We start from the raw sequence: 111,273 nt of genomic DNA, 5'->3' as shown, positions 1-111,273 counted from the left end.
GAGCGCGGGGAAGAGCCCTCGCAGGCGCAGTAGTACATCCGGAAGCGGCCGTCGACGGTGTCGGTGACGTCCGCGGCCCAGAGGGTGGTGGTGTTCGCCCACTCGAAGGCCTCGGCCAGCTCGAGGGTGACGTCCTCGAACAGCGGGTTCTCGGGGGTGACGAGGTCCGCCACGCCCTCCCAGTGCAGGAGGTCGGGGGTCCGGGCGGCCGCCAGGTGCGAGCCGAAGACGTAGAACTGGCCGTCGGCGCGGATCACGGAGGGGTCGTGGACCGAGACGTCGGTGAAGCTGGGATCCGGCAGGTCCGTGCCCCCTCCGACGGGGCCGGCCTGCGCCGCGGCGGGCAGCAGGGCGGAGCCGCCGGCGGCGGTGGTGAGCACGAGCGTCGAGGTCAGCAGACGGCGTCGGGACAGGGGGTTCATGCGGGGACTCCTTCGTCCGGGGGAGGGTCGGCGATGATCTGCCCGGGACCTTACATCGTTGTAAACAACGATGGCAAGAGGCTGTTCACCACGGTGCGGAAGGCGCTCGGGTCAGCGCGCCGTCGCCGGCGCGCTCTCGCGGACCACCAGGGTGTGCGGGACGGTGGCCGTCCGTCCCGGGCCCTCGAGCCCGGCGATCCGCTCCAGCAGCATGTCCAGCGCGACCCGCGCCAGCTGCCGCGTGTCCGGGCTGATGGTGGTCAGGGCCGGGGAGGCGAAGGGAGTCTCGGGGATGTCGTCGTAGCCGGTCACGGCCACGTCCTCGGGCACGCGCAGGCCCCGCTCGCGCAGCGCGGTGAGGGCCCCGAGGGCGAGCTCGTCGTTGGCCGCCGCGATCGCCGAGACCTCGGGGTGCGCATCCAGCAGGGCGTGGGTGGAGACCCGCCCGTCGTGGCGGTGCCAGTCCGGGGCCGTCTGCTCGAGGGCATCGGCCGGGTCGAGCCCGGCCCGGGCCACGGCCTCGCGGAACCCGGCGATGCGCAGGGCCGCGGTGCTGTGCGCGGGCACCAGGTCCCCCGCCGGCAGGACGCCGAGGAAGGCGATCTGCCGGGGCTGGGCGGCCAGCAGGTGGGCGGTGGCCTCGGCCATGGCGGCGACGTTGTCCACCCGGGCGTAGTCCACCCCGTGGGGCAGGGCCTCCGGGTCCACGTGCTCGCCGATCAGGACCATCGGCTGCGGCAGCGACGCGAGCGCGGCGAGCCGCTCCTCCGGCAGCAGCAGGGGGTTGAAGATGATCCCGTCGCCCAGGGTCTGCCGGTGTCCCTCGATGAGCTCAAGCTCCTGCTCCAGCCCCTGGGAGAGGCTGTGCAGGAGGATCGTCCGCCGGCGCGCGCGGGCCTCGTCCACGAAGGTCTGCGCGAGGTCCGAGAAGTAGGCGAAGGTCAGCGAGGGGACCGCCAGGGTGAGGATGTCGCTGGTGCCCGAGCGCAGCTGCTTGCCCGCGATCTGCGGGCGGTACCCGAGCTCCTCGATGGCCGCCTGCACCTTCGCCCGCATCGACGGGCTCACGTGCGGGAAGTCGTTGACGACGTTGGAGACCGTCTTGACGGAGACGCCCGCCAGATCGGCGACGTCCCGCAGCCGCGGCGGGCGGCGACGGGGAGAGGGATCGGCGGGCATGGGTCGATTCTGTCACCGTCCCGGCCCCGGGGTCCCGTCCGTGCGGCGACGAGGCCCGCGCGGCGCCGCCGCCGCTGTGCTCCGGCGCCGCCGCGGGAGCGCGCCTCGCGCGCCGATGACGACGTGGGATTCCGGGGGTCGGAGGCCATTCGCGCCAGGGCGGACCAGGGGCGGACTGACGAAACAGCAGGTCAGAGGGCTAGCTCCGAACAGCGGCCCGTGCGGACCGGCGCGGGAGATGTGTTGCCGAGACGTGATCCGCGACACGGATTCTCACGTTAAACTCGGCCCAGCGCCGCAGTGCCGCGGCGTCTCGGAGCCTCGAAGGAGACGGCCATGACGACTCGTACGCGATTCACCCGACGCGGAGCGCTCGGTCTCGGAGGGATGGCGCTCGCCGGCGCCGGCCTCGCAGCCTGCGGCGGGAACACCGGGGGCCTGACGGACCCCGGCGGGGGAGGCGGCGGCCTCTCGCAGTGGTACCACCAGTACGGCGAGGAGGGCACGCAGGACGCCGCCAAGCGCTACGCCGCCGACTACGGGGAGGCGACGGTGACGGTCAACTGGGTCACCGGCGACTACGCCGCACGGCTCTCGACCGCTCTGCTCTCCGGCGGCGGCGTCGACGTGTTCGAGAACAACGCCATCGCCGTCGACCAGGCCGATCAGGGGCGGTACGTCGACCTCACCGACATCATGGAACCGGTCAAGGACCAGTTCAACGAGGCGTCCCTGGGCCCGGTCACGATCGACGGCCGGATCTGGGGAATCCCGATGATCCTGGACCCCCAGCACTTCTACTACCGCAGGAGCCTGTTCGAGAAGGCGGGCATCGCACCCCCGGAGACCTTCGACGACCTCGTCGCCGCGGCCACCGAGCTGACCACCCCCGACCAGAAGGGCCTCTTCCTCGGCAACAACTTCGACGCCTGCACCTGGCCGATGGTGTGGGCCGCGGGCGGCTCGCCGCTGAACGAGGCCAAGGACGCCGTCGCCTACAACACCCCCGGCTACGCCCAGGGCCTCGCCGCGATCCAGAGGATGATCAAGGACGACGTGCTCCTGACCGGAGCCCCCTCGGACTGGGCCGATCCCGCCGCCTTCGCCTCGGGCCTCGCCGCGATCACCTGGGGCGGCTGCTGGGCGCTGCCGGCCCTCGAGGACGCCCTGGACGACATCGGCGTCTTCCCGCACCCCGCCGTCGGCCCCGAAGGGCGGCAGGTCGCCTTCATGGGCGGCTGGAACGAGCAGGTCGCCGGGAATAGCGAGAACATCGAGGCCGCCATCGCCTACGCGAAGTGGCTGTGGATCGACCAGACCGAGCACCAGACGGACTGGGCGCTGAGCTACGGCTTCCACATCCCGCCGATCACCGCCGTCGCCGAGCAGGCCGAGGCCCTCAAGGAGGGCAACGGGCTCGAGATCGCCACCATGGCCGCGGAGATGGGGGTGACCGGCCCGCCGGAGTACACCGGCGACGTCGGCACCCCGCGCGACGACGCGATCAGCAACATCCTGAAGAACGGCGCCGATCCGGCCGAGGAGCTCGCCAAGGCCGAGGAGGCCAGCAACCGGGCGCTCGGCGCATGAGCGCGCGGACCGCGGCGCCGGCCGCCGTCCCCGTCGACCGCGCCGCGCGCAGCGGCCCGACCAGGATCCGCGGGAACGGGCTCGCGTTCTGGCTGTTCTTCACCCCGTTCCTGGTCGGGCTGCTCGTCTTCACCGTCCTGCCGCTGATCTGGGGCGCGACGCTGAGCCTGTTCGAGGCCCGGGGGACGGTCCTGCCCACCGAGTTCATCGGGCTGGACAACTTCCGCGGCTTCCTGGTCGACACGGCGTTCCTGCAGTCGCTGCGCACCTTCATCGTGTTCGCGCTGTGCATCGTGCCGGTGACGATGGCGGCGTCCCTCGCCCTGGCCGTCCTCGTCAACGGCCTGCCGCGGTTCCAGGCCTTCTTCCGCTCGGTCTTCTTCCTCCCCACCGCCTGCAGCTATGTCGTCGCCTGCGTCGTGTGGAGGCTCTCGCTGTTCAACGGGCTCGAGTCGGGCGTCGTGAACCAGATGCTCGGCCTGGTGGGGATCGACGCGATCTCGCAGTGGCTGTCCGCCTCGCCGTACTGGTGGATCGTCCTGGTCTCGGTGCGCCTGTGGCTGCAGGTCGGCTTCTACATGCTGCTGTTCCTGGCCGGGCTGCAGGCGATCCCCGCGCAGCTGTACGAGGCGGCCGCGGTCGACGGGCTGAGCCCCGGCGGCTTCTCGATGTTCCGCCTCATCACCCTGCCGCAGCTGCGCACCACCTCCGCGGCGGTGCTCCTGCTGCTGCTCATCGCGGCCTTCCAGGCGTTCGACGAGTTCTACAACCTCACCGGCAACAATCCCGAGACCCGCCCTCCGCTGGTCTATCTCTACAACGTCGCCCTGGGCCCGCAGCAGGACTTCGGGCGCGGCTCCGCGGGAGCCCTGGTCCTCACCGCGATCATGGTCCTCGCCGGGCTCCTGCAGACCTGGCTGATCGGCTTCGGGTCCGATGATGACACCCCGCGGCGCCGCCTGGGACGGCTGCGCCGCCGCGGAGGGCGCCCCGCCTCCCGCCCGGACCAGGGGGAAGCGGCATGAGCGCGCAGCTGCGCATCGTCGGCCAGAACCGGGGGAGCGCCGGCCTCGTGCTGCGCTACGGGATCGCGGGAGTGCTCGCGGTGGTCTTCCTCGTCCCGTTCTACGCGATGATCAAGACGGCCCTGTCCCCGAACGACGAGATCTACTCGCAGGACTTCGTGCTCTGGCCCCGCGACCCGCAGTGGCAGAGGATCCCCGAGCTGCTGGCGGACCCGCGCTATCTCGACGCGCTGAAGAACTCGGCGATCATGGCCGTGGCCTCGACCTCGCTCACGATCCTCATCGCGGCGCTGGCCGGGTACGCGCTGGTGCGCATCCCGCATCGGGCCGCGCGGCCGATGTTCGTGCTGGTGATCGTCGTCCTGCTGGTCCCGGCGACCACCGCGTTCGTGCCCAACTTCATCATCGTCGCCTCGCTGGGCTGGATCGGCACGCTGCAGGGTCTGATCGTGCCGGGCCTGTTCAGCGCGTTCAACGTGTTCCTGTTCCGGCAGTTCTACGTGAACTTCCCGCGCGAGATCGAGGAGGCCGCGTACATCGACGGCGCCGGGTTCTTCCGCACGTTCTTCCGGATCGTCTTCCCCAACACCCTGCCCTTCGCCTCGGCGCTCACCGTGCTCGGGCTGATCGGGTCCTGGAACGCCTTCCTCTGGCCGCTGGTCGTGGCGGGCGACGGGCAGAACGCGATGACCGTGCAGATCTACCTGTCCTCCTTCCTCACCGCGCAGACCTTCGACTACGGGGGACTGTTCATGGCGGCGACGGTCAGCCTCATCCCGGTGCTGGCCGTGTTCTTCGTCCTCCAGCGCTACCTGGTCGCGGGCATCGCCGCGACGGGGCTCAAGGGATGAGGGCCGACGGCGCGGGGCCGGACCCTCAGCAGGCTGCCTCCCGGGCGACCCCCGCCTGGGAGGCGCCCCTCGCGGACCCGGCCGTGGTCCGCGTGCCCGGCGGCTGGATCGCCTACGGCACCGGTCCCGTCCGGGACGGGCGGGCGGCGCCCGCGGCGGTCTCCGCGGACCTCGTGACCTGGGTCGGGATCGGGGGCGTGCTCGAGGCCCTCGGGCCGGAGGCGGGGGACTCCTACTGGGCGCCGGAGGTGTGCGCGCGGGACGGCGCATGGTGGATGTACTACTCCGTCGGGCACGGCGATCGGGGTCATCGCCTGCGCGTGGCCCGGGCCGACGGGCCCACCGGGCCTTTCCGCGACCTGGGGGTCGTGCTCACCCCGGACGAGCTGTTCGCGATCGACGCCTCGCCGTGCCGCCTCGAGGACGGCAGCTGGTGGCTGTTCTTCGCCCGGGACGTGCTGGACCACGACCGGCCGGGGACGCACCTGGCCGCGGCGCCCCTGCTCACACCGACCGAGCTGGGCGAGACCGTCCCCGTCCTCGCGCCGTACGACGACAGCCAGATCTTCGCCCGGGAGCGGCCCATGCACGGCGGCACCCATACCTGGCACACCCTCGAGGGCCCGCACGTCGTGGCCCGTGACGGGATCCTGTTCCTGACCTTCTCCGCCGGATCGTGGCAGGGAGCCGGATATCGCACCGCCTGGGCCTGGGCCGCCTCCCCGCGGGGACCGTGGACGGTGCCGCCGCCCCCGGACGACGTGCTGCTGCGCAGCGACGGGGAGTTCATCGGCCCCGGCCACAGCTCCTGCACCCGCGGACCCGACGGGCAGGACGTCATCGCCTTCCACGCCTGGGACGAGGCCGCCAGCGGCCGGTACATGCATCTGCGTCCGCTCGAGGTGGACGCCGCAGGGCCGGCGCTGCGGGTCCGGCGGGATCAGCGGGAGTAGCGCAGGATCCGGTAGCGCAGCCCCGAGGCCGACTCGTGCCAGCCCTGCGGCGGGTCGGCCTCGGCGAGGCGCGCCTCGCCCGGGATCTCCGGGGCGGTGGTGTCTCCCGCGACCTCGAGGTCGATCTCGGTGACCACGAGCAGGTCCGCCCGGTCCATCGCCTCGCGGTAGACGCGGCCGCCGCCGATCACCCAGGTCGTCCCCGCCTCCTGGCCCTCGGCCTCGCGCCGGTCCAGGTCCGCGGAGGCCAGCGCGAGCGCCTCCTCGAGATCGCGGGCACGCCGCGCACCCTCGGCCGCGAAGGCGTCGTCCGAGGTGATGACGATGTTCGTGCGACCGGGCAGGGGGCGGTACCGCGGCGGGAAGGACTCCCAGGTGCGCCGCCCCATCACCACGGGCGATCCCGCCGTGGTGCGCGAGAAGTGGCGCAGGTCCTCCGGCAGATGCCAGGGCATGGTGCCTCCCGCGCCGATCACGCCGCCGCGCGCCTGCGCCCAGATCAGACCGATGCGCCGCGCTGCGGGGCCTGTCCCTGGTCCGGGACCTGCCTCCGGTCCGGGGCCTGCCTCCGGTCCGGGGCCTGCCTCCGGCCCGGCGACGCTCACACCGCCACCGGCGCGGCGATGCCCTTGTGGTGCTGGTAGTCCACGATCTCGAAGTCCTCGAGGGCGTAGTCCAGGATGCTCTCCGGCCGACGGCCGATGCGCAGCGTCGGCGCGGGGAACGGATCGCGGGCCAGCTGCCGCTGCACCTGCTCGACGTGGTTGTCGTAGATGTGGCAGTCCCCGCCGGTCCACACGAAGTCCCCGACCTCGAGATCGGTCTGCTGGGCGACCATGTGGGTGAGCAGCGCGTAGCTGGCGATGTTGAACGGCACCCCCAGGAACAGGTCCGCGCTGCGCTGGTACAGCTGGCAGGACAGCTTCCCCTCGATCACCGCGAACTGGAACAGGGCGTGGCAGGGGGCGAGCGCCATCTGCGGGATGTCCGCCGGGTTCCAGGCCGAGACGATCAGGCGGCGGGAATCGGGGTTCGTGCGGATCTGCTCGACGACCTGCGTGATCTGGTCGATCACGCCGCCGTCGGGGGTGGGCCAGGAGCGCCACTGGGCGCCGTAGACGGGGCCCAGGTCCCCGTTCTCATCGGCCCATTCGTCCCAGATGCTCACGCCGCGCTCCTGCAGCCAGCGCACGTTGGTGTCCCCGCGCAGGAACCACAGCAGCTCCAGGGCGAGGGAGCGGAAGTGCACGCGCTTGGTCGTGATCAGCGGGAAGCCCTGGGAGAGGTCGAAGCGCAGCTGGCGGCCGAAGACGGTGCGGGTGCCGGTGCCGGTGCGGTCGCCCTTGGGGGCGCCGGTCTCCAGCACCTCGCGCAGGAGGTCCTCGTAGGGGGTGGGGATGGTCATCGGGCGGGCTCCTTCTCGGCGGGCGGGGCGGCGGCGGTCTCGGGGGCGGGGCCCGGTGGGGCGGTGCTCTCGCGCACCACCAGCGTGTACGGGGTGAGGACGACCCGCGGCGGGCCGTCGTGGCCGCGCACGCGCTCGGTCAGCAGGTCCAGCGCGGTGCGGGCCAGGGCCTCCTTGTCGGGGGAGATCGAGCTCAGCGGGGGAGCGGTGAACAGGGCGTCGGGCACGTCGTCGTAGCCGATCACGGCGACGTCCTCGGGGACCCTCCGGCCCGCGCGGCGCAGGGCGGCGAGGGCGCCGATGGCGAGCTCGTCGTTGGCGCAGACCAGCCCGTCCACGTCGATGCCGCGCTCCAGCAGCGCCTCGGCGCCCGCCAGCCCGTCGGAGCGGTGCCAGTCCGCGACCTCCTGGACGATGGCCTCGCGCGGGTCGATCCCGTGCTCGGCCAGCGCGCTGAGGTAGCCGTCGCGGCGCAGGGTCCCCGAGCTGTGCGGCTGGGCGCCGACGGCCGTGGTGATCTGGCCGATGAACGCGACCTTGCGCCGCCCGGTCTCCAGCAGGTGCGCCGTCGCGTCGTGCGCGGCAGAGACGTTGTCGATCTTCACGTAGTCGCAGCCCTGGGGGAGCGTCTCGGGGAGGTGCTCGCCGATGAAGACGGTGGGCTGGCTGGTCCGCTCCAGGGCGGCGATGCGCTCCTCCTCGAGCAGGAGGGGGCTGAAGACGACGCCGTCGCCGAGGACGCGCTTGAAGCCCTCCAGCACGTTGCGCTCCTCCTCGGAGCCGGCCCGCGTCGAGTGCAGCAGCGCCGTCTGGCCGCGCCGCTGCGCCTCCTCGATGAAGGCCTGGGCGAGGTGCGAGAAGTAGGTGAACGCCAGCGACGGCAGCGCCAGGGTGATCAGCCCGCTCTCCCCGGTGCGCAGCTGCTGCGCGGCGACCTGGGGGCGGTACCCGACCTGCGCGATCGCCGCGCGCACCCGCTCGCGGGTGGCCTCGCTGACGTGCGGGTATTCGTGCACGACGTTGGAGACGGTCTTGATCGAGACGCCCGCGATCCCGGCGACATCGCGCAGCGTGGGTGGGCGATGGGGGCCGGAGCGGGCGGTCGTGCTCATGGCGCCGATTGTTGCATCCCCCCGGCGGCCCCGGGGCGGAGGGACGCGGCCGAGCCCGCCGGGCCGCCCCGGAGCGGCGCGCATCCGGCGGGGGTCCGCGGCGCGGGAGCGGCGACGAGAGGCCGCCGGGGCGTTGACGGGGGAGGGGGCATGTGCCAAAGTTGTACAACGTTGTATAACGGGTCGTGCGAGGACGCTGCTGCGCCCTCGGGCGCCCGTCCGAGCCCCAGCACCCCGAAGGACGCCGACGCCGATGTCACCGACCGTCACCATCACCCTGGATCCCGCCTTCCGCATCGCCCCCGTGCGCCCGCGCACCTTCGGCTCCTTCGTCGAGCACCTGGGGCGCTGCGTCTACACCGGCATCCACGAGCCGGACCACCCCACCGCCGACGAGGACGGCTTCCGCACCGACGTGCTCGAGCTGACCCGCGAGCTGGGCGTCACCTCCGTGCGCTACCCCGGCGGCAACTTCGTCTCCGGCTACAAGTGGGAGGACGGCGTCGGCCCCGTCGAGGAGCGCCCCGCGCGCCACGACCTCGCCTGGCACACCACCGACCCCAACACCGTGGGCCTGGACGAGTTCATGGCCTGGGCGAAGAAGGCCGGGGTCGAGCCGATGTACGCCGTGAACCTCGGCACCCGCGGCGTCGCCGAGGCCGTGGACGTGCTGCAGTACGCCAACGCGCCGCAGGGCATCGCCCTGTCCGACCAGCGCGCCGCCAACGGCCACCCCGAGGGCTACGGCATCCGCATGTGGTGCCTGGGCAACGAGATGGACGGCCCCTGGCAGACCGGCCACAAGACGCCGGAGGAGTACGCGCGCCTGGCCACCGAGACGGCGCGCGCCATGCGCCAGGAGGATCCGGACCTCGAGCTCATCGCCTGCGGCTCCTCAAGCTCCTCGATGGAGACCTTCGGCGCCTGGGAGAACATCGTCCTCACCGAGGCCTACGACTTCGTGGACATGATCTCCGCCCACGCCTACTACGCCGAGCACGACGGCGACCAGGGCTCCTTCCTCGCCTCGGCGCAGGACATGGACTACTTCATCGAGTCGGTCGTCGCCACGGCGGACCACGTGCGCGCCAAGCTCAAGCGCGAGAAGCGGATCCACATCAGCTTCGACGAGTGGAACGTCTGGTACCAGAAGCGTGCCGAGTCCCGCCCGCCCAGCGGCGACGACTGGCCCGTCGCGCCGGTCCTGCTCGAGGACCACTACACCGCGATCGACGCGGTCGTCGTCGGCAACCTGCTCATCTCGCTGCTGCGCCACTCCGACCGCGTGGCCTCCGCCTCGCTCGCGCAGCTGGTGAACGTCATCGCGCCGATCATGACCGAGCCCGGCGGCCGCGCCTGGAAGCAGACCACCTTCCACCCCTTCGCGCTGACCGCCCGTCATGCCTCGGGCGAGGTGCTGCGCCTGGCGATCGACGTCCCCACCTACGAGAACGCGCGGTTCGGGCAGTCCGACCTCGCCGATTCCGTCGCCACCTGGGACGAGGAGTCCGGCGAACTGACGATCTTCGCGGTCTCGCGCGCCACCGAGGGCGACCTCGACCTGGCCGTGGACCTCTCCGCCTTCGGCGATCTCGAGCTCGTCGAGGCCCTCACCCTGCACCACGAGGACCCCTACGCCCGCAACTCGGCCGATGCGCCCGACACCGTCGCGCCGCAGGCCAACGACACCGTCGCGCTCGAGGGCGGGAAGCTCACCGCCGCCCTGCCGGCGATCTCCTGGAGCATCCTGCGCCTGAAGCGCGCCTGACCTCCGCGCCCGCCGGGAGATCCGGCGGGCGCACGACGGGGCCGAGGGGGAGCGATCCCCCTCGGCCCCGTCTCGCTGTCCTCACGTCCCTCAGCGCCGTCCTCCCTTCCCCGTCGTGCCGTCCTCCCTTCCCCGTCGTGCCGCCGCCCGAGCCATCGTGCTGCGCCCAGGCCTCCGTGTGCCTATCTGTGCAGTGCAGTCGCCCCGTCGCTCCGGCGGTGCGCAGGAGGACGGGCCCGGACCTGGCGGGGACCCTGTGCGGGGAGGCTCGGGACGACTGATCGATATCGACCCCTATGGCGCGCTCTCAGGGGCGCGAATCGATCACCCGCGCAGAGCGTGCGGGACGCGGCTCCCCGAGGCCATGTCGGCCTGCCGTGGAGGTCGGCCATGCCGGCGCCCGTGGAGGCCGACCATGCCGGCCCGCCGCAGAGGTTCCGGGGAGCTGCCGAACTTTATTCAACTCAGGGGTTGACGACCGGGGTGGGCGGGCGTAGCGTCCTCCTTATCAACCGGATAGTTGAACAAGGAGGGCGATGCAGAACACCGACGACATCGACACCCTGTCCCGGGCCTTCGCGGCCCTCGCCGATCCCACCCGCCGCGACCTCGTCGCCCGGCTCACCCTGGGCGATGCGACCGTCGGCGAGCTCGCCGCCCCGTACGACATGTCGCTCCAGGCGGTGAGCAAGCACCTGAAGGTCCTCGAGGAGGCCGGGCTCGTCACCCGCAGCCGGGACGCACAGCGGCGTCCCGTGCACCTCGAGACGCAGGCGCTGGGGGAGCTGACCCGCTGGATCGACCAGCATCGGCATCGAGCCGAGGCGCGCATGTCCCGTCTCGAGTCCCTGCTGTCCCGCATGTCCGCCCCGTCGGCCCCGGACGTTCCCGCCCCGCAGGGAAGCCCCACCCCGCAGAGCACGCCCGCAGCACCGGTCGCCTCCGCAGCACCGAACACACCCGCAGTATCGAACACACCCGAGGAGCCATCGTCATGAGCACCACCGAGCACATCACCACCGCCACCATCGAAGCGGACCCCGAGGTCCCGATCATCCGCATCACCCGGGACTTCCAGGCCGCGCCGGAGCAGGTCATTCGCGCGCACACCGATCCGGAGCTGGTCACCCAGTGGAACGGCCCCGACGGGCTGACCATGACCATCGACCACTGGGATGCCCGCACCGGCGGGTCCTGGCGCTTCGTCCACGCCGACGAGAACGGGGAGTACGCCTTCCACGGCTGCTTCCACGAGGTCTCCGACACCCGCATCGTGCAGACCTTCACCTGGGAGGGCATGCCCGATCACGTCTCGCTGGAGACGCTGACCGTCGAGGACCTCGGGGACGGCTGGACCCGTCTGCACGCCCAGTCCCTCGTGGACAGCTTCGCCGGGCGCAACGGCTGGCTCGAGTCCGGCATGGAGGTCGGCGTCAACGAGGGCTACGCCAAGCTCGACCGCGTCCTCGCCGGAGAGACGCCCCGGTCCTGACCCCCCCCGCCGCCTGCCCGCCCTGCCCCTCACATCTCCGCCCCGAGCAGCCCCAGGGCCCCGCACCGCGCATCTCCGCCCCGCGCAGCCCCAGGGCCCCGTGCCGCGCAGCACCACGCCGAGAAGTCATTCTGCGTCGCTTGAATCCTTGTTCAAGCGACGCAGAATGACTTCTCGGCGTGTTCGGGGAGGGGCCGGTGTGTCATGGGAGGGATCGGGGCTCGGGGTCGGGCTCGGAGCCGGCGCCTGGCCAGGCTGGGGCTGGGGGCCGGGCGTGCCTGCGGGCCGGGCCCGGGGCGCGGGATGCGCGCCCGGGCCCCGGGTCAGGCGGCGGCGGGAGCGGCGGCGGGGCCGGGCTCGGCCGAGGCCTCCCGCTGCACCTCGCGGCGGAACTTCCGGGCTCCGAAGTAGCCCAGGACCAGGGCGAGCACGAACCAGCCGGACAGCCACAGCAGGTCGCCGCGCGGGTCGATCCAGCCGCCGCCGATGGCGCCGCGGAAGGCGTCGATCGCGTGGGTCATCGGCAGGTACGGGTGGATCACCTGGAAGAACTTCGGCAGGGTCTGGACGGGGTAGGTGCCGCCGGCGCCGGAGATCTGCAGCGCGACCAGGACCAGCGCCACGAACTTGCCGATCGGCCCGAACATCGCACCGAAGCCGTGGTTCAGCGCCACGAACACGAGCGAGGTGAGGACCGACAGGCCCGCCAGCAGCGGCACGTCCACCGCCGTGATCCCGACGGCCATGTGCAGCACCGCGACGGCGATGATCGCCTGGACGGCGCCCAGCAGAAGCGCCGGCAGCAGTCCGCCGCCGAGCAGGGCGAGCGGCCCGCGGCCCTCGGCCGCCGCGCGGCCGGAGAACGGCGGCATCATGAGGAAGATGGCCATGCCGCCCACCCACAGGCTGATCGCCAGGAACAGCGGCGCCAGCCCCTCGCCGAAGCGGTCCAGCCCGTTCTCGCGGACGAAGTCCATGCTCACGCCCTCGGAGGCGGAGCCGGCGAGGTGCTCGCGCTCGGAATCGGTGTAGGAGGGGACCTGGTCGCGGGCGTCGGTGAGCCCGTCGGTGAGCTCGGCCCCGCCGTCGGCGAGCTGGCCGGCGCCGTCCTCGAGCTGACCGGAGCCGTCCTCCAGCTGGACCGCCCCGTCCTCGAGCTGGCCGGCGCCGTCCTCGAGCTGCTCGGCGCCGCCGACCGCGGAGCCGAGGCCCCGGGTCAGCTCCCCGGTGCCGTCGGCGAGCCGGCCCGCGCCGTCGGCCAGCTGGTCCGCGCCGGTGCTCGCGGTGGAGACGCCGCCGGTGTACGCCTCGACGCCCTCGTGCAGCGTCTGGGCGCCGTCGGCCGTCTGCCGGGAGCCCTCGGCGAGAGCGGTGGCGCCGTCCGAGAGCTGCTCGGAGCCGTCGGCCAGCTGGTGCACGCCGTCGGCCCCGTCGCTGAGCGTGCGGTACGCGTCGGGCAGCGCGAGGGCGACCTCGCGGGCCTGGGAGGTGAGCTCGTCGACCTGGTCGCCGACGCCGGGGGAGGCGTCCGTGGCGTCGGAGGCCAGCTGCTCGGCGGAGGCGATGTCGTCGGCGAGGGTGCGGGCGTCGGTCGCGATGCCGGACAGCGGGGTGGCGATGCCGTCGGTCACGGTGGCGATGTCCTGGGTGGTGGTGACCAGGGACTCGGCGGTGCTCGTCATCTCTCCGGCGGTGTCGGAGATGCCCGATGCGGACTCCGACAGGGACTGCGAGGAGTCCGCGGCCGTGCCGATCGACTCCGAGGCCGAGGCCGTGTCCGATGCGGTGGAGGCCGCGTCGTCCCGGAGGCCCTGGGAGGAGCCGGCGAGGTCGGTGAGGTCCGCGCAGAAGGACTCGTCCGCGCCGGATTCGGCGCAGCGCGCGGCGAGGCCGTCGACCCCGCCGGTGTAGGTGTCGACGTCGTCCTGGAGGGCGGCGGCGGATTCGGCGGCGGTGCCGGCGGCGTCGTCGGCCGCGGTGACCTGCTCGTCGACCGTGCCGGCGTCCTCGACGAGGGGCTGGGCGGCGGTGACGACGTCCTGCGCCTGGGTCTGGAGGGTGGTGGCGTCGCTCGCCGCGCCCTGGGCGGACTCGTCGATGTCGGTGACCGTGCTGGAGAGGGACTCGGCATCGGTCGCGAGGGTGTCCGCGGCGGTGGTGGGGCCGGCCAGGGCGTCCTCGACGTCCTGGACGAGGCCGGTGAAGCCGTCGATCGCGGTGACCAGGTCGGTGCTGGCCTGGTCGACGCTCTCCTGGGAGACGCCCATCTCGTCCAGGCGGTTCTGGGCGTCGGTGACGGCGGTGTCGAGGGTCTCGGTGCCCTCGGCGACCTGCTGGGCACCCGCTTCCAGGTCGGAGGCGCCGTCGGCGACCTGCCCGGTGCCGGTGGCGAGCTGCGAGCTGCCGTCGCGGAGGTCGGAGCCCTTGGAGTCGAGCTCGTCGAGCCCGGTGGCGAGCTGCCCGGCGCCGGAGTCGAGCTGCGCGGCGCCCTCGCCGAGGGTGACCGAGCCGTCCTCGAGCTGGCGCAGGCCCACCACGAGCGTCCCGGCGCCGTCGGTGAGCTCGCCGGCGCCGCCGGCGAGCTGCCCCGCGCCGTCGGTGAGGTCGCCGGCGCCGTCGCGCAGCTTCTCGGCGCCGTCGGTCAGCTCGCCGCTGCCGTCGACGGCGTCCACCAGGCCGTCGTGCAGGGTCGTGAAGCCGACGTAGACGTTGTCGAGGTACTCCTCCAGGACGCTCTCGCGCAGGGCCTCCGTGACCGCGGTGCCCACGGACTTCGTGAAGTTGCCCGAGACGTAGTTGACGGTGTCGTTGGTGCGGACCGTGAGCATCGCGGGGGTCGCGGCGGAGGCGTCGTCCCCGCCGATCGAGCCCACATCGGCCGAGAAGGTGGCGGGCACCTCGATGGTCGCGCCGTAGGTGCCGTCGGCGAGGCCGACCTCGGCCTCCTCGCGGCTGACCTCGACGAAGCGGTAGACGGTGCTCTGGTCCTTCTCCAGCAGCGTCTTCGTGAACTCCTCGCCCACGTCCAGGTGGCGCACGTCCCCGTCGGGGCCGGTGACGTCCGCCCCGGTGTCCTCGTTGACCACGGCGGCGGTGACCTGGTCCAGGTGGCCGCTGGGGTCGTCGAAGGACCAGGTCATGTTGCCGGAGTAGATGATCGGCACCAGCGCCAGGCCCGTGACGAACAGGGCGGCGATGGGCTTCTTCCACTCGGCGGGCAGCAGGGCGAGGAGGCCGGAGAGGAACGATGTGCGGGGACGCTTCGCGGTGGACACGCCTTCACGATACATTCGTGTATCCGATACGTAAAGGTATTGAGATGGTGATGCGGGCGACCGTCCCGGGCCGGGCGGAGTGCGCCACATCGACCGTCCGCGCGGCGGCGGCGCCGAGGGCGGGCGCTACTCTGGTCCGGTCTGCCCCTGCGCGGCCCTGCGGGCGGCGCGGCGGGCCTCCCCACCCCCGAAAGGTACCGCCTCATGGGCGAGATAAGCATCACCTTCGAGGTCATCGCGCTGGTCGTGCTGACCGCGATCCTCATCCTGGACCTGCTGCTGGTCCTCAAGCGCCCCCATGAGCCCTCCATGAAGGAGGCCTCGCTGTGGATCGGCTTCTACGTGTCGCTGGCCCTGATCTTCGCGGTGGTCCTCGCCATCGCCTCCGATGGCCACACCGCGTCCCAGTTCCTCACGGGCTGGCTGCTGGAGTACTCCCTGAGCGTGGACAACCTGTTCGTGTTCATCGTGATCATGGGCAAGTTCGCGGTCCCGCGGAAGTACCAGCAGGAAGTGCTGATGGTGGGCATCATCATCGCGCTGATCGCCCGTGCCGCCTTCATCCTCGCCGGCTCGGTGATCATCGACCAGTTCGCGGGCGTGTTCTACATCTTCGGCCTGTTCCTGCTGTACACGGCGTGGAAGCAGACCAAGGAGGAGGACGACGACGAGGGCGACTCCTTCATCATGCGCTCGGTGCGCAAGGTCCTCCCGGTGCACAACGAGTACGACGGCAACCGGCTGCGCACCACCGTCGATGGCAAGAAGCTGTTCACCCCGATGCTGCTGGTGTTCATCACTATCGGCCTGACCGACGTGATGTTCGCGCTCGACTCGATCCCCGCGATCTTCGCGATCACCACCAACCCGTTCCTGGTCTTCACCGCGAACCTGTTCGCGCTGATGGGCCTGCGCCAGCTGTACTTCCTGCTGGGCGGCCTCATGGACCGCCTGAAGTACCTGCACTACGGCATCGCCGCGATCCTCGCGTTCATCGGCGTGAAGCTGATCATCCACGCGATCCACGAGGCCCCGCTGCACTGGCTGCCGGGCTTCGATGCCCTGGAGCGGATCCCCGAGGTGCCGATCTGGCTGTCGCTGACGGTCATCGTCGTCTCGATGGGCGTGGCCACGATCGCCTCGCTGATCGCCTCCGCCCGCGACACGACCATCGAGGAGAACACGCCGCAGGCCTGATCCTCCGCGCCCTGCAGCACCCGGCGGCCCCGCCCGGATCCTAGGATCCCGGCGGGGCCGCGCGCGTCCCCCGGGACCACGTCCGAGGCGCGCTCAGGCCGGCAGGTCCACGACCCACGGCTCCCGGGGCAGGGTCGCGGGGTCCCACCGCTCGAGCACGTCCGCAGCGGTGCGGCAGCCGGGCAGCCCCAGCGAGAGGCCGATCCGCGCCATCACGTCGCCGGCGCTCTCCCCGCGGGCGAGGCGGTCGCGCAGGGTGACGGCGCCGTCGCGCTTGGCCAGGCGGGCGCCCTGCGGGTTCACCGCGAGGGGCACGTGCGCGTACTGCGGCGGCCGATGCCCGAGGAGCTCGGCGAGGTGGGCCTGGCGCGGCGCCGAGGTCAGCAGGTCATCGGCCCGCACCACCTGGTCGATGCCGGCGTCCGCGTCGTCGACCACCACGGCCAGGTTGTAGGCGACCACGCCGTCGCCGCGGCGCAGCACGAGGTCGTCCACCGCGGCGGTCACCGCGCCCGCGAACATGTCCTGCACGGTGAGCGCGCGCACGCCGGCGCGCAGGCGCAGGGCCGGCTCGCGGCGCAGCCGATGCATCCGGGCGCGGCCGGCCTCGCGGGCGGCCGAGGAGAGGTCGCGGCAGGTGCCGGGGTAGGCGCCGGGCGGCGCATGCGGGGCCGAGGGGGCCTCGAGGATCTCCCGTCGGGTGCAGTAGCACTCGTAGACCAGGCCGGCGGCGGCGAGGCGGGCGATCGCCTCCTCGTGCTCCGCGCCGCGCTCGGACTGGCGCACCACCGGACCGTCCGCGGTGATGCCGATCGCCGCGAGGTCCTCGAGCTGGCGGGCCTCGGCGCCCTCCTGCACCCGGTCGAGGTCCTCCACGCGCAGGCGGAAGGCGCGCCCGGACCGCCGGGCGAGCACCCACGCGAGCACGGCGGTGCGCAGGTTCCCCAGGTGCAGGTCCCCGCTGGGGGAGGGGGCGTAGCGCCCGGCGCCGGCGGTCGGGGGCGGGGAGACGGTCACCGGGCCAGTCTAGGAAGCCGGGTGCTCCGGCGGGGCGTGCCGATCCGGCAACAGGACGGGACACGCCGCCGCAGCGGGCCTACGCTTCGCCGCATGAGCGAGCACACGCATCACCACCACGCCCCCGCGGAGGGCATCGACCCCGTCGCCCACTGGGAGGAGCACTACGGCACCGGCGACCGGGTCTGGTCCGGCGCGGCCAACGCGAGCCTGGTCGCGGTCCTGGAGGAGCTCGCCCCGTCCTCGGGCCCGTCCCGCGCCCCGCGCGCCCTGGACATCGGCTGCGGGGAGGGGGCCGATGCGATCTGGCTGGCGCGTGCCGGCTGGCGGACCACCGGAGTGGACATCTCTCCCACCGCCATCGGCCGGGCGCAGGAGGCGGCCCGGGAGGCCGGTCTGGGCCCCGAGCAGCTGCGGCTGATCGCCGCGGACCTCTCCGACCCGGTCGTGGACGCGGGCCTCGGCGGGCCCTTCGACCTGGTGACCGCCTCGTTCTTCCACTCCACGATCGCCCTGCCCCGCACGGGGATCCTGCGGCGGGCCGCGGCGCTGCTGGCCCCCGGCGGGCGCCTGCTGGTCATCTCCCATGCGGCGCCGCCGCCGTGGGCGCGCGGGGACTTCGCCCGCCATCGCGAGGACCTGCTGGACCCCGACGCGGAGGTCGCCGCGCTGGACCTGCCGGCCGCGGATTTCGCCGTCGAGCGGGCCGAGCTGCGCCGGCGTGCGGCGACGGCTCCCGACGGGACGCCCGCCGAGCTCGAGGACGGGGTCGTCCTGATCCGCCGCCGCTGAGCCCCGCACATGCGACAGGCCCGGTGCCGAGGGGATTCCCTCGGCGCCGGGCCTGCTGCGGGGCGGACGGTCAGGCGTCGCCGCGGTGGCTGCCGCGCTTGGCGGCATCGCCGGAGGCATCGGCCGCAGAGTCCTTCAGGGACTCGGCGACGTCGCCCGCCTCGGCGGAGCCCACCGAGTCGGACACCGCGGAGGAGTCCGAGTCCGTGGAGCCGGAGGCCGGGTAGTGGGCGCGGGCGAAGTCCGCCGGCGGGGCCCAGGGGTCCTCGACGGGGCGGGTCTTCTTCCAGGCCACGTAGCCGGCGGCGGCGCCGACGGCCGCGAGGCCGAGGACGAGCAGCACCTTGCCGGCGCGGCCCTTCTTCTTGGGGGCGGCGACCGGGGTGAGGGCGGCGGAGCGGATGTCCGACTGGCCCTTGTCGATCTCCTTGCGGGCGGCGTCCACGGCGGCGGTGACGGCCGCCGTGACCACCGTGTTGGTCGCCGCGGCGGTGCGCTTGGCCCGGGGGAGGTAGTCCTCCTGCAGGTCGTGCTTGAGGCGGTCGGCCTGCGGGCCGAGCTTCTCGGAGAGCGAGGACAGCTTCTCGCTCTGGGTGCGGATGTTGTCCTCGACGAGCGGACGGTACTGGTCCACGAGGCCCTCGGCCTTGCCGCGGAACTCCTTCGCGCCCTCGCTCACGACGGGGCCGACGGTGGAGGCGAGCTTGGACAGCTCGGAGAGGGCCTTGTCCGCCTTCGCCTCGACGGTGCTGGTGGCCTCGGCCGCCAGCTCCTGCGCCTTCTTCTCGGCACGCTTGGACGTCTTCAGCGCCATGGCTTCCCCTTTCGATCGATTCCGCCGGCTCGGCCGGCGCGGGTCCAGGAAGCGGCACCGGGCTGCGTACATGCGGTACGGCGACACGCTTCGATCGCACTCACTCTATCGTGACCTGCGGCACGGACATCCAGGGTTCTCCCGGCGGTGGACGGGCGCGGATCGGCGTCCCGGGATCCGCGCCCGCGCATGTGCGAGGATGACCGCATGTTCGCAACTCTGCACACCAACCACGGGGACATCCGCCTGGAGCTGTTCCCGGACCACGCCCCCAAGACCGTCGAGAACTTCGTGGGCCTGGCCGAGGGCACCCGCGAGTTCACCGACGCCGAGACCGGCGAGAAGGTCACGCGCCCCTTCTACGACGGCGTCATCTTCCACCGCATCATCGACGGGTTCATGATCCAGGGCGGTGACCCCCAGGGCACCGGCACCGGCGGCCCCGGCTACACCTTCGACGACGAGATCTCCGAGAAGAACTTCAACGAGCCCTACAAGCTCGCCATGGCCAACGCCGGCAAGCGCATGAACGCGCTGACCGGCCGCCCCGCCGGCACCAACGGCTCGCAGTTCTTCATCACCGTCGCCCCCACCCAGTACCTGCACGGCAAGCACACCGTGTTCGGCGAGGTCGCCGACGAGGAGTCGAAGAAGGTCGTCGACGCCATCGCCACCACCGCCACCGACATGCGCGACCGTCCCCTCGAGGACGTCGTCATCACCTCGGTCACCATCGAGAAGTGACCTCTGCGCGCCGCCGTGCGCGATGACCGATCCCGTCGCCCGGAGCTGCCTCCGGCGGCGGGATCCGTCGTCCCGGGGCCGGGCGCGGGCCCAGGACGCCGACACGGCGGCGCGGCGGGACAGGTTGGTCGTGTAGGAATGAGCGCATGAACCGCCCCTCCTACGGCTACAACGCCGCCGATTCCTCGGAGCCGGGAGAGCAGCCCGTCTGCCCGCGCCACCCCGACCAGGTGACCTATGTGCGCTGCCAGCGCTGCGACCGGCCCGTCTGCGGGCAGTGCCAGCGTCCCGCCGCCGTGGGGGTGCTCTGCGTGGACTGCGAGCACCAGCTCGCCCGCCAGCAGCGCTCGACCCAGCCGCGCAACGCCATGGGCGGCGCCGCCCGGCGCTCCACGCCCTACGTCACCTACACCGTGATGGCGCTGTGCGCGCTCGCCTTCATCGGCCAGAACCTCGCGCCGGACATCGTCTTCCAGGAGCTCGCCTTCGCGCCGTTCCGGGCCCTGGCCATGCCGTGGACCTTCGTGACCAGCGGCTTCCTGCACGGCGGGATCATGCACATCGTGCTGAACCTGTGGGCGCTGTGGGCGGTGGGCCAGTACCTCGAGCAGACCATGGGCCATGCCCGGTACGCCGGGGTCTACCTGGTCTCGGTCATCGCCGGGCACGTCGCCGTGCTCCTGTTCGCCGATCCGACGTCCGTCGCCTGGATGGGCGCCACCGTCGGCGCGAGCGGCGGCATCTTCGGCCTGTTCGGCAGCCTGTTCGTCGTGAACCGGCGCATGGGCGCGCAGGCCACGCAGGTGCTGGTGCTGATCGGTCTGAACCTCGTGATCACCTTCACCGTCCCCAATATCTCCTGGCAGGGCCACCTGGGCGGGCTGGTGCTGGGCACGGCCCTGACCGCGGCCATGTTCTCGCTGCGCCCCAAGGCCGCCCCGGGAGCGGACCGCACGGCCCTGGCCCGCCGCGCCGCAGCGGTCCACGCGGCCGTGATCGGCGCCGGGCTGCTGCTGTGCGTGCTGATCGTCGTCGCGAAGGTGATGACGGTGCCGCAGGGGTACCTCGTCCCGATCTTCTGACCGCGCCCCGCGGCCAATGGGGCCGCGGGGATCCGGTCGGGCGCCGCCGTCGCGGCCCGGGCGCCGGGTCGCGGATGGCCGGGGCGGCCCCGACCGTTCGGGAAGGATTCATCGGCCGTTGGGGCGCGGGTCACCCCCGCGCGGCTGAATGGACGGGCCCCTCGCCCTCCTCGCCCCGGAGATCCCCATGACCCTGCTGCGCTCCACGTCCCGGCCCACCGACCGGATCGTCGTCCCCCGTCGTGCCTTCCTCGCCCTCGCCGGCGCCTCCGCCGGAGGGGCCGCCCTGGTGCCGAGCCCGTCGGCATCGGCCGATCCCTCCGGCCCCTTCGTTCCGCCGGGGGAGATGTTCACCCTGGGCGTCGCCTCCGGCGACCCGCATCCCGACGGCGTGGTCCTGTGGACGCGCCTGGCCCCGGACCCCGTCGCCGCCGACGGCCTGGGCGGCATGCCGGACCGGGACGTGAACGTCGCATGGGAGATGCCGAGGACGAGGGCTTCGCCCGGATCGTGCGCCGCGGCGTCGAGCGCGCCCGCGCCGAGGAGGCCCACAGCGTCCATGCCGAGGTGAAGGGCCTGCGCGCCGACCGCGTCTACTGGTACCGCTTCCGTGCGGCCGGCCAGATCAGCCCCGTCGGCCGGACCCGCACCGCCCCGGCCCGCGGCGCCGCCCTGAACGCGCTGACCTTCGCCTTCGCCAGCTGCCAGAGCTTCCCGGCCGGGCACTTCACGGCCTTCGAGCACATGGCCCGGGAGGACCTCGACGTCGTCGTCCACCTCGGCGACTACATCTACGAGAGCGGCGGCGCCGGCAGCATCGGCCGGGCGCACCTGCCCGCGGCCGAGGTGTTCAGCCTGGCCGACTACCGCGTGCGCTACGGCCAGTACAAGGCCGATCCCGCGCTGCAGGCCGCCCACGCCGCGGCGCCGTGGATCGTCGCGCCCGACGACCACGAGGTCGAGAACAACTGGGCCGGGGACCACTCCCAACCCGACGACGAGCCCGACCAGGACCCGGAGGTGTTCCGCCGGCGGCGCGCCGCCGCCTACCAGGCCTACTGGGAGAACATGCCGCTGCGCCGCTCCTCGATGCCCGACGGCCCCGAGATGCAGGTCTTCCGCCGCCTCGCCTTCGGGGACATGCTGCAGCTGAACGTGCTGGACACGCGCCGCTACCGCGACCGGCAGCTGCAGGACCCCGCCGGCCGGTGGGACGCGCAGCGCCAGATGCTCGGCGCGGAGCAGGAGGCCTGGCTGCTGGAGGGCCTGGGCGCCTCCGCCGCCCGCTGGAACGTGCTGGCCAACCAGGTGTTCTCCTTCGAGGCCGACCACGAGGCCGGCGAGGCCGTCCGCTACGGCATGGACACCTGGGACGGCTATGCCGCCGCGCGCCAGCGCCTGTTCGACGGCGTCCACCGCCGCGGCGTCGAGAACTTCCTGGTGGTCACCGGGGACGCGCACCGCAGCGTCGCGGCGGATCTGAAGCTGGACTTCTCCGACGACACCTCGCCGGTGGTGGGCGCGGAGTTCCTGGGCACCTCCATCAGCTCCGGCGGCAACGGCTCCGACTCCGACGCGCTGGGCAAGGTCTGGCTGGAGGAGAACCCGCACATGCGCTTCCACAACAAGCAGCGCGGGTACCAGGTGTGCCACCTGGGCCGGGACGCGATGCGCACCGAGTACAAGGTCGTGCCCTACGTCGACCGCCCCGGCGCCCCGATCGAGACCCGCGCGAGCATCCACGTCGAGAGCGGCCGCCCCGGCATCGCCCAGGTGGAGGACTGAGCTCGCGGGCGAATGACACGGCTGTGATTATCCCCAGCTGTGGAGAGGATTGGGGATAAGTCGGGGGTCGATGGGGGACAACCCCGCGCGATGGTGGACAACGCATGTGACCGTGGGGAAACCTCGTGGATCACCGTCCCTCCGTCGCGGCCCCGGACCCGCCGCGCCCCGGCGCGCGGGAGCCCTCGCCCGGCTCCGGATCCCGACCGGGAGGCGGGCGGGCGCTCCCGGGCCCTCTGCCGAGCGCCGGGGAGGCATCGGCAACACCAGGCGGCAGCGCAGCTGTGACCTGCAGTGATATCGACCTGCTGCAGGTCGCGGGGCCGCTCCGTGATCCCGGCGTGATCGGGTCGTGATGCGGCCGTGACCGGGCCGGGCCCCGGGGTGCGGACATGTGCACGGCCGTGCACGGACCGCCGGCACCTGCGGAAGCACACCCGTGTCATTCGTCCCCAGCTGTGGATCCCGCTGTGGATAACTGTGGACCTGCGCCTGAGCCGCCGTGGACAACGGGGCCCCGATCGTGGACGGCGGTGTGCACGGAGGAGTTCTCCCCACCGCCGGCTCCCCAGCGCCACCGCCGGCGCGGAACGGCTCAGTGCTCGGCGCCGCCGGGGATCCGGGCATCGGCCGCGGTGGAGAGCGCAGCCCGGACCATCCGCCCCAGCGCCTCGGCGGCATCGCCAGGCGCCACGACATCGGCCGCGGGGACGTGGACGAAGCCGCCGCGGATGCCGGCGAGGCCGGGCTCGGCGGCGAGGGCGTGCTGCAGGCGGTAGAACACGTCGTTGCACACGAAGGTCCCCGCGCTCTGCGAGACCGCCGCCGGTCCGGGCCGGGCGGCGGCGACCATCGCCTTGATCGGCAGCGTCGAGAAGTAGCCGACCGGACCGTCGGGCACGCACGGCGCATCGATCGGGCGGGCGCCCGCGTTGTCGGGGATGCGGGCGTCCTGCACGTTCACGGCGGTGCGCTCCGGGGTGATCGCCCCGCGGCCGGCGGCGAGGCCCACGGCCACCACCAGCGCCGGCCGCAGCTCCCGGACCTCGGCGAGCAGCGCCTCGGCCGCCCGCCCGAACTCCACCGGCAGCAGCAGCTCGCGGGCGAGGACGCCGCCCTCGCGCAGGGCGGGAGCGGCGCGCCGCACCGCCTCCCAGGACTCGTTCACCGCGGCCCCGTCGAAGGGCTCGAAGCCGCTCAGCAGCACGTCGATCGCCATCGCACGAGGATACGACCAGCAGGAAAGCGCTGGCGGGGACGCCGCGCCGCCCGTACCCTCCTGACATGCCGGACACGCTCGAGACCCTGTACCCGCCGCTCGGACTCACGCTGCACGCGGGGGACCTCACCCTGCGCCTGCTGCGCGATGCGGACCTGCCCGAGTACGCCGCGCTGCTGCGCCGGCCGATCTTCGCCGACGAGGCCGCCGACCACGTCTTCCGCTGGTACGCCGTCGACCCGGAGGACCGGGTGCGCGGCGCCCTGCAGTTCCAGTGGACCCAGCGCGCCGTGGCCGCTCCCGAGAGATGGAACCTCACCTTCGGCATCTGGGCGCGGGACCAGCTGATCGGCACCCAGGACGTGGTGGCCGTCGACTTCCCGCGGCGGCGCACCGTCACCTCCGGCTCGTGGCTGACCCGCGACGCGCAGGGACAGGGCTACGGGAAGCTCATGCGGCAGATGGTGCTTGCCCTCGCCTTCGACCACCTCGACGCCCAGCGCGCCGAGTCCGAGGCGGTGCTCGGCAACGACCCGTCCTTCGGCGTCTCGCGGGCCTGCGGCTATGCCCTGAACGGCACCCGGGTCACCGTGACGGGGGACCGCCCCCTGGTCCACCAGTGCTTCCTCGTCACGCCGGAGACCTTCGTGCGACCGCAGGTCCCCGTGACGGTCGAGGGCCTGGTCCCGGCGCTGCGGGCGATGCTCGGCGCCTGAGCACCTGCTCCGCGGCCGAGGGGGGCGGGCCCGTGCCTCGGCCGCCCGGCGTGCTCAGAGCGAGCCGGCCAGCGCCCGGGCGATCGCCGGGGCCTGCGCGAATCCGCTGCCCGTCTCCTGCACGCAGCGCGCGAACAGCCAGGCGCGCACGCGGCGGGGGTCCAGGCCGGTCTGCGCGGCCATCCGCGCGCAGGCGCCGAGCGGGTCCGCCAGCACGCGGTCGGCGCCGTTGAGCATCTGCTGCAGCACGTCGTAGTGCGGGTCGCCGACGTAGGGCTTGGGATCGATGAGCGCCCAGTCCGCCAGGTCCGTGCCCGGCTGCTCGCGCCGCGAGAGCACGTTGTGGTGGTGCAGGTCGGTCGCCAGGAGCACCGGCTCCCCGTCCCAGTCCCGCGGCAGCGTGCGGAACAGGCCCAGTCCGTGGTCGACGACATCGGCCGGCAGCTCGGTCCGCGCGCGGTCCTCCGCCTCGTCGGCCCACCACGCGCACATCTGCGCCAGGGGGCGGAACCCCGCCTCGGCCGGCGCGGGGATCCACAGCCGGCGCAGCAGCGCGCCGATCACGGCGTCCCGCTCGGCGTCGGGCAGCTGGGAGGCGAGGGTGCGCCCGGGCCGCACCCGCTCCATGAGCAGCGCGGAGCAGTCGCCGACCCGTTCGTGGCGCAGCACGCCGGCGGCGCCGCGCCCCTGCCAGGCCGCCATCCCGGCGGCCTCGTCGCGGGCCTCGTCGTGCGCCCAGCCGACCTTGAGCAGCAGATCGGAGCCGGCGGCGTCGCGCACCTCGGCGACCCAGGCGGAGGTCCCGCCCGGCTCGAGCGGCGCCCCCAGCTGCAGGGACCACGCCGCGGCGATCCGCTCCACGTGCGCGGGCAGGGCCTCGGCCCAGGCCAGGAGCTGCTCCTCGCCGCGGCCGTCTGGGCCCGGGACGGCCGATGCGCCGCGGCGGGTCAGCTCATCCCGGCGCGCGCGGGCCCGGTCGACGTTCCGGGCGAGATCCCGGGGGAGCGGCCGGCCGGCGACGAGGAGCGGGGAGGCGCAGGGCATGGGGCCACGCTACGGGGCCGCGCCCGCGAAGGGCAGGGGCGGCGCGTCCCTAGAATGGCCCGGTGACCCGCTCCCGCCCCACGCAGCTCGACGTCGCCCGCCGCGCGGGCGTCTCCCGGGCGCTGGTCTCGCTGGTGGTGCGCGGCAGCGACAGCGTGAGCCCCGAGCGCCGCGAGGCCGTGCAGCAGGCCATCGACGAGCTGGGATACCGCCCGCAGGTCACCGCCGCGCATCTCGCCTCGCGCCGCACCGACACCATCGGCGTGGTCGTCCCCGACCTGCGCAACCCCTTCTACGGGGAGCTCGCGGAGGCGCTGCGGGAGGCCGCCGCGGCCACCGGCCGGCGGGTCCTCATCGCCCTCGGCTTCGGCGACGCGCTCTCCGATCGGCGCGGCGGCGCGGGCGCCGAGGCGGCCTTCGCCCGTGGGGCGGCCGCTGAGCAGGATGCTGCCGAGGCCTTCCTGGCCGGCCGCGCCGATGCCCTGGTGCTGGTCAGCCCCCGATCCTCGGATGCGGAGCTGGCGCGCCTGGCCCGCGGCGCCCCGGTCGCGGTGATCGGGCACGAGGTCTCCGCGGCGGGCGTCGGCAGCGTGAGCACGGACGAGGCCGCCGGGGCGGAGCTCGCCGTCGGCCACCTGCTGGAACGCGGCGGCACCCACCTGGCGCACCTGGGCCCGGCCGGCAGCCCCTCCGCGGATTCCGCCGCCGCGGTGCGGCGCGAGGAGTTCCTGGCCAGCGCCGCCCGCCACGGGGTCCCCGTGCGGACGGCGGCGCTGTCCGAGGCGACCACCCCCGCGCAGATCGAGGCGATGGTCGCGGGGCTGATCGCCGACGGCGTCGACGCCGTCGGCGTGCACAACGACCGGCTCGCCATCGGTCTGCTGACGCTCCTGGCGCGCGACCGCTTCGTGGGCCTGGTCGGCTACGACGACATCCCTGCCGCCCGGGAGCCGATCATCGGCCTCAGCACCATCGACCAGCGTCCCCGGGAGCTGGCCCGGCATGCTCTGGCCCTGCTCGAGGCCGATGCGGACCCCGGCCGGGCCGGCTCCGGGCACGTGCGCCTGGCCCCGCGGCTGCGGGTGCGCAGCACCTGATCGGTCGGCGCGCCGTGCCCGGCGCGGGTCAGCGCGGGGCGCGGATGCGCTCGGGGAGGTCGACGTCGCCGGCGGGCAGCAGGGTCTGGCCGGTGATCCACAGCGACGCCGGCCGCAGCCCTTCGGGCCCCGGCACCAGGCGCACGCGCAGCGGCTCCGCCCAGGCGCCGTAGCCGGAGTCGCCCCAGGCCGGCAGCTCGAGCAGCACGGGGTGCGCCGGCCCGGCGTCCGAGGGCCCGTCGACCACGGCGCCGATCCGCAGCTCGAGGGCGGTCTCCGCGGGGTCGAGCGCGTCCTCGTCCAGGGCGAACAGCCGGCCGCCCAGCACGGCCAGCCGGGTGCGGCCCCACAGCGAGTCGTAGGAGCCCGCGACGATGCCGGCGAGCTGCGCGGCGGGGACCGGCGCGCCGCCGATGGTGACCTCGTCCTGCTCGGCCAGCGGCTCCGGGCGGCGACGGCCGTCGGAGCCGCCGCCCAGCGCCCCGGACCGCTCGTGGGCGGCGGCCTTCGCCGCCGCGGAGCCCGAGGCCAGCGCCAGCAGCCCCAGCACCCCGGCGGCGAGATCGGAGGACAGGGCATCGATCGAGGTGCCCAGCACGGAGACCGCCAGGTGCGAGGCGGGCACCGCCCAGGTGCGCGTGAGCCCCGTCGGGAAGCCGCCCGAGTGGCCGATCGCCGAGAGCCCGTGGATGATCGCCTCCTGGAGGCCCAGCCCGTAGCCGGCGCCGTCGGCGACCGTCCACACGCGGCGGCGCATGCGCCGCAGCCCCGCCTCGGAGACGACCGCGTCGCCGGTCAGCGCCCTGCCGGCGAAGGTCGCGATCGCGCCGGCGGTGGCCCAGAAGCCGGTCGCGGCGGCGAGCGCCCCGGTGGGGACCTGCTCGACGGCGCGGCGCTCCCCGTGCAGCGGCGAGGTGTGGCCCAGCGCGAAGCCGTGCGGGTCCTCCGGTCCGGGCGCATCGGGCGGGAGATCGGGGCCGATGTCCCCGGCGCCCGCCGGGTCCAGCACCAGGGCGCGGACGGCCTCGTCGAAGGGCGCGCCCGCGGTGTCCTCGATCACGAGGCCCAGCAGGCCGTAGCCGATGTTCGAGTACTGCAGGTGCAGCCCCGGCTCGAGCACCACGGCGCTCGTCCGGGCGATCTCCAGCAGGGCCTCGCGATCGGGGAAGGGACGCTCGAGGTTCCACCAGGAGGCATCGGCCCCGTCGCGGGTCAGGCCCGCGGAGTGGGAGAGCAGGTCGTGCAGGGTCAGCGAGGCGACGGGGGAGCCGGCGAGCTCGGCGACGCGCTCGCCGAGCGTGTCGTCCAGGCGCAGCGCGCCCTGCTCCGCCAGGTGCATCACCGCGAGCGCCGTGAACCTCTTGGAGTGGGAGGCGATCCGCAGGCGGTGGGTGGTCGCCAGCTGCGCCCCGGTGGTCCCATCGGCCGTGCCGACCGCGACCTCGCAGACCAGCTCGCCGTCGTGCCAGATCGCCGCCTGCACGCCGGTGAGGCGGCGCACCGCCGACACCGTGGCCAGCCAGTGCGGCAGGATCGCCGCGACGGAGAGGACGGCCTCGCGGTCCACGGGGGAGACGGCGGCCCCGCCGGCGCCGCCCGGGGAGGACGGGGCCGGCGGGGCCGGTCGCGGGTCGGGGCCGGTGGGGCCGGGGTGCGCATCGGACACGGGATCTCCTTCGCCGGTGGGGGATCCCTCGATCCTAGGCTCCGCCGGGATCCTCGGCTCCGCCGGACCGGGGGCGCCGGTCAGAACAGCCAGCGCAGCACGAGCACGCTCACGGCGCCGATGGCGGCGGCCGCCGGGAGGGTGATCACCCAGGCCAGGGCGATCGGACGCATGAGGCTCCAGTTCGCGGCCCGGTTCACGATGCCCACGCCGAGCACGGCGCCGATGAGGATGTGCGTGCTGGAGACCGGCAGTCCCAGCACCGAGGCGGCCATCACGACGCCCGCCGCGGAGAGCTCCGCCGCGAAGCCGGAGGCGGGATGCATCGACGTCAGGCCGGTGCCGACGGTCGTGATGACCCTGCGGCCGATGAACCACAGCCCCGCCACCAGGCCGACGCCGCTGACCAGCATCAGCGCCGCCGGGACCGGTGCCTCGCCGTTGATCGCGCCGGTGTGCAGCACGTCGAAGACCGCCGCGAACGGGCCCACCGCGTTGGCGATGTCGTTGGATCCGTGGCTGAAGGCGAAGGCCGAGGCCGTGAACACCTGCATCCAGCTGAACAGCAGGTACGTCGAGCGGGACAGGTTCTGGTTGCGCAGGGTCTTGGCGAAGATGAACACGGCCATCCACACGGCCGCGCCGACCATGCCCATGATGAGGAAGTTCCCGGCCGAGTCGATGTTCAGGTGCAGGTTCTTCAGGCCCTTGAACAGCAGCATCGAGGAGATGACGATCGAGCCGCCGGCCGCCAGCAGCGGCACCCAGGTCTGCAGGGCGCGGTGGGCGTCGAGGTTCTCCGCCTTCTCGTCGATCGCCCGCAGCTCGCGGTAGTAGTCGGACTCGAGCTCCTCGGGGTCGAAGTCGGGGCGGGTCGCGGTGACCGCGTCCTGGGCCATCGCGTTCGTGTACGAGATCTGCTGGATCTCGTCCAGGCGCTCGAAGGCCTGGCGGTGGCGGGTGCGGTGGGCGATCCGCTCCTGCTTGATCTCGCGCAGCTTCTGGTCGGCCTCCTCGTTGTAGACGAGGATGTGGCGCTTGATCGCGCCGAACAGCACCCAGGCGACCGCGCCGCCGAGCACGGGGGAGAGCACCCAGGAGACGGCGATCTGGCCGATGCCGCCCCACTGGACCATGTCCCAGCCGCCGGCGCCGGTGCTCAGCCCCAGGGTGAGCGCCGCGCCGACGATGCCGCCGATGATCGAGTGGGTGGTCGAGACGGGCCAGCCCATGCGGGTGGCCACCAGCAGCCAGACGGCCGCGCCCAGCAGCGCGGACATCATGATGAAGGCGAAGTCCATCGGCTCCAGGGAGATCGCCTCCAGATCCACGATCCCGCTGCGGACGGTGTCGGTGACCTCGCCGCCGGCCAGCACGGCGCCGCTGACCTCGAAGACGGCGGCGACGACGAGGGCCTGCTTGAGCGAGAGCGTCCCGGCGCCCACGCTGGTGCCGAAGGAGTTCGCGACGTCGTTGCCGCCGATGTTGAAGGCCATGAACAGGCCGAAGGCGATGGCGACCAGCAGGATCACCCGGCTGGCCCCGTCGCCGATGTAGTCGAGGGACCACAGCGTGAACACGATCGTCGCCACGGCCAGCAGCAGGCCGAAGAACAGGTGCCACGAGCGGTCGGAGCGGGGGAGGTCGGTGCGCACCGGCGGCGCGGAGGTCTGGGTCATGGTCGATCCCTGAGGAGGAGGGGATGAAGCGGACGGGCACACCGTCCCGCTCCCCATCGACATCCGCGTGAGCGACAGGTGTCCATCAGATGGTGATCCGATGGCGGATCCCGGCGCGTGCCGGTCAGAACCCGATCGTCGTCCCCTCGACCTCCGGCACGTCCGTCCACGCCCGGGAGGCGGCGGAGCGGACGATGGCGTCGCAGACCTCCGCGGCGGCCAGGCCGTCGGAGGCGTTGGGCGCCGTGCGGGACCCGGTGGCGACATCGGCCAGGAACCGGGCGGCCTCGATGGTCTTGAGGTCGTCGAAGCTCAGGGGGATGCCGGGGCCCGGCTGGAAGCGGGAGTACTCGCCGTGGTCGCCGCCGGCGAACACCGTCGTGTAGCCGTGCTCGGCGCCGCCCTCGCCGAGCATCACCTCGAACTCGTTCATGCGGGTGAAGGACCAGCGCGCCGAGCCCTCCGTGCCGTACACCTCGATCGCGTAGTCGCTGCGGTGCCCGCGCGCCACCCGCGAGGACTCGAGCGTCGCATGCGCGCCGCCGGAGAGCGTGGCCAGCGCCGCCACCCAGTCCTCGTTGGCGACCGGGCCGCGCGCGGAGCCGACCTCGATGCCGCCGTGGCCCACGCCCACGGAGGTGGGGATCGGCCGCTCGGGGATGAACACGTCCGTGCGGGCGCTGACCTCGGTGATCCGCTGCCCCGTCACATGGGCGACGAGGTCCGCGCCATGGGACAGGAGGTCGCCGATCACGCCGCTGCCCGCCTTCTCCCGGTCGTAGCGCCAGGTCAGCGCGCCGTCGGGGGAGGAGGCGTAGTCCGCCATCAGCCAGCAGCGCATGTTCGTGATCCGGCCCAGGCGGCCGGAGGCGACCAGGGCGCGCAGATGCGCGACCGCCGGGGCGTGACGGTAGTTGAAGCCGACGGCCGTGGCGACCCGGGCATCCTGCGCGGCCGCGCGGATCTCCCGGGACTGCGCGGCGCTGACGCCCATCGGCTTCTCGATCCAGAACGGCTTCCCGGCCTGCGCCGCCGCGACGGCGAAGTCGCGGTGCAGGAAGTTGGGGGAGCAGATCGACACGGCCTCGACCTCGGGATCGGCGAGGACCTCCTCGATCGAGGCGACCGCGCGCGCGAAGCCGAACTGCTCGCGGGCGGCCTCTTGGTTCGCCGGGACCGGGTCCGCGGCGACGACCAGCCGCGGCCGCAGCCCCAGCTCCGGGAAGCGCGCGGCGATGCGCTGGTAGCTCGTGGAGTGCAGGCGCCCCATCCAGCCGAGGCTCACCACGCCGATGCCGATCTCCCGCATCGGGCTCACTCCCCGCCGAGCTCGGCGAGGATCCGCTCGCGCATCCGGCGAAGGATGGCGTCGGCGTCCTCCTCCCAGCCGAACACGCACACCGACACAGTGCCGTCGTAGCCGCGATCGCGCAGGTAGCTGAAGGCGCGGTCCCAGTCGATCTCGCCGTTGCCGATCTCGTTGTGCTGGTGCACGCGCGCATCGACCCCGGGCGGGTTGACGATGTAGCGGTTGCCGACGTTGGCGGTGTGGTCGAAGACATCGGCCACGTGCAGGTGGCGCAGGCGCTCGCCGGCGTAGTCCATCATCTCGCCCACGTCGCGGGCGCCGCGGCCCAGGTGGAAGGCGTGCGGGAAGCAGAACTCGTAGTTCAGCCAGTCGCGGTCCACCCCGCGCACGATCTGCACGGCCCGGTCGTTGTCCTCGACGAAGTCGTAGGGGTGCGCCTCGATGGTGCACTCCAGCCCGTACTTCTCGAAATCGGGGATGAGCTCCTCGATCGAGCGGTAGAACTGCGCCTCGCTCTGGCGGGGCCGGTTCGGGTCGCCGGAGAACTCGGTGGCGATCAGCGGCACCTCGAGGGCGTCGGCGATCTGCAGCAGGCGCCGCCAGTTGCGCACCTGCGCCTGGCGCTCCTGCTCGTCCGGGTTCGCCCAGTCGAAGACCGGGTTGAATGACCAGATCTTCACGCCGGTCGCGGCCATGGCGGCCGTGACCTCGGCGATCTGGTGGCGGTCGACCTTGGGGTAGTGGTGCCACTCGTGGAAGTCGGCGCGCGGGGACAGCTCCAGGTAGCGGTAGCCGAGCTCGGCCGCCTTGTGCAGCTCGCCGGCGACGCTGAGGTGCGGGTGGTACATGCTCGGATCCAGCAGGACCTTCACCATGACGGGGTCTCCTTCGGGCCGGGGCCGGTCATCGCACGCCCAGGCCGCAGTCGGCCAGGAACTCGCGGGTGGCGATCGCGTTGGGCAGGGGCAGGCCCGGGTCGCACGGGTACAGGTCCTGCTCGCAGATGACGTACAGCTCCTTGTCCATCGCCGCGAGCCTGGCGACGAGGTCGCGCATGTCCGGCAGCCCCGCCGGCGGGCGCACCGAGGCGCCCTTGGCGACGGCCTCCCCGAAGGGCCAGTCCTTCTCGTGGGCCTCCCGGGTGATGTCCGGGTCGAAGGCCTTGATGTGCACGTAGCCGATCCGCTCGGGGTACTCGTCGATCATCGAGATCGGATCGCCGCCGCCGTAGACGATGTGCCCCGTGTCCAGGCAGAACGACACGAGCTCCGGATCGGTCGCCGCGAAGACGCGGGCGATCTCCTCCGGGGTCTCGATGTGGCTGTCGCCGTGCGGGTGCAGCACCATCGTCAGCCCGTAGTCCTCCTTCATGATCCGCCCCAGCTCGTTGGCGTTCTCGACGTAGCGCCGCCACGCCTCGCCGGTCAGCTCGCGGTCGTCGGTGAACTGCCAGGTCTTCTCGTCGCGGTACATCGGCGGCAGGTGCACCATGTACTCCGCGCCGACGGCCGCGTGCGTCTCCGCGATCGCGCGGAAGGTGCGCTCGGTCTCGGCCCAGGCCTCCTCCTTGTGCAGGATGCCCCAGCCGGTGCCGGCGACGACGCGGAAGCCGTGCTCGTCCATGACGGAGCGCAGCTCCTTCGCATCCTTGGGGAAGTAGCCCCACGGCCCGGTCTCCATCACGGAGAACCCGGCCTGGGCCATCTCCGCCAGGGCGGTGCGCCAGGGGATCTGCTTCTCGTCCTCGGGGAACCACACGCCCCACTGGTCGGGGCACACGCCGATGGTGAGCTTGTCGAACGGCGCCTCGGGGTTGCGCGAGAGGTCGGCGGAGGCGGGGGTCTGTGCGGTCACGGCGGGAAGGCCTTTCGAGAGGGGCGGGTGTGCCGGCCGGGTCAGTCGTGGGTGGGGAAGCTCATCGAGGACTCGAGGTGCTCGTCCTGATGGGGCCAGCGGGTGGTGATCGCCTTCTGGCGGGTGTAGAAGGAGACCGCCTCCGGGCCGTGGGCGTGGTGCTCGCCGAACAGCGAGTCCTTCCAGCCGCCGAAGGAGTAGTAGCCCACCGGCGTCGGGATCGGCACGTTGATGCCGATCATGCCCACCTGGACCTCCTCCTGGTAGCGGCGCGCGTAGTGGCCCGAGGCCGTGAAGATCGCGGTGCCGTTGCCGAAGGGGGAGGAGTTGACCAGCTCGAGGGCCTCGTCGAAGTTGTTCACGTGCATGACCACCAGCAGCGGGCCGAACACCTCGTCGGTGTAGGTGCTGTGGCCGCGGTCGAGGTCGGTGATGACCGTCGGGCCCACGAAGTTGCCGTTCTCGTGGCCCTCCACCACCAGGCCCCGCCCGTCGACGACGATGGTGCCGCCGGCCTGCTCGGCCTCGTCGGTCATCCGGATCACCCGGTCGCGGGCGTCCTTCGTGATCACCGGGGGCATGTCGGTGCTCGGGTCCTCGCCCGGGCCGACGACGATCTTCTCCGCCTCGGCGCGGATGGCGGCGAGGAAGGGCTCGTGGGCATCGCCGACGGTCACGGCGACCGGCACGGCCATGCAGCGCTCGCCGGCGGAGCCGAAGGCGCCCGAGGCGATCTGGCCGGCGGCGAACTCGATGTTCGCATCCGGCATGACCACGGCATGGTTGTTGGCGCCGCCGAGGGCCTGGACCCGCTTGCCCGCGGCCGATGCCACCCGGTGCACGTGCTGCGCGATCGGGGTCGAGCCCACGAAGGACACGGCGGAGATGCCGGGGTGCTCGCACAGGGCGTCGACGGTCTCCTTGCCGCCGTGGACCACCTGGAAGACGCCGTCGGGCAGGCCGGCCTCCTGGTAGAGGCGGGCGACGATGTTCGAGGCGGAGGGGTCGCGCTCGGAGGGCTTGAGGATGAAGGCGTTGCCGGTCGCGATCGCGACAGGATGCATCCAGAAGGGCACCATGGCGGGGAAGTTGAACGGGGTGATGCCGGCGACCACGCCGAGCGGCTGGCGCATGGTGTGCGCATCGACCCCGGTGGAGACGTTCTCGGAGAAGCCGCCCTTGAGGTCCTGAGTGATGGAGGTGGCGAACTCGAGGGTCTCCAGGCCGCGGGCGATCTCGCCCTTGGCGTCGCCGATGGTCTTGCCGTGCTCGCGGGTGATCGCCCGGGCGATCTCCTCGACGTTCTCCAGCATGAGCTGGCGCATGCGGTAGAGGATCTGGGTGCGCTTGGACAGCGAGACCTGCGCCCAGTCGCGCTGGGCGGCGCGGCCGATCTCGACGGCCCGGTCGACGGTGGCGGCGTCGCCCAGGTGCAGGGTGCCGACCTGGTCGCCGGTGGCGGGGTCCAGGATCGGCTGGGTGGCGCCGGTGCCCTCCTCGGGGCGTCCGGCGATCCAGTGCGTGACGTCGTACATGGGTGCTCCTTGGTCGGGGCGGTCGGGTGAGCTCAGAGGTAGTGGCGCTGCGGGGCCTTGGCGGCCTCGTACACCGCGGAGGCCTGCTGCGTGGACTCCAGGCGCGAGACCTGGGAGACGGGCACGTCCCACCAGCCGGTGCCGGGCGGGTTCGGGCCGTAGAGGTTCGTGTTCACGACGATCGCGGTGGCCTGCGCGGAGGCCTCCGCCCGGCGGTAGGCGCCGCGGAAGTCCTCGGTGGAGGAGACCTCCTGCACCTCGATGCCGTAGCTGCGGATGTTCGCGGCGATGTCCATCGGCAGCTTGGGGCCGTCGAGCTGGCCGGACTCCTTCGAGCGCATCCGGTACTTCGTGCCGAAGCGCTGCGAGCCGTGGGACTCCGAGAGGGCGCCGATGGAGGACCAGCCGTGGTTCTGGAGGATCACGAGGATGACCTTGACGTCCTCGGCGACGATGGTCGCGATCTCCTGCGGGGCCATCTGGAAGGTGCCGTCGCCGATGATGGCGACGACCTCGCTGTCCGGGGCGGCCATCTTCGCGCCGAGGGAGGCGGGCAGCTCGTAGCCCATGCACGAGTAGCCGTACTCGAGGTGGTACTGCAGCGGGGACTTCGCGCGCCACAGGGCCTGCAGGTCCCCGGGCATGGAGCCGGCGGCGTTGATGACGATGTCCTCATCACCCATCATCTCGTTCAGGGCGCCGAAGATCTCCGTCTGCGCGGGCAGCTCCTGGTCGTGCGGGGCGAAGCAGGGGGCGACCAGCGCGTCCCAGTCCGCGCGCAGCGCCGCGGCCCGCTCGCGCTGCTGCGCGGGGGCCTGCCAGCCCGCGAGCGCCCCGGTGAGGGCCTCGAGGCCGGCGCGGGCATCGGCCACCAGCATCTGCGCGGAGTGCTTGGCGGCGTCGAAGGACTTCACGTTGAGGTTCACGAAGCGGACGTCGGGCTCGCGGAAGGCGGTGTGCGAGGCGGTGGTGAAGTCCGTGTAGCGGGTGCCGACGCCGATCACCACGTCGGCCGTCGCGGCCAGCTCGTTGGCGGCGTCGTTGCCGGTCGCGCCCACGCCGCCGATGCACAGCTCGTGGTCGTCGCGCAGGGCGCCCTTGCCGGCCTGGGTGTCCAGCACGGGGATCCCCGTGGCCTCGGCGAAGGCCTGCAGGGCCGCGCTCGCCTCGGAGTAGATGACGCCGCCGCCGGCGATGACGACGGGGCGCCGTGCGGAGCGGATGACCTCGACCGCCCGCTCGAGGGCGGCGGGCTCGGGGATGGGCCGGCCCACGTGCCAGGTGCGCTCGCGGAAGAACTCGAGCGGCCAGTCGTGGGCCTCGGCCTGCACGTCCTGGGGCAGGCACAGGGTGACGGCGCCGGTCTCGGCGGGGTCGGTGAGGACCCGCATCGCCGCCAGGGCGCTGGGGATCAGCTGCTCGGGCCGCCAGATGCGGTCGAAGTAGCGCGAGACGGGGCGGAAGGCGTCGTTGACGGTGACGTCCATGGCGCGCTCGTCCTCGAGCTGCTGGAGGACCGGGTCCACCGCGCGGTTGGCGAAGACGTCGCTGGGCAGGATGAGGACGGGGATGCGGTCGATGGTCGCGAGCGCCGCTCCGGTGACCATGTTGGTCGAGCCGGGGCCGATGGAGGCGGTGCAGGTCATCGTCTGCAGGCGGTTGCGGGTCCGGGCGTAGGCGACGGCCGTGTGCACCATGTTCTGCTCGTTGCGCGCCTGGTAGTAGGGCATGTGCGCCTCGTCGTCGCCGCCGTCCCCGGCGGCGGGCTCGAGCTGGTTCTGCAGCAGGGCCTGGCCGAGGCCGGCCACGTTGCCGTGGCCGAAGATGCCGAAGGTGCCCGCGATCAGCCGATGGCGCTGGCCATCGCGCTCGCTGTACTGTGCGCCGAGGAACCGGACGAGGGCCTGGCCGACGGTGAGTCGGACGGTGCGAGGGGCATCCGTGCCGGTGCGCCCGCTGGAGCCGCTGTGCTCGCTCAATGCTGCCTCCGGGAGTGGGTCGGCGCCGAGAGCGAGGTCGCCTCGGCGGTGAGTGCGTCGGATCCCAGCATGCCGAGCGCCGCCCCCACTTGTCAACACTTTGTCTGGACAAGAAATCTCCGATGATGTGCCTGCGGACCCTTCCATCGCGGCGATAGCACGTGCTAACGTCCTCGACAGAGCCCGCCAGGCAGGCTTCTGGAGGCATCCGGGGCCCGCATGACCGGACAATTGGGAAGGCATTGTCGCCTCAGGCCCGCGGCGGTGACCCCGGCTCCCTCCCGTCCGGAGCGGCCCCGCCCTCGCCTCGCCCCATCCCGGATCGTCCTGTCCGGCCCTCCGGCAGGTCCTCCCCTCCGGCCGGTCCTGACCTCCGGCCGGCCGACCCTCCGGCCGATCCGGCCGACCCTCCGCCCCGACAGGGCCCCGATCCGGGGCCGCCCGCTCCGTCCGCACATCGCCGTTCCGCACCGAGAGGACGCCCCTCATGACCGCATCCCCCATCTCCGTCGCCGTGATCGGCGCCGGCATGGCCGGCCGCACCCACGCCAACGCCTGGCGCCAGGCCGGCACCGTCTACGACCTGGGCCTGCCGCCCGTGCGCCTGGCCGCGATCGCCGATGCGCACCTGCCCTTCGCGGAGGACGCCGCCGCCCGCTACGGCTACGAGAAGGCCGTGGGGGACTGGCGCGCCGTCGCCGAGGACCCCACGATCGACGTCGTCTCCATCGTGGTCGGCAACGCCCTGCACCGCGAGATCGCGGTCGCCCTGGCCGAGGCCGGCAAGCACGTGCTGTGCGAGAAGCCGCTGGCGGGCACCCTCGAGGACGCGGCCGCCATGGCCGAGGTCGAGGCCGCGCACCCCGAGCTGGTCCTGGCCACCGGCTTCACCTTCCGCCGCAATCCCTCCGTCGCGCAGCTCGCCCGGCTCGTCGCCGACGGCGCGCTCGGCACCATCAGCCACCTCGACGCCCGCTACCACTGCGACTACGGGGCGGACCCGCTGGTCCCCATCGCCTGGCGGTACAAGGGGCCGATGGGCACCGGCGCCCTGGGCGACATCGGCAGCCACCTGGTGGACACCGCCGAGCTCATCGGCGGGCCCATCGCCTCCGTCTCCGGCGCCGTGCTCGTGACGACGATCCCCGAGCGCCCCGTGGCGGGCGCCGCCGTCGCCGGCGGCCGCGGCGTCACCGCGAGCGCCGAGGACCCGACCGAGCCGGTCGAGAACGACGACGTCGCCACCTTCACCGCCCATTTCGCCTCCGGGGCGGCCGGCACCTTCTCCTGCTCGCGGGTCGCCTTCGGCCGCCCCAACCAGATGGAGATCGGCGTCAGCGGCACCCGCGGCAGCGCCTCCTGGGACCTGGCCCGCGCCGGCGAGATCCAGCTGGCCGACGCCTCCAGCCCCGCGGGTCTGGGCGGCTTCCGCCAGGTCCTCGCGAACCCGGGCTTCCCCTACTTCGCGAACGGCTCCTCCATGGCCTTCGCCGGGGTGGGCCTGAACCAGATCGAGCAGTTCACCTACCAGGCCCACGCCTTCCTCCAGCAGGTCGCCGGCATCACCGAGGGCGCCCTGCCGCCCTGCGCGAGCTTCGCCGACGGCTACCGCGAGATGCGCATCCTCGACGCCGTCGCCCGCTCCGCCGCCGCCGGCGGCGCCGCGATCGACGTGGCCTGATCGCCCCGCCCCATCGGCCCCGCCCCATCGGCCCCCGCCCCGTCGGCCCCAGTCCCCTTTGATCCCAGGAGACACCATGTCCCTCACCTACGGCGCCTACACCGCCTGCCTGCAGGACCGCACGCTCGAGGAGGCCCTCGACGTCCTCGCCGGAGTCGGCCTGACCGGCGCGGAGGTCAACACCGGCGGCTTCATCCCCTCGCCGCACGCCCCCGTGGACCTGCTGCTCACCAGCGACCGCGCCCGCCGCGACTACCTGCGGATCTTCGCCGACCGCGGGATGGAGCTGACCGGGCTCACCGCCTCCGGCAACCCGCTGTCCGCGCTGCCCACCGAGGGCCTCGGCCACGCCGAGTCCCTGCGCCGCACCATCGAGCTCGCCGGCCTGCTGGGCGTGCGCGAGGTGGTCGCCATGTCCGGCACCCCCGGCTCGGACCCCGGGGCGCGGTACCCCTCGTGGGTCGTGAACCCGTGGAACGGGATCGATCTCGAGGTCCTCGCGTACCAGTGGTCGGTCGCCGTGCCCTTCTGGAAGGAGATCGACGCCCTCGCCCGCGCGCGGGACGTGCAGGTGTGCCTCGAGATGCACCCGCGCAACCTCGTCTTCTCCCCGCTGACATTCGAGCGCTTCCTCGCGGAGGTCGAGCCCACACACATCGGCGTGAACCTCGACCCCTCGCACCTGTTCTGGCAGCAGATGGACCCGGTCGCCTGCATCGAGCGCCTGGGAGGGCACATCCGCCACGTCCACGCCAAGGACACCGCCGTGCTGCCGGGCGCCGCCGTGCGGGGCGTGCTGGACACCGCCTTCGGGCCCGTCCCCGAGGACCCGGCCGCCCGCGTGCCCACCGGCATCGGCCATTTCTGCGCGAGCTGGCCGGCAGACCCGGCCTGGCGCTTCGTCGCCCTCGGCGAGGGGCACGACGTGGACTACTGGGCCCGATTCCTCGCGGCGCTCGCCGCGGTGGACCCGGACCTGCACGTGAACATCGAGCACGAGGACGCCGCCTTCGGCCGCATCGAGGGCATCGAGCGCGGCGCCCGCACCCTCCTCGCCGCCGCAGCCGCCGCCGGCGTCTGACCCCCCCCCACCGGGGCGATCGCCCCGCCCGGCCCGCCGCGATCCACCCATCCGCCCCGCCCGACCCAGCCGTCACCGCACCGACCCGGCCCGCGCCGGAGATCCAGGAGAGACCCATGCCGCTCGTCCGCATCACCCTGCAGGAGGGCCGCAGCGCCGCCGAGCTGCGGCGCCTGGCCGACATCGTCCAGGACGTCATGCTCGAGCACTTCGCGGCGCCGCCCGGCGACCGCTACCAGATCCTCGAGCAGCTGCCGGTGGGCTCGATCATCGCCGAGGACACGGGCCTCGGGATCGAGCGCAGCGAGGGCGTCACCATCATCCACATCACCCAGCAGGGCCGCGGCGACGCGCAGAAGCAGGCGGTCTACGCCGCGCTCGCCGAGCGGCTGGGGGAGGCCGGGCTGGTCCGCCCCGAGGATCTCATCGTCTCGGTGGTGGAGAACGGCCGGGAGGACTGGTCCTTCGGGCACGGCCGCGCCCAGTTCCTCACCGGCGAGCTCTAGGCCCGACCGAACTTTCCCCCAGCTTTGTATGGACAAATGCTCGACCGGGTGCGAACATGAGTGCAGCACCGGGACCACGAGGCAGAGAGGCATCCGATCCCATGGCAGCAGAACTCGACATCATCACCTTCGGTCGCAGCGGGGTGGACCTGTACCCGCTGGCCGTCGGCACCGGCCTGGAGGACGTCCACAGCTTCGGCAAGTTCCTCGGCGGCAGCCCGGCGAACGTCGCCGTCGCCGCGGCCCGGCTGGGGCACGCCCCGGCCCTGATCAGCGGCGTGGGGGACGATCCCTTCGGCCGGTACGTGAAGCAGGAGCTGGTCCGCCTGGGCGTCAGCGATCGCTTCGTCGTCACCGATCCGGTGCTGAAGACCCCGATCACCTTCTGCGAGATCTACCCGCCGGACGACTTCCCGCTGTACTTCTACCGCAAGCCCAGCGCCCCGGACCTGCAGGTCACCCCGGAGGACCTCGACCTCGCGGCGATCGGCGAGGTGCCGCTGTTCTGGTTCTCCGGCACGGGCCTGTCCGAGGAGCCCAGCCGCTCGGCCCACCACGCCGCGCTGCAGGCCCGCGGCCGCACCCGCCACACGGTCTTCGACCTCGACTACCGGCCGATGTTCTGGTCCTCCCCGGAGGAGGCCCGCGAGCAGTACCGCGAGGCGCTCCAGTACGCGACGGTCGCCGTCGGCAACCGCGAGGAGTGCGAGGTCGCCGTCGGCGAGACCGAGCCCGAGCGCGCGGCCGATGCGCTGCTGGAGGCCGGCGTGGAGATCGCGATCGTCAAGCAGGGCCCCAAGGGCGTGCTCGGCAAGACCCGCGACGAGCGCGTCGAGGTCGCCCCGAACATGATCCAGGTGATCAACGGCCTGGGCGCCGGGGACAGCTTCGGCGGCTCCCTGTGCCACGGCCTGCTCACCGGCCAGGGCCTCGAGGAGACGCTCACCCGCTGCAACGCCGCGGGCGCCATCGTCACCAGCCGCCTGGAGTGCTCCACCGCCATGCCCACCACCGAGGAGATCGACCTGCTCATCGCGGGCGGCGATCCCAACGGCGGCCGCACCATCGAGCAGATGCTCTCCGACATCCGCGCCCGCGGCACCGAGCAGGAGGCCCGCGCGTGAGCACCGACGCCTTCGCCACCAGCTACGACGAGGTCACCGAGGTCCGGGTCCACGATCCGGGCCGGATCGCCCGCCTCGCCGCCGCCCGCTCGCGCCGCACCGTCGCGGACACCGACGGCAACATGCTCATCGTCGCGGCGGACCACCCCGCCCGCGGCGCCCTCTCGGCGGGGACCCGGGCCGATGCCATGGCCAGCCGCACCGAGCTGCTGGACCGCATGCGCGAGGCCCTCTCGGTGCCCGGCGTGGACGGCGTACTCGGCACTGCCGACATCCTCGAGGACCTGCTGCTCCTGGGGGCGCTCGAGGACAAGATCGTCTTCGCCTCGATGAACCGCGGCGGCCTGCAGGGCGGCTCCTGGGAGATCGAGGACCGATTCACGGCCTACGACGCCCCGGCCATCGCCGCCTCCGGCTTCGACGGCGGCAAGATGCTCACCCGCATCGACGTCGACGACGACCGCACCTCCCTCACCCTGGAGTGGTCCGCCGACGCCATCACCGATCTCGCCCGCCACGAGCTGATCGCCATGATCGAGCCGTTCATCTCCACCCGGAAGGGCGGCAAGGTCGTCAACGACCTCAGCCCCGAGGCGGTCATCCGCTCGATCCACATCGCCCAGGGGCTGGGCGCCACCAGCGCCTACACCTGGCTGAAGCTGCCGGCGGTGGCCGACATGGAGCGCGTCATGGACGCGACCACCCTGCCCTCGCTGATCCTGGGCGGGGACCCGGTGGGCGCCGATCCCGACGCGGTGCGCGCCACCTGGCGCGCGGCCCTGGCCCGCCCCAACGTGCGCGGCCTCGTCGTCGGGCGCACCCTGCTGTACCCCGCGGACGACGACGTCACCGGCGCCGTCCGCACCGCCGCCGAGATGATCCGCTGAGGGAAGGACACGCGATGAACGATCTGCACATCCCTGCCGGCACCTCCGCCGAGGGCGCCTTCGACACCGTCATCGCCCCCGGGGTCCGCGAGGGCTGGGTGCACACCGGCCTGCGCATCCTCGCGCTCGCGCCGGGCGCCTCCGAGACCTGGACCGCCGCGGGCGTCGAGGTCATGCTCGTCCCCCTCCAGGGCGCCTGCGAGGTCGCCGTCGGCGGGCAGTCCCATGCCCTGCGGGGCCGGGCCGACGTCTTCGCCGGCCCCACCGACGTGCTCTACGCCCCCGAGGGCTCCGAGCTCACCGTCACCAGCGAGGGCGGCGGGCGGTTCGCGCTCGCCACCGCCGCGGTCCCGGCCGGGCAGGGGAGCGGCCACCCCGTCGCGCTGATCCGCGCGGAGGACGTCCCCGTGGAGATCCGCGGCGGCGGGAGCATGACCCGCCAGGTGCGCAACTTCGGGACCGTCGGCGCCTTCGACGCCTGCGACAAGCTCATAGCCTGCGAGGTGGTCACCCCCGGCGGCAACTGGTCCAGCTACCCCGCGCACAAGCACGACGAGACCACCGAGACCGAGTCGGAGCTGGAGGAGATCTACTACTACGAGATCCAGGCCGCCCCCGACGGCGGCCCCGGCTTCGGATTCCACCAGACCTCCTCCACGGACCCGCAGCGCCCCGTCGACGTGCTCGCCGAGGTCCGCTCCCGGGACACGGTGCTCGTGCCCCACGGCTGGCACGGCCCCTGCGCCGCCGCCCCCGGCCACGACATGTACTACCTCAACGTGATGGCCGGGCCCGCCCCCGAGCGGGCCTGGAACATCACCGACCATCCGGAGCAGACCTGGGTGCGCGGCACCTGGGAGGCCGCCGGTCCCGACCCGCGCCTGGCCTGAGCGCCGGCATCTCGAAGGAGAGACGAACCATGAGCAGCACCGACACCGCCCCCGCGCTCCCCGCCGACGTCCGCGTCGGCGTGATCGGCGTGGGGCAGATGGGCGCCGACCACGTCGAGCGCATCGCCCGCCGCATCAAGGGCGCCCGCGTCGCGGTGGTCACCGACTACTTCCGCGACAAGGCCCAGCAGATCGCCGACTCCGTGCCCGGCTGCCGTGTCGCGGAGAGCCCCGAGGAGCTCATCGCGGCCGATGACGTCGACGCCGTCCTCATCGCCAGCCCCGGCGCGTTCCACAAGGACCAGGCCATCGCCTGCATCGAGGCCGGCAAGGCCGTGCTGTGCGAGAAGCCCCTGGCGATGAACCCCGAGGACGCCTACGCGGTCGTCGAGGCGGAGAAGGCCTCCGGCGGCCAGTACGTCTCCCTCGGCTTCATGCGCCGCTTCGACCGGGAATACGCCGAGCTCAAGGACGCCATCGACTCCGGCGAGCTGGGCGAGATCAGCATCCTCAACTGCAAGCACCGCAACGCCACCACGCTGCCGGGATTCGTGGACTCGATGATGGTCTACGACTCGGCGGTCCACGAGATCGACGCCATCCACTACTTCCTCGACGAGCCGATCCGGGAGGTCCAGGCGATCCTGCCGGTCCCCGGCCCGCGCGCCGCCGAGGGACAGCACGACCCGATGCTGCTGCTGTTCCGCACCGCGTCCGGCCGCATCGTCACCGACGAGCTGTACGTGAACACCGACTCCGGCTACGAGGTGCGCACCGAGGTCCTGGGCTCCCAGGGCATCGCCACCATCGGCACGGAGGTCCATCGCGTCACCACCCAGAAGCCCGGCGGCCAGTGGGGCGGCAGCATCCCGGCCGACTTCCGCCCCCGCTTCATCGACGCCTACGACGCCGAGGTCCAGGCCTGGGTCGCCGCGGTCGCGGACGGCACGAACATCGCCGCCCGGTCCGCCCGGGCCTGGGACGGCTACCTCGCCGCCGCGACCTGCGAGGCCGCGGAGAAGGCCCTCACCGCGGGCACCTTCGTCCCCGTCACCGTGCGCCCCCGCCCCTGAGGGCGGGCCTGTTCGACCGGAAGGAGGAGACATGCAGCTCGGAATGGTCACCGACTCGCTCGGGCATCTGCCCTTCGAGGAGATGCTCGACGTCTGCGTCGAGCTCGGCATCACCCATGTCGAGCTCCCGGTCGGCGGCTGGTCCACCGCGCCGCACTGCGACCTGGAGCAGCTGCTCTCCGACCCCGCTGCCCTGGACCGCTTCACCACGGCGATCCGCGATCGTGGCCTCGTGATCAGCGCGTTCAACGCCAATGGCAACCAGCTGCACCCCGTCACAGGTGCTGAGGGCGACCGCGTCCTGCGCGGAGCCGTCGAGCTCGCCCATCGTCTCGAGGTCGACACCGTGGTCTGCATGTCCGGACTTCCCGGCGGCGCACCGGGGGATCGCACGCCGAACTGGGTGACGACCTCCTGGCCTCCGGAGACGCAGGCGGTTCTGGAGTACCAGTGGAATGACGTCGCACTGCCCTATTGGGAGGAGATGGCTCGCTTCGGAGCCGGGCGCGGCGTCCGGTTCGCCGTCGAGATGCACGGTGCCCAGCTCGTGCACGGAGCTCGTACCCTTCTGCGTCTGCGAGAGGCGATCGGCCCGCAGATCGGCGCGAACCTCGATCCTTCCCATCCGATGTGGCAGGGCGCTGACCCTCGAGCCCTCATCGGGGCGCTGGACGGTGCCATCCACCATGTCCACGCGAAGGACGTCCGGCTGAACCCTCGGATCGTCGAGGTGGACGGCGTCCTGGACACCACCCCTGTGGATCGTCCGCAGGACCGAGCCTGGAACTTCGTGACCCTCGGGCTCGGCGCCGAGGGCGGCGCCCGCTTCTGGGGCCAGCTGCTCTCGGACCTGCGCGCCGCCGGCTACGACGGAGTCCTGTCCATCGAGCATGAGGACATCCATATCGACGCTGTCGAGGGGCTGCGACAGACGGTCGCCCTCCTGGTCGGCGTCATGCCCGTGGCGGCCCCGTCCTGGCGGCCCGCCGCGATCTGAAACCTTCCGCACCGTCACCGGCTGCGGACCGCTCCGCCGCAGAGATCGACCTGCGGCCTGACGGTCAACCCCGAAAATGACAAAGGAGTCATCATGTCCGATCATGAACCACGCTCGGCGGAGACGCAGCTTCCGCCGCTCGGGACGGGTCCGTTCCGGGCCCGCCTCGGCCAGATCTCTGTGATCGCCTGCTTCGGCGGTCTGCTCTTCGGCTATGACACTGGCGTCGCCAACGGCGCCGAGGGGCCGATGGCCCAGGAGCTCGGGCTCAGCCTGATCCAGCTGGGCATCGTCATCAGCTCCCTCGTGTTCGCCGCGGCTGTCGGCGCCCTCATCGGCGGCAAGGTGTCCGACATCATCGGCCGCCGCCGCAGCATCATCATCATGTCGGTGCTGTTCTTCACCGGAACCCTGCTCGTGGTCCTGTCCCCGGGCGGGCCCGAGCTCGGCACCCATTCGGACGTCGGCTACGGGACGCTCGTCGCCGGACGCATCATGCTGGGTCTGGCCGTCGGCGCCGCCTCCACCGTCGTGCCCGTCTACCTGGCCGAGCTCGCCCCCTACGAGATCCGCGGCTCGATCACCGGCCGCAATGAGCTGGCGATCGTCTCCGGTCAGCTCGCGGCCTTCGTCATGAACTACGTCATCGCGGCGACGCTCGGCGATCACATCGTCGGGATCTGGCGCGTCATGTTCGCGATGTGCGCACTGCCGGCGATCGCCCTGTTCATCGGCATGCTGCGGATGCCCGAGTCCCCGCGCTGGCTGGTGGAGAAGCGACGCCACGACGAGGCGCTCGCGGTGCTCATGACCGTCCGTTCCGAGGAGCGCGCCCGGGCCGAGCTCGGCGAGGTCGAGCAGGTCGCGGAGGAGGAGGCCGCCGAGGCCAAGGTGGGCCTGCCGGGTCTGCTGTCCAACAAGTTCCTCATCGGCATCGTGCTCATCGGCATCGGCGTGAGCATGACCCAGCAGCTCACCGGCATCAACTCGATCATGTACTACGGCACCCGCGTCCTGAAGGAGTCGGGCATGACCGAGTCCCAGGCCACGCTCGCGAACATCGCCTTCGGTGTGGTCGCCGTCATCGGCGGCATCATCGCCCTGCGCAACATGGATCGCCTGGATCGGCGCGTCACCTTCCTCATCGGCCTCTCCCTGACGACGACGTTCCACTGCCTGGTCGGCATCGCCTCCGTGGTCCTGCCCGAGGGTGCCGCCCTGCGACCCATCGTGATCCTCGTCCTCGTGGTCGGGTTCGTGTTCTCGATGCAGACCTTCCTGAACGTGGCGGTCTGGGTGTGGCTCGCGGAGATCTTCCCGCTGCACATGCGAGGCCTCGGCATCGGCATCTCGGTGTTCTTCGGCTGGTTCACCAACGGCCTGCTCGCGCTGTTCTTCCCCACCCTGGTGGAGAACATCGGGATCACCGGATCGTTCTTCATCTTCGCCGCGATCGGCGTGGTCGCGCTCACCTTCGTCTGGCGCTTCGTGCCGGAGACCCGCGGCGTCTCCCTCGAGAAGCTCGAGGAGGACGTCACCACCGGAGAGATCCACATCCTCACCCGGAAGAAGCGCATCGTCACTGCGATCGTCAAGAAGCCCTGATCCCTCCGACCGCACCACCTTCACGCCGAGGGGCCGGTACATCGCCGGCCCCTCGGGCACCCCCTCGAAAGGACCCGACCATGGCGCAGGCTCCCCTCCGCATCGGACTCATCGGCACCGGACGGATCGGCCAGGTCCATGCCACGAACATCGCGGCGGATCCCGGCTCAGAGCTGACACTCGTGGCCGATCCCTTCGTCGACGGCGCGACGGCCACCGCGGCCCGCTGCGGCGGTACCGCAACGGGCGATCCTGCAGACGTGTTCCGCCCCGGCGCGGTGGACGCGGTCATCATCGCCTCGCCGACGCCGACCCATGTGGACCTCATCGCCGCCGCGGTCGAGGCCGGGCTGCCCGTGCTGTGCGAGAAGCCGATCGACCTGGACATCGCCCGGGTCGAGGCGCTGCGGCCGGTGGTCGCAGGTGCGGGGGTGCCCGTGGCGATCGGCTTCAACCGCCGCTTCGACGCGCACTTCCTGGCCGCCCGCGACCGCGTGGCGGCCGGCGAGATCGGTGACCTGGAGCAGCTGACCATCGTCAGCCGGGACCCTGCTGCGCCGCCGGCGGAGTACGTCGGCGTCTCCGGCGGGATCTTCCGGGACATGACCATCCACGACCTCGATATGGCACGCTTCTTCCTTCCGGACATCGCGGAGGTCAGCGCCGTGGGCACGGTCATGTTCGATGCGGGCGCCCGGGAGCACGGCGACGCCGACACCGCAGTCACCACGCTGCGGGCGTCCACCGGCGCGATCGTCACCATCGTGAACTCCCGCCACAGCGCCGTCGGCTACGACCAGCGCATCGAGGCCTTCGGCGGAAAGGGCATGCTTCAGGTCGCCAATGCCCCCAGCAGCCTGGTCAGCTTCTCCGGCGCGCAGAGCGTCGAAGCGAAGCCGCCCTATCAGGAGTTCTTCCTCGAGCGCTACTCCCAGGCCTACGCGAGCGAGCTCGCGGAGTTCCTCAAGCTGGCTCGTGGCGAGGAGTCTGCGAGCCCGACCTTCGACGACGGTCGCGCGGCGCTGCTGCTGGCCGATGCTGCGCAGCGCTCGGCCGACGAGGGTGCTCGCGTGCGCGTGGATCTGACCTGACCTGTCCGAGCGCCCGGAAGGAGCACGAACGATGACCTACCAGCTGGCCGCCTGCGCGGAGATGATCCACACCGATCTGCCGTTCGCGGAACGGGTTCGACGGATCCATGAACAGGGCTTCCAGGTGGAGATCTGGGACTGGAGCAGCAAGGACCTGGACGCCCTCGCCGCCACCGGCGCGACCTTCTCCTCGATGACCGGGTACCTGCGCGGCGACCTCACCACGGCCGAGGGCAGCGCGGAGCTGATCGCGACCGCCCGCGAGTCCCTGCGGGCGGCCGACGTCATCGACGCCCCGCGGCTGAACCTGCACGGCACCGGCCTGGACGCGCAGGGCCTGCCGGTGCGGCCCGGCCCGGACCCGAGCGGGGACGACTGGATCCGCGCGGCGGACACCCTGCGGCGCCTCGGCGACCTCGCGGCGGAGGCCGGGCGCACCTTCACCCTCGAGAACCTCAACCTCTCCGTCGACCACCCGGGGACGCCGTTCGCCCGCGCAGACGACACGATCCGGCTGGTCAGCGCGGTAGACCACCCCTCGGTGCGACTCAACCTGGACCTGTACCACGCACAGATCGGGGAGGGGAACCTCATCGAGCTGCTGCGTACGGCGCAGCCCTGGATCGGCGAGATCCAGGTCGCCGACGTGCCCGGCCGCTGCGAGCCCGGTACGGGGGAGATCCGCTACGAGGCGATCGCCGCCGCCCTGGTAGAGATGGGATACGAGGGCGTCGTCGGCATGGAGGCCTGGGCCAGCGGGGATCCGGACTCCGCGCTCGCCGCCTTCCGTGCGGCCTTCGCGGCAGGCCTCGCCGCCTGACATCAGGCCACCCCTCCCGAACCCGGGGAAGCGCTTGCGCAGTCCGGGGCGTATATTTGTCCTGACCATTGCACGCGTACGAAGGAGTCGCCGATGGCCGCCGCCGCGGAGCCGAGGTTCCAGCCCCAGATCACCGTGGACCGTTCCGCCTCCGCGCCGCTGTACCTGCAGCTGGCCGAGGGCATCGAGTCCGCCATCCGTTCCGGGGAGCTCGCCGCGGGGTCGCGCCTGGAGAACGAGCTGGAGCTGGCCGGCCGCCTGGGCCTCTCGCGCCCCACGGTGCGCCAGGGCATTCAGGAGCTCGTGGACAAGGGCCTGCTGGTGCGCAAGCGGGGCGTCGGCACCCAGGTGGTGGAGTCGCAGGTCAACCGGCCCGTGGCGCTCACGTCCCTGTACGACGACCTGGCCCGCGCCGGGAAGAGCCCCACGACCGAGGTCGTGGAGTACCGCATCGGCCGCCCCTCGGCGGAGGCCGCCGGCCGGCTGCTGCTCGAGCCGGGGGAGCTGGTCCTGGAGCTGATGCGGGTGCGCAGCGCGGACGGCGAGCCGCTCGCGGTCATGCGCAACACCCTGCCCGAGCGGATCGCCCCGACCCGCGACGAGCTCGTCGCCCAGGGCCTGTACGCGGCGCTGCGCGAGCGCGGCGTCGTCTCCGCGGTCGCGCACCAGCGCATCGGCGCGATCACGGCCGATGAGGAGCATGCCGCCCTGCTGGGCGAGAGCGTCGGCGCGCCGCTGCTGGTGATGGACCGCAAGTCCTTCGGCAACGACGGGGTCGTCATCGAGTACGGCCATCACGTCTACCGCGCCTCGCGCTACTCCTTCGAGGTCACGCTCGTGAACAGCTGAGGGCCCCGGCGGCCCGCGGTGGCGTCCGCCGCCCCGCGCGGGAACTAGGATCTGCTCGTGAGACCTTTCGTGCTGATCGCGACCCGGGCGGAGGACGACGCCGCCGACACCGAGTACGAGACCTTCTGCGCGCTCACGGGGCTGGCCCCGGAGCAGCTGCTGCGGGTCCGTCTCGAGCGCGACCCCATGCCCGAGCTCGACCTCGAGGAGATCTCCGGGATCATCCTCGGCGGCAGCCCGTACAACGCCTCCGACCCGGTGGAGTCCAAGTCCCCGGCGCAGCGGCGAGCGGAGGCGGAGCTGTCCGCCCTGATGGACCGCGTCATCGCGCAGGACGTGCCGCTGTTCGGCGCCTGCTACGGCGTCGGGGCGCTCGGCACTCACCAGGGAGCCGTCGTCGACCGCACCTTCGGGGAGAAGGCCGGCGCCATCACCGTGCACCTCACCGAGGAGGGCAGGGCCGATCCGCTGATCCGCGAGGCCGGCCTGGGCGAGGACTTCGTTGCCCTGGTGGGCCACAAGGAGGCCATCAGCGCCCTGCCGCCGCACGCCGTGCTGCTGGGCCGCGGGGACGCCTGCCCGGTGCAGATGTTCCGGGTCGGCACCCGGCAGTACGCCACCCAGTTCCATCCCGAGCTGGACTCGGAGGGGCTGGTGGTGCGCGCCGGGATCTACCGCGAGCACGGCTACTACGCGCCCGAGGAGTTCGACGAGCTGGCCGCGCAGGTCCGCGCCGTGAAGGCCGACGAGTCCTCGGCCCTGCTGGGGGCGTTCGCGCGGCTGTTCGCCCGCTGACCGCCCCGCCGCCGGCGGCGCGGTCCGATGCGCCCGCGTGCCGGTGACCGCGCGAGGCAGGCGCATTCCGTAGCATCCTGGGCATGCCCCGCTACTCGCGCGACCAGGTGCGGCGACGACGCCGCACCCTCGCCGGCTGCTGCGCGCTCCTGGTCATCGGCGTGCTCGTGCTGACGGTCTCCTGCACCATCCGGGCCGTCCGCGACGGCGATCCGGTCCCGCCGGAGGCCGCCGCCACCGCCGCCGTGCCCACCGCCGAGGTGCGCGTCGCGGACGCGGAGGCGATGACCGTCCCCGGCACCCCGGCCGATGCCCCCGCCCTCGCGCAGCTCCCCGAGGGCGCCGCGCTCGAGCAGGGCGAGGTGATGGGGATCGACGTCTCCTCCCATCAGGGCACCGTCGACTGGACCGCGGTCGCGGCGGACGGCTACGCCTTCACGTACATCAAGGCGACCGAGGGCAGCGGGTACACCGACCCGATGTTCGCGATCAACTGGGAGGGCGCGGGGGCCGCCGGGCTGACCCGCGGCGCCTACCACTACTTCACGCTGTGCTCCTCGGGCGCGGACCAGGCCCGCGACTTCCTCGCCGCCGCCCCGCCGGACGACGCCGCCCTGCCTCCGGCCCTGGACCTCGAGTTCGACGGCGCCTGCCAGGAGCGCCCGGAGGCGGACCAGGCCCAGGCCGAGATCGACGACTTCACCCGCATCGTCGAGGCCGCCTGGGGCCGGCGCGTGGTCGTCTACTCCTCGAGCCAGTGGCGCGCCCACTACGGGCTGCCGGTCGCCGATTCCCGCCCCGCCTGGCTGTTCGAGGACGACGGCCGGCCCGAGGACCCGGAATGGGCGATCTGGCAGCTGCGCTTCGACGGGACCGTAGGAGGCATCGGCCGCCCCACGGACGTGGACGTGCTGCGCATCGACGTGCTGCGCGAGCACAGCGTGCTCACCGACGAGGAGCGCACCCAGCTGGCCACGACGTCGTAGGTCGGCGTCGCCCCACCCGAAGAGAAGGCCCCGCGATGACCGATTCCCCGCCCGTGCTTCCCCCGGACGAGCTCATCTCCCGGCTCGTGCACGTCGCGACGATCCTGCGGGACGCTCCGTCACCCGAGGAGGATCTGCTGGCGCGCGCTCTCCGAGAGGCCGGCCTGTCCATCTCCGAGCTGCCCGACGATCCTCGGGACGGAGACCTCGACGAGGCGCCGGCGCGGCTGCGCTCGCGGGACGCGGCCCTTGTCGCGCTTCCCGCCACCGACGACCTCGCGGGCTTCGAGAAGCGGCTGCGCCGCGCCATGACCCGTCTCCTGGGGCGTCCCAGCGGAGGCGAACATCTGTGGGACGTCGGCTGTGGGGACCTGGGGCTGTCTATCTGGCTCAGGCGGGTGCGGTTGGTGCTGCGACCCCACGTCTCGTACGCCCAGCTCCGCGCGGCGGCAGTGGAGTGGCTCGATGGGGCTGACCTTCAGGCCTGGCTCATCGAGCACGGGCTCGCCCCGGCGGACATCTCGCCGTCCGACGGCATCTGGGACAGCCCCTCACGCCGACCGTTCCACGCCCGTGTGCAGTCGACTGAGGGACGCGCGACCGTGACGTTCTCCCTCGATCCTGGTGCACGGCCGCCGGGGGACCGCTCCGGATCGGACGATGAGCGGTTCGCGTCGACCCTCGAATACCTCGCGGAGGTCCTCGGGTACAGCGAGATCGAAGGCTTCTGGTACCGCGGATCGCGATCGTTCAGGATCTGGCGGCTGAAGTCCCGCTCCCGCAGCATCGAGTTCCTGCAGGCTCCTGCCGGAACCGTGCGCGGCGGGGCGAGCTCGTGGGAGATCCCCGCGGTGACCGATCCGGACCCCGAGCAGGCAGTGCCCCTGCTCTCGGGGATCGCCGAGCAGATCGGCGCGACGCCCACAGCCGCCGCCTCCGCTCTTGCCGCCGCCGGTCTGGTGGACTTCACCCCGCCCGAATCGACACCGCGCGGGATCGGACTGGTCGATCACCGGGGGCACCAGCTCGAGCTGCTCGTCGCGGACGGTCGGGTCGCGGGCGGCACGGTGCTCTGCGCCGGGACCCGCACCCGTCCCGAGGAGGTCGACGCGATCCTGAGCCGGCAGTACGGCCCCATCGTCGATCGAGAGCACGGACGCTCGCAGTGGCACTCCGGCGACCTGGAGGTCCACGCCTGGCACTCCTCGTCCTTCCAGCGCAACCGGCTCGAGCCGCGGCCGGTCCGGATCCAGCGACGCAGCGCGCCGACGCCCCCGGCGTAGGCGAGCATCATCCCGTCATGAACCTTCGCATCGAGCCCTGCACCGCCGCGGACCTGTCGCGCCTGCTCGCCGGGCCCGTCGACCCGATGTCGGCGGCGCACCACCGCGAGCGCTTCGCGCTGCAGGAATCCGGGGAGGCGACCTATCTCCTCGCCTGGCGCGGAGCGGAGAACGTGGGCCGGGCGACGCTCTACCACCGCTCGAAGTACGCGGCGGTCCGCGCGGCCGAGATCAACGCGCTGGAGGCGACGCCCCAGGGGCAGGGCATCGGCAGCGCGCTGATCGCCGCCGCCGAAGCGATCGCGGCCCGCCGCGGGCATGACGCGGTGGGCCTCGCCGTCGAACCGGGCAACCCGGCTGCGCGCCGGCTGTACGAGCGGCTCGGGTACGTCCCGTGGGGCCACGGGGAGGTCATCGACGTCTGGACCGAGCCGCGCCCGGGCGGGGACGTGGAGCACCGGGACCCCTGCGACTACCTCCGCAGGGCGCTGCCCCGTGAGGATCCCGCGCCCGCTCGGTAAGGTCGGGCGCATCGGCCCGCACATCGCGCGGCCGCACGAGGAGACGAGGTGGGCCATGACTCCGGGCGAGAAGAAGACGGAGATCATCGACGGCGTCACGATCATGTACCACGCGAACGGCACGACGGTGTGGTCGAAGGGGAAGCACGTCCACGGCAAGGAGTCCGGGTACTGGGAGTGGTACCGGATCGACGGCACCCTGAAGCGCTCCGGGCACTTCGACCAGGGCGAGCCGGTGGGGGAGTGGATCACCTACGACAGCCGCGGAGAGCCGTACAAGGTCACCGACCGCGGGTCCCGCTGAGCGGGGCTCAGCTCTCCTCGTCCGCGGCGCGGCGCGCGGCGGCGTCGCGGGCGATGCCGCCGCGCAGCTCCTCGAGCTCCCGGGTCCACCGCTCGAGCAGAGCCTGCCGCTCCGCGGAGCCGAGCAGGCGCTCCTGGTGGATGGCGATGGTGCAGCCGCCCGGCGCCTCCAGCAAGGTCACCTGGAAGACGGTCTCGTGGTCGAGCTGGGGAGGATGCCAGCGCAGCCGCACCCGGCGACCCACATGACAGCCGACCACCCGGCCGCGGATCTGCTCGCCGCGGCGCAGCGGCGCCCCGACCATCTGCGGGATCGAGTCCACCGCGAGCCAGGCGGGGAGCCAGTCCGACAGCAGGCGCTGCCACAGCTCCTCGGGGGCCGCGGGGACGGTGCGGCGCACGCCCAGCTCCCAGCCGGCGTTGAGGGTCAGCCCGGTGGGGCGGGAGCGGTCTGCCAGGGGGCCAGTGTCCATGGCTTCAATCTAGGAGGCCCCGAGCGCCCGGCGGGAGCCGCCGGGCGCACCTGTCCTCGAGCCGACCGGCGGCGTTCCCTGCCCGCTCAGCTCGCGGCCCCCGGGACGTCACCTGGGGGCGCCGCGGCCTCACTCGCCGACGATCGCGTGCAGCAGCTCGTCCTCGACGGTGTAGTCGCCGGAGAACTGCTCGCCGTCGATGTACACCGTCGGGGTCCCGGGGATGCGGTCGGTGGCTTCCGGACCCACGACCTCGTTGATCCACGGCAGGTAGGTCTCCGCGGTGATGCAGGAGACCGTCTCCTCGCCCGCGCCCAGACCGTGCGCGGTCTCCGCGAGATCCTCGCTGCTCAGCGCGGGGCCGTCGGCCTGGGCCTCGAACAGGGCGGTGGACATCTCCCAGAACAGGCCCGGATCCTCGTCATGCACGCAGGTCGCCGCGTTGGCGGCCCGCTCGGAGTAGCCGGCGGAGGAGGCGTTCAGCATCGGCAGCGGGTGGATCCGCAGGTCGATGGTGCCGTCCTCGGCGAGCATGCGCAGGTCCTCGTCGTTGATGCGGGAGAACTCGGCGCAGTGCGGGCAGGAGTAGTCCAGGTACACCTCGACGGTGAGGGAGGAGTCGCTGCCCAGCTGCAGGGACGTGCCGTCGGCGGCGACCCCGGCCGGTGCCTGCACGCCGGGGGAGGGGGCGGGGCCGTCGGGCCCCGGCGCTCCGTCGCCGTCGCGCAGCATGACGTAGCTGCCCAGGCCGACGGCGCCGAGCACGAGGCCGCCCAGCAGGAGCACCGCGCAGACCGCGGCGATGATGATGACCGGCGCCTTCGACCGGGCAGGGGCTGCGGGCATGGGAGGGGTCCTCTCGTCGGGCGGCGTCGGGGGAGGCGGTCAGCGCACCATGCGGATCTCGGCCAGGTCCTCGAGGGCGGGGTCGGTCTTGCGGGCCCCGTCCGCGCGGAACCCCATCTTCTCGTAGAAGCGGCGGGCGCGGGGATTGCGCTCGGCGACCCACAGGCTCGCGGGGGAGGAGCCGATCAGCGGCTCCAGGAGCGCCGCCCCCGTGCCGGTGCCGTACCAGGGCGAGAGGACGTACAGCGCCTGGACCTCCAGCGCGCGCACCGGCGGGTCATCGCCCGTCGGGCCGACCAGCGCGAAGCCGATCGCGGTGCCCTGCGCGTCGCGGCCGATCCGCACCCTCTGCGCGAGGCGCTCGGGGTGCCAGCGGGTGATCAGCTCCCAGGTCCGCAGCCGATGCGCCCGCGCCTCCGCGTCGAAGAACCGCGGCGGCAGCAGCGCGCCGTAGGCCTCGCGCCAGCCCGTGACGTGGACGCCGGCGAGCGCGGCGGCATCGGCCGGCCGGGGCAGGTCGATCCGGGCCGGACCGCTCACGGCGCCAGGCGGGTGCGCTGCCAGGATCCCGGGGACCCCTCGACGAGGTCGTAGACGATCCGGTCGTGCAGGCGGTGGGCGCGCCCCTGCCAGAACTCCAGGCGGTCCGGGACCACGCGCAGCCCGCCCCAGTGCGGCGGGCGGGGCACCTCGCGGCCCGCGAACCGCGCCTGCGCCTCCGCATACACGGCATCGAGCGTCTCGCGGTCGGCGACGGCCTCCGACTGCTGGGACGCCCAGGCGGCGACCTGGGACTCGCGCGGCCGGCTCGCGAAGTACTCGTCGGCCTGCGCGTCCTCGACGCGCTCCACGGTCCCGTCCACGCGGACCTGCCGCTGCAGCGCGTACCAGGGGAAGAGCAGGGAGGCGGCGGGCGTCGTGAGCGCCTGGCGGCCCTTGGCGGAGCGCAGGTTCGTGTAGACGACGAAGCCCCGTGGGTCGTGGCCCTTCAGCAGCAGGGTGCGCGAGCGCGGCCGCGGTCCCGCTGCGGTGACCTCGACGGTCGAGAGCACCACGGCCGCCGGCTCCGAGAGGTCCCCGGTCTCCTCGCGGCGGGGGGAGGGGGCCGCNNNNCGCCGGGGAGCCACACCTCGAACAGCTCCATCGGATCGGCGGGAGCGGAGTCGGCGAGGGTCCCGGCGAGGTAGTCGGTGCGCTCGCCGGGCAGGCGGCCGGCGGCGCGCGGTGCGGGGGTCGGGGGATCGAGATCGGCCATGGCCCGATCCTAGGCTCGTGCCTGCGACGCGGGGGAGGCGGGGGCCGGGTCCGCGCCGCCGCGCTCGGCCTCCAGCGCGAGCAGCAGCGGCAGCAGCTCGCTCGGCTGCGCGATGGTGCGGTCGGGGCGCTCCTCGGGGGCGGCCGGCTCGCGGGGATAGCGGGGCGTCCAGGCCATGTGCACGCTGGTGATGCCCAGGCGGTTGGCGCCGGCCACGTCGCGGGCGAGGTTGTTGCCGACCATCACGCAGCGCCCGGCGTCCTCGGGGCGCAGGCCCAGAGATCCCAGGGCGGCGAGGAACATGCGCGCGCTGGGCTTCTCGTGGCGGACGGTCTCCGAGCAGGTGAGCGTCTCGAACAGGTCATGGAGGCCGCAGGCGGTCAGCAGGTTCTCGAAGGAGGCGACGCGGCCGTCGGCCACCAGGGCGATGCGGAAGCCGGCGGCGGCGATGTCGCGCACCATCGCGACCGCGCCGGGGATCGGCGCGCCCGAGAGCACGATGCCGTCCTCGCCGTGGACCTCGGTGCCCTCGTCGATGATGGTGTCTCCGCAGTCCAGCAGGATGATCAGGGCTCGTGGGGTCACCGGATCCATCCTAGGCGGGTCGAGGGGGCGGGGTGCCAGGATGAGGCCATGGACGAGCCTGCCCTCCCCGCCCGCCTCGAGACGCCCCGCCTGGTGCTGCGGCCCTGGCGGGCGGGGGAGGCGCCGATCCAGCGGCGGCTGTGGCAGGAGCGGGACCCGCGGGTCCCGGCCGCGCGGCGCATCGACGCCCAGGGGCGTCCCACCCTCGCGGACCTCGAGGCGTCGATCGCCCGCGGGCCGCAGCCGCCCGCGCCGGGGCTGCTCGCGATCGAGCGCCGCGCGGAGGGCGACGTGATCGGGTACTGCGGGCTCATCCGGGGCGGGCACGCGCCGGCCGACGCCCCGGAGATCGCCTACGAGCTGCTGCGCAGCGCCCAGGGGCACGGGTACGCGACCGAGGCGGGACGCGCCGTGGTCGCCGTCGCCCGCGAGGCCGGGCACCCGCGACTGTGGGCGAGCGTGCGGGTCTGGAACACGGCCTCGCGGCGGGTGCTGGAGAAGCTCGGCTTCACGGAGCAGGGGATCATCGCCCGCGATGCGGTCCACGGCGACACCCTCCTCACCGGGCTCGCGCTCTGAGCGGCCGGTCGATGTACCCGAAACTCCGGGTATCACGAACGGCCGGTATCGGGTAGCCTGAGCGCAGTCACGCCGCCTGTCGAAGGAGACCCCGTGCCCGAGGCCGTCATCGTCGCCGCACACCGTTCGCCCATCGGCCGCGCCCGCAAGGGATCGCTGGCCGCCGTCCGCCCCGACGACCTCGCCGGGCAGATGGTCCGTGCGGCCCTGGACCAGGTGCCCCAGCTCGAGGCCTCCGGCATCGACGACCTCCAGCTGGGCTGCGCCATCCCCGAGGCCTACCAGGGCGGGAACCTGGCCCGCACGGTCGCGGTCGCGCAGGGCCTGGACACCGTCCCCGGGGCGACCGTCACCCGGTTCTGCGCCTCCTCGATCGAGACCACCCGCAGCGCCTTCCACGCCATCCGCGCCGGCGAGGCGCACGCGATCATCTCCGCCGGCGTCGAATCGCTGTCCTTCAGCACCGGGAAGCTGCAGGACGAGGACACCCGCAACCCCGTCTTCGAACAGGCCTGGACCCGCTCCGCCGGCCGGGCCGAGCGCAGCATCCCCGCCCCCTGGCACGACCCGCGCGAGGACGGCGAGCTGCCCGACCCGTACATCCTCATGGGCCAGACGGCCGAGAACGTCGCCGAGCTGCGCGGCATCTCCCGCGAGGCGCAGGACGCCTACGCCGTCGAGTCCCAGCGCCGCGCCCAGGACGCCATCGCCTCCGGGTTCTTCTCCCGCGACATCACCCCCGTCACCGCGCCCGACGGCACCGTCGTGCGCGCCGACGACTCCCCGCGCGCCGGCGTCACCCTCGAGGGCGTCGCCGGCCTCGACCCCGTCTTCCGCCCGGACGGCACCGTCACCGCCGGCAACTGCTGCCCGCTGTCCGACGGCGCCGCCGCGCTGATCGTCATGTCCGATGTGCGGGCGCGGGAGCTGGGCATCACCCCGCTCGCGCGGATCCTCGCCACCGGCGTCAGCGGCATCAGCCCCGAGATCATGGGCCTGGGGCCCGTCGAGGCGACCCGCCGCGCCCTCGCGCTCGCCGGCATGGGCATCGGCGACGTCGACCTCGTCGAGCTCAACGAGGCCTTCGCCGCCCAGGTCATCCCCTCCGCGGAGGACCTCGGCATCGACCCCGACCGGCTCAACGTCCACGGCGGCGCGATCGCGCTGGGCCACCCCTGGGGCCAGACCGGCGCCCGCATGACCACCACGCTGATCCACGGCCTGCAGGAGCGCGACGCGAGCATCGGCCTGGCGACCCTGTGCGTCGGCGGCGGCCAGGGCATGGCCCTGATCCTGGAGAGGATGTCCTGATGACCGACGCACCGCGCACCGCCGCGCCGACCGGGGAGAGCCGCGCCGTGATCCGCGACCTCGAGGCGACCGCGACGACGCCCGCCCAGCTCCTGCCCGCCGAGGCCGACCACTACGCCCTGTTCCAGGACGTGTCCGGCCCCGAGCTCGAGGCCTGGGCCGCCGCCCGCTCCCTCGCGGCCGACGTCCTGCCGATCATCAACGACGCGTGGGAGAGGGCCGAGTACCCGATGCACCTCATCGGCCGCCTCGGAGAGCTGGACCTGCTGGTCGACGGCCTCGACGTGCCCGGGCACCGGGCCCTCAGCCCGCTCGGCGCGGGCCTGGTGAACATGGAGCTCAGCCGCATCGACGGCAGCGTCGGCACCATGGTCGGCGTGCAGGGCGGCCTCGCCCTCCGCTCCATCGTCCTGCTCGGGTCGCCGGAGCAGAAGGCCCGCTGGACCGAGCCGCTGGTCACCGGCGCCGAGTACGGCGCCTTCGCCCTCACCGAGCCCGACCACGGCTCCGACTCCGTCTCGCTGGAGACCACCGCCCGCCGCGACGGCGACTCCTGGGTGATCACCGGGCAGAAGCGGTGGATCGGCAACGGGGTCGGCGGGCACGTCTCCGTGGTCTGGGCCCGCGTCGAGGACCCCTCCGACGAGACGCTCGACGGACAGGTCAGCGGCTTCCTCGTGCGGCAGGACCTGCCCGGCTACACGGCGGAGATGATCCGCGGGAAGGTCTCCCTGCGCGCCATCCACCAGGCCCACATCACCCTGGACGGGGTGCGCGTGGGCCTCGAGGACCGCCTGCCCGGCGCCCGCTCCTTCAAAGACACCTCGAAGGTCCTGTTCGCGACCCGCGCGGGCGTGGCCTGGGGCGCGCTCGGCCACGCGACCGCCTGCTACGAGGCGGCGCTCGAGCACGCCACCACCCGCATCCAGTTCGGACGGCCGCTGGCGAAGGCGCAGCACGTGCAGGTGCGCCTGGCGGACATGCTCGGCACCCTCACCGCCATGCAGCTGACCTGCGTGCGCATCGCCCAGCTCGAGGCCGAGGGACGGATCCGCCCCGAGCAGGCGTCGCTGGCGAAGGTGCAGAACACCCGCGCCGCCCGGGAGATCGCCGCGAACGCCCGCGACCTCCTCGGCGGCTCCGGCATCCTGCTCGAGAACCACGTCGTCCGCCACATGGCCGACATCGAGGCGCTGCACACCTATGAGGGCACCGACACCGTGCAGTCCCTCATCGTCGGCCGCAGCGTCACCGGCACCAGCGCCTTCGTCTGAGACCTCCGGATCCTCGCGGCCCGACCCGGCTCGTTCACGGCGTCGGGTCGCGACACGCCGAGGAGACGTGTACTGGCCGATGAATTCTGTCGATTTGACACGCTCGATAGGCTCTGGACACGTCCTCCCACCTCATCGATGGGGGTGTGCACTTCCTCAGAGCCTACGGCTCGCAGGCGTCCCCTCCAGGGCTCGATCCCGTGCGGAATCACCTGGTCAGGACCGTAAAGTGGAGCCATGGACATCGCCGCGGGGAACCCCTTCGACCTCGATGAGCTCTCCCGCCACCGCCGGCTGAGCCAGCTCGTCGCCGCGGCGCTCACGCTCGCCGTGCTCGCCACCGCCCTCTCGCTCACGATGGAGGCGCTCACCCACCCGGGGAGCCTCGTGCAGCTGCTCGTGATGGCGTTCCTGCTCGTCCTCGCCCAGGCGGGGGCGCTCGGCGCTCTTCTCCTGGGGCCCCTCGCGCTACGGGTAATCGGGGCCGTCGTCGCGGTGGGTGCGCTGCTGCTCCTGGAGAAGGTGGGGCCCGGCGGGTTCTGGATCCTCGCCGTCGCGACCGCCGTCGCCCTCGGGGCGCGGGAGGCCGTCGCCCGGTGGCAGCGCCTGGCCTCCGCGCTGCTGGTGATGTTCGCGGCCGCGGCCGTCGCGATGTGGGGGAACTCGATCGCGACCGCGGGCTTGGTGCGTGCGCCGATGGTCCTCGCCTGCCTCCTCGCACTGCTGGCGGGCCTGCTCCTGCTGCTGAACTTCCTCGCGGGCCGCGATGCCTGGGGCTCGGCGATCGTCGTCTCCGGCGTCAGCCTCGGCATCGGAGGCCTGATCGGGCTGATGGGGTCGACTCTGGATGCGGCCCGCGCCGGGGAGGACTCGCTCTCGCTGATCCTCTTCGGCATCGGCATGCTGGGCGTCTCCCGCCTGGACATGATCCTCGCACTGGTCACAGCGCCCGTGATCGTGCTGGTCGGCCTGGTGCGCATGTTGAGGGGGCCCGAGGGGATCGCGCGCGGGCATGCTCCCGCGTCTGCGCGCGTGCAGGCACTCGCCCTGGTGCTCGCCGGGCTCACCGTGGTCCCCGCGCTGCCGGGCCTGCTCAACGCCGACCTCGGCGCGGTGACCGGCCTGGTCGTCGGCGCGGTGTACTCGATCGTCTGGGTGATGTGCCTGGTCGCCTGGTACCGCGCGCATCGCGGGGTGATCGCGCACCGGCTGCCGCTGACAGCGCTGAGCCCGGACCACGCCCTGGTGCTGGGAACCATCGTCCTCTCGCCGCTCGTGCGCGGTGTCCTGTCCTGGATCGGGATCATCATCGAGGGAGGGCCGATCTTTGCGAACCTCTGACCTGTCCCCGCGCGCACGGGAGCTCCCGCTGCGCCTGCCTGTGCGGATCGTGGCCGCACTGTACGCGCTGAGCATCGTGGGAGGTCTCGTGTGGTCGGTTCAGGACGTCCTGTTCTCCGATCGCCAGAACGCCGCCGGCACCCACGCGGATCCCGCCGCTCTCGAGGTCGGCGAGGAGATCACCGTGAACAAGATGCGGTACCACGAGGGCTGGTCCCTGGCCGAGGACCCCGAGCAGGGCAAGCCCACCGTCGTCGACCTCCGCGTCACCAACGAGCACCGGGACGGCCTGTTCCTTCCCGGGGACCGGGACGTGCTGGTGGACGTGTACTTCTATCGCGGGGACCAGGTGGTCTATGAGGTCCTGTGCGAGTCGCCGGGGGTCGTCGCCCCCGGCGCGACCAGGGAGATGCACTGCGCCCCGTACCTGTACGACTGGACCGAGGACTACGACAGGATCGAGTTCGTCCAGGTCGATCAGAGCTGAGGCGCGGCGGCCGGCGCGGTGGACGTTCCGTCTTCGCAGGATGGACGCTCCAGGGGTTAGGAGGAGGCTGCGCCATGAGCCGCGGCCGGAGTGCCCCGATGGCGGGTACGCGGGAGGATCCTGCGGGTCGATCGATCGGAGTGAATCCGTCGCAATTCGATCGGCCGGACTGAACTCGTCGCATCGATGCATGGGAAGCGACGACTTCACTCCGATGGATCGGTCGCACCTCGGCCCGGCGACGGAGCCGTGGGCATCGGCCCCGCGTCGGATGCGAGCTGTGAGTTCGCCGGAGGGGGCATCGGTCGCGGTGCGTGCGCGGGGGAGCCCGGTCGGGGACCGCGGCGGGTCGCGTTCGCGCCGGCAGGGGTGGCCTCAGGCGAAGCGGTGACCGAACAGGCGCAGGCCGTGACCGCGGTGCTGGCCGTGCCGACGCCGGGCGCGGGGGCCGGCCGCGGGACGAGGGCCGAGGTCGGCGCGGTGGGCGTGCTCGGCGCGGAGTGCGGTCTGCGCCATCTCGAGGTCGCGGGCGTCCTCCCGGGTGCGGGCGGCGCGGATCGCGCGGAGCTCGGCGAGGGCGCCGGCGTCGCCCCAGGCGGGGTCCAGGGGACGGTAGAGGATCGGGGCGTCGACGGCGGTGCGGTCCTGGGCGGTGGGGGTCGTGGTGAACATGTCCCCACCCTCCCGCTCCGGCGGGGTGCGGGGCGTCGGCCGGCGGGATCGACGCCGTCATCCCGGCGGATGATCCTGCCCGCGCCGCTCCCCACCCCCGGCCTGATCCGCCGGGGGATCGCGGGACCTGCGGGCCGGGCCGCCCTTCCCGCGGGAGGGCTCGCCGGCCTACTGTGGGGCACCGTCGTGGAGGAGGAGCGATGACCAGCATCGAGGTCCAGGAGAAGGGCCTGCCCGCGCTGCGGCTGGCCGTGCGCACGGTGACCGTGCCGGACCAGCCGGCGGTGGCCGGGGTCGTCGGTCCGCTGTTCGACGAGGTCGCGGACGGGATCGGGGCCGATGCCGCCGCCGCGGGCACGCCCGTCGCCCTGTACGACATGAACGAGGACGGCGTCGAGGTCACGGCCGGGTTCACCATCGAGGGCGAGCCCGGCGAGGGCTGCGAGCTCCTCGAGCTCCCGACGGTCCCGCGGGCGCTGAGCGCCGTGCACCACGGGACCATGGCGGGGATCGGCGAATCCTGGCGCGCCCTGCACACTGCCGTGCTCGAGCACGGGCTCGTGCCCGACTGGCCCTGCCGCGAGGTCTACCTCGTCTCCGACTCCGAGGACCAGCAGGACTGGGTCACCGAGCTGCAGCAGCCCGTGCAGGAGGAGCCGCTGCACTGACCATCGGCCCGGTCTGCGCTCACGCGGCGGGCCCGCCCTCCCAGGCGACATGCGCCAGGTCGACGCCGGCGGGCCGCGGCGGGTCCCAGGGGTGCACGGCGAGCACCAGCACGGCGCCCGAGGCGATCTCGATCCGGTCGCCCTCCCGCACGATGACGCTGCGCCGCCCCAGCTCGGGGTCGACGACGTCGAGGGCCGCGTGCGCGGTGGCCCCGTCCTCGGCGATCCGCGCCCCCGAGCAGCCGATGGTCGCGCTGCCGATCCGCGCCCGCGCCGTCAGACGCAGGCGGTGCCGCGTGGGCGTCGCGCCGTCCGGTCCGTCGATGCTCACGGTCCTCACCCCCAGTCCTCGGGCGGCGCGCCGACGCCCGTCATCACGATGTTGTTGCCGTAGAAGAAGTCCATCGGAACCGTGACCAGATGCGGCTTGCCGGCGCCGTCGCCCCAGGGGTTGACCAGGACGACCTCCTCGGTCTCCGGGTCGACCGACTGCACCTGGTAGACGTGGGCGGAGGCGAGGTCGCCCCGGAAGGGCATGATCGGATCCGTCATCACGGTGATCGGCGCACCGGTCTCCAGAGCGCGGTGGAGGTCCTCCGCCGAGGGCTGGCCGCCGAGGATGTCGGAGCCATTCGCGCCCGCGCCCGTGATGAGCTCGAGGCCGGCCTGGGGCGTGTCGGCGATGACGGACTCGTAGTCCGGGCCGAGGTGGTTGATCGCCGCCTGCTCGTAGATCGACATGTAGCCGATCTCGTCGTCGTCCCAGAAGTTTCCGCTGCCGTCGTTGTCCACGCGCGCGCCGTCGCGGACCAGCTCGTCGGGGGAGACGGTGACGGTCACCGGCTCGCCGTCCTCGTAGAGCGTCACGTCCCAGGTGCCGTCCTCGCGCAGGGTGATGTTCCGGGCCAGGAACTCCGGATCGGACTGCGCGGCCGCCATCAGCCCGGCGAGGAACCAGCAGTCGCCCAGCGTGCCCTGGCGCATCACCTGGCTCCCGATCGCCTCGGCGGAGAGATCGACATCGGCCGGATCGAAGCCGGCCCCCTCGGGGGAGTCGACGTAGCGGCCGCCGAGGTCATCGATGGTCATCGGATCATCGAACGGGGTCTTCTCCCAGGCGTCCTGGGCCCAGTTGATGATGTCCGACCAGGACTCGCCCTCGAGCAGCTCCGCGTAGCGGGCGGAGTCGATCGAGCCGTCCGCGCTGGAGGCGAGGTCCTGCTGCGCGGCATGGCGGTAGAGGGCCCGCGCCCCGGTGCCCAGGCGCACGGAGGCCTCGCGGATCAGCGGAAGCACCGAGGCCTCGAAGCTCTCGCAGAAGCGGTCGCGATCCGGGCCGGTCCAGCTCGCCCGGGCGATCGCGGCCGACAGCGCCTCCCCGATCTCCTCGAGCCGAACCCCCCGCTGCTCCATCGTCTCTCCCGCACCGATCAGCTGATCGGTGTCGGCCCCCAGGAACCCGCCCATGCACCCCGCCCCTTCCGCACCTCACCGGCATGTGCGCCGTGGTCAGCACTGTAGCCGCGCCCGGCCTCTCCTACGATGGGCAGAAGTCCCCATGAGGAGGGCTCCCGCGATCAGCAGGGGCGGGAACGCAGCACGAGGAGCGCAGCATGATGCGAAGGGATCCCCGGCCGGGATCCACCGAGGCCCGGCTCGGCGCCGCAGCGCTCGTCGCCGCGGCGCTCCTCGCGCTCGCCGGCTGCAGCGGCGGCCAGCCCATCCCGGCGCAGGACGTGGTCGCGCACTACGACGAGGTCGCGGCCGATGCGGCGGCCGCCGGCGCGGCGGGCGGCCGGGAGTTCGAGCTCCAGGCCACGACGCGGACCGTGGCCGAGCGCGACGGCGACTGCCTCTACCGCGCGGGGGACTGGACCTCTTCGGTGCCCTTCGACGGGAGCGCGTCCGACGAGGGGGCCTGGGACGAGTACGTGGCGCCGTACGAGGACGTCCTGCGGGAGCACGGCTTCGGCGGGTTCGGGCCGGTGGCGCGGCGAGGCGCCCTCCACTACGCCGAGGCGCGCGACGAGCACGGGGCGATCTTCACGATCGATGCCCAGGGCAGGTTCTCGATCTCCGACGCGAGGGTGGAGACGGACAGATGCACCCCGGAGGCGCTGGGCCTGGCGTGAGGCGACGTCCGCGTCCGTCCTGACCCTCAGGCTCCCGCCAGCGCCTCCGCCAGCGCCTCCGGCGGCTGCCCCGGGCAGATCGGGACGGTCCGGCTCAGCGACGGGTCGCCCGACCGGGTCATCGTCAGCTCGGCGGCGGCGTCGGAGCAGCCGATCTCGTCCTCGTGGATGAGCACGTCGTTGATGCCTCGCAGCACGGGCGCGCTCCCCTCCCAGTCCAGCGACCGGACGGCGCCGTCGGGGCCGAGCAGGTCCATGCCCTTCCGGGACGCCGCGAGCGTCAGCCGGTAGGAGCCGCCGGCCTCCGGGTCCGGCCCGCCCGGCACGGGGGCGACCTCGAGGATCCAGTCGTCGGTGGGCAGGGCGATCTCGCCGATGAGCTCCTCGCGCGCATCGGCCACGGAGGTGGTCAGGGCGCGCAGCGGCGAGTCCCCATGGCAGTCCTGCACCCGGGAGCCGTGCTCCATCGACCCGGTGACGCGGATGCCGACGCTGGGGATGTCCGTGCAGGGGACGTGCTCCTGCTCGGAGAGCGTCGCCTCCCAGGCGAGGTAGTCCTCGGCCGCCGTCTCGATCCGTGCGCGCTGCGCCTCGGCCAGCGGCGCGGACTCCTCGAAGATCACGAGCCCCTCCGGCAGGCTGACCTGCGTGGTGAAGGTGTCCGCGCCGATGGTGTCGGTGCGGTCCCCGAAATAGCCGAACATGCCGCTGATCGGCAGGTGCACCTCGATCGTGTCGTCCTCGCGGAGGTCGGGGCCGCCGTGGGGGAGGAAGGGCAGCGGCGGGACGCACCCGGCCAGCAGCAGGGCGCCGACGCCGAGCAGGGCGAGCGGGCGGACGATGATGCGCAGGGACGCCATGGGGAGCTCCTCCCTCGGAGGGGCACCAGCATAGGATCCTGCGGCTACGGCGTCCGCACGGCTCCGAAGCTGACCCGGCGGCGCAGGGAGAATCCGAGCTTCTCGTAGGCCTCGATCGCGCCGGTGTTGGAGGCGCTGGCGTGCAGCAGGGCGCGGTCGCCGCGCTGCTGGATGCCGAAGGCGACGTCCAGGACCAGGCGGGAGGCGAGGCCCTGGCGGCGGTGAGCCGGATCGACGGCGACGGCGCTGATCTCCGTCCAGCCCGCGGGATGCAGGCGCTCGCCGGCCATCGCGGCCAGGCGCCCGTCGCGGCGGATGCCCACGTAGCGGCCCAGCAGGTGGGTGCGGGAGAGGAACGGCCCGGGCCTGGTCCGCGCCACGAGATCGAGCATCTCCGGGACGTCCTGCGCGCCCAGCTCGACGGCCTCCTCGTCGGGCCGGGCGTGCAGGCGGTCGGTCTGCACGAGCTGCACGCCGGGGATGCGGAACACCTCGTGCCAGCCCGCGGGCAGCTCCGGCTCGGCGTGGGAGATGCCGACCTCGGCCCCGTGGCCGAACACGTCGAGGATCGCGTCCCACACCTCCGGCACGGCGAAGGATCGGATGCCGACGAAGGGGGAGACGTCCTCGGGGAAGCGCAGCACCAGGTCGTTGCCGGTGGCCAGGTGCGCGTGGTGGCCGCTGAGGGAGGACCAGGCGGGGTTGTCGAGGACGGCGTCGTGCGCGGGCGCGCCGCTGCCCGGCGCGGCGGGAGGGAGGTCGAGGACCATGCGGGGAGGGCTCCTTCGAAAGGGCGGATACGCGGTCCACGCTAGCCCTCCCGGGGCCGCGACGGGGGCCGCGCCGCGGGGCGCCGACGGCGGTGCGTGCGCGCCGCAAAATCGCCCCGGATCTCGGACTGAACGATCGGTAAGCGGGTCTGGACGGGTTGTTACGGGACTGTTACCCTGCGCCCTCCCCGGTGCGGGAGGGGCATTCCGAGAATGTCGGTATCGCCCCTGGCCACCTCTGCATTCTCGCCGCGCTCCGCGGGGTCGGCCGCGGCCGGACCGCCCGGCCGTGGTGCCTCTGACCTGCGTCTATCGGCCCCGTTCCGGCTTGTTCCGCAGACCGGGCCGTGCCAGCCTCGGGGTGCGGGCCCGGGTGCCCCGGACTGCCTGCCGCGGCCTGACCACCGTGGCGGCGGCCGCAGAGAAACGGCACCTGCCCGTATCCGGAGAATGGACGAAGGAGCACTGTGCCAGCAATTTCCGCCGACGGTCTGTACAAGATCTTCGGGCGCAGGCCGCACCGGGGCGTCGAGGCGCTCCAGGCAGGCCGGACCCGCGAGGAGCTGCGTGAGGACGGGCTGACGGCCGCGGTGATCGATGCCTCCTTCAGCGTCGAGCCCGGCGAGATCTTCGTCGTGATGGGCCTGTCCGGCTCGGGCAAGTCCACGCTCATCCGCATGGTCAACGGCCTGTGGCCGGCGACCGCGGGGGAGCTGGTGATCGGCGATCAGTCGATCTCGAGCATGAACGCCGCCGAGCTGCGCGAGGTGCGCCGTCGGCGCATCTCCATGGTGTTCCAGCACTTCGCCCTGCTGCCCCATCGCACCGTCGGCGAGAACGCCGCCTACGGGCTCGAGGTCAGCGGGGTGGGCCGTTCCGAGCGGGAGGCCCGCGCGGCCGAGGCCCTGGAGATGGTGGGGCTGAAGGGCTGGGGCGGCTACCGTCCGTCGGACCTCTCCGGCGGCATGCAGCAGCGCGTGGGCCTGGCCCGGGCGCTCGCCGCCGGGACCGACATCATGCTCATGGACGAGGCCTTCAGCGCCCTGGACCCGCTGATACGGCGGGACATGCAGGACCAGCTCGTGGACCTGCAGCAGCGGCTGGAGAAGACGATCCTGTTCATCACCCACGACCTCAACGAGGCCATGCGGATCGGCGACCGGATCGCCATGATGCGCGACGGGAGGATCGTCCAGGTCGGCACCTCCGAGCAGATCCTCAACGAGCCGGCGAACGACTACGTCGCCCGCTTCATCCAGGACGTGGACCGCAGCCGCGTGCTGACGGCCTCGGCGATCATGGAGCCGCCCCCGGCGACCCTCGGGTCCGGGCAGGGCCCGCGCAGCGCCCACAAGCTCATGCGCGAGACCCAGAACCCGTGGCTGGTCGTGCTGCGCCGCGACCGCACCCCGCACGCCGTGATCTGGGAGGAGGACGTCGCCGCCGCGGTGAAGGACGGCCGCGACGAGCTGCCGATCCCCGCCGAGCCCGAGCTGCCCCTGGTGGATGCGCACACGCCGGTCGCGGACCTGTTCGCGATCTCCGCGCGGCACCGCAGCCCCCTGGTGGTCACGGACGAGGACGGCCGCTTCGCCGGCGTCATCCCGCGCGTGACCCTGCTGACCGCCGCCGGAGCCCTGCAGCCGGACCCGCCGCCGGCACCTGCCCCGCCGCCGCTGCCCGCCTTCGACGCCGCGGAGGATGATGCCCGATGAGCCCCGACGAGTTCTTCCTCCGCATCCCGCTCGGCGAGGGCATCGCCTGGCTGATCCGCTGGTTCAAGGAGAACCTCTCCCTCCTGTTCGACGCCTTCAGCTGGCTGATGAGGGCCCTGGTCGACGGCCTCACCGACACGCTCCTGCTGCTGCCGGCGCTGGTGATGGTGCTGCTGTTCGCGCTGCTGTCGCTGGTGTTCCGCTCCTGGCAGTTCGCGATCGCCACCGCCGTGCTCTTCCTGTTCGCGCTGTGCATCGACGTCTGGGAGCCGATGATGCAGACGATGGCGCAGGTGCTGGTCGCCACCGTGTGCGCGATCGTCATCGCCGTGCCGGTGGGCATCCTCGCGGCGACGAACCGGACCGTGAGCGTGCTCGTGCGGCCGATCCTGGACTTCATGCAGACGATGCCCGCCTTCGTCTACCTGATCCCGGCGATCATCTTCTTCTCCGTCGGCACCGTGCCCGGCCTCTTCTCGACGATCATCTTCGCGCTCCCGCCGGGGGTGCGCATGACCGAGCTGGGCATCCGGCAGGTCGACTCCGAGACCGTCGAGGCCGGGGAGTCCTTCGGCGCGACGCCGGGGCAGATCCTCACCGGGATCCAGCTGCCGCTGGCGATCCCCACGATCATGGCCGGCGTCAACCAGGTCATCATGCTGTCCCTGTCCATGGCGGTCATCTCGGGCATGGTGGGAGCCGACGGGCTGGGCAAGCTCGTCGTCCAGGGCATCACCACCATGAACCTGCCGCTCGGCATCGAGGCCGGGGTCGGCGTCGTGCTGCTGGCCGTGTTCCTGGACCGCCTCACCGCGTCCCTGGGCAATCCCGGCTCCTACCCGACGTCCCTGATCGCCCTCCTGAAGAAGAGCCTGGCGGAGAAGACGGCGCAGCGCGCCGCCGCCGAGGCCTGAACCTCCGGCCCCCGGGCCGCGGATCCCCTGATCACCGTTTCGAAAGGACACCCGATCATGAAGAACCGACGCAACGCTCTCACCATCCCCCTGTCCCGCCGTGCCGCGTTCGCGGGCGGTGCTGCCGGCCTGATGGGCCTGGGCCTGGCCGCCTGCGGCGGCAACGGGGGCTCCGGCGGGGACGGCTCGGCCGACGGCGGCTCCGGGAACGGCAAGACCATCACCCTGGGCTACATCGCCTCCTGGACCGACGGCCTGAGCACCGCCTACCTGCTGGACGACCGCCTGACCGCGATGGGCTACACCGTCGAGCACGAGCAGATCGCCGACGCCGCGCTGCTGTACACGGCGCTGGCGAACGGCGACGTGGACATCTACCCCTCGGCCTGGCCCGAGGTCACCCACGCCTCGTACATGGAGGAGTACGGCGACTCGATCGAGGACCTCGGCGCGTACTACCCCAACGCCAAGCTCACCATCGCCGTGCCCGACTACGTCGACATCACCTCCATCGCGGACCTCAAGGGCCAGGGCGACCGCTTCGGCGGGCGGATCGTCGGCATCGAGCCGGGGGCGGGTCTGACCAAGGCGACCCAGGAGCAGGTCATGCCGCAGTACGGGCTCGAGGACGAGTACGAGCTGGTCACCTCCTCGACGACGGCGATGACCACCGAGCTCGCCGGCGCCGTCGAGGACCAGAAGGACATCGTCGTCACCCTGTGGCGCCCCTTCTGGGCGAACTCCGCCTACTCCGTGAAGGACCTCGAGGATCCCCTCGGCGCCCTGGGCGAGTCCGAGGCCCTCCACTTCCTGGCCCGCGAGGGCTTCGGCGACGACTTCGCCGATGCGGCCGAGTTCATCGGCGGCATCACCCTCGACGACGCCCAGTACGGCAGCCTCGAGGACAAGGTCGTCAACGAGTTCGGCGAGGGCCAGGAGGCCGAGGCCATCGACTCCTGGCTGGAGGAGAACCCCGACGTGCTGCCCGCCGTCGACGAGGGCTGATCCGACCCGGCATCGTCGCGCGCGCCCCGTCCTCCTGCCCGGAGGACGGGGCGCTCGTGCGTCCAGGTCACGGTTCGGGGACGAAGCGCGGGGCCGCGCCGATCTCCTGCTAGATTCCCTCCATCGCCGTGGTCGGGGGGCCTGTCCGGGACCCATGGAACGGCTCTGACCTGGTGAGGCGTTCCATGACGATGTCCCACGACCCGAGCGGGACGCACAGCCCGCCGACGACCGACGACGCGGCCCGGACCGGGGCCTCGTACGCGCACTGGCTCCAGCAGGAGCCCGCGCCCGAGAGCCCGGTCCCGACGCTCTCCGAGCACCCGGCGCCGCCGCCCGCCGCGCCGCGCCGCCGGGCGGCCGCCTGGTGGGCGGCGGGGATCGCCGGGGCGATGGTCCTGGTGCTCCTGGCCTTCGGCGGCGGCGTGATCACGGGGATGGTCCTCCTGCGTGCCCTCGATGCGCAGGACGGGTACGTCGAGGCCGGGATGATGGGGATCGAGGACGACTTCGTCGACGGCGAGGTCACCGACGCCGCCGGGGGCGTGGTCGCCGGATTCGGGGACTTCGACCGCCCGGCGGTGCTCGGCGAGCACCGGCTGGGCTGGGACACCCCGGAGGGCGGTCACCTGCAGGTGTTCGTGGAGACGGTGACCTGGGACGCCGCGGAGCTCGTCGCCGGGGCCGATCCGCAGAACCCGCCGGCGGAGCCGGGCCACGTGTACGTCCAGGCGGACCTCCGCCTGACCTATCGGGGATCCGTGCCGCTGGATCTCCGGGACGGGCTCTGGGTGATGGCGGAGACGGACTACTGGGCGGCCGATTCCTCGGAGGCCTGGGCGGAGCCGGCGGCGCCGCTGCATGCGGTCTCCCGCCTGGACGACGGGGACGAGGTCACCTGCTCGGTCCTGTTCGAGGTGCCCGAGGGCGTGGTCCGGGACGTCGTCTTCTCGGTGGAGCCGTACTGGGCGTCCCCCCTGTACATCAGCCGGGGCTGATCCGGGGCCGCGGCGTCCTCAGCGGACGAAGCCGTGGGTGGGCGGGCCGCCGTTGAGGCTCACCACCAGCGCCAGGGCGACATCGCGCAGCTTCTCGTTGCGATGGTTCGAGGCGGCGGTGAGGATCTCCAGCGCCTCCTGCTGGGTGCACCGGTTCTGGGCCATGATGATGCCCGTGGCCAGGTCGATGGTGGTGCGGGACTGCATCGACGCCCGCAGATCCTCCTCCGCGTCCCGGCCGTCGGCCAGGCGGATCGCCAGCAGCAGGCCGCTGGAGGCCCGATCCACCTCGAGCTGGATGACCTCGATCTTCCGGGGGTCGAAGTCGTGCGGGGAGGAGGAGTAGATGTTCAGCGCCGCCTGCGCCTCGCCGCGCAGCGCGAAGGGCACCGCGAGCACGGAGCGCACCCCCTGCTGATCCGCGGCGGAGTGGAACTGCGGCCACCGGCCGTCCTCGCGCACGTCCCCGACGCGGATCACGGTCTGCTCCCGCATGGCGGTCAGGCACGGGCCGTCGGGGGAGGCGTACTGCAGCGCGTCGATCTCCAGGGCGTGGGGGCCCGAGGTGACCACGGTGGTGGACCGGCGCTGGCGCCGCAGGCTCACGCCGCACCACACCGGCTCGTCCCCGGTGGAGAGGCGCTGCGCGAGGTGCTCGATGAACTCCTCGAGGAAGCCGGCGATGTCCTCGCTCTCCAGGAGCAGCCTCTCCATGGACGTCATCGCATCGCGGGTCTGCTCGGGGGCGGACATGGGGCGCTCCTTCTCGGGGGCCGGCGGCGTGGGGGACGGCATGGGCAGAGTCTGCCACGCCGGGCCCCCGTCCCCGGCGGTTGCGTCGGGGGGCGGGGGGCCATATCCTTCGAGAAGGTCTTGCAGACGGCCGTCGTTCCTGAATTGACAGGCGGTTCTGCCATGCCTCACGAAATCTCGCTCTCGGTGCGCGCCGATGTCGGTCGTGATGCGATCGAGATCGCCGTCACCGGATGCCTCACACGGGATACCTGCGCATTCCTCGCCGACGAGATCGAGAAAGCCTTCGCCCGCGATCCCGAGGCGCTCGTCCTCGTCGACGTCGACGGCGCCCTCCACCTCGAGCCGGCGGCGGTGCGCCACGTGCTCGAGGCCATGAACGGTCCGCAGGCGGGTCACCGCCGCGCCGGGCTGCGCGTCGTCGGCACGCAGCACGAGCGCACCTGCCTGGTGGTCCCGGTGGAGGCGCCGTGACCGAGCAGCTGCGCGAGGACTCAGCCTCGACGGTCGTCGCCCAGGTCAGAGCGCCGGACGCGCGGATTCCGCGTCGCGCGGTCCGGGATGAGCGCCCCCCGGCGGAGAGGATCCTGGACGGGGCGGAGGCGATGTTCGCCCAGCACGGATACACCGGCTCGAGCCTGCGGATGATCGCCGCGTCGGTCAACGTGTCGCATCCGGGGCTGCTGCACCACTTCCCGTCCAAGGCGAGCCTGCTGTTCGGGGTCATCGACCGCCTGGAGGCCGCGGCGCAGACCGCCCTGGACCGGTGCGCCGCCCTGGACGGAGATCCGACGGCCGTCGTCGACCACATCGTGGACGTCCTGGATCCCTGTTCTCCCGCGAATCAGCTGCTGGCCGTGCTGGACACGGAAGCGGTGAATTGCGACTTTCCCGGCAGATTCCGGATCGCCCGCCTGCGGCGGGTGTACGAGCACATTCTCGCCCGATGCGCCGAGAGCCTGTCCCGCCCCGGCGGGCCGCGACGGGACGTCTCCCCGGAGTTCGTCGCCCGGGCGCTCATGTCCCTGGCGATGGGGCACGCCGTGCGCGAGAGGAGCGTGCGCGCGCTGCAGCGCGAGGCGCACCATGACGACCCGCGGGACGACCTGCGCGCGATCGTGGTCCTGCTGCTGACGCCCTGATGCTCCTAGGGTGGTGGCATGGCATGCGATGACGCCCTGCGCCGGTCCCTCGACGTCCTGCCCGGCCCGGCGATCGATCCGCCGGTGCCGCCCCATCCCCGCGGCGCCCGCATCGTCCTGCGCAGCATCCGGGACCTGCCCGGTCGCGGCCCGACGGTGAGCTTCGCGGTCGCCGGCACCGTGCTGCACGACGACGGGGAGCTGACCGTCGTCATGACGCGCCCCGGATCCGGCCGCGCGGCACGGGCCGGCGCCGGGATCGGGCCGCAGGGGCGCCTGGTCTCCGCGACCGACTGGGACGGCCGGTACGACGTGGCCGCCTGGGAGGGGGAGACCGTCGTGCGCGTCCATCGCCGCGGCGAGCGCTGGTCGGTCTGGCGCTGGCACGACGGCACGGACTGGACCCGCCGCTGGTACGGCAACCTCGAGACCCCGTGGCGCCGCACCGCCCTCGGGTACGACACCCGCGACTGGGCGCTCGACGTCGTCGCCGAGGGCGTCCCGGGCACCGAGGACTGGCGGGTCGCGATGAAGGACGAGGACGAGCTCGACTGGTTCGTCGGGACCGGCGCCCTCACCCCCGAGCAGGCGGCCGCGGTGCGCGGGACGGGGGCCCGGCTGCACGGCCTGCTCTCGCGCGGAGAGGGCGCCGCAGGGAGCGGCTGGGAGCCCTGGATCCCGCCCGGGGACATCGGCCCCCACCCGCTGCCCGAGGGATGGCAGCAGATCCCCGGCCCGGGCAGGCCGTCATGAGCCCCGTCGACGAATTCGGGTCGCCGCCGCTCGGGGAGGCGAGCCTCGTGGTCGAGGGGTCCTGAGGCGGGGCCTCAGCCGCGGGCCTGCTCGAGGTGGCTGCGCGCCGCCTGCTCCAGGTGGGTGAGGTCCGAGGCGATGGTGATGAACCGGAAGCCCTGCTCGCGGCGAGCCCGGGCGGTCGCGCCGTCGGGCGTGTGGATGCCCGGGATGACCCCGGCGGCCTGCGCCGCCGCGAGCACGCGCGCGATCGCGGCGGTGTGCTCGGCGGCCCGGTCCGGGTCGCCCGGGAACGCGCCGCCCACGGCGAGCATGAGGTCGGAGGGGCCGATGTACACGCCGTCCACCCCGTCGACCGCGCAGATCTCCTCGACGTTCTCGAGGCCCTCGGGCGTCTCGATCATCACCAGCAGAAGGATCGCCGCATCGGAGTCGCCGGGGACCGGGCCCACGCGCAGCCCCGAGCGCATCGGCCCGTAGGACCGGATCCCGGCGCCGGGGTAGCGGGCTGCCCGCACGGCGCGGCGCGCGTCATCGGCCGTGCTCACCAGCGGGACGATCACGCCGCGGGCCCCGGCGTCGAGGGCCTGGCCGATGACGGCGTCGTCGTTGGCCTCCACGCGCACCAGCCCGGCCGGGCCGTGGGCGGCGTCGATGGCCATCAGCCCCTGCAGGATGCCGGAGTAGCCCAGCAGGCCGTGCTGGCCGTCGATGGCGACGTAGTCGTAGCCGGTCATGGCCACGCGCTCGGTGGAGACGGGGCTGTCCAGGACCGACCAGTAGCCGATCAGGGTCTCGCCGGCCTGGGCGCGGCGGATGACGTCGGCGGCGGGATGGGGCATGGGGGACTCCTCGGGTCGGGCGGGTCGCGGGATCAGCGGTGGTAGGCGGGCATGGGGCCGTGCAGCTGCTCGCCGACGGCGCGGGTGCGCTCGAGGACGTCGGCCGGGAGCGGACCGCGGTCCAGGTGGGCGAGGTTGGCGGCCAGGTGCTCGACCTTCGAGCCGCCCAGCAGGACCGAGCTCGTCACCTCCTGGGAGACGAGCCAGCGCAGCGACAGCTCGGTCAGCGCCATCCCCGCCTCGGCCGCGATCCGGGAGAGCTCGTCGATCGCGGAGAAGAGCTGCGGGTTCCAGTATCGGTCGCGGTACATGCCGGACAGGCGGGAATCGCCGAAGCGGCCGGAGCCGCCGGACTCCTCGAAGCGGTGCCGCCCGGTGAGCAGGCCGCCGCCCAGCGGGTTGTAGACCATCGTGTGCAGGCCGTGGACCTGCGCGAACTCGGCGTACTCGGTCTCGATGCGGCGGGCGAGGAGGTTGTACAGCTGCTGGGCGACGACCGGGCGGGGCAGGCCGGCGCGGTCGGCCGCGGCCTCGAGGTCGGCGATCTGCCAGGCGGAGAAGTTCGAGACGCCCCAGGCGAGGATGCGTCCCTGCTCGAGGAAGGTCGCGATCTGCTCGAGGGTCTCGGCGAGCGGGACGGAGCGGTCGGGCTGGTGAAGATGGAACAGCTCCACGCGCTCGCGGCGCAGGCGCCGCAGGCTGCCCTCGAGGCTGCGGCGCATGCCCTCCGCGGACAGCGGCGAGTGCTCCCCGGCGTCGGGGTGCGGGATGCCGGCCTTCGTCGCGAGGGCCACGCCGTCCCCCGGCGGGAGCAGGGTGCCCAGCATCGTCTCGGTCTGCCCGCCCGCGTAGCCGTTGGCGGTGTCCACCAGGGTCACCCCGGCGTCCAGGGCGGCGTGGATCATGCGCTCGGCGGTCGCCCGGTCGACGGTGTCGCCGAAGGTCATGGTGCCCAGCACGGCGCGGGAGACGGGCTGCGGGATCCCGGGGATCGTGGTGGTGGGGGTGCTCATCGGCGTCCTTCCTCGGCGGGGCGGACCTCGTGGTCCAGCGGCGCTCCGGTGAGCGCCGCGATGATGCTGCGGGCGGCGCTGACGCCCATGCGCGCGTTCGTCGCCCGGGTGTAGGCCCCCATGTGCGGGGTGAGCAGGGTGTTCGGGGCCTCCAGCAGCGGGGAGCCGGTGGGCGGCTCGGCCGTGAAGGCATCGGCCGCGTATCCGGCGAGATGCCCGGAGCGCAGGGCCCGGGCGACGGCGTGCTCGTCGACGAGCTCGCCGCGGGCGGCGTTGACCAGCCAGGCGCCGGGGCGCATGCGGGCGATCGCGGCCTCGTCCAGCAGCGGGCCGTCCTGGCCCCCGGGCAGGTGCAGCGTCACCAGGTCGCTGGTCTCCAGCAGCTCCTCGAGGGTGCCGGTGCGCCGCACGGACCCGAAGGCGTCCGGCGGGAGGAACGGGTCGAAGGCCGCCACGGAGGCGTCGAAGCCCTCCAGGCGCCGCGCGACCCCTCGGCCGATGCGCCCGAAGCCGGCGATGCCCACGGCGAGCTCGCTCAGCTCGGGGCCGGCCAGGACCGGCCAGCCGCCCTCGCGCAGTCCCTGCTGCGCCTCCGGGATGCGGCGCAGCAGGGCCAGCATCAGGCCCAGCACCAGATCGGCGACGGCGCCGCTGTTCAGGGCGGGCACGTGGACCACGGGGATGCCGGCGCGGGCCGCCGCGGCGACGTCGATGTTGTCCACCCCCACGCCGTGCTTGGCGATCACGCGCAGCTCTCCGCGGCGCGCCGCCTCCTCGATCACGGAGGCGTCGACCGCATCGAGGCCGACGATCAGGGCCGCGGCCCCGGGCAGCTGGCCGATGACCTGCTGCGGGGTCATCGGCGCGCCGAGGGCGGCGCGGCGCACCCGCAGACCGGCATCCGCCAGCACCTGCGCGGGCTCGGGGGACCAGCGGCCGAAGCTGGGGGAGAGGACGACGACCTCGGACATGGGGCTCCTTCGGGTGGGGACGGGCGGTCAGGCCGCGATGCCGAGCTCCTCGAGCAGCGCGACCGCGCCGGCGAACAGCACGGCGAGCGTGGAGATGCACAGCAGGACGGTCGAGCGCCGCGAGCGGAAGGTCGCGTCCCCGGTGCGGCGGCGCAGGAACCAGACGGCGATGACCACGGCGAACAGGAACAGCGCCCCGCCGAAGCCGCCGATCATCACCATGATCAGCGGGGCCTTGAGGCCCAGGAAGGTGGCCGCCCAGATGCACGGCATGACGACGGTGAAGATGCGGATGAGCCTGCGGCGCAGCGCCACGTCCGTCCAGTCGAACGCCCCGAGGACGGCGAGGTTGTTCGCCCACAGCCGCGGCACCGAGGCGGTCGAGGCGAGGAAGGTCGAGCCGAGCACGGTCACGGCGCCGATGAGGAAGAGGATCTCCGCCCAGGGTCCGAGGGTGTCGACGTACATCCGCGACAGGGTGCGGATCACCTCGGTGCCCTCGGGGTGCAGGTCCTGGGGGTGCAGCACGGCCGCCCCCATGATGTAGAAGGACAGCGTGCAGGCGGTGGTGACGATCCAGGCGACCAGGAGGTCCAGCTGCATGACGCGGATCCAGCCGCGGGCGCGGGCGGCGCGCTCGGGGGTGCCGTCCTCGGGGCCGGTCCAGCGGGCGTAGCCCTTCTCCATGGTCCAGTAGGTGTAGGTGGTCATCTCGTCGGCGCCGACGCCGGTCAGGCCGAAGACGGCGATGGCGATGCCGGCGGCGCCGGCGGGGATCCCCAGCGTGAACCCGCCGGCGATGTCGGCCAGGTCGTAGCCGAAGGCGGTGGCCGGCAGCGACAGCGCGAGGATCACGGTGAACACGGTGAAGGTGACCACGAGCGCGAAGGCGGTCCGCTCGAGCAGCAGGTACCGGTCGGCGACGTTCACGCCGATCACCACGGCCAGCGCGATCACGGTCCACAGCAGCAGCGAGGGCGTGGACAGCGGCTCGCCGAGGATCGGCCACAGCAGCGACAGGGCGGAGACGGCGCCGCCGATGATCCCGCCGCGCTGGAGCATCTTGGCCAGGTCCATCCCGATCCACAGCACGTTGATCCAGCTCGCGCGGCCGATCCGCGGCGGGACGTCGGCGAAGGCCTGCAGGGCGGGGCGGCCGGAGAGGATGGTGTGCTTGGCGAGCTCGGCCTGGATGAAGACCTTCGCCCCGGTGGACAGGATGATCAGCCACAGCAGGGCGAAGCCGACGCTCGCGCCCATGGTCGTGGTGGTGATGAGCTCCCCGGAGCCGACCACGGCGGCGGACATGAGCATGCCCGGTCCCAGGAAGCGCAGGCGCTGGACGAGGGTCCGCGGTGCGGCGCGGGCCAGCTCGGGGCGCAGGGCGTACGGGTCGGCGACCTCCGCGGCGGTGGGCACGGGCGGGGCAGAGGGGGTCTGGGTCATCATCGACCTCTCGGATCGTCAGGCGGTCCACGGAGCTGCGTGGTGCGCGCAATAGTCTGCACCGAAAGCGCGGAGCGCGCAATCCCGGATCGGGGCCGCGATCAGCCCAGCAGCGCCGACGCCCCGCCGGCCGCCGCGGCCAGGGCGCCGACCACCGAGACGAGGACGGCCCCGGAGTACAGGCGTGCGCTGTCGATCCGGCGGGCGATCGGCCCCGAGGCCAGCAGGCCCGCGGCGACGAAGGGCAGCAGCACGATCGCGGCCCGCAGCTGCTCGAGATGCAGCTGTCCGAGGGCGCCGAGGCTGGCCAGCGACAGCGCGCAGCCCACCACGAAGGTCCCGCTGAGCGTCGCCCGGACCATGCCGGGCTCCTCGCCGCGCAGGATCAGCGCCATCGGCGGTCCGCCGATGCTGGTGGCGGTGCCCAGGGCGCCGGAGGCGCCCCCTGCCAGCAGGGTCGTGGCGCGGGTGCGGTGGGGCCGCCAGCCGGCGAGGCTCAGCGCGACGCCCAGCAGCACCGTGCCGGCCAGCACCACGGTGAGCCCGGCGTCCGGCAGCAGGGCGACGGCCCCGGCGCCCAGCAGCGAGCCGGGGATGCGGCCGATGCTCGCCCAGCCCACCGCGCCCCAGTCCACGTGGGAGCGCTCGCGCAGCAGGGTGCTCAGGGAGAGGGTGGTGGCCAGCAGCAGCACCGTGCCGGGGATCAGCTCCGGGGCGATGAGCGCGATCAGGGGTGCGGCGAGCATGCCCAGGCCGAAGCCGACCGACCCCTGCACGCAGGTCGCGACCGCGACGATCACGCCGATCAGGACGATCTCCATGGCTCTCCTCATCCCCGGGGGTTGCGCGAATCGCGCATTAGGGCCACAATCCTACTCGCACCGCGCAATCCCGCCGAGGGATCGCCTGCAGCGATCGTGTCGATGACGACCCGTCCCGAGGAGTGCCCATGGCCGCGTCCACCGCCCCCCATCCCGCCCCGCCGCAGCGGCGGCCCGACCAGGTCCCGCTGCCCCACGGCATGGGCTGGGTGACGTCCATCGGCCCGGGTCTCGTGCTCGCCATGACCTTCCTGGGCACCGGCGACCTGGTGAGCTCCTCGGTCTCCGGAGCCTCCTACGGCTACGCGCTGCTGTGGACCCTCGTGCTCTCGCTGGTCGCCCGCACCTTCATCATCTCCTCGATCGCGAAGTACACCCTGATGAACCGCCACGGGGACACGCAGATCCTCGACGGCTTCGCCCGGATCACCCCGGTGCTGCCCGGGGTGATGGCGGTGGTCGTGCTGATCGCGGGCTTCATCACCCAGGCCACCTTCGTCAAGGCCGCCGCCATCGGCCTGAACCAGCTCACCGGCGGCTGGGGCGGGGCCTGGGGCGTGTTCGGCTGCGCCCTGGCCGTGGTGGTCGCGACGCTGGGCATGGTGCTGCTGCGCCGCCAGTTCGTGGTCCTGGAGTACATCGCCCGCATCGCCTCCGTGCTGATGATCGGGGCGTTCGCGTACGCCCTGATCGGGATCGGCCACGTCGACGTCGCCGGATTCGTGCGAGGGCTCGCCTTCGAGATCCCGCAGGAGCAGGCCACCAGCGCCTTCGCCCCTATCGTCATCGCCTCGGCGACCATCGGCACCATCGCCGGGAACATGCCCAACCTGCTCTACTCCGGGTTCATGCGCGACAAGGGCTGGGTCGGTCCCCGCTACCGCCGCCTCCAGCAGCTGGACCTCATCGCCGGCATGGCCCCGCTGCTGCTGATCAACCTGCTGTTCTGGACCGTCGCCGCGGAGTTCTCGCGCGAGCACCCGGGGTTCTCCATCAGCGACGAGCACGATCTCTCCGAGATGCTGCACGTGGCCGTCGGGCCGGCCGGGCCGGTGCTGCTGTGGATGTGCATCTTCCTCGCGGCGATGACGAGCTTCCCGCCGCAGTCCCGCGGCTTCGCGCAGCTGGCCGTCAACGGCCTGAACCACGCCGTGCCGGGCTGGCGCCGCTTCCTGGGCAAGGACGAGACCAACCCGCTCTTCCGCCTCCTGCAGGTGGCCGTGTTCATGGTGCTGCCGCTGGTGGCCTCCCTGCCCGGCGCCCCCAACCTCATCGCCCTGAACATCGTCGGGACCGCGGTCTCGACCGTGCTGAGCCTGCCGATCATCGTGGTCTGCATCCTGCTGCTGACCGGCCGGAGGAAGCACATGCACGACTACGCGGTGAACTCGCCCCTGGTCACGATCCTGCTGGCGGTGCTCGGCGTGATCGCGATCGTCGTGGGCGTGCAGATCGCGATGAACATCCCGACCATGTTCGCCACCGCCTTCGGCGGCTGATCCCACCCGTCCGAGAGGATCCCGAGATGACCCCCGAGCTCCCGCTCCTGCCCGCGCTCCCCGCCGACGGCCGCGTCCATCGCGACGAGCACCGCGGCCACCAGGTCGCGCTGATCCCCACGCCGCGCCGCTCGAACCATGCGCCGAGCCTCGCCGTCCTCCCGGACGGGGCCATGGTCGCCGCCTGGTTCGGCGGCAGCGACGAGGGCAACGGCGACGTCGACATCCTGGTGGCCCGCTACGACCCGGCCGCGGCCCGCTGGAGCGCGGGGGAGGCCGTCACCCACGACCCGCTGCGCTCGGACCAGAACCCGGGCCTGTCCCTGCGTCCCGACGGCGAGCTGTGGCTGCTGCACACCTCCCAGGCCTCGCGGCAGTCCGGCATCCCCGAGACCTTCAACCTCCAGTTCACCTCCGAGATCCGGCGCCTGCGCTCGCGCGACGGCGGCCGCACCTGGAGCGGGCCCGACGTCCTCTTCGACCGGCCCGGGACCTTCGCCCGCCAGCCGATCCAGCGCCTGGCCTCGGGGCGCCTGGTGCACACCCAGTGGCTGTGCTTCGACGACGACACCCGCAACGGCTCGGACCAGCCCGTCCTCCAGCTCTCCGACGACGACGGCGCGAGCTGGCGCGAGGTCGCGGTGCCGGACGGCGCCGGCCGCGTCCACCCCAACCTCGTCGAGGTCGCGCCCGGTCGTCTGGTGCTCCTGTTCCGCTCCCGCTTCGCCGACCACGTGTGGATCTCCCGCTCGCAGGACGCCGGGGAGAGCTGGAGCGCCCCCGTCCCCACCGAGCTGCCCAACAACAACGCCGGGATCAGCGCCCTGCCGCTGCCCTCGGGCCGCCTCGCCGTCGTCTCCAACGAGGAGCAGGACCCGCGCGGCGACGGCGTCGTCCACTGGCCCTACGAGCGCACGCGGATGAGCATCGCGGTCTCGGCCGATGAGGGGGAGACCTTCCCCGTGCGACGCATCATCGAGCCGGGCGACGGGTTCACCGGGCCCGGCAACCGCCGCAGCAACCGCCGCCACGAGTACCCGCACGCGGTCCTGGACGCCGCGGGGCGCATCCATGTGCTCTACGCCTGCGACTCCCGCAGGGCCATCAAGCACGTCTCCTTCGAGGAGGCGTGGATCGACGGCACGCCGGATCAGGCGCATCCCGATGCGAAGCTCTGGTCATGAGCCGCGTGCCCGACACCACGATGCGCGAAATGCGCATCCTCGATAGACTATGCGCGAACCACGCACACCGGGAGGGGCGGGAATGATCACGATCCTCGCGGACGACCTCTCCGGCGCCCAGGAGGCCTTCGCCGCCGCCGGCTCCCTGCCGGCCGTCGCCTCCCCGCGATCGTCGGGACTGCTGCTGCTCGGGGCCGATGCCCTCGCCCGGGAGGAGGCCCGGCTCCCGGCCCTGCTGGCCGTCGACCTCGACCTCCGCCACCGGCAGCCCGCGGCCGCGGCCGATGCGCTGCGCGGCGCCCTGGGCACCGCGCTCGGCGCGGGCCGCGGACAGGGCGCCCTCGTCCTCAAGATCGACTCGATCCTGCGCGGACCGGTCGCCTCCCTCGTCGCCGCGGCCGCCGAGCACGCCCCCGTGCTGCTGTGCCCCGCGGTGCCGTCCCTGGGCCGCACCGTCGTCGACGCACAGGTCCGCGTCGACGGGACGCCGCTCGAGGAGACGGGCCTGTGGGCGCTCGAACCGGGCGCCCCGCCCCGCAGCCTCGTCGACCTCCTCGCGCGGGAGGGGCGGCGGCCCGGGAGCATCGGCCTCGCCGCGCTCCGCGGCCCGGACGCCGCGTCGCAGCTGGCCGCACGGCTGCGCCGCGACCGGGTGGTGGTGGCCGACGCCGAGACCGACGCCGACTGCGACGTGCTGGCCGCCGCCGCCCTCTCCGCCGGCGCCGTGATCGCCGGCGCGGGCGGGATGGCCGCCGCGGTGGGACGCGGCGCGGCCCTCCCGTCCGGGGCCTCGGGGGGCCCGCTGCCGGCTGTCGCGCCCGGCCCCCTGGCCGTGATCGTGGGCAGCGCCGCCGAGGCCGCCCGCGCGCAGGTCGCGGCGCTGGCCGAGGCCGGCTGCGAGGTCCACGCCTGGCATCCCGGGACCCACCTCCCGCACGAGCCCGCCGACCGGGCGATCCTCCTGGACGCCCCGCCCGACCCCGCCCGCGCCGGCGCCCTCGGCGAGGCCTTCACGGCCGCGGCCGCCGCGGCCGCCGCCGGGCACCACCTGGTGCTCACCGGCGGCCAGACCGCCCGCGCCGTGCTCGCCCGCCGCGGCATCGACCGGCTGCACCCGATCGCGCAGGTCCACCACGGCGCCGTCCTCGCCCTGGCCGAGGACGGACTGCTCGTCGCCACCCGCCCGGGGAGCTTCGGCGACCGCGACAGCCTGCGCGGGATCCGCGACGCCGTCGCGGCGCTGCGCCCCGACCCCGACCGCATCCCCGTCCCTGGAAGGAACCCCGCCATGAGCGCTCCCGTCATCGCCGTCACCATGGGCGACGCCGCCGGCGTCGGCCCGGAGGTCATCGTCTCCGCCTGCACCGACCCCGAGATCTTCGCCCTGTGCACCCCGGTCGTGATCGGGGATGCGCGCCGCCTGCGCCGCGCCGCGCAGAGCATCGGCCGCGAGGACGTCGAGGTGCGCGCCGTCGCGGAGCCCGCCCAGGCGGTCGGGGGGACGGGGGTCCTGTCGGTGATCGACCTCGACCTCATCCCCGAGGACCTCCCCTTCGGCGAGCTCTCCGCGGTCGCGGGGGAGGGGTCCTACCGCTTCATCGAGCGGGCGGCCCGCCTGGCCCTGGCCGGCCAGGTGCAGGCGATCTGCACCGCCCCGCTGAACAAGGAGGCCCTGCACGCGGCGGGCCACGTCTACCCCGGCCACACCGAGCTGCTCGCCGCCCTCACCGGCGCCGAGGAGGTCTCGATGATGCTCGCGACCCCGAACCTCCGCGTCATTCACGTGACCACGCATGTCGGCCTCCTGGACGCCGTCGCCCGCATCGAGCCCGGCCTGGTGGAGCGGACCATCCGCCGCGGGCACGAGGCGCTGGTGCGCGCCGGCGTCCCCGCGCCCCGCATCGGCGTGTGCGCCATCAACCCCCACGCCGGCGAGGGCGGCCTGTTCGGCTACGGCGAGGAGGCCGAGAAGATCGCCCCCGGGGTCGAGGCCGCCCGCGCCGACGGCATCGACGCCACCGGCCCGCTCCCCGCGGACACCCTGTTCTACCTGGCCACCCGCGGGGACTACGACCTCGTCGTCGCGATGTACCACGACCAGGGCCACGGCCCGATCAAGGCCCTCGGCATCGAGTCGGGCGTGAACATCACCGTCGGCCTGCCGGTGATCCGCACGTCCGTGGACCACGGCACCGCCTTCGACATCGCCGGCAGGAACCTGGCCGATCCGCGCAGTATGGTCGAGGCCATGCGCCAGGCCGCCGCGATGGCCACGCGCTGACCTGCATCCGTCCGTCCCAGGAGCTCCGATGGCCCGCCGCACCACCCCCATCCCCGCCCGGGCCCGCCGGGAGGAGATCGCGCGCCTGGCCGCGTCCTCGGGGCCGGCCTCCGTCGAGGAGCTCTCGCGCCGCTTCGAGGTGACGCCCTCGACCATCCGCCGCGACCTCTCGCGCCTCGCGGAGGAGGGGGCGCTCGCCCGGACCTACGGCGGGGCGATTCCCCTCGCCGCCGGGGAGAGCACCCTGCGGGAGCGCGAGAGCGAGGCCCACCCGGCCAAGCGGGCCCTGGGGGCCTGGGCGCGTCGGCAGATCCGGCCGGGGGAGCACGTGCTGCTGGACGGCGGCTCGACCGTCGGCGAGCTCGCCCGGGAGCTCGCCGGCGCCGGGCCCGAGGCGGCCCTGCACGTCACCGCGCTCGGCCTGAACGCCCTGCACCGCCTCGAGGAGGTCGAGGGCATCGAGCTGGTGAGCCCCGGCGGGGCGGTGCGCCGCTCGAGCCAGTCCTTCATCGGCCCGATCACCGAGGCGGCGCTGTCGCGCATGACCTTCGACCGGGCGTACCTCAGCTCCGACGGGGTCACGGCGGAGCACGGGCTGTGCGAGGCCGGTCCCGAGCAGACGCGCCTGAAGGAGCTCATGGCCGCGCAGTCCGCCGAGGTCACGGTCCTGGCGGACTCCACCAAGCTGGGGCATCGGCCCTTCCATTCCTGGGCGCGGCTGCCGCTGCCCTGGACGCTGGTGACGGACGACGGGGCCGATCCGCGCCAGCTCGAGCTGTTCCGCCGCAGCGGGGTCGAGGTGCAGGTCGTCGACCTGCCCTGATCAGGGCGCCGTCGTGCCGTGGTGCTCGCTGACCCCGCCGGCGCACTCCGGGTCGTAGGGCCGGTGCAGGTGGAATCCGGGCCGCGTGATGAGCAGCTCCTCGCAGCGCCGCTCCATGAGCGGGTCGCCGGGCATGCCGATCCACACGGCGTGCATGTGGCTGGGCTCGTGCTCGCCCAGAAGCCATTCGTCGACCCAGGCGTCCAGGGCGGCGACGGCCCGCACCCCGCGTCCCACCTGCTCGCGCGGAAGGATCGTCAGCCGCATGCCGGGCGGCAGCGGCAGCTGCGGGTTCTGCCCCGGGGGCAGCTCGAGCACGACGTTCCCGGCGGCGCGCTCGGGGAACTCCTCGAGCATCGCGCCCAGGACGGGGACGTCTCCCTCGTCGCCGATCAGCAGGTAGCGCTCCGGACGTGGTGGCACCGCGACTCCTCGGTGGGGGTGATCCGGACGTTCCGGACGTCATCCACCGTAGGGACGGCAATTAGGAACGGCAAGGGTTGCTTAAATCGCGAGATGCCCTCGGTGGACAGCCGCGCGCCCGTGCGGCACCATGTATCTGAAACTCCCGGTATCAGGCAGTGCCCGGCGGCGCTCCGGACCGGGCGCCCCGCTGTGGAAAGGCCGAAGATGTCCGCATACACCGAGCACGTCACCCGGGTCCTCGTCGAGGACGTCGACCATCCCGCGCTGGGAGCGGTCGCCGTCCTCCGCTTCGCGCCCGCAGAGGGCAGCACGCGCCCGGCGACGCTCGGACCGCGCTCGGTGGACGCGGTCGTCGCGGCCGTCGGCGCCGCGCTGGACCGGGCCGAGGCCGGGGAGATCGGCGCCATCGCGATGACCGGCCAGGGGCGAGTGTTCCTCGCCGGCGCGGACCTCGCCATGTTCGCCGACGCCACCGCGACCGAGGCCGTGGGCCCGATGACCGCGGCCGTCCACGCCCTCCAGCTGCGGGTGCGCACCAGCGCCGTGCCGATCCTCGCCCACCTCGGCGGCGTCGCCCTCGGCGGCGGGCTCGAGGTCGCGCTGATGGCCGATGTCCGCACCGCCGCGCCCGGCGTCCGCGGCATCGGCCTGCCCGAGACGAGCCTCGGGATCCTCCCCGGCTGGGGCGGCACGACCCTCCTGCAGTCCGTGGTCGGCGCCGAGACGGCGGCGCGGATGATCCTCGAGGACCCTGCCCGCGACCGGCAGCTGAGCGCCGAGGCCGCCCTCGAGGCGGGCCTCGTCGACGCGCTGGCCGAGGACCTCCCCGCCGCCCTGGACGCCTTCGCCGCGATCCTGTGGGAGCGCGGGCTGCTGCCCGGCGGCGAGGAGTCCATCGCCCGGCCCTCGCCGCTGCCCGCCGCCGGATCCGAGGCGGCCGCCGCCCTCGAGGCGGCGCTCGCGGCGCCGCACGGCCACGCCGAGACCCGCCGCGGCTGGGCCGATCGCCTCGCCGCGCAGGGCGCCCCGGCCGTCCAGCGCGCCGCCGACCTCCTCGCCCGGCTGCCCGGGTCCTCGCTCGAGGACGCCCTGGCCCGCGAGGCCGCGGCGCTGGTCGAGCTGATCGGCTCCGACGGGGCCGCCGGATCGCTCTACGCGGCCGAGCTCCTGCGCCGCGGGAAGCCCTCGCGCACCCCCGTCGAGGGAGCCCGCGAGCTGCGCTCGGTCGGCGTGGCCGGCGCGGGCCTGATGGCCTCGCAGATCGCGGCGCAGCTCGCCGCGGGCCTGCAGGTGCCCGTGATCCTGCGCGACCTCGACGCGGACATCGCGCAGAAGGGCCTCGAGCACGCCCGCGGGATCCTCGAGAAGGCCGGCGCCGGGGCGGCCGCGCCGCTGCTCTCCGCGACCGACGCGGTCGAGGACCTCGCCGGCTGCGACCTGGTCCTCGAGGCGGTCCCCGAGGTGATGCGCATCAAGCAGCAGGTCCTCGCGGAGCTCGAGGCGCAGCTGGCGCCCACCGCGATCCTCGCCTCCAACACCTCCTCGCTGTCCCTCGCCACCATGGCCGAGCACCTCGAGCACCCGGAGCGGGTCGTCGGCCTGCACTTCTTCAACCCCGTCGCGAAGATGCCGCTGGTGGAGGTCATCCACACCGCCGCCACCGACGAGGCCGCCCTGGCGACGGGCCTCGAGGTGGTGCGCCGCCTGCGCAAGTTCGCGGTGCGCAGCGCCGACGCCCCCGGCTTCATCGTCAACCGGCTCCTGTTCCGGGTGCTCGGCGAGGTCTTCGCGAGCCTCGACGCCGGCGCCGATCCGCAGCAGGTGGACGCCTCGCTGGACCCGATGGGCATGCCCATGCGTCCGCTGGCCCTGCTGGACCTCGTCGGCCATGCCGTCGCCGATCACGTGGGCCGGGTCCTCGCGGAGGAGCTGGGGGAGCGGTTCCACGCCTCGCCGGGCCTGTCGGCGATGGTCGAGCGCGGCGAGCCCTTCACCGAGCGCGACCCCGCGAGCCCGCATCCGGCGGTGCGGCCCGTGGTCGCCGAGGTCTTCGCCGGGGCCTCCGCCGGTTCGGACGGCGGGGCCGTCGGCCAGGACCTGCTGGACCGCGTGCGCGACGGCCTGGCCGAGGAGATCCGCCGGATGCTCGAGGAGGGCGTGGTCCAGGACGTGTCCCAGATCGACCTGGCGCTGATCCTGGGCGCCGGCTTCCCGCGGTACCGCGGCGGCATCACCGTGCACCTGGACCAGTGCGGGGCCTCGCAGCGGGCCGGCGGCGGCCCGTTCCACGGATCCCGGTTCCAGCCCGCCTGAACCGCGCAGGTCCCCGTAGGATGGGGTCAGTCCGGACAGACCGGATCCATCCCCTTCCCGTGAGAGGAGGCGCGGCGCCCGGTGGGGGGCGTCGCGGCGACCATGACCCAGCCACCTCAGAACCCCGGCGGCGAGCCCTGGGGCCAGCAGCCGCCCGGACCGCCTCCGGCCTACGGCACACCCTCCGGCGCGGCGGGCTCGTACCCGCCCGCCTCCCCGGCCACCGGCCCCGGCTCCGGCGGGGGCGGCAAGGGGAAGATGTGGGCGATCATCGGCTGCGTCGGCTGCGGCGTCCTCGCCCTGATCGTCGTGATCATCCTGGTCGCCGTCTTCGCGCTGCGCGACGGCGGGGACGACCCGACGCCCACGCCGACCACCGTCACCACCGAGCCGGAGACGACCGAGCCCGAGACCACCGAGCCGGAGACCACCGAGCCGGAGACGACCGAGCCCGAGACGACCGCGGCGGAGACCACGGCGGCGACCGGCGACGTCACCGCCGAGGACGAGTCCGCGGCGAAGACGCGGTTCATCGAGTTCCTCACGGCCCTCGGCGACGAGGACTACACCACGGCCTGCTCCTACATGGTCAACCCGACCAGCAAGGAGCCGTTCAGCAGCGGCGAGCAGAGCGCGTGCGCGGACGGCATGACCTCGAGCGCCTCCTCGGAGGACGTGGAGAGCATCAAGCTGCTGGCCACGATCATCACGGAGGACGACATCACCTCCACCGTCGGCGACGACGGCATCATCACGCTGGACGTGTACGGCAGCGACTTCCAGATGATCCGTGCGGGCGACGGCCTCTGGTACGTGTACTGGACCATGTGATCCCCGGTCCTGCGGAGCCCGGTCGATGGGGAGTTGTCCCCATGGGCCGGGCTCCTTCGCTGCCCCTACGATGGCCGGGTTCCGGACCGCCCGGACGAGAACTCCCCGAGAGGAGGCGCGACCGCCGGAAGGCGCGTCGCGACACGCGATGACCCAGCCCCCGCAGAACCCCGGCAGCGACCCCTGGGGGCAGCCCTCCGGGAGCTCCTCCGCGAACTCCGGCTACGACCCGCAGGACTGGTCGCAGGCCTCCTACGAGGCCCCCGCGCCGGGATACGGCGGCGCCGCCCCGGCCCCGCAGTACACCGCCGCCCCGCTGCCGCCCGGCGGCCCCGCCCCGCAGGCCTCCCAGGGCGGCGGGAAGGGGAAGCTGTGGGCGCTGATCGGCTGCGGCGGATGCGGCGTGCTCGCCGTCCTGCTCGTGATCATCCTGGTGATCGTCATCGCGCTGAGCGGCCTCGGCAGCACCGACGAGGATCCGGAGCCCATCGCGGTCGGGACCAGCGAGGGCGAGGTCGTGCACGGCACCTCCGAGGATCCGCTGCCGATGGGCACCACCCTCCCCGTCGCCGTCGACGGCGGCACCCTGGAGGTCACGCTCGGCGAGGTCACCTGGGACGCGACCGCAGCGCTGCAGGAGGTGAGCCCGAGCCTCACGCCGGCGGAGGCCGGCAACCAGTACATCCTGGTCACGGTGGACTACACCTACCACGGCTCGGGGGAGACCGACCCGGCCTGGGACTCCAGCATCTCCTTCACCGCCGCGGACGGCCAGGCGTACGTCATGGCGCCCGCCGTCACGGAGAACTCGATCCTCGACGTGGCCACCCTGACCGACGGCCAGAGCACCGTCTGGGACGTGGCCTTCGAGATCCCCGCCGACGCGGTCGGGACCGGGAGCTTCGAGGTCTTCTCCCTGGACGACTTCGAGGAGCCGTCCTTCTACGTCTCCGCCGTCTGATCGGGCGCGCCGTGGCCGATCCCGCGATCCTCGCCCTCGATCTCGGCACGTCGGGGGCGAAGGCCGCCCTGCTGGACCTGCGCGGAGCGGTCGTGCGCGGAGGCGGGGGCCGGCCGGCGCGGGCATCGGCCGGGTATCCCACCGCCGTCCCCGCCCCCGGGGCCGCCGAGCAGGATCCCCGGGACTGGCTGCGGGCGGCGCGCGAGAGCCTCCAGGAGGTGCTCGCGGTCGCCGGTCCGGTGCGCCCCGCCGCGCTCGCCGTCACCGGCCAGATGCAGGACCTCGTGGTCCTGGACGCGCAGGGGGAGGCCATCGGCCCCGCCCTGCTGTACAGCGACACGCGCTCCGCGGCGCAGGCCGAGCGGCTGCGCAGCCTCCACCCGCGGTGGGAGCAGCGCACCGGCACCCGGCAGGACGCCACGGCGATCCCGGCGCAGTGGATGCGCCGCCTCGAGGAGGATCCCGGTCTCGCCCGGCGCGCCGCCGGCATCGTGCTGGGACCGGCCGGGCACCTGGTCCAGGCGCTGGGCCTGGGCCGCCACGTCGATGACACGACCGCCTCCGCGGCCGGCCTGCTGGACCTCGACCGGCGCGACTGGGACGCGCAGGCGTGCGCCGCCGCCGGGCTGCCGATGTCCCTGCTGCCGCGCCGGAGCACCCGGGTCGGGGAGCTCGTCGGGCGCACCGGGGCGCGGGCCGCGGCCGTGCTCGGCCTGCCCGCCGGCATCCCGGTGGTCACGGCGCCCGGCGACGCGGCCGCGACCACGCTCGGCACCGTCGGCCTCGACCCCGGCAGCGCCTACGCCTATCTCGGGTCCAGCGGCTGGCTGGCCCGGGTCGCTCCCGCGGAGCCGGCCGACGCCCCCGGCGACGCCGCGCACCGCCTCGCCCTGCCCGGGCCGGACGCCGCGGCGCCCGAGCTGCGGATCGCGGCGCTGCTGGCCGCGGGCTCCGCCGCCGCCTGGGGCCGGGAAGCCCTGCTCGACGGGGCCGGCCCCGCCCGGGCCGATGCCCTGCTCGAGCGCCGCGCGCAGGAGCGCGGTCGCGGGCCCTCGGGCCTGCTCGCCCTGCCCTCGATCCACGGGGAGCGGTTCCCGGTGCGCGACCAGGCGCTGCGCGCCGCGATCGTCGGGGCCGATGCCACCACCCGCGGGATCGACCTGTACGCCGCCGTCCTCGAAGGGGTCGCCCACGCCCTCGCGCACGGCCTGGACGCCGGCACGCAGGAGCTCGTCGTCGTCGGCGGCGGAGCCCGGTCCGCCCCCTGGCGGAGGATCCTCGCCGATGTCACCGGTCGCACCGTGCGGACGGCCGAGGACGGGGAGGCGGCGCTCGTCGGCGCGGCGATCGCCGCGGCCGACGCCCTGGACCTCCCGCACCGGATCCTGCCGCTGGGCGCCCGGCCCGGCGCCGGCGCCACGGCCCCGCAGGAGGACGCCGCCGCGGCCCACGCGGCCCGCCGCAGCGCCCATCGGGCCCTGTACGACCTGGTGGCCGCCCTGCCCGGCGGCAGCGAGGGCTGAGGGGCGCCATCTCGTGGGCAGGAGGTGCGCCGCGGCCCGGGAGGTGATCAGATGTGCCCAGACGTCCCTCCCCGCCCCGACTCCTCCCAGGAGCCTCCCGTGCCCCGCCCCTCCCACCTGCTGCTCCTCGCGGCGCTGCTCGTGCTCCCGCTCGGCCTCGCCCCGGCGACGGCGGATCCGGGCCAGGACGTGCGCATCAGCGAGGTGGAGTCCGACGGCGACGGGCACGACTGGGTCGAGATCACCAACCGCGGCACCGACCCGGTCGACGTCTCGGGCTGGTACCTGCGCGACGACCAGGACGATCGCGACTGGACCGTCCCGGCGGGCACGGTGATCGCCCCCGGCGCGCACGTCCTGCTCGCGGGGGAGGACGTCGAGGGGGACGGCGGCTTCGACTTCGGCCTGGGCTCCGCGGACAGCGCGCGGCTGTTCCTCCCCGACGGCGTCACCGAGGTCGACGCCGTCACCTGGGACACCCCGGCGGAGACCACCTACATCGTGGTCGACGGCGCACTGCGGGTCTCCTCGGAGCCGACCCCCGGTGCCGAGAACGCCGCGCCCGTCCCCGTGGAGGCGCAGCCCCCGGCCCCCACGCAGCCGCCGGCGCGCGCGGACTGGATCGTCATCGACGAAGTCGTCTCCGCCGGCGGCGACCCCGGGGACTGGGTGGAGCTGACGAACATCGGCCCCGAGCCGGTGGACCTCACCGACTGGTCGCTGCGGGACGAGGACTCCCCGGCCGTCACGGTGCTCCCGGCCGGGACCGTGATCGCCCCCGGCGAGCACCTGGTGCTCGCCGGCCCGGAGCTGGGGATGGACCTCGGCGCGGGCGGCGGCGTGCGCCTGCACACCCCCGAGGGCACCCTCGCCGACCGGGTCGGCTGGGCCGATGGTGCGCACGCCCGCCCGTCCCTCCAGCGGTGCCCCGACGGCACGGGCGACCTCGTGGTGAGCGATGCCCCCAGCAAGGGCGAGGCCAACCGCTGCGCCGCCCCCGTGGTCCTCCACGAGGCCCGCTCCCAGGGCGAGGACTTCGTGGAGCTGAAGAACCTCGGGGAGGCGCCCGTCGATCTGGGCGGGTACGTCGTGACCGCCGCCGACGGCTCCCGCGCCCACGAGATCCCGGACGGGACCGTCGTGGCCGCCGGCGGCCTGCTCCTGATCGCCGGCGACGACCTCGGCTTCGACCTCGGGGCGCAGGACGCCGTGCGGCTGCTCGCGCCCGACGGGTCCCGGCTGGGCGAGGTGTCCTGGATCGACCATGTCGCGCCGAGCCTCGGCCTGTGCGCCGGCGCCTTCCGGGCGCAGGCGAGCGCGACGCCCGGCGCCCCGAACGACTGCGCGCTCGAGGATCCCGCCGCGCCGCCGGCCGGCGGCGGGGCCTCCGCGTCCGCCGCGACCGGCGCGGCGCCGGCGTCCGCCGCGCCCGATCTCCTCGTCCCCGAGCGCGCCGCCGCCCCGGTGGCCCCGGCGGAGGGCACGGGCGGGCCGTCGGCCTCCCCGTCGGCCGATGCGGAGGCGGCGACGGCCGCGGGGGAGCAGGCGCTCCCGGGCGATGCGGCCGCGGGAGCGGGCGCCGTCCCCTCGGGCGCGGGGACGGCCGCCCCGACCCCCGCCGGGCCGCTCGCCCTGACCGGCGCGGAGACCGCCGCGCTCGGCGCCCTGGCCCTCCTGGCCCTGGCCTCCGGCGCCTGGATGCTCCGCTGCAGCCGCCGTACCTGACCATCCGTGCAGGTCACCGTGGCAGGGCGATCCGACCGGGCGGCGGCACCTGTTCGCATGATCGGTATACCAACGGCTACCATGAGGTCATGCCGTCCCCCTCCTCCTCCGACCCGAAGCCAGAGAAGACCCGGGCCGCAGACCCCCGACCGGCGCGCACCCGCCAGGCCGTGATGGACGCCATGGTGCGTCTGGCGGCCGAGGGTCGGGACGACATCACCGTGTTCTCCCTCGCCAAGGAGGCCGGGATCTCGCGTGCGGCCTTCTACACCCATTTCTCGGATCTCGAGGACGTGGCGAAGATGCTCATCGTCCCCGTCCTGGACTCCCTCGCCGAGGAGGACGCGGCCGATGCCGCCGCCGACCTCCCCGCCCCCGACCGGGCGCGCCGCAGCATCCTGCGGGTGCTGGACGCCCTCGTCGACCACGGCGACCTGGTGCGCGTCGTGAGCCGCTGGAAGGTCTCCGCCGCCGTCGACGGCGTGATCGTCCGCGCCCTCGCCGACCGCTTCGAGGTGGTGCTCGAGGCCTCCCCGGTGGATCCTCCGGGCTGCACCGTGCGCGACCGCGCCGTCTTCCTGGGCGGCGGGATCTTCGTGACCCTGTCCGCCTGGCTCATCGCCGAGGAGCCGCTCCCGCGCGAGACGGTCCGCGCGCGGGCCCGCAGCCTCGTCGAGCATCTGCTCGAGCGCGCCGCCGCCGAGGCCTGACCTGCCGGCTCAGCAGCGGGTGATCATCCCCAGCAGCACCCGGGCCCCGAAGCGGACCGCGTCGACCGGCACCCTCTCGTCGACGCCGTGGAACAGCGGGGCGAAGTCCAGATCGGCCGGCAGCTGCAGGGGCACGAAGCCGTAGCCGCGGATCCCCAGGGTGCTCAGCGCCTTGTTGTCCGTGCCGCCGCTGAGGCAGTACGGCAGCACGCGGGCGCCCGGGTCCTCCGCCTGGATCGCTGCGGTCATCGCCTCGACCAGCGGCCCGGTGGAGGGGGACTCCACGGAGATCGAGCGGTAGTCGATGATCACCTCGACGTGCTCCCCGGCCAGCTCCGTCAGCAGCGACATCAGCTGCTCCTCGTGCCCGGGCAGGAAGCGGCAGTCGATGCCGGCCTCCGCCGTCTGCGGGACCACGTTGACCTTGTAGCCCGCCTCCAGCATCGTCACGTTCATGGTGTCCTGCAGGGTGCCGGCCACGAACTGGCGGGCACCGCCCAGCAGCGGCAGGAAGGCCTCGGGATCCTCCTCGTCCCAGCCCTGGCCGGTGATCTCGGTGACCCCGTCGAACAGCTCGCGCACGCTGGCGATGTACTCGTGGGCGAAGGGGTGCGCGTCGATCCGGGCGATCGCCTCCGCGAGGCGCACGATCGCGTTCTGCGAGGTCGGCACCGAGCCGTGGCTGGCCCGCCCCGTGGCGCGCAGCCGGCCCCAGGCCAGGCCCTTCTCCGCCGTCTGGACGAGATAGGCGCGCACGTCCTGCCCGCCCTCGCGCTGCGGGAGGGTGATCGAGTAGCCGCCCACCTCGCTGATGGCCTCGGTGCAGCCGGCGAAGATCTCCGGGTGGTGCTCGACGACCCACTGCGAGCCGTGCTGGGAGGCGTTCTCCTCGTCGGCGAAGAAGACGACCACCAGGTCGCGCGGCGGGGTGATGCCCTCGCGCATCATGTGGCGGACCACGGCGAGCATCATGCCCAGCATGTCCTTCATGTCCACGGCGCCGCGGCCGTGGATCATCCCGTCGATGATCTCCCCGCCGAAGGGATCCACCGACCAGTCCTCGGCGCGCGCGGGCACGACGTCCAGGTGCCCGTGCAGCACCAGGCCGCCCCGCGCGCGGTCCGCCCCGGGGATGCGCACGTGCACGTTCGTGCGGGTCGGGAACGCCTCGACGAGCTGCGGCTCCAGCCCCACCTCGCGCAGCCTCTCGGCGACGTACTCCGCCGCCGCCCGCTCGCCGGGCCCCCAGGTGGCCGGGTCGTCCCCGCCGTAGGTGGTGGTGTCGATCCGGATCAGCTCCTGGGTGAAGCGCACGGCCTCGTCCTGGAGCAGCTCGAGAGCGGCGGGGCTGGTCGGGGCGGCATCGGGCACGGGTGTCCTCCTCGGAGCGGTTCCGTCCAGCCTATCCGCGCAGCTGCGGCGCGAGCGCCGTGATCACGGCGGAGTCGTCCTGCGCGCCCTTGCCCTGCGCGGCGCCCAGCAGGAACAGCTGCTGCGCGGCGGCGGCGACGGGCGTGGGCACGGCCTCGCGGCGGGCGGCGTCGGCGACGATGCCGAGGTCCTTGACGAAGATGTCCAGCCGCGAGAGGACCTCGGCGCCGCCCTCCTCGTACGCCTCGAGCATGCGCGGGCCGCGGTTGCCGAGCATGAACGAGGCGGCCGCCCCGGACTGCAGGGCCTCGAGGGTGCCGGCCCGGTCCAGGCCCAGGGCGTCGGCCAGGGCCAGCGCCTCGGCGGCGGCCGCGATGTGCACCCCGCACAGCAGCTGGTTGACGGTCTTCAGCGCCTGGCCGTCCCCGGGGCGCTCGCCGACGACCGTGAGGGTGGAGGCGAGGCGCTCGAGCACGGGCCGGGCGACCTCGAGGTCCGCCGCGGCGGCGCCGACGACGATCAGGAGGTCCCCCTCCCCGGCGCGCACGGGACCGCCGGACAGCGGCGCGTCGACCAGGCCGATCCCGGCCCCGGCCAGGCGGGCGGCGGTCGCGACCACCGGCTCGGCGCCGACGGTGCTGGTCAGCAGCACCACGGCGCCGCGGCGCAGGTGCGCGGCGATGCCGTCCTCGCCGAACAGGACGGCGTCGAGCTGGGCGCCGTCGCGCACCGCGAGGAGCACGGCATCCGCGCCGGTGACGGCCTCGCGGGCGCTCGCGGCCACGGCGACCCCGGCGCGGGCGGCGAGCTCGCCGCGCTCGGCGGAGATGTCGAAGCCGCGCACGGCGAGATCCCCCGTGGCCAGCCGGGTCGCCATGGGCAGGCCCATGGCTCCCAGGCCGAGGACGGCGACGGTGCGGGCGGCGGTGGTGCTCATGCGGAGGCTCCTTCGGAGGCGGTGGCGGAGAGGGTGCGGGTGACCTGCAGCAGGGAGTCGTCGTCGCCGACGTTCCCGGCGAAGACGACGTAGGGGATGCCGCGGGCGGGGCCGTCGACGGCCTGCCACAGGGAGACGATCCCCGGCAGCATCGGCCCGCGCACCACGGCGCGGCGGATCTCCAGGCCGTGCGCGGCGACGTCGGAGGAGGTGATCCCGCCCTTGGCGATGACGAACCGCGGCGGCGCGGCCGCGAGCACCCGCTGCACCGTCTCGACCACGGCGGAGCTCACGGCGCGGGCGATCCGCAGGGAGCCGTCGGCGTCCTCGGTGCGCACGAGGGTGCGGGAGGTGTGGACGACGACGTCCCCGTGCGCGAGCGCGGCGACGATCTCGGCGACGCGGTCGCGCAGGTGCTGCGCGCGGGAGTCCTCCTCCAGCAGGGTCGGCACGTCGAGCTCGACGGTGCGGGCGGCGCCGTGGCCGGCGTGGAGCCGCTCCAGCTGCCGCGTGGTCAGGCCCACGTGCGAGCCCACCACGATGAGCCCGCCCGGGGTGCGCTCGGCGGGATCCTGTCCCGCGTAGACCTCGTCCGCGGTGAGCGGGCTGCGCGGCTCCTGGCCGATGCGGGCGCGCACGAACGGCGGGCCGACGCGGTGGATCACCCGCAGCCCCTGCGCCTCGGCGAGCTCGAGCCCGGCGGCGAGGGCGCGCAGGTCGTCCTCGTGCTCGGCGTCGGCCACCACGCAGCGGGGCGCGGTGCCGGGCTCGCGCAGGGCCGCGGCCACGCCCTCCGGCCCGCCGCGCAGCAGGGCGAGGTCCAGCACGCGCACGTCCGCGGCCCGGATCCGCCCGGCGGACTTCTCCTCGACCCAGCCGGGGAGGTGGCTGGCGGTGTACCCGAAGCTGGCATCGCGCGCGAACTCGGACTCCCCGGCGGGGGTCAGCGTGCCATCGGCCGCGCGCAGGTGGTGGGTGCCGTCGATGGTCACGCGCCCGGCCTCGGGGAAGGCGGGGACCAGCACGACCGCATCGGCCCCGGCGCCGGTGACCTCCCGCTGGACGCGGTCGAGCACGTCGGTCTCGAGGGGGAAGTGGCCGCGCAGGGTCGAGTCGGAGCGGGAGACGAAGCCGATGTCCACGCCCCGCTGCGCGGCGGCCTCGAGCGCCGCGCGGGCGACCTCCTCGTTCCGGCGCGCGGCATCGGCCGGCTCGAGGCTGCGGGAGTTGGTCAGCACGTACACCGCCGCGGGCGCCTGGTCGAAGGCCCACCGGAGGTCCGCCACCTCCCAGCGGGTGAGGACCGGCAGGTCGTGGACGGACTGGGTGCCGGTGGGGTCGTCGTCGAGGACGACGAGGATGCGCTGCGCCGCGGCCATGGCGGACTCCTTCGTCACGGGGATTCGAACCTGTCACATGTCTGACATCTGGCAGGAACGAGTGTGGCATGCGAGAATCGCCGCTGGCAAGAGGAGGCGCACGATGGCACGACGGCTGCTGGTGGACGACGTCCTGGACTCGCTGCGCGAGCGCATCGTCGCGGGGGAGTTCCCCGAGCACGCCCCCCTGCCCGGCGAGCACGAGCTCGTCTCCCAGTACGAGGTCAGCCGCGTGACGGTGCGCGAGGCCATCAAGGTGCTCCACGCCCAGGGGCTGGTGCGCATCGAGCGCGGCCGCGGCACCTACGTCAACCCCACCCGCAGCTGGACCTCCCTGCCCGCGGTGATCCAGGCCCTCAGCACCCAGGGCGATCCCGCCCAGATCTCGCGCGACCTGCTGGAGATGCGGGGGATCCTCGAGTGCGGGGCCGCGCAGCTGGCCGCCGAGCGCATCGGCCCCGAGGACCTCGCCGCGCTGGACGCCCAGGTGACGGCCATGGAGGAGGCATCGGCCGCGGCCGATGTGGAGGCCTTCGTGCGCGCCGACCTCGCCTTCCACGCCGTGGTCCTCGCCGCCAGCGGCAACCCCTTCGTGCCCGTGCTCATGGAGCCGCTGTCCGCGGTGCTCGCCGCGGCGCGCGCCGAGACCAGCGCCGTGCCGCAGATCCAGGCCCACGCGATCGTCGAGCACCGCCGGGTCCGCGCGGCGCTCGCGAGCGGGGACGGCGCCGCGGCGCGGGAGGCGATGGCCGCGCACCTCCGCCAGACCGCCGAGGACCTGCGTCGCTACGTCACGCACGCGTAGGATCGTGCGGTGACCTCTGCCGCCGCCGCCCCGCCCCCCACCCGTGCGAAGGCCGGGGCCCGCCTCACCGCGACCCTCGCGCTGCTGGCGATGATCGGGCCGTTCACCATCGACACCATCTTCCCGGCCTTCGGGAGGATCGGCGCCGAGTTCGGCCGCGACGAGGTGGCCCTCCAGCAGCTGGTCAGCGCCTACCTCGCCTCCTTCGCGGTGATGAGCATCTTCCACGGCCCGCTCTCGGACGCGCTGGGGCGCAAGCGGGTGATGCTCGGGGGCCTGGCGATCTACACCCTGGCGATGATCGCCTCCGCCTTCGCCCCCAGCCTCGAGGTGCTCATCGCGCTGCGCCTGGTGCAGGGCGCGAGCGCGGGCGCGGCGACGATCGTCAGCCGCGTCGTGGTCCGGGACCTGTTCTCGGGGCCGCAGGCGCAGCGCCTCATGGCGAGCATCATGATGATCTTCTCCGTCGCCCCGGCGCTCGCGCCGATCCTCGGCGGCTGGGTGCTGCTGCTGGGCAGCTGGCGCCTCGTGTTCTGGGCGATCGCGCTGTACGCGATCGCGGTCATCGTCCTCACGGCGCTGCTGCCGGAGACCCTGCCGCCGGGGGAGAGGACGCCGCTGAAGGTGCGGGCGATCCTCGCCTCGCTGCTGCGGGTGGGCAGCTCGGGCACGATGCTGCGCCTGGCGATCGCCTCGGCCTTCGCCTTCGCGGCGCAGTTCCTGTACATCGCCGGCGCCTCGATCTTCGTCACCGGCCTGCTGGGGCTGGGCGAGCAGGACTTCTGGGTGCTGTTCGTGCCGCTGATCATCGGCATGATGGCCGGCGCCTGGGTGACCGGCCGGGTCGCGGAGATCGTCCCCCGGACCCGGCTGATCACCCTCGCCCTCGCGGCCACCGTGGTCACCTGCCTGGTCAACGTGGTCCTGACCCTGATCGCCCCCGCCTATGACGGCGAGCTCGGGGCGGGGCTGCTGGTCGCGGTGATCGGGCCGATGCTCATCGCCTTCACGGTGGCGCTCATGTTCTCCCCGATCCAGCTGGAGATCCTGGACCTGTTCCCCCACGAGAGGGGAGCGGCCGCCTCGCTGTCGACGTTCTTCTCGCTCGTGCTGAACGCGCTGCTGGCCGGGGCGATCGCTCCGCTCGTGATGGTGAACCTGACCAGCACGGCCGTCGCCTCGCTGGTCTTCGTGGTCGTCTCGATCAGTCTGTGGACGTGGCACCACCGGCGAGGAGCGCGTCGATCTGGTTGATCGCGCTGGTCGCGCCCTCGACCACGCCCATGGCGAGCACCTGCTCGAGCCCCTCGCGGGAGGCGTAGGTCGAGGTGTAGACCGCCTCGGTGCCGCCGTCGACCTCCGAGAAGACGAACTCGTTGGTCGACTCGGGCAGCTCGGGGTTCTTCGCGAAGGTCTCGTCGGCGAAGCCGTCGCGGAAGGTGAAGGACCGCGGGGCGTCGACCGCGTCCACCTCCCAGTAGCCGTAGTGCTTGTCGCCCTCGGGGCCGGTCATGAAGTAGGTAACGCGGCCGCCGGGGGCGAGCTCATGGTCGACGACGGTCGCGGGGTACGTCTCGGGACCCCAGACCTTCTCGAGCTTGCGCGGGTCGGCGTACACGTCCCAGACCTGGTCGATCGGCGCGGCGAACCGCGCGGTCATGGTCAGGGTGAGGGCGTCGAGGTCGTGGGTCACGTCGGTGACGGGCATGGGTCAATCCTCCTGGGCTGAGCTCTCGAGGAGCTGGTCGATGCGGGCGATGCGCCCGCGCCAGACGGCCTCGAGCTCGGTGAGCAGCGTCTGGACCGATCGCACCGCCTCGACGTCGCCGCGGGCCAGGGACTCCCGGCCCGCCCGACGCCGGGTGATGAGGCCGGCCCTCTCGAGCACCGCGACGTGCTTCTGCACGGCCGTGAGGCTCATGTCGTACTTCCGGGCGAGTGCCGAGACGGAGGACTCGCCGGCCAGCACGCGCCGCAGGATGTCCCGGCGCGTGCGGTCCGACAGGGCGTGGAACCAGGCGTCCGCCCGGTCCTCCTCGGTCTCGTGCACGCCCCCAACATACAACCGAAGGGTTGTAGGTTGTCAAGGGGCCGAGGTGACGCAGGTCATGCTCGCGGAGTAGGTTGGGGTCATGGACTTCACCGGGAAGATCGTCGTCGGGCATGACGACTCCGAGGCCTCGAGGATCGCCGTGCGCTACGCGGCCCGTCTGGCGCGGGACGCCGGGCGGGAGCTGCGGATCGTCCACGCCTGGATCTGGCCGCTGCTGGGCAAGAACGTCGATCCCGTCGACGGCGTCGCCGGCAGCGGGCTGCGCAACCAGGCCCTCGGGCTGCTCTCCGACGCCGCGGACCTCGCCCGCGAGACCGCGCCCGGCGTCGAGGTCGGCACCTCGCTGGTGACCGGCCACGCCCGGGTCGTGCTCGGCGAGGCCTCCCGCACCGCCCGCCTGCTGGTGGTCGGCCACCGCGGGCTCGGCGGCTTCTTCGGCATGCTGCTGGGCTCGGTCAGCCTGGGCCTGGTCACCCACTCCGGCTGCCCCGTGCTCGTGGTGCGCTCCGAGGAGGAGCCCGACGGCCCCGTCCTGGTGGGCGTCGACGGATCGGACGCCGGCCTCGGCGCCGTCTCCTCCGGGGTGCGCCTGGCGCGGATCCGCAGGGCGCCGCTGCGCATCGTCCACGTCCAGCGCGTGGTCGACGGCCACGCCGCCGTGAGCGAGGATGCCGCCCGCGCCATCGTCGAGACCGCGCTCGCCCAGGCGCGCGAGGAGCTCGGCGCGGACTCCGGGGTGGAGGTCACCGGCGAGGTCCTCGAGGACCGCACCGTGCCGCGGGGGCTGCTCGCGGCCGCGGAGAGCGCCCGCATCATCGTCGTCGGCCACCACGGCGAGGGCCGGCGCCGCTTCGGCTCGACCGCGCACGCGATCATGCACCACGCCCCCGGCAACGCCGCGATCTGCCGGCACGACCACGTCCCCGTCGATTCCGACGAGAAGCCCGAGATCGTCGACGAGAGCTGAGCGCGGCTATACTCGCGCCGAGCACGGGAGTCCAGTGAGCTGGGCTGAGAGGGAGTTCTCCAACTCCGACCGTAGAACCTGATCCGGATCATGCCGGCGCAGGGAGCTTCGCCGGACGACCGCCGTCCGCGCCCGTGCCATCGCCTGGGAAGAACCCCCTGACATGGCAGCTCATACCCCCACCGCGCGCCTCACCCTGCGCGACATCGTCGTCATCGTCGTGCTCGGCGTCGTCTTCGGATTCCTGTACTGGGTCTTCGTGCAGGCCTGGACGGCGCTGTCGATCCTCATGGGCCCGCTCGGCGACCTCACCGGCAACCTGCTCATCGGCTGCTGGCTGCTGGTCGCGCCGATCGCCCTCGCGATCCTCCGCAAGCCCTTCGTGGGCGTGATCGCGGAGCTGCTCGCCGCCGCCGTGGAGGTCGTCTTCCTCGGCAGCCCCGCCGGGCCCCTGCTGCTGATCACCGGACTCATCCAGGGCATCGGCTCGGAGATCCCCTTCGCCCTGACCCGCTACCGCCGCTACGGCGCGGCCGTCTTCCTCGCCTCCGGCCTGTGCGGGGCGGGGCTCGTGTTCTTCTGGTCCGCCGTCCGCTTCGGCTGGCTGGGCCAGGACATCCTCCCGCTGCGCCTGACCCTCCAGCTGCTCAGCGGCGCCCTGCTGGGCGGCCTGCTGGCGCGGGGCATCGTCCGCGCCCTCGAAGGCACCGGCGTGCTGGCGAACCTGCGCCCCGCCGTCGCCGCGGACGAGCTCGTGCGCCGATGATCCGCGCCGAGCAGCTCGAGATCGTGCTGCCCGGCGGCGGGGGCGTCGGCCCCTGGAGCGGCAGCATCGGCCCCGGCGAGCACGTGCTCGTGCTCGGCCCCAGCGGCGCGGGGAAGTCCACCCTGCTGCGGGCGCTGGCCGGCGCCGTCCCCCAGCACGTGCACGGCCGCGTCGAGGGCGCCCTGTCCATCGACGGCATCGACCCGATCCGCGCGGGCGTGGCCGCGACCTCGGACCGCGTCGGCTTCGTGGGGCAGGACCCGGTCGCCGGCGTGTGCCTCTCGCGGGTCGCCGACGAGGTCGCCCTGCCGCTGGAGAACCGCCGGTGGAGGCCCGAGGACATCGGCCCCCGCGTCGCGGAGGTGCTCGCGCAGGTCGGCGCCGCGCACCTGCAGGAGCGGGAGACCGCCGAGCTCTCCGGCGGGGAGCTGCAGCGCGTGGCCCTCGCCGCCGCCCTCGCGGCCCGCCCCGCGGTGCTCCTGCTCGACGAGCCGACCGCCATGCTCGACGCCTCAGGGGTCGCGGCGGTGCGCCGCGCCGTCCAGGGCCTCCCCGCCGAGGTCGCCGTGATCCTCGTGGAGCACCGGCTCGACGACTGGGCGGGGGAGCGCGGCCTGGCCGGCCTCCCGCCGCGCACCATCGCCCTGGACGAGCGGGGCCGCGTGCTGGAGGACGGCCCCACCGCCGCGGTGCTCGCCCGGCACGGCCCGCGCCTGGCCGCGCAGGGCTGCTGGCTCCCCCGGGAGGTGCCCCTGGGGCCCGCGCGGATGACGGTGCGCGACCTCCATGTGTCCCGCGGCGTCCGGCCGGTGCTGCGCGGCCTGGAGCTGGACCTCCACGGCGGGGAGATGGTCGCGATCATGGGGGCGAACGGCGCCGGCAAGTCCACGCTCCTGGAGTCCCTCGCCTCCCGCTCCCCGCGGCCCGGCCTCGTCCTCCAGAACCCGGAGGACCAGTTCGTCGCCGCGACCGTGCGGGCCGAGCTCGCCGAGGGCCTGCCCGCCGGCGCGGCCGATCGCGTCGAGGCGATGCTCGCGCGGATCGGACTGGCCGAGCACGCCGAGGCCAGCCCCTACCGGCTCTCCGGCGGGCAGAAGCGGCTGCTCTCGATCGGGGCCATGCTGCTGCACGGCCGGGAGGTCCTGCTGGCCGACGAGCCCGGGTACGGCCTGGACCGTGCGGCCGCCGTGCGGACCCTGCGGTTGCTGCGCGACGCCGCCGACGAGGGGGCCGCCGTCCTCCTGACCAGCCACGACGCTCAGGCGGCGCATCGCTGGGCGGACCGGGTGCTCCGCCTGGAGGACGGGGTGCTGCGATGAGGCCCGCCTACCTCGCGCGCCGCAACCCGACGGTGCTGCTGGGGCTGGTGCTGGCCACCAGCGTGGTCACCCTGTTCCTGCACGACGTGCCGCGGCTGGGCGCCCTGTACGCGCTGTTGCTGCTGGCCGCCCTCGCGGGCGCCCGCTTCCCTCCGCGGCGCCTGGCGCTCGCCCAGATCCCGTTCGTGCTGTTCGCGGCCGGGATCGTGGTGGTCAACGCGCTCACGCGCCCCGCCCCGGAGGGGCTGATCATCGGCGTGGCGCTGGGCCTGCGGGCCCTGGCCATCGGCACCGCCTCGCTGATCCTCGCGCGGGCCGCGGAGCCGCGCGCCCTCATGGTCTCCCTGGTCCAGCATGCCCGGCTGAGCCCTCGCATCGCCTATGCGCTGATGGCCGGGCACCGCATGCTCGAGCATCTGCCGGGGCGCTGGCGGACCATCACCCGGGCGCATCTCGTGCGGTCGGGGCGGGAGAGGCTGTCCCCGCGCCAGCTGGGCCGCTGCGCCTTCGCGCTGCTGGTCGGCTCGCTGCGCTCCGGGGAGCGGCTGGCCTTCGCCCTGGAGTCCCGGGGCCTGACCGACGGGCCCCGCACCGTCTGGCGGCCGGTGCCCCTGGGGCGCGGCGACGCCCTGCTGGTCGCCGTCTGCGCCCTGGTCGTCGCCGCGGTCGTGGCGGTCCCGGCCTGATCAGGACCCGGTCGCGGGAGGGGTCTCGCCCGCGAGGATCCGGTACATCCGGGCCCGCGCGCTCTCCAGGATCTCGGCGGCCTCGGCGATCTGTGCCTCGCTGCCGGCCCGGCCCACCTCGCGGACCGCGCCGCGCAGCTCGAACATCAGCGAGCGCAGGTCCACGCGCTCCTCGTCGGAGTGCGGGTCCTGCCCGGGGAACGGGTTCGACCACGAGGAGGAGCTCTCCTCGACGTGGCGGCGGCCCGCGTCGGTCAGGCTCGCGAGCTTGCGCCCGCCCTCCTTCTCGGTGGCGACCAGGCCCTCGTCCTCCAGCAGGCTGAGGGTCGGGTAGATGGCGCCGGGGCTGGGGCTCCAGCGCCCTCCGGTGCGCTCGGCGATGGTCTGCATGAGCTGGTAGCCGTGCATCGGCTCCTCCTGCAGGAGCAGCAGCACCGCGGTGCGCACGTCCCCGCGGGGCGCCCGATGCGGACCGCCGCCGCGCCCGCGGCCGCCGCCGCGGCGCGGGCCGCGCTCGCCGTCCGGTCCGGGACCGAAGCCCGGCCCGAAGCCCGGCCCGAAGCCCCGGCCGCCGCGGCCTCCCCGGGGTCCACGGCCGACGCGCGGCCCCTCGCCCGGAAGCTCCCTGTCCCAGTCCTCGTCGTGATGCCGGCGCCCGCGGTCGGGGCGCTCGTGGTGGTCATGATGGGTATGCATGATCGTATCCTTTCATATCGCGTAGCATCACGATATATCGCTAACTCGCGGGATGCAAGGGGTGCCCCGCCGCGACCTCCCGCCCGCCCCGCCGCGAGTGCCGCCTCACGAACCGGATCCGGGCCGATCTGGCTCGTGAGGCGGCACTCGCCGCCGGGGGAGGGGGAGGTCGGACGGGCGGGCTCAGGCCCCGGCGCGCTCGGCGAGCTGGCGCTTGATGCGGCCCAGCATGCCGGCCATGCCCCGCAGGCGCAGGGGGCTGACGACCTCGGCGAGGCCCAGCTGCTCGGTGACGTCGGCGGGGACGTCGAGCACCTCGCCCACGGTGAGGCCCTCGAGGCCCTCGGCGAGGATCCCGGCGAAGCCCCGGGTGGTCGGCGCCTCCGGCGGGGCGGAGAAGAACAGGTGGGCGGTGGCCTCCCGGCCGGTGCCCTCCACCTCGGTGACCAGGAAGATCGGCGACTGGCACTCCGGCACGGGCTCGAGCAGCTCGGGGTGCTCGGCATACCGCTCGGGCAGCGCCGGCAGTCCCTCGGAGAACTCCAGCAGCAGCTGCAGCCGGTCGCGGCCGCCGAGCGCCTGGAAGTCGTCGACGATCTCCGCGAAGGCCGCGGGCAGCGGGGCGGGAGCGCTCATCGGGCCGGGGCCTCGCCGGGCTCCTCGCCGATGGCGATCGGCAGGCGCACGGCGTTGCCCCACTCGGTCCAGGAGCCGTCATAGTTGCGCACGTCCTCGAACCCCAGCAGGTAGCGCAGCACGAACCAGGTGTGGCTCGAGCGCTCGCCGATGCGGCAGTAGGCGATCACCGGGGCGGAGGCGTCGAAGCCCTGCTCGGCGAGGTAGATCGCCTCGAGGTCCTCACGACCCTTGAAGCGGCCGTCCTCGGCGGCGGCGCGGGCCCACGGCACGGAATGCGCCGTGGGGATGTGCCCGCCGCGCACGGTGCCCTCCTGCGGGTAGTCGGGCATGTGGGTGCGCTCGCCGGTGTACTCCTGCGGGGAGCGCACGTCGACCAGCTGCCCGCCGAGGAAGTCGAGGACCTGCTCGCGGTAAGCACGGATCGGGGCGTCCTCGCGGGGGACCACCGGGTAGTCGGCGGCGGCGGGCTCCGGGGCGTCCTTCGTCATCGGCCGTCCCTCGGCCTGCCAGGCGGCGCGGCCGCCGTCGAGCAGGCGCACGTCGGGGTGGCCGAACAGCTCGAACACCCACAGGGCGTAGGCGGCCCACCAGTTCGACTTGTCGCCGTAGACGACGATGGTCGTGTCCCGGGAGATGCCGCTGCGCGCCATGAGCTGCGCGAAGCCCTCCCCGTCGACGTAGTCGCGGGTGACGGGGTCGTTGAGGTCCAGGTGCCAGTCGATCTTCACGGCGCCGGGGATGTGGCCCGTCTCGTACAGCAGCACGTCCTCGTCGGACTCGACGACCACGAGGCCCTCGGTGCCCAGGTTCTCGGCCAGCCAGGCGGTGGTGACGAGCTTCTCCGGATGCGCGTACTGCTGCAGGGACGGTGCGGGATCGAGGGGGACGCTCATAGGTGCTCCTTGGGTCGAAGGCCGATGCTCCCAGTGTGTCACTGCTCGCGGCGCCGTGGCTGTCGGGGTGTTCACACGGCGAAGTCGGCGAAGGCCGCACGGATCCGCGCGGGCCCGGCGCCGTCGGCCAGCAGCGCCTGCAGCAGCAGCCGCGCCTTGTGCGCCGGCAGCAGACCGGCCATGGTCGCGCCCGCGGCGAGGAGGTCCACCTCGCTGCCCGGGTAGGAGTAGTGGCGGTCCGAGGTGCCGCCGCGCGGGGTCCGCGTCGCGACCACCACGGCGGTGCCGGCGGCGACCAGCGCCCGCACCCGGTCCATGGCCGAGGCGGGCACATGGCCCATGCCCGAGCCCACCAGCACGAGGCCCGCGAGCGCGCCGGCGGGCACGGCGTCCAGCAGCGCGGCGTCGTCCCCGATGCCCAGCGCCAGCACGGGCACGGCCGGCAGCTCCCGCGGCAGGTCCCCGCCGATGAGGGCGGCCCGGCCCAGCGGCCGATGCAGCAGGTGGAGGTCCCGTTCGGCGACCACGGCCAGCGGCCCGGACGGCTCCGAGCCGAAGGCGCCGATGGAGCGGGAGGACAGCTTGGAGACGCGGTCGGCGCCATGGGCCTGGGCATCCATGACCACCAGCACGCCCAGCGCCCGGGCGGCGGGGGCGACGGCCGCCCGCACGGCGTCGCGCAGGTTGGCGGGGCCGTCGGCCCCCGGGGCGTTCGCGGCCCGCATCGCCCCGGTCAGCACCAGGGGCTGGGGGCGGTCCCAGTAGCGCTCCAGCAGGAAGGCCGACTCCTCCAGGGTGTCCGTGCCGTGGCTGAGGACGACGCCCGTGGCACCGGCGTCGACCGCCGCCCGGGCCAGATCCAGGGCCTCGCGCAGGTGGGCGGGCCGGATCGACGGGGATCCGATGTTCGCGACCTCGTGGTGGTCGACCGCCACCCCGTCGACGACGATGCCGGTGACGGCGGCGTGCCCGTCGGTGCCCGGCGCGGCGCCGGATCCGGCCGGGTCCTGGGACATGAAGATGGTGCCGCCCAGGGACAGGACAGCCACGCGCAGGGGGCTCATCCGTTCACTGTATCCGGCGCAGACGGACCACGACCTCCTCATGCTCCGTGTGCGGGAACATGTCCACCAGGCGCCCGGCGACGATGCGCAGCGCGGGCATGGCGGCGAGGTCGCGGGCCAGGGTGGCGGGGTTGCAGCTGGAGTAGATCACGTCGCGCACGCCGGAGGTCTCGAGGAACCCGGCGAGGTCGGGGCCGATGCCGCGGCGCGGCGGGTTCACGATCACCGCATCGGGCGGCCCGATGCGCCGCGCCTCGGCGATCGCCCAGGCGGTCGCATCGGCCGCATGGAAGGTCGCAGCGAGGCCGGCGGCCGCGGCCGCCTCCCGGGCCGCCTCGATGGCCTGGGCCGACAGCTCCACCCCGGTGACCTCGCTCGACCGGGCGCAGTGGAGGGCGAAGCCGCCGATCCCGCAGTACAGGTCCCACAGCGTCGCCGGGGCGATCTCGTCGACCCAGTCCGCGACCTGGCGGTACAGGGCGCCGGCGACCTCGGTGTTGGTCTGCAGGAAGGACTGCGGGCGCACCCGCAGGGTGACGTCGCCGGTGCGCACCTCCAGGGCCTCGTCCCCGGCCAGGTGCACCTCCTCGGCGCCCTCCAGGACGGCCTTGTGCTCGGGGTGGATGTTCGCGCTGACCACCCGCAGCCGCGGGGCGGCCGCGAGCAGGGCCGGCAGGTGCTCGCGGATCCGCCCGAGCGGGCCGGGGCTGCGCAGCACCAGGCGCAGCATCAGCTCGCCGTCCGGGGAGACGGTCACCAGCACGTGCTTGAGCTCCCCGCGCCGGCGGGCCACGTCGTACGGCGGGACCTGGGCCCGGCGGATCAGCCGCCGGACCTGCTCGAGGAGCTCCTCGACGCCCGACGGGTACAGCGGGCAGTCCACCAGGTCGACGCCGGTGGCGATGCCGAGGACCGGGTCCTGCGCGGTGCCGGTGACGACCATCTTCGCCTTCGCCCGGAAGCCGGCGTCGGCGCTGAGGATCGGCGCGTCCCACACCGTCCCCGGGGCGAGGAACGGCGCCAGCAGCGCCTCGATGCGCTCGCGCGAGGTCGCCACCTGGCGCGCCCGCGGCATGCCCAGCAGGGTGCAGGAGCGGCAGGTGCCCGCGTCGAAGTGGTGGCAGCGCACCGGGGAAGTCTACGGGCGCCGGGACGGTAGGGTCCGGGGCATGGACGCGGTGCTCGGGGCTGGGCTGCTGGGACTCCTCATCGGGGCGGCGGCAGGGCTGCTGCTGGGCCGTGCGCGCCGTCCGGCGGCGGCCGCGCCGCCTCCGGCCGTCGCGGCCGACCGCGCCGTCGTGCGGATGCTCTCCCATGAGATCCGCACCCCGCTGGCCCTCGTCCGCGGCGCCGGCGAGCTGCTCGCCGAGGAGAGCCCCGGACCGCTCAACCGCCGCCAGCGCTCCTTCGTCGCGACGATCGTGGACAACACGACGCTCGTGATCGGGATGGCGGAGGGGTTCCTGCTGGAGGCCCGGTGGGACGCCGGCACCCCGGCCCTGGACCGCACGGCGGTCGACGTGCGCGCCCTCGCGCGCGAGACCGTGCTCGAGCTGCGACGCATCCGCCGCCGCCCGGTGGAGCTCGACAGCCGCGGCGGGCCGCTCGTCCTCGAGGTCGATGCGGGGATGATCCGGCAGGTCCTGTGGAACCTCCTGGGCAACGCGATCCGCCATGCCGGCCCGGAGGCGCGCGTGTCCGTGCGTGTGGACGAGACCGTCGAGGGAGCGGTCATCGAGGTCGCCGACGACGGCGCCGGCATGGACGAGCAGGCCCGCGACGCCCTGTTCGCCCCCGGCGGCAGCGGCCACCCCGAGGGGACCGGGATCGGCATGGACGTCATCACGCGGATCGTCGACGCCCACGGGGGCCGCATCGTCGTGGACACCCTGAGCCGCCGCGGGACCCGCATCATGGTGGTGCTGCCCTGGCCCGCGCCGGGCGGGGAGGAGGGCTGAGATGGCGGAGCCGAGTCCGCGCATCCTCGTCGTCGACGACGAGGAGCAGATGACCGCGATCATCTCCTTCGCCCTGGAGACGCAGGGCCTGCGGACCGTGATCGCCCGGGACGCCGCCGCGGCGCGCGCGGTGCTCGCCGGCGGCGACGTCGACCTCGTGGTGCTCGACGTGATGATGCCGGGGGAGAGCGGCATCGAGCTGTGCCGCAGCCTGCGCGACGCCTCCGAGCTGCCGGTCATCCTGCTGACCGCGCTCGGCGAGGTCGACGACCGCGTGGCCGGGCTCAGCGCCGGGGCCGACGACTACCTCACCAAGCCCTTCAGCCCCCGGGAGCTGGCCCTGCGCGTCACGGCCGTGCTGCGGCGCACCGCCGCCGTCCCCGGCGGCCGCGGGGCGCTGCGCTGCGGGGCGCTGCGCGTGGACCGCGACGCGGGGAGCGCCAGCTGGGACGGGGCCCCGATCCAGCTGCCGGAGACCGAGCTGCGGCTGCTGGCCCGCCTCGCCCAGGAGGCCGGGCGGCCCGTCCCGCTGCGCTCCCTGCTGCGCGACGTGTGGGGGACCGCGAGCGCCGAGGGCGGGCGCGACATGGTCAAGTCGATGGTGTACCGGCTGCGCCAGCAGATGCGCTCCCAGGGCGCGCCCGAGGACCTCATCGAGGCGGTCCGCGGCCAGGGGTACCGGCTGCGGGTCCTGTCCGCCGAGCATCGTCACCGAACGTCACCGTCCGACACCCCGCGGTCACCGGGCCGTTGACAGGGTGGCATCGTCCCTCCCCGACGATGAAGGAGAACGATGTCCGCCCCGACGAAGCCGGCTGCGACGACGCGCCGCGGGTTCCTCGCCGCCCCGCCCCCTGCCCCCCGCCTCAGCGACGAGGAGGTCCGCCGGGTCTACCCCCGCCGCCGCTTCGGCGTGTTCATGGGGATCTTCATCGGCTACGCCGGGTTCTACCTGATCCGCAACAACGTCTCCCTGGTCGCGCCCCTGCTCATGGAGGACACGGGCATCGACGAGCTCGGCATCGGCCTGATCGCCAACGCCGTCCTGTTCGCCTACGGGCTCTCCAAGTTCTTCATGGCCACGGTCTCGGACCGCTCCAACGCCCGCTACTTCCTGCCGCTGGGCCTGGCCCTCAGCGCGCTGGTGAACCTGTTCGTCGCGACCGTCCCGTGGGTCTCCGGCTCGATCGCCGTCTTCGCGACGGTCATGTTCGTCAACGGCTGGTTCCAGGGGATGGGCTGGCCGGCGTCCGGTCGCACCCTGGTGCACTGGTTCTCCACGAACGAGCGCGGCTGGAAGACCTCCCTGTGGAACACCGCCCACAACGTCGGCGCCGCCGGCCTCGGCGTCGCCGCCGCGGCGGCCCTGAGCTGGACGGCGGACGACTGGCGCGCCGCGTTCTGGTTCCCGTCCGTGATCGCCCTGGGCGTGGCCGCCGTCGCCTTCTGGCTGATGCGCGACACCCCCGAGTCCGAGGGCCTGCCGCCCATCGAGGAGTACCGCGACGATCCGGCGAAGGTGTCGATCCAGGCGGACGGCGACGAGAAGCCGTCCATGTGGCGCTTCGTGCGCACGCACGTCCTGACCAACCGCGTGATCGTGCTGCTCGCGGTCGCCAACGTCTTCGTCTACGCCCTGCGCTACGGCGTGCTGAACTGGGTCACGGTGTACCTCGCCGACGTCCGCGGCGCCGAGATCGGCGACGGGATCACCGGCTTCGTCACCTTCGAGCTCGCCGGCATCCTCGGCACACTCGCCTGCGGCTGGATCTCCGACCGGATCTTCCGCGGCTACCGCTCCGGCACCGGGATGCTGTTCATGGCGCTGGTCGCCGTGGCGCTGATGGCCTACTGGCTGCTGCCGCTGAGCGCACCGATCTGGGTCTCGATCGTGCTGGTCGCCGTGATCGGCGGTCTCATCTACGGGCCGGTCATGCTCATCGGCCTGCAGGCGATCGACCTCTCCCCGCGCGAGGTCGCCGGGACCGCGGCGGGGTTCACGGGCCTGTTCGGCTACCTGCTGGGCGCGACCCTCGCCTCCTCCGGCGTCGGCCTCATGGTCCGCTACCTCGGCTGGGACGTCGCCTTCGCGGTGCTGACCGCCTGCGCCCTCGGCGTCGTCGCGATCATGGCGGTCATCGGCCGCGAGGAGAAGAAGCTCATGCGGCGGGCGCACTCCTGACGCGCCGCTATCGTGCAGGGTCATGAGGATCCTCCGCCGATGCGCCGCCCTCGCGGCGCTGGGGGCCGTGCTGCTCGCGACCGCGGGCTGCGCGGCCCCTGCGGCATCGGCGTCCGTGACCGTGCTGTGCTCGAACGACGCCGCGATCTGCAGCGCCTGGGCGGAGGACTTCGCGCAGGAGACCGGCATCGCCGTGACCATGGACCGCCTGCCCACCTCGGAGGCCCTCGAGAGGATCCGCCGCGGCGAGGGGCTGCCCGAGTACGACGTCTGGCACGGCGGCGGCTCCGAGATGTACGTCGCCGCGGCGCAGGAAGGGCTGCTCGCCCCCTACCTGCCCCCGCGGACCGAGGGGATCCCCGCGCAGGTGCGCGACCCCCGGGGCCGATGGACCGGCGTGTACGTGTCCTTCCTGGGCCTGTGCGTGGACGCCGGTCGCCTCGACGAGGTCGGCGCCGAGGTGCCCCGCAGCTGGGAGGACCTGCTGGACCCGGCGCTCGCCGGGTGGGTCAGCGCCTCCTCTCCCCGCACCTCCGGGACCGCGTACACGACGATGCTCGTGC

Annotated in this window: 109 protein-coding genes, 1 pseudogene and 1 riboswitch (2 of these 111 running past the window's edge); of the genes and pseudogenes, 66 read left to right on the top strand and 44 right to left on the bottom strand. The window is 73.5% G+C overall.

Annotation, left to right across the window (positions count from 1 at the left end):
- Together BF93_RS14210 and BF93_RS14205 are read right to left on the bottom strand one after the other, a co-directional pair.
- Positions 1–422 carry the start of a glycoside hydrolase family 43 protein gene (locus BF93_RS14210; RefSeq protein ID WP_038373502.1) on the bottom strand. Its footprint begins 1,072 nt before the window's first position, so the window shows 422 of its 1,494 coding nt (coding positions 1–422); its start codon is at positions 420–422; its stop codon lies beyond the left edge, outside the window.
- A 111-nt stretch (positions 423–533) separates the two neighbouring features.
- On the bottom strand, positions 534–1,601 hold the full coding sequence (locus BF93_RS14205) for a LacI family DNA-binding transcriptional regulator (RefSeq protein WP_051486983.1): 1,068 nt from the start codon (positions 1,599–1,601) through the stop codon (positions 534–536).
- Positions 1,602–1,937: 336 nt separating this feature from the next.
- Between BF93_RS14205 and BF93_RS14200 the strand changes: the two genes are divergently transcribed.
- From BF93_RS14200 to BF93_RS14185, 4 genes are read left to right on the top strand one after another with little or no spacing between them, the layout of a single operon-like run.
- Entirely contained in the window at positions 1,938–3,191 is a 1,254-nt protein-coding gene (locus tag BF93_RS14200) for an ABC transporter substrate-binding protein (protein WP_038373500.1), read from the top strand.
- Complete coding sequence (locus BF93_RS14195) at positions 3,188–4,216, top strand: carbohydrate ABC transporter permease (protein WP_232226445.1); 1,029 nt, start codon at positions 3,188–3,190, stop codon at positions 4,214–4,216. The genes BF93_RS14200 and BF93_RS14195 overlap by 4 nt, the downstream gene beginning before the upstream one ends.
- Positions 4,213–5,067 (top strand): carbohydrate ABC transporter permease, encoded by an 855-nt coding sequence (locus BF93_RS14190; RefSeq protein ID WP_038373499.1) that lies wholly within the window; start codon positions 4,213–4,215, stop codon positions 5,065–5,067. The genes BF93_RS14195 and BF93_RS14190 overlap by 4 nt, the downstream gene beginning before the upstream one ends.
- On the top strand, positions 5,064–6,020 hold the full coding sequence (locus BF93_RS14185; RefSeq protein WP_038373498.1) for a glycoside hydrolase family 43 protein: 957 nt from the start codon (positions 5,064–5,066) through the stop codon (positions 6,018–6,020). Before BF93_RS14190 ends, BF93_RS14185 begins: the two co-directional genes overlap by 4 nt.
- Here BF93_RS14185 and BF93_RS14180 read toward each other — a convergent pair.
- The 3 genes from BF93_RS14180 to BF93_RS14170 form a co-directional block, all read right to left on the bottom strand.
- The gene (locus tag BF93_RS14180) at positions 6,008–6,529 is read right to left on the bottom strand and encodes a dihydrofolate reductase (RefSeq protein WP_038373585.1); all 522 of its coding nucleotides are present in this window, start codon (positions 6,527–6,529) and stop codon (positions 6,008–6,010) included. The two genes, BF93_RS14185 and BF93_RS14180, sit on opposite strands and share 13 nt — an antisense overlap.
- A 92-nt stretch (positions 6,530–6,621) precedes the next feature.
- Complete coding sequence (locus BF93_RS14175; RefSeq protein WP_038373497.1) at positions 6,622–7,425, bottom strand: thymidylate synthase; 804 nt, start codon at positions 7,423–7,425, stop codon at positions 6,622–6,624.
- Positions 7,422–8,537: a LacI family DNA-binding transcriptional regulator gene (locus BF93_RS14170; protein ID WP_051486981.1), complete on the bottom strand. Its 1,116-nt coding sequence runs from the start codon at positions 8,535–8,537 to the stop codon at positions 7,422–7,424. Before BF93_RS14170 ends, BF93_RS14175 begins: the two co-directional genes overlap by 4 nt.
- A gap of 253 nt (positions 8,538–8,790) precedes the next feature.
- On the opposite strand from BF93_RS14170, the gene arfA reads away from it, so the two are divergent.
- The 3 genes from arfA to BF93_RS14155 all read left to right on the top strand — a co-directional run bounded on the left by arfA (position 8,791) and on the right by BF93_RS14155 (position 11,797).
- Positions 8,791–10,305: an arabinosylfuranosidase ArfA gene (arfA, locus tag BF93_RS14165; RefSeq protein ID WP_038373495.1), complete on the top strand. Its 1,515-nt coding sequence runs from the start codon at positions 8,791–8,793 to the stop codon at positions 10,303–10,305.
- 536 nt (positions 10,306–10,841) lie between these two features.
- Complete coding sequence (locus tag BF93_RS14160; RefSeq protein ID WP_084148567.1) at positions 10,842–11,303, top strand: ArsR/SmtB family transcription factor; 462 nt, start codon at positions 10,842–10,844, stop codon at positions 11,301–11,303.
- Positions 11,300–11,797: an SRPBCC family protein gene (locus tag BF93_RS14155; protein WP_038373494.1), complete on the top strand. Its 498-nt coding sequence runs from the start codon at positions 11,300–11,302 to the stop codon at positions 11,795–11,797. The genes BF93_RS14160 and BF93_RS14155 overlap by 4 nt, the downstream gene beginning before the upstream one ends.
- A 323-nt stretch (positions 11,798–12,120) precedes the next feature.
- Here the strand turns inward: BF93_RS14155 and BF93_RS14150 are convergent, their stop codons facing one another.
- Positions 12,121–15,072, bottom strand: coding sequence for a YhgE/Pip domain-containing protein (locus BF93_RS14150; RefSeq protein ID WP_232226443.1), 2,952 nt, complete (start codon positions 15,070–15,072; stop codon positions 12,121–12,123).
- Between the two features lie 204 nt (positions 15,073–15,276).
- Between BF93_RS14150 and BF93_RS14145 the strand changes: the two genes are divergently transcribed.
- Positions 15,277–16,269 carry a TerC/Alx family metal homeostasis membrane protein gene (locus BF93_RS14145; RefSeq protein ID WP_038373492.1) on the top strand — a complete coding sequence of 331 codons (993 nt, stop codon included), beginning with the start codon at positions 15,277–15,279 and terminating at the stop codon, positions 16,267–16,269.
- A 93-nt stretch (positions 16,270–16,362) separates the two neighbouring features.
- Here BF93_RS14145 and gluQRS read toward each other — a convergent pair whose 3' ends face one another.
- Entirely contained in the window at positions 16,363–17,286 is a 924-nt protein-coding gene (gluQRS, locus tag BF93_RS14140; RefSeq protein ID WP_038373490.1) for a tRNA glutamyl-Q(34) synthetase GluQRS, read from the bottom strand.
- 93 nt (positions 17,287–17,379) lie between these two features.
- Here gluQRS and BF93_RS14135 point away from each other — a divergent pair, with 93 nt between their 5' ends.
- Complete coding sequence (locus tag BF93_RS14135; RefSeq protein ID WP_038373489.1) at positions 17,380–18,078, top strand: class I SAM-dependent methyltransferase; 699 nt, start codon at positions 17,380–17,382, stop codon at positions 18,076–18,078.
- 70 nt (positions 18,079–18,148) lie between these two features.
- On the opposite strand, the gene BF93_RS14130 is transcribed toward BF93_RS14135, so the two are convergent.
- Positions 18,149–18,892, bottom strand: coding sequence for a hypothetical protein (locus tag BF93_RS14130; protein WP_038373487.1), 744 nt, complete (start codon positions 18,890–18,892; stop codon positions 18,149–18,151).
- A gap of 207 nt (positions 18,893–19,099) precedes the next feature.
- Between BF93_RS14130 and BF93_RS14125 the strand changes: the two genes are divergently transcribed.
- The 4 genes and pseudogenes from BF93_RS14125 (at position 19,100) to BF93_RS14115 (ending at position 22,503) form a co-directional block, all read left to right on the top strand.
- A complete protein-coding gene (locus BF93_RS14125) occupies positions 19,100–19,636 on the top strand; it encodes a peptidylprolyl isomerase (RefSeq protein ID WP_038373486.1) in 537 nt (178 codons plus the stop codon).
- Between the two features lie 146 nt (positions 19,637–19,782).
- Positions 19,783–20,718: a rhomboid family intramembrane serine protease gene (locus BF93_RS14120; protein WP_038373485.1), complete on the top strand. Its 936-nt coding sequence runs from the start codon at positions 19,783–19,785 to the stop codon at positions 20,716–20,718.
- A gap of 148 nt (positions 20,719–20,866) precedes the next feature.
- Positions 20,867–21,309 (top strand): annotated as a pseudogene (locus tag BF93_RS20105) (PhoD-like phosphatase N-terminal domain-containing protein); the annotation flags it as partial.
- A 153-nt stretch (positions 21,310–21,462) separates the two neighbouring features.
- A complete protein-coding gene (locus tag BF93_RS14115; RefSeq protein WP_415749465.1) occupies positions 21,463–22,503 on the top strand; it encodes an alkaline phosphatase D family protein in 1,041 nt (346 codons plus the stop codon).
- Between the two features lie 595 nt (positions 22,504–23,098).
- Here BF93_RS14115 and BF93_RS14110 read toward each other — a convergent pair.
- Entirely contained in the window at positions 23,099–23,722 is a 624-nt protein-coding gene (locus BF93_RS14110) for a pyroglutamyl-peptidase I family protein (protein WP_038373484.1), read from the bottom strand.
- A gap of 65 nt (positions 23,723–23,787) precedes the next feature.
- Here BF93_RS14110 and BF93_RS14105 point away from each other — a divergent pair, with 65 nt between their 5' ends.
- Positions 23,788–24,438, top strand: coding sequence for a GNAT family N-acetyltransferase (locus BF93_RS14105; RefSeq protein WP_038373483.1), 651 nt, complete (start codon positions 23,788–23,790; stop codon positions 24,436–24,438).
- Positions 24,439–24,492: 54 nt separating this feature from the next.
- On the opposite strand, the gene BF93_RS14100 is transcribed toward BF93_RS14105, so the two are convergent.
- Positions 24,493–25,482 (bottom strand): aminoglycoside phosphotransferase family protein, encoded by a 990-nt coding sequence (locus BF93_RS14100; RefSeq protein ID WP_051486980.1) that lies wholly within the window; start codon positions 25,480–25,482, stop codon positions 24,493–24,495.
- A gap of 62 nt (positions 25,483–25,544) precedes the next feature.
- Between BF93_RS14100 and BF93_RS14095 the strand changes: the two genes are divergently transcribed.
- Positions 25,545–26,579 carry a LacI family DNA-binding transcriptional regulator gene (locus tag BF93_RS14095; RefSeq protein WP_038373482.1) on the top strand — a complete coding sequence of 345 codons (1,035 nt, stop codon included), beginning with the start codon at positions 25,545–25,547 and terminating at the stop codon, positions 26,577–26,579.
- Between the two features lie 28 nt (positions 26,580–26,607).
- Here BF93_RS14095 and BF93_RS14090 read toward each other — a convergent pair whose 3' ends face one another.
- The 7 genes from BF93_RS14090 to iolD all read right to left on the bottom strand — a co-directional run bounded on the left by BF93_RS14090 (position 26,608) and on the right by iolD (position 36,601).
- Entirely contained in the window at positions 26,608–28,245 is a 1,638-nt protein-coding gene (locus BF93_RS14090) for a serine hydrolase domain-containing protein (protein WP_051486979.1), read from the bottom strand.
- 80 nt (positions 28,246–28,325) lie between these two features.
- The gene (locus BF93_RS14085) at positions 28,326–29,924 is read right to left on the bottom strand and encodes an inorganic phosphate transporter (RefSeq protein WP_038373481.1); all 1,599 of its coding nucleotides are present in this window, start codon (positions 29,922–29,924) and stop codon (positions 28,326–28,328) included.
- A 124-nt stretch (positions 29,925–30,048) separates the two neighbouring features.
- Positions 30,049–31,233: a Gfo/Idh/MocA family protein gene (locus tag BF93_RS14080; RefSeq protein ID WP_084148566.1), complete on the bottom strand. Its 1,185-nt coding sequence runs from the start codon at positions 31,231–31,233 to the stop codon at positions 30,049–30,051.
- A 5-nt stretch (positions 31,234–31,238) separates the two neighbouring features.
- Positions 31,239–32,108 (bottom strand): sugar phosphate isomerase/epimerase family protein, encoded by an 870-nt coding sequence (locus tag BF93_RS14075; RefSeq protein WP_038373479.1) that lies wholly within the window; start codon positions 32,106–32,108, stop codon positions 31,239–31,241.
- Between the two features lie 28 nt (positions 32,109–32,136).
- Positions 32,137–33,087, bottom strand: a complete 951-nt coding sequence (locus BF93_RS14070) for a TIM barrel protein (protein WP_038373477.1) — start codon at positions 33,085–33,087, stop codon at positions 32,137–32,139.
- 41 nt (positions 33,088–33,128) lie between these two features.
- Positions 33,129–34,622 (bottom strand): CoA-acylating methylmalonate-semialdehyde dehydrogenase, encoded by a 1,494-nt coding sequence (locus BF93_RS14065; protein ID WP_038373476.1) that lies wholly within the window; start codon positions 34,620–34,622, stop codon positions 33,129–33,131.
- A 32-nt stretch (positions 34,623–34,654) separates the two neighbouring features.
- Positions 34,655–36,601: a 3D-(3,5/4)-trihydroxycyclohexane-1,2-dione acylhydrolase (decyclizing) gene (iolD, locus tag BF93_RS14060; protein ID WP_038373474.1), complete on the bottom strand. Its 1,947-nt coding sequence runs from the start codon at positions 36,599–36,601 to the stop codon at positions 34,655–34,657.
- A 487-nt stretch (positions 36,602–37,088) separates the two neighbouring features.
- Between iolD and BF93_RS14055 the strand changes: the two genes are divergently transcribed.
- The 17 genes from BF93_RS14055 (at position 37,089) to BF93_RS13975 (ending at position 53,094) form a co-directional block, all read left to right on the top strand.
- Complete coding sequence (locus BF93_RS14055; RefSeq protein ID WP_038373473.1) at positions 37,089–38,282, top strand: Gfo/Idh/MocA family protein; 1,194 nt, start codon at positions 37,089–37,091, stop codon at positions 38,280–38,282.
- A gap of 76 nt (positions 38,283–38,358) precedes the next feature.
- A complete protein-coding gene (locus BF93_RS14050) occupies positions 38,359–39,363 on the top strand; it encodes a sugar phosphate isomerase/epimerase family protein (RefSeq protein ID WP_038373472.1) in 1,005 nt (334 codons plus the stop codon).
- A gap of 116 nt (positions 39,364–39,479) precedes the next feature.
- Positions 39,480–39,869: a tautomerase family protein gene (locus BF93_RS14045; protein ID WP_038373470.1), complete on the top strand. Its 390-nt coding sequence runs from the start codon at positions 39,480–39,482 to the stop codon at positions 39,867–39,869.
- A gap of 101 nt (positions 39,870–39,970) precedes the next feature.
- Positions 39,971–40,993: a 5-dehydro-2-deoxygluconokinase gene (iolC, locus tag BF93_RS14040; protein WP_038373469.1), complete on the top strand. Its 1,023-nt coding sequence runs from the start codon at positions 39,971–39,973 to the stop codon at positions 40,991–40,993.
- Positions 40,990–41,880 carry a Cgl0159 family (beta/alpha)8-fold protein gene (locus BF93_RS14035; protein WP_038373467.1) on the top strand — a complete coding sequence of 297 codons (891 nt, stop codon included), beginning with the start codon at positions 40,990–40,992 and terminating at the stop codon, positions 41,878–41,880. Before iolC ends, BF93_RS14035 begins: the two co-directional genes overlap by 4 nt.
- 14 nt (positions 41,881–41,894) lie before the next feature.
- On the top strand, positions 41,895–42,770 hold the full coding sequence (gene iolB / locus BF93_RS14030) for a 5-deoxy-glucuronate isomerase (RefSeq protein ID WP_038373465.1): 876 nt from the start codon (positions 41,895–41,897) through the stop codon (positions 42,768–42,770).
- Positions 42,771–42,799: 29 nt separating this feature from the next.
- Positions 42,800–43,843, top strand: a complete 1,044-nt coding sequence (locus tag BF93_RS14025; protein ID WP_051486978.1) for a Gfo/Idh/MocA family protein — start codon at positions 42,800–42,802, stop codon at positions 43,841–43,843.
- Positions 43,844–43,874: 31 nt separating this feature from the next.
- On the top strand, positions 43,875–44,840 hold the full coding sequence (locus BF93_RS14020; RefSeq protein ID WP_038373463.1) for a sugar phosphate isomerase/epimerase family protein: 966 nt from the start codon (positions 43,875–43,877) through the stop codon (positions 44,838–44,840).
- Between the two features lie 57 nt (positions 44,841–44,897).
- Positions 44,898–46,445, top strand: a complete 1,548-nt coding sequence (locus BF93_RS14015; protein ID WP_415749464.1) for a sugar porter family MFS transporter — start codon at positions 44,898–44,900, stop codon at positions 46,443–46,445.
- Positions 46,446–46,525: 80 nt separating this feature from the next.
- Entirely contained in the window at positions 46,526–47,536 is a 1,011-nt protein-coding gene (gene iolG, locus BF93_RS14010) for an inositol 2-dehydrogenase (RefSeq protein ID WP_038373460.1), read from the top strand.
- Positions 47,537–47,567: 31 nt separating this feature from the next.
- Entirely contained in the window at positions 47,568–48,356 is a 789-nt protein-coding gene (locus BF93_RS14005; protein ID WP_038373458.1) for a TIM barrel protein, read from the top strand.
- 93 nt (positions 48,357–48,449) lie between these two features.
- Positions 48,450–49,205, top strand: coding sequence for a GntR family transcriptional regulator (locus tag BF93_RS14000; RefSeq protein WP_051486977.1), 756 nt, complete (start codon positions 48,450–48,452; stop codon positions 49,203–49,205).
- A gap of 57 nt (positions 49,206–49,262) precedes the next feature.
- On the top strand, positions 49,263–50,000 hold the full coding sequence (locus BF93_RS13995) for a glutamine amidotransferase (protein ID WP_038373456.1): 738 nt from the start codon (positions 49,263–49,265) through the stop codon (positions 49,998–50,000).
- Positions 50,001–50,083: 83 nt separating this feature from the next.
- Positions 50,084–50,986, top strand: a complete 903-nt coding sequence (locus BF93_RS13990) for a GH25 family lysozyme (protein WP_038373455.1) — start codon at positions 50,084–50,086, stop codon at positions 50,984–50,986.
- A 35-nt stretch (positions 50,987–51,021) separates the two neighbouring features.
- On the top strand, positions 51,022–52,269 hold the full coding sequence (locus BF93_RS13985; protein WP_038373454.1) for a hypothetical protein: 1,248 nt from the start codon (positions 51,022–51,024) through the stop codon (positions 52,267–52,269).
- Positions 52,270–52,286: 17 nt separating this feature from the next.
- Entirely contained in the window at positions 52,287–52,790 is a 504-nt protein-coding gene (locus BF93_RS13980) for a GNAT family N-acetyltransferase (RefSeq protein WP_038373452.1), read from the top strand.
- 55 nt (positions 52,791–52,845) lie between these two features.
- A complete protein-coding gene (locus tag BF93_RS13975) occupies positions 52,846–53,094 on the top strand; it encodes a toxin-antitoxin system YwqK family antitoxin (RefSeq protein ID WP_038373450.1) in 249 nt (82 codons plus the stop codon).
- Positions 53,095–53,101: 7 nt separating this feature from the next.
- Here the strand turns inward: BF93_RS13975 and BF93_RS19095 are convergent, their stop codons facing one another.
- The 5 genes from BF93_RS19095 to BF93_RS13950 all read right to left on the bottom strand — a co-directional run bounded on the left by BF93_RS19095 (position 53,102) and on the right by BF93_RS13950 (position 56,252).
- The gene (locus BF93_RS19095) at positions 53,102–53,566 is read right to left on the bottom strand and encodes an SRPBCC family protein (RefSeq protein WP_051486976.1); all 465 of its coding nucleotides are present in this window, start codon (positions 53,564–53,566) and stop codon (positions 53,102–53,104) included.
- Between the two features lie 129 nt (positions 53,567–53,695).
- Positions 53,696–54,412, bottom strand: a complete 717-nt coding sequence (locus tag BF93_RS13965; RefSeq protein WP_051486975.1) for a DsbA family protein — start codon at positions 54,410–54,412, stop codon at positions 53,696–53,698.
- Between the two features lie 39 nt (positions 54,413–54,451).
- Complete coding sequence (locus tag BF93_RS13960) at positions 54,452–54,952, bottom strand: GNAT family N-acetyltransferase (RefSeq protein WP_038373449.1); 501 nt, start codon at positions 54,950–54,952, stop codon at positions 54,452–54,454.
- Positions 54,949–55,464 carry a pyridoxamine 5'-phosphate oxidase gene (gene pdxH / locus BF93_RS13955; protein WP_232226448.1) on the bottom strand — a complete coding sequence of 172 codons (516 nt, stop codon included), beginning with the start codon at positions 55,462–55,464 and terminating at the stop codon, positions 54,949–54,951. Before pdxH ends, BF93_RS13960 begins: the two co-directional genes overlap by 4 nt.
- Positions 55,465–55,676: 212 nt before the next feature.
- Entirely contained in the window at positions 55,677–56,252 is a 576-nt protein-coding gene (locus BF93_RS13950) for an HAD family hydrolase (protein ID WP_198025439.1), read from the bottom strand.
- 48 nt (positions 56,253–56,300) lie between these two features.
- Here BF93_RS13950 and BF93_RS13945 point away from each other — a divergent pair, with 48 nt between their 5' ends.
- The 5 genes from BF93_RS13945 to BF93_RS13925 all read left to right on the top strand — a co-directional run bounded on the left by BF93_RS13945 (position 56,301) and on the right by BF93_RS13925 (position 61,244).
- The gene (locus tag BF93_RS13945) at positions 56,301–56,831 is read left to right on the top strand and encodes a GNAT family N-acetyltransferase (RefSeq protein ID WP_038373448.1); all 531 of its coding nucleotides are present in this window, start codon (positions 56,301–56,303) and stop codon (positions 56,829–56,831) included.
- A 93-nt stretch (positions 56,832–56,924) separates the two neighbouring features.
- Entirely contained in the window at positions 56,925–58,142 is a 1,218-nt protein-coding gene (locus BF93_RS13940; RefSeq protein ID WP_038373446.1) for an acetyl-CoA C-acetyltransferase, read from the top strand.
- A complete protein-coding gene (locus BF93_RS13935) occupies positions 58,142–59,416 on the top strand; it encodes an acyl-CoA dehydrogenase family protein (RefSeq protein ID WP_084148565.1) in 1,275 nt (424 codons plus the stop codon). Before BF93_RS13940 ends, BF93_RS13935 begins: the two co-directional genes overlap by 1 nt.
- A gap of 237 nt (positions 59,417–59,653) precedes the next feature.
- Positions 59,654–60,757, top strand: a complete 1,104-nt coding sequence (locus BF93_RS13930; protein WP_038373444.1) for a hypothetical protein — start codon at positions 59,654–59,656, stop codon at positions 60,755–60,757.
- A gap of 49 nt (positions 60,758–60,806) precedes the next feature.
- On the top strand, positions 60,807–61,244 hold the full coding sequence (locus tag BF93_RS13925) for a hypothetical protein (protein WP_156954152.1): 438 nt from the start codon (positions 60,807–60,809) through the stop codon (positions 61,242–61,244).
- A 375-nt stretch (positions 61,245–61,619) separates the two neighbouring features.
- Here BF93_RS13925 and BF93_RS13920 read toward each other — a convergent pair whose 3' ends face one another.
- Positions 61,620–61,916 carry a hypothetical protein gene (locus BF93_RS13920; RefSeq protein WP_038373440.1) on the bottom strand — a complete coding sequence of 99 codons (297 nt, stop codon included), beginning with the start codon at positions 61,914–61,916 and terminating at the stop codon, positions 61,620–61,622.
- A 200-nt stretch (positions 61,917–62,116) separates the two neighbouring features.
- Here BF93_RS13920 and BF93_RS13915 point away from each other — a divergent pair, with 200 nt between their 5' ends.
- Positions 62,117–62,584, top strand: coding sequence for a GyrI-like domain-containing protein (locus tag BF93_RS13915; protein ID WP_038373438.1), 468 nt, complete (start codon positions 62,117–62,119; stop codon positions 62,582–62,584).
- A gap of 19 nt (positions 62,585–62,603) precedes the next feature.
- Here BF93_RS13915 and BF93_RS13910 read toward each other — a convergent pair whose 3' ends face one another.
- Together BF93_RS13910 and BF93_RS13905 are read right to left on the bottom strand one after the other, a co-directional pair.
- Complete coding sequence (locus BF93_RS13910; protein ID WP_038373437.1) at positions 62,604–62,924, bottom strand: hypothetical protein; 321 nt, start codon at positions 62,922–62,924, stop codon at positions 62,604–62,606.
- Entirely contained in the window at positions 62,921–64,051 is a 1,131-nt protein-coding gene (locus BF93_RS13905; protein WP_038373436.1) for a C2 family cysteine protease, read from the bottom strand. The genes BF93_RS13910 and BF93_RS13905 overlap by 4 nt, the downstream gene beginning before the upstream one ends.
- Positions 64,052–64,197: 146 nt before the next feature.
- Here BF93_RS13905 and BF93_RS13900 point away from each other — a divergent pair, with 146 nt between their 5' ends.
- On the top strand, positions 64,198–64,716 hold the full coding sequence (locus BF93_RS13900) for a hypothetical protein (protein WP_038373435.1): 519 nt from the start codon (positions 64,198–64,200) through the stop codon (positions 64,714–64,716).
- 26 nt (positions 64,717–64,742) lie between these two features.
- On the opposite strand, the gene BF93_RS13895 is transcribed toward BF93_RS13900, so the two are convergent.
- Positions 64,743–65,576: a hypothetical protein gene (locus BF93_RS13895; RefSeq protein WP_038373434.1), complete on the bottom strand. Its 834-nt coding sequence runs from the start codon at positions 65,574–65,576 to the stop codon at positions 64,743–64,745.
- Positions 65,577–65,620: 44 nt separating this feature from the next.
- Positions 65,621–66,346 carry a GNAT family N-acetyltransferase gene (locus tag BF93_RS13890; protein WP_038373433.1) on the bottom strand — a complete coding sequence of 242 codons (726 nt, stop codon included), beginning with the start codon at positions 66,344–66,346 and terminating at the stop codon, positions 65,621–65,623.
- A gap of 467 nt (positions 66,347–66,813) precedes the next feature.
- Between BF93_RS13890 and BF93_RS13885 the strand changes: the two genes are divergently transcribed.
- The 4 genes from BF93_RS13885 to BF93_RS13870 all read left to right on the top strand — a co-directional run bounded on the left by BF93_RS13885 (position 66,814) and on the right by BF93_RS13870 (position 70,978).
- Positions 66,814–68,061, top strand: a complete 1,248-nt coding sequence (locus BF93_RS13885) for a quaternary amine ABC transporter ATP-binding protein (protein WP_051486973.1) — start codon at positions 66,814–66,816, stop codon at positions 68,059–68,061.
- Positions 68,058–68,975, top strand: a complete 918-nt coding sequence (locus BF93_RS13880) for an ABC transporter permease (protein ID WP_038373431.1) — start codon at positions 68,058–68,060, stop codon at positions 68,973–68,975. The genes BF93_RS13885 and BF93_RS13880 overlap by 4 nt, the downstream gene beginning before the upstream one ends.
- Before the next feature lie 57 nt (positions 68,976–69,032).
- On the top strand, positions 69,033–69,980 hold the full coding sequence (locus tag BF93_RS13875) for a glycine betaine ABC transporter substrate-binding protein (RefSeq protein WP_156954151.1): 948 nt from the start codon (positions 69,033–69,035) through the stop codon (positions 69,978–69,980).
- 185 nt (positions 69,981–70,165) lie between these two features.
- On the top strand, positions 70,166–70,978 hold the full coding sequence (locus BF93_RS13870) for a hypothetical protein (protein ID WP_038373430.1): 813 nt from the start codon (positions 70,166–70,168) through the stop codon (positions 70,976–70,978).
- 18 nt (positions 70,979–70,996) lie between these two features.
- Here BF93_RS13870 and BF93_RS13865 read toward each other — a convergent pair whose 3' ends face one another.
- A complete protein-coding gene (locus BF93_RS13865) occupies positions 70,997–71,773 on the bottom strand; it encodes a GAF and ANTAR domain-containing protein (RefSeq protein ID WP_232226440.1) in 777 nt (258 codons plus the stop codon).
- Between the two features lie 78 nt (positions 71,774–71,851).
- On the opposite strand from BF93_RS13865, the gene BF93_RS19850 reads away from it, so the two are divergent.
- The 3 genes from BF93_RS19850 to BF93_RS19090 are packed head-to-tail and all read left to right on the top strand — an operon-like array spanning position 71,852 to position 73,626.
- Positions 71,852–72,205, top strand: coding sequence for a hypothetical protein (locus BF93_RS19850; protein WP_198025438.1), 354 nt, complete (start codon positions 71,852–71,854; stop codon positions 72,203–72,205).
- On the top strand, positions 72,202–72,873 hold the full coding sequence (locus BF93_RS19845; RefSeq protein ID WP_051486972.1) for a TetR/AcrR family transcriptional regulator: 672 nt from the start codon (positions 72,202–72,204) through the stop codon (positions 72,871–72,873). Before BF93_RS19850 ends, BF93_RS19845 begins: the two co-directional genes overlap by 4 nt.
- An 18-nt stretch (positions 72,874–72,891) precedes the next feature.
- A complete protein-coding gene (locus BF93_RS19090; protein WP_051486971.1) occupies positions 72,892–73,626 on the top strand; it encodes a ribonuclease FAU-1 family protein in 735 nt (244 codons plus the stop codon).
- A gap of 74 nt (positions 73,627–73,700) precedes the next feature.
- Here the strand turns inward: BF93_RS19090 and BF93_RS13845 are convergent, their stop codons facing one another.
- The 5 genes from BF93_RS13845 to BF93_RS13825 all read right to left on the bottom strand — a co-directional run bounded on the left by BF93_RS13845 (position 73,701) and on the right by BF93_RS13825 (position 78,719).
- Complete coding sequence (locus tag BF93_RS13845) at positions 73,701–74,468, bottom strand: HpcH/HpaI aldolase family protein (RefSeq protein WP_038373425.1); 768 nt, start codon at positions 74,466–74,468, stop codon at positions 73,701–73,703.
- A 32-nt stretch (positions 74,469–74,500) separates the two neighbouring features.
- A complete protein-coding gene (locus BF93_RS13840) occupies positions 74,501–75,481 on the bottom strand; it encodes an aldo/keto reductase (RefSeq protein WP_038373424.1) in 981 nt (326 codons plus the stop codon).
- Positions 75,478–76,452: a phosphoglycerate dehydrogenase gene (locus tag BF93_RS13835; protein ID WP_038373423.1), complete on the bottom strand. Its 975-nt coding sequence runs from the start codon at positions 76,450–76,452 to the stop codon at positions 75,478–75,480. The genes BF93_RS13840 and BF93_RS13835 overlap by 4 nt, the downstream gene beginning before the upstream one ends.
- Positions 76,453–76,479: 27 nt before the next feature.
- Positions 76,480–77,898, bottom strand: a complete 1,419-nt coding sequence (locus BF93_RS13830) for an Nramp family divalent metal transporter (RefSeq protein ID WP_051486997.1) — start codon at positions 77,896–77,898, stop codon at positions 76,480–76,482.
- Between the two features lie 101 nt (positions 77,899–77,999).
- Positions 78,000–78,719, bottom strand: coding sequence for a sulfite exporter TauE/SafE family protein (locus BF93_RS13825; RefSeq protein WP_038373422.1), 720 nt, complete (start codon positions 78,717–78,719; stop codon positions 78,000–78,002).
- 128 nt (positions 78,720–78,847) lie between these two features.
- Here BF93_RS13825 and BF93_RS13820 point away from each other — a divergent pair, with 128 nt between their 5' ends.
- The 4 genes from BF93_RS13820 (at position 78,848) to BF93_RS13805 (ending at position 84,506) form a co-directional block, all read left to right on the top strand.
- Positions 78,848–80,218, top strand: a complete 1,371-nt coding sequence (locus BF93_RS13820) for an Nramp family divalent metal transporter (RefSeq protein ID WP_038373420.1) — start codon at positions 78,848–78,850, stop codon at positions 80,216–80,218.
- A 26-nt stretch (positions 80,219–80,244) separates the two neighbouring features.
- On the top strand, positions 80,245–81,402 hold the full coding sequence (locus BF93_RS13815; protein WP_038373419.1) for a sialidase family protein: 1,158 nt from the start codon (positions 80,245–80,247) through the stop codon (positions 81,400–81,402).
- Between the two features lie 82 nt (positions 81,403–81,484).
- Complete coding sequence (gene pdxA, locus BF93_RS13810) at positions 81,485–83,683, top strand: 4-hydroxythreonine-4-phosphate dehydrogenase PdxA (protein WP_038373418.1); 2,199 nt, start codon at positions 81,485–81,487, stop codon at positions 83,681–83,683.
- Between the two features lie 28 nt (positions 83,684–83,711).
- Positions 83,712–84,506 carry a DeoR/GlpR family DNA-binding transcription regulator gene (locus BF93_RS13805; protein ID WP_038373417.1) on the top strand — a complete coding sequence of 265 codons (795 nt, stop codon included), beginning with the start codon at positions 83,712–83,714 and terminating at the stop codon, positions 84,504–84,506.
- On the opposite strand, the gene BF93_RS13800 is transcribed toward BF93_RS13805, so the two are convergent.
- Positions 84,507–84,929, bottom strand: a complete 423-nt coding sequence (locus BF93_RS13800; RefSeq protein ID WP_038373415.1) for an SIP domain-containing protein — start codon at positions 84,927–84,929, stop codon at positions 84,507–84,509.
- 207 nt (positions 84,930–85,136) lie between these two features.
- Here BF93_RS13800 and BF93_RS13795 point away from each other — a divergent pair, with 207 nt between their 5' ends.
- The 6 genes from BF93_RS13795 (at position 85,137) to BF93_RS13770 (ending at position 92,995) form a co-directional block, all read left to right on the top strand.
- On the top strand, positions 85,137–87,245 hold the full coding sequence (locus BF93_RS13795) for a 3-hydroxyacyl-CoA dehydrogenase NAD-binding domain-containing protein (RefSeq protein ID WP_038373414.1): 2,109 nt from the start codon (positions 85,137–85,139) through the stop codon (positions 87,243–87,245).
- Between the two features lie 102 nt (positions 87,246–87,347).
- On the top strand, positions 87,348–88,076 hold the full coding sequence (locus tag BF93_RS13790; RefSeq protein WP_038373413.1) for a hypothetical protein: 729 nt from the start codon (positions 87,348–87,350) through the stop codon (positions 88,074–88,076).
- A 148-nt stretch (positions 88,077–88,224) separates the two neighbouring features.
- Positions 88,225–89,037 (top strand): DUF4352 domain-containing protein, encoded by an 813-nt coding sequence (locus BF93_RS20100; RefSeq protein WP_038373412.1) that lies wholly within the window; start codon positions 88,225–88,227, stop codon positions 89,035–89,037.
- A gap of 11 nt (positions 89,038–89,048) precedes the next feature.
- A complete protein-coding gene (locus tag BF93_RS13780) occupies positions 89,049–90,560 on the top strand; it encodes an FGGY family carbohydrate kinase (RefSeq protein WP_051486970.1) in 1,512 nt (503 codons plus the stop codon).
- A 99-nt stretch (positions 90,561–90,659) separates the two neighbouring features.
- Complete coding sequence (locus BF93_RS13775; RefSeq protein WP_038373411.1) at positions 90,660–92,285, top strand: lamin tail domain-containing protein; 1,626 nt, start codon at positions 90,660–90,662, stop codon at positions 92,283–92,285.
- 89 nt (positions 92,286–92,374) lie between these two features.
- Positions 92,375–92,995: a TetR/AcrR family transcriptional regulator gene (locus BF93_RS13770; RefSeq protein ID WP_038373409.1), complete on the top strand. Its 621-nt coding sequence runs from the start codon at positions 92,375–92,377 to the stop codon at positions 92,993–92,995.
- Positions 92,996–93,004: 9 nt separating this feature from the next.
- On the opposite strand, the gene BF93_RS13765 is transcribed toward BF93_RS13770, so the two are convergent.
- The 3 genes from BF93_RS13765 to BF93_RS13755 are packed head-to-tail and all read right to left on the bottom strand — an operon-like array spanning position 93,005 to position 96,682.
- On the bottom strand, positions 93,005–94,366 hold the full coding sequence (locus BF93_RS13765; protein WP_038373408.1) for a M20/M25/M40 family metallo-hydrolase: 1,362 nt from the start codon (positions 94,364–94,366) through the stop codon (positions 93,005–93,007).
- A 31-nt stretch (positions 94,367–94,397) separates the two neighbouring features.
- Positions 94,398–95,303 carry an NAD(P)-dependent oxidoreductase gene (locus tag BF93_RS13760; RefSeq protein ID WP_038373407.1) on the bottom strand — a complete coding sequence of 302 codons (906 nt, stop codon included), beginning with the start codon at positions 95,301–95,303 and terminating at the stop codon, positions 94,398–94,400.
- The gene (locus tag BF93_RS13755) at positions 95,300–96,682 is read right to left on the bottom strand and encodes a four-carbon acid sugar kinase family protein (protein ID WP_084148563.1); all 1,383 of its coding nucleotides are present in this window, start codon (positions 96,680–96,682) and stop codon (positions 95,300–95,302) included. Before BF93_RS13755 ends, BF93_RS13760 begins: the two co-directional genes overlap by 4 nt.
- A gap of 103 nt (positions 96,683–96,785) precedes the next feature.
- Between BF93_RS13755 and BF93_RS13750 the strand changes: the two genes are divergently transcribed.
- Positions 96,786–97,487, top strand: a complete 702-nt coding sequence (locus BF93_RS13750; RefSeq protein WP_038373406.1) for a FadR/GntR family transcriptional regulator — start codon at positions 96,786–96,788, stop codon at positions 97,485–97,487.
- 9 nt (positions 97,488–97,496) lie between these two features.
- A complete protein-coding gene (locus BF93_RS13745) occupies positions 97,497–98,741 on the top strand; it encodes a multidrug effflux MFS transporter (protein WP_038373405.1) in 1,245 nt (414 codons plus the stop codon).
- Here BF93_RS13745 and BF93_RS13740 read toward each other — a convergent pair.
- The gene (locus tag BF93_RS13740; RefSeq protein WP_038373404.1) at positions 98,692–99,195 is read right to left on the bottom strand and encodes an SRPBCC family protein; all 504 of its coding nucleotides are present in this window, start codon (positions 99,193–99,195) and stop codon (positions 98,692–98,694) included. The two genes, BF93_RS13745 and BF93_RS13740, sit on opposite strands and share 50 nt — an antisense overlap.
- 3 nt (positions 99,196–99,198) lie before the next feature.
- The gene (locus BF93_RS13735; protein ID WP_038373402.1) at positions 99,199–99,537 is read right to left on the bottom strand and encodes an ArsR/SmtB family transcription factor; all 339 of its coding nucleotides are present in this window, start codon (positions 99,535–99,537) and stop codon (positions 99,199–99,201) included.
- 82 nt (positions 99,538–99,619) lie between these two features.
- On the opposite strand from BF93_RS13735, the gene BF93_RS13730 reads away from it, so the two are divergent.
- The 4 genes from BF93_RS13730 (at position 99,620) to BF93_RS13715 (ending at position 103,278) form a co-directional block, all read left to right on the top strand.
- Positions 99,620–100,507, top strand: coding sequence for a universal stress protein (locus BF93_RS13730; protein WP_051486968.1), 888 nt, complete (start codon positions 99,620–99,622; stop codon positions 100,505–100,507).
- Positions 100,508–100,520: 13 nt separating this feature from the next.
- A riboswitch (TPP riboswitch) is annotated at positions 100,521–100,629 on the top strand.
- Between the two features lie 41 nt (positions 100,630–100,670).
- Positions 100,671–101,273, top strand: a complete 603-nt coding sequence (locus BF93_RS13725) for an ECF transporter S component (RefSeq protein WP_038373401.1) — start codon at positions 100,671–100,673, stop codon at positions 101,271–101,273.
- Positions 101,270–102,592, top strand: a complete 1,323-nt coding sequence (locus tag BF93_RS13720) for an ABC transporter ATP-binding protein (protein ID WP_051486967.1) — start codon at positions 101,270–101,272, stop codon at positions 102,590–102,592. The genes BF93_RS13725 and BF93_RS13720 overlap by 4 nt, the downstream gene beginning before the upstream one ends.
- Positions 102,589–103,278: an energy-coupling factor transporter transmembrane component T family protein gene (locus BF93_RS13715; protein WP_038373400.1), complete on the top strand. Its 690-nt coding sequence runs from the start codon at positions 102,589–102,591 to the stop codon at positions 103,276–103,278. Before BF93_RS13720 ends, BF93_RS13715 begins: the two co-directional genes overlap by 4 nt.
- Here the strand turns inward: BF93_RS13715 and BF93_RS13710 are convergent, their stop codons facing one another.
- The 5 genes from BF93_RS13710 to rlmC all read right to left on the bottom strand — a co-directional run bounded on the left by BF93_RS13710 (position 103,279) and on the right by rlmC (position 107,699).
- Positions 103,279–103,974 carry a PadR family transcriptional regulator gene (locus BF93_RS13710; RefSeq protein WP_038373399.1) on the bottom strand — a complete coding sequence of 232 codons (696 nt, stop codon included), beginning with the start codon at positions 103,972–103,974 and terminating at the stop codon, positions 103,279–103,281.
- 183 nt (positions 103,975–104,157) lie between these two features.
- Entirely contained in the window at positions 104,158–104,610 is a 453-nt protein-coding gene (locus BF93_RS13705; protein WP_038373398.1) for a SufE family protein, read from the bottom strand.
- Positions 104,607–105,506 carry a sulfurtransferase gene (locus BF93_RS13700; protein ID WP_038373396.1) on the bottom strand — a complete coding sequence of 300 codons (900 nt, stop codon included), beginning with the start codon at positions 105,504–105,506 and terminating at the stop codon, positions 104,607–104,609. Before BF93_RS13700 ends, BF93_RS13705 begins: the two co-directional genes overlap by 4 nt.
- A 71-nt stretch (positions 105,507–105,577) precedes the next feature.
- Positions 105,578–106,570, bottom strand: coding sequence for an asparaginase (locus BF93_RS13695; protein ID WP_038373394.1), 993 nt, complete (start codon positions 106,568–106,570; stop codon positions 105,578–105,580).
- A gap of 4 nt (positions 106,571–106,574) precedes the next feature.
- Complete coding sequence (rlmC, locus tag BF93_RS13690; protein ID WP_038373393.1) at positions 106,575–107,699, bottom strand: 23S rRNA (uracil(747)-C(5))-methyltransferase RlmC; 1,125 nt, start codon at positions 107,697–107,699, stop codon at positions 106,575–106,577.
- A 40-nt stretch (positions 107,700–107,739) separates the two neighbouring features.
- On the opposite strand from rlmC, the gene BF93_RS13685 reads away from it, so the two are divergent.
- The 4 genes in view from BF93_RS13685 to BF93_RS13670 are tightly spaced (at most 39 nt apart) and all read left to right on the top strand, a layout consistent with a single transcriptional unit that may run on beyond the window.
- Entirely contained in the window at positions 107,740–108,528 is a 789-nt protein-coding gene (locus tag BF93_RS13685) for a sensor histidine kinase (RefSeq protein ID WP_038373392.1), read from the top strand.
- A 1-nt stretch (position 108,529) separates the two neighbouring features.
- The gene (locus BF93_RS13680) at positions 108,530–109,282 is read left to right on the top strand and encodes a response regulator transcription factor (protein WP_084148561.1); all 753 of its coding nucleotides are present in this window, start codon (positions 108,530–108,532) and stop codon (positions 109,280–109,282) included.
- Between the two features lie 39 nt (positions 109,283–109,321).
- Positions 109,322–110,710, top strand: a complete 1,389-nt coding sequence (locus tag BF93_RS13675) for an MFS transporter (protein WP_038373390.1) — start codon at positions 109,322–109,324, stop codon at positions 110,708–110,710.
- A 22-nt stretch (positions 110,711–110,732) separates the two neighbouring features.
- Positions 110,733–111,273, top strand: the 5' portion of a protein-coding gene (locus tag BF93_RS13670; protein ID WP_038373389.1) for an ABC transporter substrate-binding protein. 476 nt of this gene lie beyond the right edge of the window; the window shows 541 of its 1,017 coding nt (coding positions 1–541); it begins with the start codon at positions 110,733–110,735; its stop codon lies off the right edge, out of view.

The organism is Brachybacterium phenoliresistens, assembly GCF_000576425.1.
GTDB classification, from domain to species: Bacteria; Actinomycetota; Actinomycetes; order Actinomycetales; family Dermabacteraceae; genus Brachybacterium; species Brachybacterium phenoliresistens.
The sequence above is the reverse complement of the archived record's forward strand: the minus strand, read 5'-3'. Positions and strand labels throughout refer to the sequence as shown.

Excerpts from the sequence above, each read along its gene's own strand:
- BF93_RS13895 (WP_038373434.1), bottom strand. The coding sequence starts at position 65,576 with ATGGCGTCCCTGCGCATCATCGTCCGCCCGCTCGCCCTGCTCGGCGTC.
- BF93_RS13840 (WP_038373424.1), bottom strand. The coding sequence starts at position 75,481 with ATGAGCACCCCCACCACCACGATCCCCGGGATCCCGCAGCCCGTCTCC.
- BF93_RS14025 (WP_051486978.1), top strand. The coding sequence starts at position 42,800 with ATGAGCAGCACCGACACCGCCCCCGCGCTCCCCGCCGACGTCCGCGTC.
- BF93_RS19090 (WP_051486971.1), top strand. The coding sequence starts at position 72,892 with ATGGCATGCGATGACGCCCTGCGCCGGTCCCTCGACGTCCTGCCCGGC.
- BF93_RS14065 (WP_038373476.1), bottom strand. The coding sequence starts at position 34,622 with ATGTACGACGTCACGCACTGGATCGCCGGACGCCCCGAGGAGGGCACC.
- BF93_RS14145 (WP_038373492.1), top strand. The coding sequence starts at position 15,277 with ATGGGCGAGATAAGCATCACCTTCGAGGTCATCGCGCTGGTCGTGCTG.
- BF93_RS13770 (WP_038373409.1), top strand. The coding sequence starts at position 92,375 with ATGCCGTCCCCCTCCTCCTCCGACCCGAAGCCAGAGAAGACCCGGGCC.
- arfA (WP_038373495.1), top strand. The coding sequence starts at position 8,791 with ATGTCACCGACCGTCACCATCACCCTGGATCCCGCCTTCCGCATCGCC.
- BF93_RS13795 (WP_038373414.1), top strand. The coding sequence starts at position 85,137 with ATGTCCGCATACACCGAGCACGTCACCCGGGTCCTCGTCGAGGACGTC.
- BF93_RS14020 (WP_038373463.1), top strand. The coding sequence starts at position 43,875 with ATGCAGCTCGGAATGGTCACCGACTCGCTCGGGCATCTGCCCTTCGAG.
- BF93_RS14110 (WP_038373484.1), bottom strand. The coding sequence starts at position 23,722 with ATGGCGATCGACGTGCTGCTGAGCGGCTTCGAGCCCTTCGACGGGGCC.
- BF93_RS13975 (WP_038373450.1), top strand. The coding sequence starts at position 52,846 with ATGACTCCGGGCGAGAAGAAGACGGAGATCATCGACGGCGTCACGATC.
- BF93_RS13835 (WP_038373423.1), bottom strand. The coding sequence starts at position 76,452 with ATGTCCGAGGTCGTCGTCCTCTCCCCCAGCTTCGGCCGCTGGTCCCCC.
- BF93_RS20100 (WP_038373412.1), top strand. The coding sequence starts at position 88,225 with ATGACCCAGCCCCCGCAGAACCCCGGCAGCGACCCCTGGGGGCAGCCC.
- BF93_RS14135 (WP_038373489.1), top strand. The coding sequence starts at position 17,380 with ATGAGCGAGCACACGCATCACCACCACGCCCCCGCGGAGGGCATCGAC.
- BF93_RS13695 (WP_038373394.1), bottom strand. The coding sequence starts at position 106,570 with ATGAGCCCCCTGCGCGTGGCTGTCCTGTCCCTGGGCGGCACCATCTTC.
- BF93_RS13990 (WP_038373455.1), top strand. The coding sequence starts at position 50,084 with ATGCCCCGCTACTCGCGCGACCAGGTGCGGCGACGACGCCGCACCCTC.
- BF93_RS14185 (WP_038373498.1), top strand. The coding sequence starts at position 5,064 with ATGAGGGCCGACGGCGCGGGGCCGGACCCTCAGCAGGCTGCCTCCCGG.
- BF93_RS14050 (WP_038373472.1), top strand. The coding sequence starts at position 38,359 with ATGTCCCTCACCTACGGCGCCTACACCGCCTGCCTGCAGGACCGCACG.
- BF93_RS13710 (WP_038373399.1), bottom strand. The coding sequence starts at position 103,974 with ATGCATACCCATCATGACCACCACGAGCGCCCCGACCGCGGGCGCCGG.
- BF93_RS13890 (WP_038373433.1), bottom strand. The coding sequence starts at position 66,346 with ATGGTCCTCGACCTCCCTCCCGCCGCGCCGGGCAGCGGCGCGCCCGCG.
- BF93_RS13750 (WP_038373406.1), top strand. The coding sequence starts at position 96,786 with ATGGCACGACGGCTGCTGGTGGACGACGTCCTGGACTCGCTGCGCGAG.
- BF93_RS14005 (WP_038373458.1), top strand. The coding sequence starts at position 47,568 with ATGACCTACCAGCTGGCCGCCTGCGCGGAGATGATCCACACCGATCTG.
- BF93_RS13755 (WP_084148563.1), bottom strand. The coding sequence starts at position 96,682 with ATGGCCGCGGCGCAGCGCATCCTCGTCGTCCTCGACGACGACCCCACC.
- BF93_RS13685 (WP_038373392.1), top strand. The coding sequence starts at position 107,740 with ATGGACGCGGTGCTCGGGGCTGGGCTGCTGGGACTCCTCATCGGGGCG.
- BF93_RS13945 (WP_038373448.1), top strand. The coding sequence starts at position 56,301 with ATGGACGAGCCTGCCCTCCCCGCCCGCCTCGAGACGCCCCGCCTGGTG.
- BF93_RS13880 (WP_038373431.1), top strand. The coding sequence starts at position 68,058 with ATGAGCCCCGACGAGTTCTTCCTCCGCATCCCGCTCGGCGAGGGCATC.
- BF93_RS13680 (WP_084148561.1), top strand. The coding sequence starts at position 108,530 with ATGGCGGAGCCGAGTCCGCGCATCCTCGTCGTCGACGACGAGGAGCAG.
- BF93_RS14170 (WP_051486981.1), bottom strand. The coding sequence starts at position 8,537 with ATGAGCACGACCGCCCGCTCCGGCCCCCATCGCCCACCCACGCTGCGC.
- BF93_RS13760 (WP_038373407.1), bottom strand. The coding sequence starts at position 95,303 with ATGAGCACCACCGCCGCCCGCACCGTCGCCGTCCTCGGCCTGGGAGCC.
- BF93_RS13805 (WP_038373417.1), top strand. The coding sequence starts at position 83,712 with ATGGCCCGCCGCACCACCCCCATCCCCGCCCGGGCCCGCCGGGAGGAG.
- BF93_RS13705 (WP_038373398.1), bottom strand. The coding sequence starts at position 104,610 with ATGAGCGCTCCCGCCCCGCTGCCCGCGGCCTTCGCGGAGATCGTCGAC.
- BF93_RS14205 (WP_051486983.1), bottom strand. The coding sequence starts at position 1,601 with ATGCCCGCCGATCCCTCTCCCCGTCGCCGCCCGCCGCGGCTGCGGGAC.
- BF93_RS14190 (WP_038373499.1), top strand. The coding sequence starts at position 4,213 with ATGAGCGCGCAGCTGCGCATCGTCGGCCAGAACCGGGGGAGCGCCGGC.
- BF93_RS14100 (WP_051486980.1), bottom strand. The coding sequence starts at position 25,482 with ATGCCCTGCGCCTCCCCGCTCCTCGTCGCCGGCCGGCCGCTCCCCCGG.
- BF93_RS13915 (WP_038373438.1), top strand. The coding sequence starts at position 62,117 with ATGACCAGCATCGAGGTCCAGGAGAAGGGCCTGCCCGCGCTGCGGCTG.
- iolB (WP_038373465.1), top strand. The coding sequence starts at position 41,895 with ATGAACGATCTGCACATCCCTGCCGGCACCTCCGCCGAGGGCGCCTTC.
- BF93_RS13790 (WP_038373413.1), top strand. The coding sequence starts at position 87,348 with ATGACCCAGCCACCTCAGAACCCCGGCGGCGAGCCCTGGGGCCAGCAG.
- BF93_RS13930 (WP_038373444.1), top strand. The coding sequence starts at position 59,654 with ATGGACATCGCCGCGGGGAACCCCTTCGACCTCGATGAGCTCTCCCGC.
- BF93_RS13815 (WP_038373419.1), top strand. The coding sequence starts at position 80,245 with ATGACCCCCGAGCTCCCGCTCCTGCCCGCGCTCCCCGCCGACGGCCGC.
- BF93_RS14200 (WP_038373500.1), top strand. The coding sequence starts at position 1,938 with ATGACGACTCGTACGCGATTCACCCGACGCGGAGCGCTCGGTCTCGGA.
- iolG (WP_038373460.1), top strand. The coding sequence starts at position 46,526 with ATGGCGCAGGCTCCCCTCCGCATCGGACTCATCGGCACCGGACGGATC.
- BF93_RS13865 (WP_232226440.1), bottom strand. The coding sequence starts at position 71,773 with ATGCCGTCCCCCACGCCGCCGGCCCCCGAGAAGGAGCGCCCCATGTCC.
- BF93_RS19095 (WP_051486976.1), bottom strand. The coding sequence starts at position 53,566 with ATGGACACTGGCCCCCTGGCAGACCGCTCCCGCCCCACCGGGCTGACC.
- pdxA (WP_038373418.1), top strand. The coding sequence starts at position 81,485 with ATGATCACGATCCTCGCGGACGACCTCTCCGGCGCCCAGGAGGCCTTC.
- BF93_RS14080 (WP_084148566.1), bottom strand. The coding sequence starts at position 31,233 with ATGCGGGAGATCGGCATCGGCGTGGTGAGCCTCGGCTGGATGGGGCGC.
- BF93_RS13820 (WP_038373420.1), top strand. The coding sequence starts at position 78,848 with ATGGCCGCGTCCACCGCCCCCCATCCCGCCCCGCCGCAGCGGCGGCCC.
- BF93_RS13725 (WP_038373401.1), top strand. The coding sequence starts at position 100,671 with ATGGCAGCTCATACCCCCACCGCGCGCCTCACCCTGCGCGACATCGTC.
- BF93_RS13980 (WP_038373452.1), top strand. The coding sequence starts at position 52,287 with ATGAACCTTCGCATCGAGCCCTGCACCGCCGCGGACCTGTCGCGCCTG.
- BF93_RS14075 (WP_038373479.1), bottom strand. The coding sequence starts at position 32,108 with ATGGTGAAGGTCCTGCTGGATCCGAGCATGTACCACCCGCACCTCAGC.
- BF93_RS14115 (WP_415749465.1), top strand. The coding sequence starts at position 21,463 with ATGGCCCGGGAGGACCTCGACGTCGTCGTCCACCTCGGCGACTACATC.
- BF93_RS13720 (WP_051486967.1), top strand. The coding sequence starts at position 101,270 with ATGATCCGCGCCGAGCAGCTCGAGATCGTGCTGCCCGGCGGCGGGGGC.
- BF93_RS13740 (WP_038373404.1), bottom strand. The coding sequence starts at position 99,195 with ATGCCCGTCACCGACGTGACCCACGACCTCGACGCCCTCACCCTGACC.
- BF93_RS14195 (WP_232226445.1), top strand. The coding sequence starts at position 3,188 with ATGAGCGCGCGGACCGCGGCGCCGGCCGCCGTCCCCGTCGACCGCGCC.
- BF93_RS14155 (WP_038373494.1), top strand. The coding sequence starts at position 11,300 with ATGAGCACCACCGAGCACATCACCACCGCCACCATCGAAGCGGACCCC.
- BF93_RS13730 (WP_051486968.1), top strand. The coding sequence starts at position 99,620 with ATGGACTTCACCGGGAAGATCGTCGTCGGGCATGACGACTCCGAGGCC.
- BF93_RS13875 (WP_156954151.1), top strand. The coding sequence starts at position 69,033 with ATGAAGAACCGACGCAACGCTCTCACCATCCCCCTGTCCCGCCGTGCC.
- BF93_RS14160 (WP_084148567.1), top strand. The coding sequence starts at position 10,842 with ATGCAGAACACCGACGACATCGACACCCTGTCCCGGGCCTTCGCGGCC.
- BF93_RS14120 (WP_038373485.1), top strand. The coding sequence starts at position 19,783 with ATGAACCGCCCCTCCTACGGCTACAACGCCGCCGATTCCTCGGAGCCG.
- BF93_RS13675 (WP_038373390.1), top strand. The coding sequence starts at position 109,322 with ATGTCCGCCCCGACGAAGCCGGCTGCGACGACGCGCCGCGGGTTCCTC.
- BF93_RS13830 (WP_051486997.1), bottom strand. The coding sequence starts at position 77,898 with ATGACCCAGACCCCCTCTGCCCCGCCCGTGCCCACCGCCGCGGAGGTC.
- BF93_RS14130 (WP_038373487.1), bottom strand. The coding sequence starts at position 18,892 with ATGGCGCTGAAGACGTCCAAGCGTGCCGAGAAGAAGGCGCAGGAGCTG.
- BF93_RS13900 (WP_038373435.1), top strand. The coding sequence starts at position 64,198 with ATGATGCGAAGGGATCCCCGGCCGGGATCCACCGAGGCCCGGCTCGGC.
- BF93_RS14175 (WP_038373497.1), bottom strand. The coding sequence starts at position 7,425 with ATGACCATCCCCACCCCCTACGAGGACCTCCTGCGCGAGGTGCTGGAG.
- BF93_RS13845 (WP_038373425.1), bottom strand. The coding sequence starts at position 74,468 with ATGCCCCATCCCGCCGCCGACGTCATCCGCCGCGCCCAGGCCGGCGAG.
- iolC (WP_038373469.1), top strand. The coding sequence starts at position 39,971 with ATGGCAGCAGAACTCGACATCATCACCTTCGGTCGCAGCGGGGTGGAC.
- BF93_RS13870 (WP_038373430.1), top strand. The coding sequence starts at position 70,166 with ATGACGATGTCCCACGACCCGAGCGGGACGCACAGCCCGCCGACGACC.
- BF93_RS13700 (WP_038373396.1), bottom strand. The coding sequence starts at position 105,506 with ATGAGCGTCCCCCTCGATCCCGCACCGTCCCTGCAGCAGTACGCGCAT.
- BF93_RS13825 (WP_038373422.1), bottom strand. The coding sequence starts at position 78,719 with ATGGAGATCGTCCTGATCGGCGTGATCGTCGCGGTCGCGACCTGCGTG.
- BF93_RS14125 (WP_038373486.1), top strand. The coding sequence starts at position 19,100 with ATGTTCGCAACTCTGCACACCAACCACGGGGACATCCGCCTGGAGCTG.
- BF93_RS14085 (WP_038373481.1), bottom strand. The coding sequence starts at position 29,924 with ATGACCCAGACCTCCGCGCCGCCGGTGCGCACCGACCTCCCCCGCTCC.
- BF93_RS13920 (WP_038373440.1), bottom strand. The coding sequence starts at position 61,916 with ATGTTCACCACGACCCCCACCGCCCAGGACCGCACCGCCGTCGACGCC.
- BF93_RS14055 (WP_038373473.1), top strand. The coding sequence starts at position 37,089 with ATGACCGCATCCCCCATCTCCGTCGCCGTGATCGGCGCCGGCATGGCC.
- BF93_RS13715 (WP_038373400.1), top strand. The coding sequence starts at position 102,589 with ATGAGGCCCGCCTACCTCGCGCGCCGCAACCCGACGGTGCTGCTGGGG.
- BF93_RS13965 (WP_051486975.1), bottom strand. The coding sequence starts at position 54,412 with ATGCCCGCAGCCCCTGCCCGGTCGAAGGCGCCGGTCATCATCATCGCC.
- BF93_RS14000 (WP_051486977.1), top strand. The coding sequence starts at position 48,450 with ATGGCCGCCGCCGCGGAGCCGAGGTTCCAGCCCCAGATCACCGTGGAC.
- BF93_RS14045 (WP_038373470.1), top strand. The coding sequence starts at position 39,480 with ATGCCGCTCGTCCGCATCACCCTGCAGGAGGGCCGCAGCGCCGCCGAG.
- BF93_RS13935 (WP_084148565.1), top strand. The coding sequence starts at position 58,142 with ATGACCGACGCACCGCGCACCGCCGCGCCGACCGGGGAGAGCCGCGCC.
- BF93_RS13985 (WP_038373454.1), top strand. The coding sequence starts at position 51,022 with ATGACCGATTCCCCGCCCGTGCTTCCCCCGGACGAGCTCATCTCCCGG.
- BF93_RS14105 (WP_038373483.1), top strand. The coding sequence starts at position 23,788 with ATGCCGGACACGCTCGAGACCCTGTACCCGCCGCTCGGACTCACGCTG.
- BF93_RS13905 (WP_038373436.1), bottom strand. The coding sequence starts at position 64,051 with ATGGGCGGGTTCCTGGGGGCCGACACCGATCAGCTGATCGGTGCGGGA.